The following is a 115,343-nucleotide window of genomic DNA, read 5'->3' as shown; positions in this document are numbered from 1 at the left end:
CTTCGTTGTCGATGACAGCAATACCCTCTGCTACTGTCTGGACGATATCCTCGATATAGGATTTCTGATCGAGTAACTGCGCACGGGATGTTTCAAGTTCGCCAGCCATCGCATTAAGCCCCTGCGCCAGTCGTCCAAACTCGTTTTCGGATATATTACCGATCCGGGCTCCCACATCGCCCTGCGCCAGGGACTGGATGCCTTGCGTGAGCCCGGTTAGCCCGGTGTTGAATCCCCGTGTAAGGAAGAAAGCAAATATTCCAGCAGTCAGCGCCGCTGCAGCGGTACATAGACCAATCAGCCACACCAGGCCGTTGGTGCGTTGTTGCGCTTCCAGCAAGATGGGCGTGGTTTCAAGCAGGACGGCCCCGATAATCTTACCCTCCGCTTCCTCGACTGGCACGACAACAAACTCGACACCTTGTGGCTCCTCTGGACTGACTTCGGTGAAATCTCGCGGACGACCGTCCTCCATCGTACTGGCGATTTCGTTACCAAGATCGTGCGTGAATTGGCCACCAATGTTATGTTCTTCGCCGGCAATATCAGCCAGAACTACTTTCTGACGGTCGACGACAACAAAATCCCTATGCGAGCGCACGTGCTGAGATGTTAGGAATTCACGAAGGGCATTGGGCCGTTCAAACAAAGAATGCGGATCATCAGAGGCCTTGAAGGTAATCGTTCCGGCCAGTTGCTGCGCTACATTTGTTGCCTCTGTGAGCGCAGCAGACCGGGTCCAGGTCATCTGGGAATAGACTGCAATCACGCCGATCAACCCAATCAACGCGACGGCTTGCGCGGCTGTTGTGATAATTTGGGTCTTGATATTCATCGCGTTCATCCCAGACGCCGGATATCATTTCACTCCCGAATTTAATCAATACACGAAAAAACGACAGCGGATTCTTCCGACATGGGTAATGTCGAGAACCAACCGGCATTCTGTATCAATGGCCTGAGACAAGTTCCATAACAACTCTTATGCCACTTTGTCATTATTTTATAACATATCACTGTCTTCGCTATGAGGATGCCGGATTGCGAAGGTGACAGCTCGATCAGGCCGCGGAGTCTAATCATCTTCGACGTTCCGGGGATCCCTCACGGGCATATTGCTCGACGGTTTCCACGGCTGCCGCAGACACCGCAATTCCGTCGCGATGTTTCCTGCGTGCTTCAAGTCGGCGATCGCCGGGAAGACGCACTGATGGCGTTTCCAGCGCTGCGCCGAGCATCACTTCCAGTCGTGCCGGGAAATCTCCACCACCGAACAGCTTCGGATCAAGTGCAACAATCATCTGACCGGTTCGTGGCGGTCCGCCTTCACAGTCGCCAAAGGAGGAAGCCTCGAAGGACCAGTGCGAGCGGGCCAGCCCGGCAGCGAGAATATCGACCATCAAGGCAAGCCCGAAGCCTTTGTAGCCACCTATCGGCAGCAGGCTGCCCTCCATCGCTGCAGCTGCGTCATTGGTCGGAACGCCATTCGCGTCGATCGCCCAGCCATTGGGGAGCGGCACTCCTCGATTATAGGCATCTATGACCGCAACCCTGGCAACAACGCTTGACGACTGGTCGATGACCAGCGGCTCGCACCCCTCTCGCGGAACACCAAACGCCAATGGATTGGTACCGAAGAACGGTGTCTTGCCACCAAACGGCGCGATTGACGGCGACGCATTGGCGACCATCAGCGCAATTATCCCCTGCTCCGCAAGTTCCTCAACGAAGTAACCGAGCGACCCGCATGCATAGGAATTGCCGACCGCGAGCGCTGCGATACCGTTCTGCCGCGCGGCTTCCACAAGCGCCGGCAGTCCCAATGCAATCGCCGGGTGCGCAAAGCCGGTTCCCGCGTCCACACGGAGGGCCACCGGCGAAAGCTGCTCAAGCCGTGGCCGCGCGTGGCCATCGACCTTGCCGCAGGCAGCATGGTCGCAATAGACCGGCAGGTACGAAAGCCCGACGATCGCCTGTCCGTCTCGCTCGGCCGCGGCGATCGACCTTGCAACCGACGATGCATTTTCCGTACTGACATCCGATGCAGTCAATGCCTTTGCAGCCAGTGTTTCTATTTCGCCGAATGTCAGCACCCTCAGATCGGTCATGCGGTGATTTCCTTTATGTGATCGGTCTTGTTCTGCAGTCTTGCCAGTTCCTCGAACGGAATATGGCAGCGGATCTTGTGACCGTGTTCGGCATCGATAAGCGGGGGCTCCTGTTCCTCGCAGACAGCACCGATCTTGCGGGGGCAGCGCGTATGGAAGACGCATCCTGTCGGCGGGTTGATTGCGCTCGGAATCTCCCCGTCTAGCCGCACGCGGACATTTTCGGTCTCGTCCAGCTTGGGGACGGCCGAAAGCAAAGCCTCGGTGTAAGGATGGTGCGGCCCCGAAAACACGCGTTCGGAAGGTCCGAGCTCCATGATCCGGCCGAGATAAAGCACAGCGATCTGGTCGGCCAGGTATCGGACTACTGCAAGATCATGCGAGATGAAGATATAGCTCACGCGCTCCTTGGTCTGCAGGTCCGCAAGAAGGTTGAGAATTGCCGCCTGCACGGAAACGTCGAGCGCCGATGTAGGCTCGTCGCAGACGACGATCCGCGGATCGCCGGCAAAGGCCCGGGCAATCGCGACACGCTGTTTCAAACCACCGGAAAGCTGGCGCGGCTTTACGCTCAGGTGCCGCTCAGTCAGGCGCACCGAGCGAACAAGGTCGATAAGCCGCTTCTGTTGCGCAGAACCCTTGAGGCCCGCCAGCGTTCGAAGCGCACGGCCCATGATGTGCCGGATCGAATGCGAACGGTTGAGAGCGGAGTCCGGATTCTGGAAGACGATCTGCATGGCTTTCACCTGCTCGGCAGTCCGGCTCTCGAGCTTTGATGCGAGTGGCTTGCCCTCGAGACGTATTTCACCACCTGCGTCGGCGGAAACAAGACCGAGGAGCAAGCGGGCCAGGGTCGTCTTGCCGCTGCCGGATTCACCGACGAGCCCAAGCGTTTGACCTGGCATGAGATCAAGCGAAACATCGTTCACCGCACGCAAGGCATGCCCATGGCTTGAGTAGGTCTTGTTGAGGCCCGCAATCCGCAGGACAGGTTCTGGCGATGTTGCCACGGCGGACGTCGTAATGCTGCCCGGCGTTGTCCGCGGTAGCGACTGTGCTTTCTCGTGGTAGTGGCACCGGGAAAGCCGCCCGCCGAGATCATGGAGCGGTGGCAGTTCGCTATGGCATCGACTATCAGCAAGCGCACAACGATCGGCGAAAGCGCAACCGCTGATCCTTGCTCCGGGTGCCGGGAGAAATCCGGGTATGGTGTCCAGCCTGATCTGATCCTTGCGCTGGCCACCGCGCGGCAGGCAACGCAACAGCGCTACCGTGTAGGGATGCCGTGGATTGTTGAACACATCCTCCGTCCGCCCCTCCTCCACCAGCATGCCGGCATAAAGCACACCCACGCGGTCGCACATGCGCGAGACAACGGCAAGGTTGTGGCTGATGAAAAGGATGGAAGCCGACAGTTCCTGGCGGAGCTTCGCGATAAGATCGAGGACTTCCGCCTCGACCGTTGCGTCGAGCCCCGTGGTCGGTTCGTCCAGGATCAGCATGGTGGGATCGTTGGCCAAGGCCATTGCGATCCCCACCCGCTGCTGCATGCCGCCGGAAAGCTGGTGCGGATACCGCTGCATCACCCGTACGGGATCAGAGATGCGCACCCGGTTCAACATGGCGGTTGTCTGATCTATCGCCCTCTGCCCGGATATACCGCGAAGTTCAAAAATCTCCGTCAACTGCCGCCCGATGCGGATCGAGGGATTCAGCGCCTTTCCGGGATCCTGATAGACCATCGAGACGTTTTCGGCGCGCATCCGTCGCAAAGCTTCGTTGTCGAGCTTCATGACGTTCTGCCCAGCCAGCGAAATTCCTCCCGCTGTGATGAAGCCGTTCCGGGGAAGGTACCGCACAACCGAAAGGGCCACCGTCGATTTGCCGCAACCGGACTCGCCGACAAGGCCATAGGCTTCGCCGGGATGAATGGTCAGACTGAGATCGCGCAGGACAGCGCGATTGCGCCCGCCGACGCGGTAGGCGACCGACAGATTGTGCAGTTCGAGAGCATTGGCGGACGTGTCAGTCATTGAGAGCTCCCTGAACACCATCAGCCACCAGATTGACGCCGATGACGAGCGATGCAATGGCGAGCGCATCGAACAGGACCGTCCACCAGAAGCCACCGCCGATCATTCCGTAATTACTCGCAATGCTCAGGCCCCAATCGGGCGAAGGGGGCTGGATGCCGAAGCCCATGAAACTCAATGTCGCCACCGCGAAGATGGCATAGCCAAGCCGGACAGTCGTTTCGACGAGGATCGGTGGAATGACGTTCGGCAGTATCTCCACAAACATCGTGTGGAGTGCACTTTCCCGCCGCAGCTGTGCGGCCGCAACATAGTCAAGTTCGCGCTCGGAAAGCACCGCAGCACGCACCGTACGCGCAATGATCGGCGAGAAGCTCAAACCAATGACGATAATCACGGTGGACTTCGATGTACCAAGCGCGACGATCGCAAGGAGCGCGACAATAACAACGGGAATGGCCATGAATGCTTCCAGGATACGGCTGATGATATCGTCGACAAGACCGCGAAAATAGCCGGTGAAGAGGCCAAGCGTCGTACCGGCCACAGTGGCAAGAAGCGTCGCCAGCGGCGCAACTGTGAGGATATCGCGCGAACCGACGATGACGCGCGAGAATACGTCACGACCGAGCTGATCAGTGCCGAACCAGTTTGCCGCCGAGGGCGGCATGAGTGCATTAATGATATCGTCTGCGAGCGGGTCGTAGGGGGTGAAATATTCCCCAAACAAGGCGCAGACGACCCAGAACAACACAATGGTGAATCCGGTCAGGAAGGAGCCCGAACGGCTGAGCGAGTGCAGGACCTCTCTCACGGGACTGCGGGCGCTGGCAGCAGCGCTCGGAAGTTCGGATTGTTGCAGTTCGGTCGTACTCATTGTTCCGTCCCCAGTCGAATACGTGGATTGAGGACCGAGTAGAGGATGTCGGCAACCAGTGTCGCGACCGAATAGACGATGCCGATCGTCAGAATTCCGGCCTCGAGGATCGGGAAATCCTTGCCGCGGGCTGCCGTGAAAATCAGCGAGCCAATCCCCTGATAACGGAACAGCGTCTCGACCACGACGAGCCCGCCAATCAGGTAGCCGGTTTGCGTGGCAATAACAGTGATCGTCGGGAGCAGCGCATTGCGCAACACATGCCGCCAGATCACGGTGCGCCAGGGGAGACCTTTGAGCACGGCTGTTCTTGTATAATCAGAATCCAGCGCGTCGATCATGCCGGAGCGAGCCATACGGGCGATGTAACCAAACAGCACCAGGAACAACGGCATCGCAGGCAGGATCAGATAGTAGACTTGCGTGAAGAAACCGGCATTGGCAGGCCATGCGGCAGCAATCGGGAGCCAGTCGAGCCAGACCCCGAAGATCAGGATGAAGATGATGCCGGTAACGAACTCCGGCAGTACCGTTGCCGACAGCCCGCCCAGGCTGATGATACGGTCAATCGGACGGTTGACGTTGAGCGCGGCAACAATGCCGCCGAGGATTCCCAGCGGCACAACCAGAACAAAAGCAACAAGTGCAAGCTTCATCGAATTCCCCAGAGCGTCGATGACAAACGGCGCTACCGGAGCCCGGAAGATGTAGGACATGCCCATATCGCCCTGGATGAAATTCGTGATCCAATCCCAGTATTGTACGAGCAGCGGGCGATCCAGGCCGAGCGAATGATTGAGCGCATCGACTGCGCGCTGGTCGGCGAGCGGCCCCAGGATTGCGCGGCCAACATTGCCGGGCAGCACCTGCCCCCCCAGGAAGACCATGATGCTAAGCAAAATTAGCGTTACGAGCGACAGAACAATGCGCTTCAGCAGGAAGGAAAGAATGGCCTATGCTCCTTTGTTAGCCAGCTCCAAAACATGGAGCGGGCTGTTGCAGGATGTCCGTTCCCTCCCCGTCAGGCTTTCGACGCGCGGTCGAGATAGTTCTGCGACATGGCTGTGGGCTGTACGCCGGTAACGCCCTTCGCGGTTGCAGTCAGATAGTCGAAGAAATAACCGAAGATGATTGGCGTTTCTTCGAGGAGCAGCCGCTGGATCTTGCCTGCGGTCTGCTTCTGGGCTTCGAGGTCAAGCGCCGCAATATAGCTCGAGGCCAGCTGGTCATAATCCCTGTTCTTGAAGTGCGCCGAATTCCACGTGCCTTCGCTCTTCAACGGAGCTGACAGATAGACATTGGGAACGCCGCGATGGCCATAATCGGTGATACCCATCACGGAGTCGAGCCAGTTCGATTTACCGAAAACGGCGTCGCCGTAATAGGCTCCCTGATCGAGAATGGTGAGTTCGAGATCGATGCCGATTTCCTTCACGGCGTTCTGGATCAGCACGGCGTATTCGGGAATTTCCAGATAGCGTTCTGTCGTCAGCGTGACTTTGAACCCCTTTCCGGCGCCCGCAGCCTCCATCAGCTGTTTGGCCTGCGTCAAGTCCTGCTGGCGCTGCGCGACGCTCGTGTCCGTCGACGGATAGGCGGGGGCAAAAGGACTGTCATTGCCAAGTGAAGCGCGGCCGCGCATCAATCCCTTCTGCAGTTTGTTGCGGTCGATGCTCAGGGCTATCGCACGGCGCACACGCGGATCCTTGAAGGGATCCATGTCGGTGCGCATATGCACCTGATGGTGCGCGACCGATTTGAGACTGATGATCTCGACATTGGGGTCGTTGAGCAGTCCCACGCCGGCCAGAACCGGAAGCTGGTTGATAACATCAACCTGCCGGCCCTGAAGCGCCAGGATCATCGGCTGAATGTCACCGAAGAACGTGAACTCCGTCCGGTCCGGGAGTGCTTTTTCGCCCCAGTAATCATCATTTCTGACGAATGACGCACCAACTTTCGGCGTGTATTTTTCCAGCTTGAACGGGCCGGTCGCATTGAAGTTCTTTTCAAAATCGCCCTTGTAATCCGCCGGGATGATGATCGCGTTGTAGTTGTCGGACGACACCATATAAGGAAAGTTGCCGTTTGGCGCATCGAGGTGAAATTCCACCGTATAATCGTCGACCTTCTTTGTTGCGCCCTTCTGCAGATAACCGGTAAACACAGACAAGGCATTGGACGAATTGGCCGGATCTGCCAGCCGGTCGATGCTGGCCACCACATCGTCGGCCTTCATTTCGGCGCCGCTGTGGAATTTCACACCCTTGCGCAGGGTAAAGGTCCAGACGTCTCCCTTGTCGTTCGGCTTCCAGCTTTCGGCAAGCATGGGCTTCAAGACGAGATCTGGGCCATCGAGGCAGAGAAATTCACCGACCTGTTGCAACATAAGTAGACCACCGGCATCGGCAACGCTTACCGGTTCAATGGCGGCGGTAGGAACACTGCTTGCCACGCGGATGGTCGCGCCAGGAGTGCCCTGTGCGCGGGCAAGGCTCGGCATGCCGCCGAAACCGGCAGCAAATCCGGCACTTCCGAGGAAAGGCAGCGACAGACCGAGCAGGCTGCCATGCCGGATGAATTCGCGGCGGCTGACCCTGCCGTCCACGAGACCGTCGATCAGATGGTTTTCAAGATCAGTCCGGCCGCGCCGGAGAATGTCGAGAATCTTGTAGTTTTTCATGGCTTCTGTTCTTTCCCCTGTGTTCTGGTTTTTTGCCGGACGAAATATTCACCAGCGCCCCTCATCGCCAGGCTGTCGGATCGTCCGTGACCGACAAACGATAGATTGCCATTTCCTCCGTTTGCTGTTGCCCGGTCTTGGTGCCGGGCTGTCAGCGAATACTCTCAATCAGTTCAACGGCAGACGCCTGTACGTCCCTGGTCTTGCCGGATCATGGTATTTGTTCTTCGGCCCGCGCTCCACGTAATCACGATGGCAATTGGCCAATTTGTCCCGCGCCAGTGCAACGCCGAGACCGGGACCTTCTGGCACTGAAACGACATTGTTCCTCGGTGAAAACGGCCCTCCTTCGATCACATCGGTCGCTTGCATGCGAAAGAGCGACTGGTTCGGCTCCCTGATCCAGCTCAATGCCGCGCACAGATGAAGGTAGGCGGCGCTTCCAACGCCGGAGTCGCCACTATAGCACCAGAAATCAATCGCGGCATGCTCACATGCCCCGATGAAACGAACCAGCCGTCCGATGCCGCCATGAACCGCCGGATTGCCGACGATGGCATCAGGCACCCGCAAGTCGATGGCTCGTGCAATGTCCATATTGTGCGTAGAGAAAGGGATCGAACAATGGCGTCGCAATTCACGCATTTCCTCGATTGTCCCAACGGGATCTTCCCAGTTGCGAACGTTGAGTTCTTCTAACGCTCGCACAAGTTGCCGTGCGGTTGCAAGCGAATAAGCCTGGTTGGAATCGATCCGCAGCATTACATTGTCGCCGAGTTTCTTCCGGATGAGCTCAAGCATTCTGAGCGAGATTCGTGGGTCTTCCGTGGAGAACTTTCCTTCGAAGAAAGTGGTCCCACAGGTCTCGTGCAACTCGACACAATAATCTGCGACTTCTTCGGGCGTCTTCTCACCGACCTTGTTGTTCCCGTTGCCACGCAACGAGAAATAATCGGTGAAAGGTATCTCCTTGCGCACTGCGCCACCGAGCAACTGGTAAAGTGGTTGGTTCCACGCCTTGCCGCGGAGATCCCACAGTGCCATCTCGATCGCACCGAATGCCATGATGCGATTGCGGTCATTGATACTTTGCACACCGGTCCAGAATGGCAGGCAGACGGATTCAGCGCCTGCGATATCAAATGCGTCCCGGCCGATGAGCCTCGGCGCGAGTACTTCTGCAATAATGGCTGCAGCCGCTGCACTTGGCGCTTCGCCAAGACCAACCAATCCGTCATCCGTCTCGACTTCGACGATCGTCGGCGAAAAACCGTCCAGTTCGCCAAACACCCAGACATAGGGTGCTTCGAGGTTCAGATTTATTGGGGTCGCGGTAATCCGTCGAATTTTCATATTAGCGGCTCAAGTCGAGAAATGGTTTGCCGAGCAGTCCGGGATCAACGTCGATGCCGAGGCCCGGACCATCAGGAATGCCCATGCGGCTGCCGATCACCGGCGGCGCATTCCGGGCTGTGCGGATCGTCACCCACTCGTGGAAAGCAATCGCGTGCAACCGCCGTTCCTCAGGCGTCGAAAGCGAAAGGTGCGCCATGGCGGCGGTATCGATTTCTGCGCCGCCCGTATCCTCGACTGTCACCATGAAACCAAGATCAACGGCAAGATCGCGGATCTGGCGGGTCTTTGTCACCCCGCCGAGGCGCGAGATTTTCAGGGTCAGGCCATCAGCGGCGCCCTTGCTATGGATCTCGAGCATTTCTTCCAGTGAGGTTACGGACTCGTCCAAGACCATGGGCTTGTCGAGGGAGCGGCGAACCGAAAGACAGTCGTCGACGGAGACGCAGGGCTGTTCCATCGTGTAGTCGATGTCCCGTGTCGCATCGACGAACTGACGGGCCTGATAGGCTGACCACCCCGCATTGGCATCGCAGAAAATGACTGTACTCTTAGGAACGGAGCTGGCGACAGCTGTGACTCTTTCAACATCGTCACGAACCTCGCCCCCCACCTTCACCTGCAGGCGGTGAAAGCCTTCGGACACTATTCGCTTCGCGTGGGCGATCATCGCCTCGACCGAACCATGGGTGACCACCCTGTACAGATCGGCCATGTCGCTCTCCCGACCGCCAAACATCGTTACGAGAGGCACGCCGGCTGCGCGGGCGGTCAGATCGGAGCACGCCATGTCGAATGCGGATTTGATGTAAGGGTGGCCCTTGAACACCGTGTCCATCAGCCTGTTGAGCCGCGCAAGTGCGCGCGGATCCTGTCCGAGGAGATGCGGTGCTATTTCAGCGACGCCGGCCTGGGCCCCTGCGGCGAAGGCAGCGGAGTAGAAATTACCGAGCGGCGCCATCTCGCCCCACCCTGTAAGCCCTGTGTTCGAGGTGACTGACACGATGACCGCATCGAAGCCATCGGCACCACGGCCCTTCGACATGTTGTAACGGCCTTCAACAAATGGCTGCATGACACGGTAGGCTTTAATGGTCTCGATATGCACGGTGTACGATCCTATGACTGAAGACAGAAACGAAACCCAAATAGTCCGTGATCAAGTGTCGATGCGTTTGCGTTTCGCTCCCGACTTGTCACCGGCGCCCCGCTGTTCAAGATTTTTTGCGAACGCAACGAGTTCCTCGAAATCGAGAGCAATGTGTTCACGCGCATGCCGCTGCGCCGCCTTCATGTCGTTTCCTTTAAGGAGCCGGACATACTCCTCGTGGACATCGATCGCGGGCACAGGCTCATTGCGCGCGCGCTGATGCAGCGCAAAATACATTTGGAGCCTGCTGGTCAGGCGCAGCCATGTGTCGAGCAGCAACGAATGATCTGCCCATTCGTGGATCAGACTGTGCAGTTGCAGTGCCGCTTCGATCTGCCCTGTCGTATCAACGTTGAGCGTCGCCCGCTTCACCGCATCGTGGCGCCGGTCGAGCTCAGCAACAAACTGCTTCGTCCTGTTTGGCCAGGTCCGCTCGATGGCAAATTCATCGAGCACCTGATTGAGTGAATAGGCGTCTTCGATATCCTTGGCAGTCACTTCAATGACGAAGGTACCCGCATAAGGGATGCTCGTCAGGATACCCTCCTGCACCAACTCCCGCATCGCTTCGCGGAGCGGTGCGCGGCTGACACGCATCTGTTCGGAAATGCGCAGCTCATTCAGCTTTTGTCCGGGTTCCAGCTTGCCCGTGAGGACGGCCCGCTTCAGCAACGCAACAATCTCGGCGCGGCGGGTCGTATCTATGATCGGATCAAAATCGGTCTTGCTCATTGCGTCTGACATCCTGTATGCAGAGACAGAAAAACAGATTGTCGACAATATAGCAATACTGATTAATCGGCTTTGGTTGGATTCAGGTTGGGTTGATCAATTGCTTGTCGCAGCCGGGCCTTTTCTCATTTATAGCAGCGAGAGATTTCTTTACGGAGATGGAAGTGACGATAACCGGCTTCTTACAATTGGCTGCCTCAACGGTGATTTTCTTGGCCGCAGCGACTTGCGCCAAGTCCTGGGCGCTTGGGCCCAGCGCCGCAAAATTGATCCTGACGATTGCCTTGTACTCCGCCGGCAACCTGATCATGTTGCGACTGGTGCGCGAGTTTGGAATGGCGTCCGCTTTCAGCCTTTCGGCCGTCATTCAACTCATTGCAGTAAATCTGATTGCCCTCACCTTCTTTGGTGAAAGGCTCCCTATGATTCAGTCGTTCGGAATCCTGTTCGCCATCATAGCTGTCGGTTTGATAACATTCGGGTCGGTCGCGAAATAAACGACCCGCGACAGGTTTAACCCTCCCCGGGCTGCACAGCAGCAGCCTTCTTGCGAGCCATGGTATCTCTGACAGCGGCTGCCGCAGCACCCGCAGATTGTTCTTCGTTACCAGCAACCTGGACTGTTGGCGACGCAAACCCGATGCCGTTGGCAGTGAAGGCCTCGCGGATCATGGCATATGCCCGGCGGCGGATGGTGGACTGATGGCCGGGTTTGGTCATCATGGCGAAGCTCAGCTTGATACCATAATCGCCGAAGTCCTCCACGCCCTTCATCTTTACCGTCTCGAGGATCTGCGGGCCGAATTCCTCGTCTTCGAGCAATGCAGCGCCGACCCCCTTCACCAGCTTTTTGACCTTGGCGATGTCAGCGTCGTAGTTGACCGAGATGAAGAACTTGTCGATGACCCAATCCCGGCTCATGTTCTGCACGGCACCCAGCGTACCAAACGGAACGGTGAAGATCGGGCCGCGATGGTGACGCAATTTGACAGAACGGATGCTGAAGGATTCGACAGTACCTTTGTAGCTGCCGCTCTGAATATATTCACCCACACGGAAGGCGTCATCGGTCATGTAGAAGATGCCACTGATGATGTCCCTGACCAGAGCTTGCGAGCCGAAGCCGATTGCGACGCCGAAAATGCCCGCGCCTGCGATCAAGGGACCGATCGCGACACCGAGTCCGGACAGAACCATCATGACTGCGATGGCCGCAATCAGCACTGCAAGGAAGTTGCGCAGAATCGGCAGCAAGGTCAACAATCGTCCGCTACGGGCCAACTCGGCTGGATCGCCCCCTTCGGAGCGGGCACGTTCGATGCGGCGGTTAATGAGGCCCTTGACCATATGCCAGATCAGGTCAGCGGCGAGCAGTATTACAACACCTCCCAATATTCCACGGAACAGGCGAGCGACGGCCTCGTCCTCCATCAATCCGCTGGCGCGGAAGCGAATGACCACGGCGAGCCAGGCAACGGCGAGAGCAATGATGACCACCCTTGCTCCCCGCTCAATGAGCACCTCAAGGACGGGAGCCTTGGGCTTTTCTGTGTCGTCGGGTCCGGCAAAGAATGACTTCACGGCTGTGCTGGTCGTCCTCAAAATCGGCGGCAGAACCAGCACATAGATTCCGACCCACAAGGCCAGGCTGAGGCCAGCAACCCACAACAACCAGAGCAGGCACAGATAGAATGTGAGCAGCCACTCCTTGACGCGAAATGCGCGAGAGGCAACCGGAGCTTCAGGCTGACGCCATAGCGTTTCGAGTGCAACCGCCAACAGGCCAAGGCCGAGGATGTAGATGATCAGGCTCTTGACGTTGGGCGTGAAATTCAGCACGGTCATCAATCCGGCTGCCGCCCATCCGGTAAAGAAGATGCCCGAGAACACCGCAACCCGCCGGTACCAGAAGGCGGCCTTCACATCGTCCATCGGGATGAGACGGACAATGGCAGATCCGCTCTCGCTGTCCCGCCTGCGGTCGATCCCGAGCAGAATGGCTGTTATCCGCATGATGACCCGCCAAGCAATCAGCGCAACGAGCAAGGGCAGCACCAGCGCGGCAAGCAATGGGGGCCAGGTGAACGCGTGAAATGCGCCGATGCTAACGACAGCGAAGACCACCAAGGGGGCCATCGCGGCGAAAATCGACCGGCCGATGATGTGGTGGCGGGCGGGGGAACCCTCATCGACGGTAGCAGGCGCGACGTGCCGTTGGCCAGCGCGTTTGACAAGACGCCGGAAGACAAGTTCGGCCCCTAGACCTAGCGCTGCAAATGCAGCGAACAGAACCAATATGGCTCCCGGACCACGGCCGTTGATTTCGGTCATGATGGTTGAGCTTGCCGCCGAAAACTCGCCGGGAACCGCCGGCACTGCTTGTCCGATACCGCGCAAATGCGCGCGAATGGCGTTTGACCAGAGCATAAAGTCGCTCGCTGAGGCACCCACCGGTTCCTCCGCCGGTGGTGGAGCGCTCTTCGTTGCAATCCATGCCTTGACGTCCGGGTCATCCAGCAATTTCAACAATTGCTCAACCTTTTCCGGTGGCGGTGCGGTAGCGGCCGGAGCGGCGGATTGGGCACTGGCGTGAGAGGCCAACATGGCACCAACCCATAGGGCGACCGCGCAAACCCTGAACAATCGTATTGGGCTGAAATCACGATACATCTGTGCCGCCTCCTGGGCCGGTTCTCTGCCACGGCGATGGTAACGGAGCGCACTTGCTCCACACTTTCTTTTACCAGCCTGAGCAATAGTTGGATGAAAAATGTCGTCTCGTCAAAGTTGTTACGGTTATCATTGCGTTACCCGACACTCTGCAGCATTGTCAGCAAGCTGGAGACCTGTTTTTCTCTCATGGAACCGATGGATCGAGGTTAAGCATGAAACGTGTTATCGCCGCCTTTCTGATGCTGGTCGCCATGGCAGAATTTGCGGCAGCGCAAACAGCACAGATGCGCATCCTGGAGCGGCAGGCGGCCCGGGCAATACGCAATGCCGGATTCTGGTGCGACAAAGTAAGTGAGGCTGAAATCGATAAAGTTCTGTCGGCCCAGGGCCAGACAGTGGTGCGCGTGACCTGCGACGACCGAACCAGGTACGAGCAATACAAGCTGACGATGACCCCGAAAAATACGATCGCAAAAATCGAAGTCTGGAAATAGCTGTCGCGCAAGTGCCACACTGGCCGGCGTCAAACCGAAATCGATCGCTGACATCTGCAAAAGTAGCGAGTTGTTAACCTTGGCTTTCTATTCAAATAGCAAGCCCAATGGGTAACTTCACATCATTCCGCTTGCAGGCATCATGCGTATCCCCAGAACAAATTTTCCAATTAAATCAGATGAATACGGATTCGAAGACGATTTCGGCGAACAGCCGATTCGCGAGTCGGATCCGCTCGCCGGGTCTGCAGCCCCGTCGCTGCCGAGTCGCTCCGCCCCGGCTGGCTACTCCAACCCTCAATATGAGCCGGTCGTCGTCAGACGTCCTGCCATTCCACCTGTCCAGAACAGGCCAGCGCCACTGGCGGCCCGCCCGAATCGACCAGAGCAGATGAACGTCGATCCTTCTTCCGCACCGATCTCGAAACGCATGTTCTCGCTATCTGAAAATGTCCGCTTCACACGGACGCCCGACAGTGAGCTTCTGAAGGGCAAGCTGGAACCAATGGATAATGCGCACGGCCAAGCATCCATTACCCCACAGAAACCGGTTCCTGTTGCTGTACCGCGCCCGCCCATAACGCTGCCGAAAGCACCGTCGGCCCCGGTGCCTCCTAAGACACCTGTCGCGACCCAGACCGGTTCGGCCATGGTACGGCGGAAGGTCCCGGTAAGGGCTACATCGCCTTTCACTTTTGTTTCGGATCACGCCTTCTTCGAATCGATCGATTTCGCCGGCGACATGGCGCCGATAGCGGTCGCGATACCACCGAAATCAAAGCCGAATGCTCAATTCAACCCGGATGAGATCACTGCGCGCTTCCGTGTCGTGGAATGCAAAAAGCATCCAGTTACCGAAGAAGCACCCAAGCCGCAGCTGTCCGCGCCACCTCTCGACCCAATGCCGGTTGAGCCCGAGATGACGGCGGCGTTGCCAAGGACGGAACCGGAGACAATCGATACCATTGACGCAGGACCGCCTGCTCATGCCGATCCTGGCCCCGTGGATACACCCCGACCCGCGGTCGCCCGGCGCCGCGACATCGCTCCGGCACAGCCGCCGCTTCCGCCAAGGCAGTTCGCCATCGCGAACCCGATAGATGCATGGTCCAGCCACGGCGGGTATGAAAAACCTGCCGTAACACTGCTGCAGGAGGCGGTGACGCAGGATACCGTCACGATTTCCCAGGAAACGCTGGAACAAAATGCCGGTCTTCTCGAAAGTGTGCTGGAGGATTTCGGCATTCGCGGCGAGATTATCCATGTCCGCCCCGGCCCTGTCGTGACGCTTTATGAGTTTGAACCGGCACCCGGCGTCAAATCTTCGCGCGTGATTGGTCTTGCCGATGACATCGCCCGCTCCATGTCGGCGCTGTCGGCACGTGTGGCCGTGGTTCCTGGGCGCAACGTGATTGGTATCGAGCTGCCCAATACCACGCGCGAAACCGTCTACCTGCGCGAGATGGTTGCGTCGGACAATTTCGACAAAACCAAGTTCAAACTGGCGCTCTGCCTCGGCAAGACCATCGGCGGCGAACCGGTCATCGCCGAGCTCGCCAAGATGCCGCATCTGCTCGTCGCCGGCACCACCGGTTCCGGCAAGTCGGTCGCCATCAACACGATGATCCTGTCGCTGCTCTACCGGCTGACGCCGGATGAATGCCGGCTGATCATGGTCGATCCGAAGATGCTGGAACTGTCCATCTATGATGGCATCCCGCATCTGCTGACCCCAGTCGTCACCGATCCGAAAAAGGCGGTCATGGCCTTGAAATGGGCGGTGCGCGAGATGGAGGATCGTTACCGCAAGATGTCCAAGCTGGGCGTCCGCAACATTGACGGCTTCAACGCCCGCGTCAGCAGTGCGCAGGAAAAGGGCGAGACGGTCCTGTGCACCGTGCAGACCGGTTTTGACAAAGGAACCGGCGAGGCTCAGTACGAGCAGGAAGCCATGGACCTAACGCCGATGCCCTATATTGTCATCATCGTCGACGAGATGGCCGACCTGATGATGGTTGCCGGTAAGGAGATCGAAGGTGCTATCCAGCGCCTTGCCCAGATGGCCCGCGCCGCCGGCATTCACCTGATCATGGCGACGCAGCGTCCCTCGGTCGATGTCATCACCGGCACCATCAAGGCAAATTTCCCTACGCGCATCTCATTCCAGGTCACCTCCAAGATCGATAGCCGTACCATTCTCGGCGAACAGGGAGCTGAACAGCTCCTCGGCCAGGGCGACATGCTGCACATGATAGGCGGCGGGCGTATCTCCCGCGTCCACGGACCCTTCGTGTCCGACGAAGAGGTCGAGAAGGTTGTCGCTCATCTCAAAGCCCAGGGCCAGCCGGACTATCTCGATACCGTTACCGCCGACGAGAGCGAAGAGGAAGAACCCGAATCCGACGACGGCGCAGTTTTCGACAAAAGCGGCATGGCGGCCGAGGATGGCAACGAGCTCTATGATCAGGCCGTCAAAGTCATTCTCCGCGACAAAAAATGTTCAACGTCATACATCCAGCGCCGCCTGCAGATTGGCTATAACCGCGCCGCCTCACTGGTAGAGCGCATGGAGAAGGAAGGTCTAGTCGGTCCTGCCAATCATGTCGGCAAGCGCGAGATTTTGACCGGCAACTCCGCTGACTGATGATACCGCAGTGGTCAGCGGAGTCAGAGCAATTGTCGCTGAGCAGCCTTCGCCGCTTTGGGCGGCGAGCATCTGATCTTGACGTACTCATTCGGAGAACGTCCCACGATGGCTGTCTTTGCCACATAGGCCTGACCTTGCAGGCCACACATCATCGCATTGCTTGCCTGTGGCCCAACGATGACGTCCAGCGCCGTGTTGGTCTGACAGTCGGCAGGCGATAGGCTCGTTGAGCAGATAAGTATTACGACTTGGAGCATTGTCGGCACCCTCTGTGAGCAGTTGCTCCCCCCTATCGGTCATAGAGTACGCGATTTTTGCTGCATTGCAATAAAATGTTGCGATGCAATATTCTCACAGCATGTTCCGGTTATGCCGTCTCCATCAGCGTATTGAACACCAGCCCTGTCGGACTGGCCTTGGCCGCAGCCTTGATGGTGGCAATCGAGGCGCTGACACGATGGACGTCTGAGTAAACATCATCTTCGCCGATTTCCAGCACGGCAATACTGCAGCGCATCAATGGAAACTGGCACTCGCCGCCAGTTCGATCGTGAGCGCGAATGGCGCCGGCCGCGCGGTCCTCCGGCGAATACAGCTCCCGAACATGGTCGACAAAATCCTGGAGAAGATTGGACAGAACCCGTTCCAGTTCCGCCGATGTGCCGCCAGATAGGCCAATAAAAAAGTCATCACCGCCCACATGACCGAGGAATTTGTCCTCGCCGACAAAATGGTGCCGCAGCAGGGAAGCGAAAAGCGCGATGGCGAGATCGCCCTTCTGAAAGCCGTAATGATCGTTGAACGGTTTGAAGTTGTCGAAATCGCAATAACAGAAGAAGCGTTTGGAAGAGCCGTCGCGCATGGCCTCCTGAACATAATCGCGAATGGACCGGTTCCCCGGCAGGCCGGTGAGCGGATTCTGGTCCTGGGCGGTCTTGAGTTGCTTTTCATTGATGATCTTAAGAAGCGAAGACGCGGAAAGGACGCCGGCATAACGCAGATTTTCCGTCAGGATCACGCAATCGCTGCCATCCATTCCTGCAAAGATCTTCAGCATCTGTTCAGCCGGCGTGTCGAGATCGGCAATCGGGGCGTCCGTCACAAAATGCGCTATACCGCGCTGATAGATACGGTTCTTGAGCAGGTCACGACCGAATGGATGATAGATCATACCCTTGACGTGGTACTCGTGCAGGACCCCGCGCGGTTCGCCGTTGGCGCTGACGATCGGGAAAAAGCTCTGTTGCGGATTCTGGCGGAACAACTCGAACACCTTGTCGAGGTCCTCATTCTCCCGGACCGCCGGCAGCGGCTGCACCTGCGCACGAATGAGAATACTGTCCAGTGTCGCCGTTTGCCGGCGTGCAGAACCCGCCTGTTCAAGGTGCGGATATGATTCCTGCAATTCGCCGACATTGGTGGTCGGACGGGCGATGAAATAGCCTTGAACCAGATCGCAACCAAGATCGCGGCAAATCACAAATTCCGCTTCCGTCTCGACACCTTCCGCTATCACTCGTGCGCCGAGCATGTGAGCGGCCTGGACGATCTGCTTGACGATGTGCCGTTTGCGCGAGGTACTATCAAGGCCGGAAACGAAGTGGCGGTCGATTTTGACATAGTCTGTCGGATAATCGCAAAGCAGCTTCAGGCCGTTAAAGCCTACACCGAAATCGTCGATCGCCAGCTTGAAACCCGAATGACGCAACGTCCTGACGAGGTCAGCAAAGGCTGGATCCTGTGCGTTGTCAAATCGCTCGGACAATTCGAAACAGATCGATGACGGCCGTATATTGGCCTTTGTCAGATGGTTGGTCAGCTTTTCGACAATGCCGCTGCCGATGTTTATCAATCTGGCATCGACATTGATGAAGAGCATTCGCTGAGCATAACCCGGCAATCCGGAGAAAGCCGCAAATGCCCGGCTGTTCACCATTTGCTCGAGCTCTGCGAGCTGGCCAACGTCGTAAGCCTTGTCCAGAAGTTCCAGCGGTGATTCGAAGCCAAGCCTGTCAAACCCGCGCATCAATGATTCGTAGCCGAATGTGCTACCGATGGCAGCTTCGACCACGGGCTGAAACGCGGTTTCGATCGCGAGTTTGGCGAGTGTCACAAGTTGGTCGTCGCCAAAACGGCGCAGTACCAACTTTTCGGCTGGGCGGAAACTCATGGAGGACTCCAGGAAGCAGGGGCATGTAACGGATCGATATGTTCCACTATCCTTGAATTTTTCGTTTCCCAAACATGACAGTTTTGTGAAATCCGGAATTCGCTACTTTCCACCTATCTTCGACGGCCCCCAGCGGGCAGGCGCAGACCTCAATTTAACAACAGGGCTGCTCTATACTTTGATTAACGAATTCTAACTCTTTTGGTCTAGAGTCGGAACGGTTGAGGATTTTTGGAGTTTTGTTAGTCCAACTCAAACCTACTTGCCTAAGCAAAGGTGACGCAAGATTGTCAGACTCTCCGTGCTCGAAATCAGGTGGGCTCATACGCTGCAGAATAATCGGCTATACTGTTCCGATGCCGGCGTCACTGACAACACGGGGACTCCCGCATGCGCGATGACACTGAAGACCATCCCGACTACAAGGGCCTCACTGCTGATTATTTCGATCGCCGCAGCGAAACCTACGATCAGGATGCGATTCATCCAAGGCTTGCTTCAATGGTCATCCGGCATGCACGACTTGAACCGGGTCTCTCAGTGCTCGATATTGGAACCGGAACCGGGCGTATTGCGCTGCATGCAAGCAAACTTATTGGCGACGGAGGCTCGGTCGTTGCCATTGATCTTTCTGCCGAAATGCTCACCCAGGCCCATTTCAAGGCGGGTATGGAAAGCCTGACCAATATCCAGTTCATCCAGGGTGACGCTGAACACATCGAACTCGAAGACGCCACGTTTGACAGGGTGTTGTGCTCCTCAGCCTTTGTGCTGCTTTCCAATCCATTGAAGGCCCTCAAAAGCTGGAACAGATGGCTGAAGCCTGGAGGCATCGTCGCCTTCGACACGCCAGGAGACCCATTCGGCATCAACAGCGTAATTGCGGATGTTGCGTTAAGCCACGGCATCGCCTTGCCATATGCCACCACCGCTAACACTCCTGAAAAATGCGGCAGGCTGCTGGCAGCAGCCGGCTTTGAGGCCCTTGAGATCAAGGAAGAACTCTTGCAGGAACATGAAATGCACCTCCACGATGCGCTTGCAGTATGGCCCAAATCCATTGCCCATCCGGCATGCCATAAGCTCGCCCAACTTCCCGCGAAACGGCTCGACCAGATTCGAACGGAGTTTGAGACGAGGGTCACGGAGGCTGCAGCCGACGGAACCGTTTTGAGCAGGATCGCCATGAACGTAGTGACAGGGCGTAAGCAGTGATGGTGGTCGGTGTCCTAGATAACGATTGGAACCAAATGCATCCCCGACCTATTTAGCATTCAAGGACAGGCGGAGCCGTATTGCTCCGCAATCGGGTGAGGAAAACAGATGCATGACTTTACCCTGCTCTTGGCAATCATTGCCGCAGTTTTGCTGGCCTATCAGGCGGAGATCGATGATCGACCTGCCGCTCGGGACAAATATTGGACACACGCAAACCACGCCGATTTGACCGTGTTCCTCTTTACTGTGGCTCTCGTCGTTGTCATCTCGCTGATGGCGTTCGCGGGCTAGCTCGTTGTCGTCGGACTGCTCGATACGCATCGATCTCGGGAACGCGCCGGTTGCTGGGCAAAATCGCCGATGGCACGCAACAGCCGGCTGTTCAAAAACTGCTACACGGAACTGCTAAGCTGGTGTCCTAATCCGTGGACATCAGATGAATCACATCCGTTTTACCGAATGCCTCGCCTACCTGTTCTGGTCCCAAGAAACCCTCGCGGACATCCTCGACTGCGACCGTTACCTCGTACGTGCATGGGCCGAAGGGGGACTTCCAATCCCGGCACACATTGCAGCCTGGCTCGAAACTCTCGCGTTGGTTCACGAAGTCACAGGGATACCACCCGGATATAAGGGGAGGAAGCTCCGCGAGGAAGTGCATTGAAACAATTTGGAACGCTCGCCGGCCCAACCCGCACAGCAATTGTCACACCGTCGATACAATTCAAAGCATAGATTAAATGAGTACCTTAAAACAGGAGCAGATCATGGCTGAGGAAACGAAAGCATCCGTCAAGGCTACGCAGAAGAATGACGATGGGCGTTGGTATTATGTCATCACCACGGACGGCACCGAAGGACCACGCGTTGGCCCTTACGATTCTGAGGACGAAGCTGTCGAAGCCGGCCGTCAAAAGCTTCTGGAAGGTGGCGTGGCCTGACAGGTTACGCGATGTCTCAAATCGGAGACGCCGGTGGTTGCCAGCGGCGCTTACACGGTGCGCATTGGCATTGCGGCGGAAGAAGTCGCAAGCCTCGGCCCCATCAAGATCGTTCCTGGTATGCCGTTCGAAACCTTTATCAAGACCGGCGATCGCAGTGTGGCTTCCTACTTCATCAAACCACTGATTGATCAGGCGATGTGAGCGTTCTGCGAGGGGTGGGGCGAGGGTCAGCCCTTCTTCAGATGCCCTCCCCGTGCGTATGCCCTTCCTCGTGCGTCAGCGTCGCTATGAACCGCTTGGTGCGCTCCCGCTTCGGCTGGGTAAAGATCTCGCGCGATGTCCCGGTTTCAACGATAACGCCGCCGTCCAGCACAATCACCTCATTGGCAATCTTCGACGCAAGGCGCAGATCATGCGTCGCCATGACCATGGTCGTCCCCTCCCGTGCAAGCTGTGCCAGCACGTCCACCACTTCGCCCGAGAGCTCCGGATCGAGTGCCGAAGTCGGCTCGTCGCACAACAGGACCTTCGGCGAAGGTGCCAGTGCGCGAGCTATGGCCACACGCTGTTGCTGTCCGCCCGAAAGCGTCGACGGCCAGGCGCCAGCCTTGTGCGCGAGGCCAACTTTTTCAAGCAGCATCGTTGCCCGCTCGTGCGCCCTTGCCTTCGGCCATTTGAGAACAGTGACCAACCCCTCCATGACGTTCTCGACAACGGTGCGATGCGGGAACAACTGGAAATTCTGGAACACCATGCCCGTGTGGCGGCGCAGCATCTGCACCGACCTGGCGTTCAGTCTGAGGCCGGGCTGGAACTCGAGCCTGTCACCGGCAATCTCCACCGATCCAGACGTAGGGATTTCCAGCAGGTTGATGCAACGCAACAGGGTGCTCTTGCCGCCGCCCGATGGGCCGACCAGCGCCATGACCGCACCTTCCGCAACGCTGAGGGAAACGTCATTCAGGACAGTATGGTCGCCGAAGCGCTTTTCGATGTTCTTCAGCTCAATCATCATGACCGTGCCTCCAGGAAGCCGCCATACCGGTTGAGGCGATTCTCCAGCCGCGCCTGCAATGATGACAGCACTGAACTCAAGGCGAGGTAAATGAGCGCTGCCTCGACATAGAGGATAAGCGGCTCGTACGTCGTGGCAACAATGCGCTGCGCGGCCTGGAACAGTTCAGGCACAGTAATGGCCGCCGCCAGCGACGTGTCCTTCACGAGCGAAATGAAGGTATTGGACAAGGGGGGCACGGCAACCCTTGCAGCCTGCGGCAGGATCGTCCGGCGCATCGCCTGGCCCCAGCTCATGCCAATCGAATAGGCGGCCTCCCACTGCCCTTTTGGAACCGAGGAAATGACCGCGCGCAGAATTTCCGACGTATAGGCACCGATGTTAAGCGTGAAACCGATCAGCGCTGCGGTGAAGGCGTCGAGCACAATGCCGACACTGGGCAGGCCATAGAATATCAGGAACAATTGCACGAGCAACGGCGTACCCCGAATGATCCACACGTAGAACTTGATGATCGCCGCAAATGGCACCGGCGCGAAAAGCCGGATAAGTGCGGCTATGAGGCCGACTGTCAGACCGAGTACAAAAGACAGCAATGTCAGCGGGATAGTGAAAATCAGCCCCGCCCACAGCAGGGACGGCAGCGATTCAAGCATCAACGTCAGCCAATGAGGCAAGGCCCGTACTCCCCTCCAAAGACAAAGGCAGGGAGTTTTGCTCCCTGCCCTCTTAGAGCGTAAATAATCCTGATCGTAAACGGTGTTACTTCGAAACGTCCTGGCCGAAGTACTTGTCGGCGATCTTCTGGTACGTGCCGTCCGCCTTGATCGTCTCGAGTGCCTTGTTGATAGCGGCGAGCAGATCCGGTTCACCCTTGCGGATGATGATGCCGGAGTAGTCCGCATTCTCCTGCTCGGCCGCGATCTTCACATTGGCGTCCGGCTTGTGTTTCTTGAAATCGAGGAAGGACAGGCTGTCATTGATCGTCGCATCGGCACGGCCGTTGAGGACGAGCTGGATCGACTGGTCGAAACCGTCTGTCCCAACGAGCTCGGCACCGGCTTCCTGGGCGATCTTGCCGAAATTGCTGGAGAGCGACTGCGCCGACTTCTTGCCTTTCAAATCCGCGAAGCTCTTCACCTCGTCGTTGTCGCCCTTGACGATCAGCACTGCTTTCGACGCGATATAAGGTTCGGAGAAATCATACTTCTGCTTGCGCGCCTCGGTGATACCAACCTGGTTGATGACCGTGTCGTAGCGATTGGCGTCGAGACCGGCGATCAGCCCATCCCATTTTCCTTCGAGGAACTCGGGCTTGACACCTAGATTCTTGGCAATCGCCTCACCGATCTCCACGTCGAAGCCGACGAGCTTGCCCGATGCGTCATGATAGGTGAACGGCGCATAGGTGCCTTCCGTGCCGATCTTGAGGACGCCTGCCGCCTTGACCTGCTCAAGATTGGATGCGGCCTGGGCCTGGGCAGGCACGATTGCAAGGACGCCGACGACGAGGAGTGATTTCAGCCAGTTCATTTTGTTTCCATCCGTTTGCTATATGCCTGCGGGCCAATATGCCTTTGGCAAGTGAACGAAAAATGTCACTTTGGCGTGCCGCTGCACAGGCATTCAACGCTGTCGGCACACACTGTTTGGCAAAATTCATACCAGAAATAGCGACGCTAGGGGAATAATATTCCAGGCAATCGGGCAGGTAGCCTGGGAATTTCCCTTACGGGAGTCGGATACCTGTTTTTGCGTGAAACACGTGCACGGCCGTGGGGTTGATACCAAGACTGATCGTGTCGCCCGGGCCCCGGTCCGTCCTGCCCATGGCAAATATGCAAATCTGTTGATCCGCCAGTTTCGCATAGAACTGCGTCGACAGGCCAAGCGGCTCGATGACCTCGATCTTCGCCGTCAAAGCATCGCTGCCACCAACCTCGATATTTTCCGGGCGAACACCAACGGTGACCCGGTCGCCATCCTCGACCCTGAGCTCGGGCCGCAATGGGATCATCTGCCCGTCGGCAAGTTCTGCCGCCACCTTGGCGCCCTGCCGGCTCACAACGGCAGGCAGAAAATTCATACCGGGCGAGCCGATAAACCCGGCGACGAAAAGATTGGCGGGATGATCATAGAGTTCGAGCGGCGTACCGACCTGCTGGATCACGCCGTCATGCATGACGACGATGCGGTCGGCCATGGTCATGGCCTCCACCTGGTCGTGGGTGACATAGACGGAGGTCGTCTTCAGCTGCTGGTGCAGAGCCTTGATCTCCGTGCGCATATGCACCCGCAGCTTGGCGTCGAGATTGGAGAGCGGCTCGTCGAACAAAAATACCTTTGGATCGCGGACGATGGCGCGGCCCATGGCTACGCGTTGGCGCTGCCCGCCTGAAAGCTGCCTCGGCAGCCGCTCGAGAAAGACATCGAGGCCAAGCCGCTTGGCTGCATTGCCGACGCGGTTCATGATCAGGTCCTTTGCCGTCTTTCGCAGCGTGAGACTGAAGCCCATGTTCTCGGCCACATCCATGTGCGGATAGAGCGCATAGGACTGAAACACCATGGCGATATCGCGATCCTTTGGCGCCACGTCATTGACGACACGGTCGCCGATCCGGATCTCGCCGGCGGAAATCTCTTCAAGCCCTGCTATCATTCTTAGAAGCGTAGACTTGCCACAGCCGGAAGGGCCGACGAGGACCACGAATTCTCCGTCGGCAATCGAAAGGTCGACAGCCGAGAGCACATTCATGGCACCATAGTTTTTCTGGACATTGGAGATGGTAACGGAAGCCATCGAATTGTTTCCCTTGTTAGCTGTTAGCCCTTGACCGCACCGGCCGTAAGGCCCGTCACGAGGTAGCGTTGCAGGAAGGCGAAGAACAGGCAGGCCGGTATCAGTGCGAGCACGGAGGCCGCCATCATCTGACCCCAGTCGACGGCGAACTTGCCGATGAAGGTGAGCAGACCGACCGCGAAGGTCTTCTGGCTGTCACTGCTGATCAGCATCAGCGCGAACAGCAGTTCGCTCCATGCGGCCGTAAAGACGAAGCCCAGGGTTGCGCCCATGCCCGGAAGTGTCAGCGGGATGATGATCTTGCGCAATGCCTGCGAGCGGCTGCAGCCGTCGATCATCGCCGCCTCCTCCAGGTCTTTCGGGATGCCGTCGAAAAACGACTGCATCAGGAAGGTCGCGAAAGCGATGTTGAAGGCGGTGTAGATGATGATGAGGCCGGTCAGGCTATTGGTAAGTCCAAGCTGACCCATGATGCGATACATTGGCGGGATAACCATGACCAGCGGGAAGGTCTGTGTCAGCAAGAGGGTCACGGCAACCGTCGTCTTGCCGCGGAACGAGAAACGCGACATGGCATAGCCCGCCGCGGCGGCAATCATCGTTACGAGGATCGCGGTGATAACCGAAACGATCACACTGTTGAGGAAATAACGCGGGAAGTCCGTGGCGCGCAGCACCGTGGCGTAGTTTTCCCACGTCGAGGTTGATGGCCACATCGTGATGCCTTCCGAATAAAGCAGCGACTGCGGTGTGACCGAAATCTTCAGTGTCCAGAACAGTGGGAAGAGTGCGAAGATGACATAGGCGCCGACGGCAGCATAGAGGCCGATGCCGCCGAGGATGCGCGCGTTACGGGAGCGTCCGGCAATCATCAGGAGTACCTCACGAGCGATTTGCGGATGCGGATCAGGACGATCGCATAAAGGATGAGAAGCGCCAGCAGCAGCACGGCAACCGCGGATGCGTAGCCCTTGTCAAGAGTCTTGAAGGCGCTGACATAGATATAGGTCGCGACCGTATTGGTTGACCCTGCGGGACCGCCCTCGGTCATCACGTAGATGAGGTCAGCAAAGGTGGCGATCCAGATCGTCCGCAGCATCACGGTGATGGCGATGGTTGGCGCGAGGAAGGGTAGCGTAACCTTGGTAAAGCGCTGCCACGGATTGGCGCCGTCGATCGCGGCGGCCTCATGCAGTTCGCCCGGGATCGATTTCAACGCCGCCAGCAGCGTAATGGCGAAGAACGGAACGCCGAACCAGACATTGGCGATGATCGGCCCCCACATAGCAGTCGCCGGATCGGACAGGATATTGGTCGGCTCCGCTTTCAGCCCGAGCGCATAAAGCCAGTGGGGTAAAGGTCCGACGATAGGGTTGAACAGCCAGGCCCAGGTCAGGCCGGACAGGAAGGACGGGACCGCCCAGGGCAGGAAGACGATCGCCTGGACAAACTTTTTGCCGGCGAAATTCTTGTCGAGAAGCAGCGCGAGACCGAGACCGAGAAAGAACTGCAGGACGAGGCTCGCGACCGTCCACCACAGGGTGTTCATCAAGGCCTGACCGAGCACCTGGTCGTGCAGCATCGCCTGGTATTGGGCGAGACCGACAAACTCTGACTTGAAGGCGGAGAACTTGCGGAAGGAGTAGCTGATGCCGAAGATCAGCGGCACGACGAGCACCAGCAGGAGCAGTACGAGTGCGGGGCTCAGGTAGAGCCATGGTTCGAACGCGGTGGCAAGGCTGCGCTTGCCCTTCCTTCCGCTGTCCTGCGGCAGGCCCGCCGCCGTCGATTGTATCACCATGTTATTCGGCCCCTCATTTGCCAAATTGTCCCCGGCCATCGCCATCCGTTCTGGATTGGAGAAAGCAAAGTAAATGCTCCGGCGTACGGCACCGGAGCATCGTTTCAGGTCACGTTACTTCTTGTTTTTGGCCATCCAGGCCTGCTGTTGTTCGGTCAGGAACGCAGCCCATTCGTCGGCGACCGCCTTGGGCGTCTTCTGGCCAAGCAGGACTTCCTGGAAGTTCTTGACCGAAACCGAGTCATAGAAATTGCCAAGGTTTTCCAGGTGTGTTGGCGGCGTAACGAACTCGAATGTCTTCGGGTCATTCATTTCCTCGAACCATCCCTTGAAGCTGTCAGCACCAAAATATGGATCCTTGTCAGCGCCATTGTGGATAGGGATAACACCGACATTCTTGGCAAATTCGAGATTGTCTTCCGGTGACAACAATGTGCCCATCAGCTTCCAGGCGTCATCCTTGACCTTGGAATTGGCGAACATCGCCCAGCCGGCATAGCCCAGCGTCGGGTAGGACTTGCCGTTCGGTCCGGTCGGCAGGGGCGCGACGCCGAAATCCTCGGGCTTCATCTTCTCGGCAATGCCGATCAGCGCATCCGGATCCTGGTCAAGCATGGCGCAGGTGCCGGAATAGAAGCCGGTGACCACCTCGTTGAAGCCCCAGCTGACGCTGTCCTTCGGCGCGTAGCCGTTCTTGTAGATATCGGCCAGCATCTGAAGACCGTTGATAGCTCCCGGCTCATTCAGGGTCGCCGTGCCGTCCTCGTTGAAATAGCCGCCCTTGCCATTGGCGATGTTCATGAACATCTGGACGCCGTTGAAACCGCCGGGCCCGCCACGCAGGCAGTAGCCATACTTGCCCTGGATGGCCGAGATCTTCTTGTTCGCCTCCATGAACTCGTCAAGTGTCTTCGGCGCTTCCTTGATGCCTGCCTGCTCGAACAGCTTCTTGTTCCAGAACATGGCGCGGACATAATAGCCGTAGGGAATCATGTACTGCTTGTTGTCGACCACGGAGCCGAACTGCTTGGCCCGGTCGCCGAGTGTCCCGGCATCCTTCCACTTGGCCATATACGGCCCGAGATCCTCGAGCTGGCCGTTGGTGGCGTAAAGGCCCATCCAGCGTTCCGGCATCTCGACGATGTCGGGCGTGTCGCCAGCCTGCACCATGGTCAGGAATTTCTCGAATGCCTGCCCCCAGGGCAGCGAGACAAGCTCGACCTTCGTGCCTGGATTTGCCTGCTCGAAGCTGGCGATCTGCTTCTTCAGAAGTTCGGTGCGCGGCGGGCTGGAGATGACCTCCACCATCTTGATCGTCGTGTCGGCCAAGGCTGCCGATACGGTCATGGACAGGGCGGCAATCGCGCCCGCCAGAAATGTTCCCATTCGTTTTTGCATTATTATCGTGCTCCCATTTTGGATAGTTCCGAAGTTCAGCGTTTTGCTGTTGCCAGTGCATTAATGAGGTCCGCCCAAAGCTCCTCTACACTTTCGAGACCTACGTGAAGGCGGATGGTTCGCGGGCTGACACCGAAGCGCCCGATCGAATTTGCGTCCGGCGTCTGCTGCAGCGAGGCAAGGGCCGGGACAACGAGGCTTTCGTGACCGCCCCAGCTGACACCGATGCGGAACAGCTTGAGCGCGTCGACGAAGGCCGGAACATCGATATCCTCGGTGACTTCGAAGGAGAACAGGCCGGAATAGCCCGTCAGCGTCGCCTTGCCGGGATGGTTGGAATAGGCCGGATGCATGATGCGCTCGACGCTTTCATGTGCTTTCAGCCGGTCGGCGATGGTAAGCCCGCTTTTCATGTGATGCGGCAGGCGCAAGGTTAGCGTGCGTAATCCGCGCAGCAGCAGCCAGGCCTCGAACGGCGAGAGTTTTGCGCCAAGGTAGGAATAGGTCCGGCCGTTGATCTGCTCGATCATCTCCTTCGAGCCGGCGACGACACCGGCGACCGTATCACTGTGACCGCCGAGATACTTCGACGCTGAGTGCATGACCAGGTCGATGCCGTGGCTGATCGGCTTCTGGAACAACGGTGTCGCCCAGGAATTGTCGATTGTGGTGACGATCCCATGCTGCTTCGCCAGCCTGGCATAGTGGGCTATGTCCTGCAGCTCGAACATCATCGAGCTCGGGCTTTCGAGATAGAGCAGCTTTGCGCCCGGCAATGCAGCAGCCACCGCATCGGGATCGGAGCCGTCGACATAGTCGACCTTGATGCCGAGACGCGGCAACAGCCGCTCGAACAGCCGGTAGGCGTCGCCATAGCAATTGCGCACCGCGACGATGCGCTCCCCTGCCCCGACAAAGGCCAGCACCATAGCGCTAATGGCACCCATGCCGCTGGAGAAGGCGCGTGCAGCCTCCGCTCCCTCAAGCGCGGCGATCTTGGCCTCGAACTCCATCACGGTCGGATTGTCGCCGCGCGAATACATCGGCTGGCGCTTGCGCCCGGCAAAGGCGTCGGCCATCTCCGCATAATTCGCGAACGTAAAGAGTGATGTCTGGTAGATCGGCGGAACGACCGAACCGCCGGGAAACGGCTCGTCATGGGCAAGCAGCGTTGCGGCTTGCGCCATCATGTCCTGATCGTGGAAATAGGGATTGTCACTCATTCTCAGCTCTTCTTGTTCTGCTTTTTCAGGTTTGCAGCACCGCGCCTGAGGTCATCCTCGACGGTGGCAATCAATTTCAATGCTTCGGCACGCGCAGCAACCGGATCGCGCGCGGCAATGGCGTTGAACAGCGTGCGGTGATAGGGGAAGCTCGCATGGCCGAAGTCGCGCACCCCGAGTGGATGCTCCCAGAACCGGTGGAACATTTCATACATGGCGGCGATGATCTGCTCGAACAGCGGATTGCCCGAAGTACGGAATACTGCAAGGTGGAAATCCCAGTCCTCGTCAGCGGACATGCCATGGCGGGCGTGGAAGGCCTCCTCCATCTGGATGAGCTTCTGCTCGATGAACGCAATATCTTCGTCACTTGCCCGCTCGGCGCTGAGGACCGCCGCTTCGGCCTCGAGACCGCGGCGTATCTCCAGCGTGTGCATCAGGCTGTTGAAATCATTGCCGGAGGGCAGCGTCAGCGGCACATGCAGCATATTTCGCGTCACCGCCGACTTCAGGTAGGTGCCGCTGCCCTGCCGTCGCTCGACAAGCCCGAGCTCCTGCCACCGCGTCAACGCTTCACGCACCGTCGTTCGACTCACTTTCAGATGTTCCGCGAGCACGCGTTCGGTCGGCAGGCGATCGCCTGGCCGCAGTCCCTCGCCCGTTACGAAGTCTACCAGCGCAAGCAGGACTGCGTCGTCGCGCGATGGTGTGTGTACCGGAGCCAGGATCGGACTGATCACGAGGTGCTTCACTTAAATTGGTTGGACCATTGTGCCAATTCAACATGAATGCAAGGGAGTGTCAACGCCCGTCCGTCATTTTGCCGAGGTCAAAAAAGCCGAAACCCGCCACGTATGGCGGGTATCCATCAGGCCGTAGCGGAAGGCGACGCGGCGTTCCACGCGTCACTCCAGACTGCGGTCCAGCGCAGTCATTATCCGGTATGCCGCCTTCACCCGGTCTGCATTGGGGTAGTTCTTGTTCGCCAGCATCACGATGCCGATACCCTTGGCGGGCACAAACGCGGCATAGGCGCCGAAGCCGTTGGTCGAACCGGTCTTGTTGATCAACACATCCTCCTGCGGCGGAATGGGTGAGGCAAGTTTCTCCACCTTGTTGGCCTTGAGGGCCATGTCAGAAGAATTACCTGCCAGCAACCGCTCGAGATCCGTTGGATAGTCATAGATCTCCCAGCCCAGGCCCTGGGTCATGTCGCCGACCCTGAAATAGCCGGTGTGCGTTGCAGCGATGGCGCGCTGCAGGGTTTCATCCAGCCCCGCACCGCTAATGTTTGCCTCGACAAACTTGATCAGGTCTGCAGCACTTGTCTTCACACCGTAAGCTTCTGCATCGAAGACGCCCGGCGTCACCCGGACTGGCTTACCGACTTTCGAATAACCATAGGCGTAATTGCTCATCTGGTTCTGAGGAACATGGATGTAGGTGTTGGAGAGGCCAAGCATCGGCAAGAGCTTCTTTTCCATCAGATCATCAAATGGCTGGCCCATGCTCTCGGCAGCCAGATAGCCAAACAAGCCGATGCTCGGGTTCGAGTACTGTCGATGGGTGCCGGCAACGGATGATGGGCGCCAGTTGCGATAGTAGGCGATCATTTCCTTCTGGTCGGTCACATCGTCCGGAAATTGCAGCGGCAGACCGCCGGCTGAATAGGTGCCGAGGTCGAGAAGGCTGATCCTGTCGAAACTGCTTCCGGCAAGAGCCGGCAGATATGTGCTCGCATTGTCGGAGAGAGACAGGGCTCCAATCACCTGCGCGTAGGAAGCGAGGGTCGCGGTGAAGGTCTTGCTGATCGAACCGATCTCGAAGATCGTATCCTTGCTGACCTTTTGCCGGCTGTCCTTCGAGGCGACCCCATAATTGACGAAGTAGCGCTTGCCCCGGACCGTCACGGCCACCGCCATTCCCGGAATGTTGTTCTCCTCCATGACAGGGTGGATCGCGTCATTGACAATGTGCTCGATTTCACCCGGGCCTCCATTGTCGGCAGCATAGACGTTGGCGCCGCACACAAGAGAAACGGCAGCGATAATCCCAAGCTTTGGAGCAGAAATTTTTCTCATGGCAGCTACATACTCCTGATGTACATGGTGTCGGCGGTCTTCGACACGTGTTTGCGGCACTGAAATTGAACAGTATCCCCGTCGACGTGCGTGAAACCGGCTCGGATGTGCCTTACACGACCGTTGGCCGGAACGGGCATCGCGGGATATACGCAATCTGTACAGGCCGGACAAACGACGATATTTTGCGTGAGCCATTAGAAAAATTTGGGTAAATCCATGGTCCGTCCTCATCTGCCCCTGAATGCACTTCGTGCGTTCGAAGCATCGGCACGACATTTGAGTTTCACCAACGCCGCGATCGAGTTGCGTGTCACGCAGGCAGCGGTCAGCCATCAGGTGAAGAGCCTCGAGAGCCAATTGAACGTTACCCTTTTCAATCGGCTGCCGCGCGGTCTGATGCTGACGCGCGAAGGTGAAACGCTGTTGCCGGCCTTGCGTGAAGCCTTTGACCGAATCGCCGGAACGCTGGAGCACTTCCAAGGCGGGCACTATCGCGAGGTTCTACGGGTCGGTGCGGTCGGGACGCTTGCGGTTGGCTGGCTGCTGCCCCGCTTGCGCAACTTTCAAGCCCAACATCCGTTCATTGACCTGCGTCTTTCGACAAACAACAACCGCGTGGATATCGCCGCCGAGGGCCTCGACTATGCAATACGTTTCGGTACCGGGGCATGGCATGGGGTTGACGCGTTACGGCTTCTTGAAGCGCCGCTGTCTCCCTTGTGCATTCCGGAGATCGCAGAGCAGCTGAAAGCTCCGGCCGATCTGATCAAGCACACCCTGCTGCGTTCCTACCGGGCGGATGAGTGGCCGCAATGGTTTACGGCAGCGGGCGTCTCGGCAAGGATGCTTCTGCCCAAGGACATCGTTTTCGATTCCTCCCTTGCCATGATGGAAGCCGCATTGCAGGGCACCGGCGTTGCCCTGGCGCCGCCACTGATGTTTTCCCGTCATCTTCGCGCCGAGATCATCCGGCAACCCTTCGACACCACCGTGACGATGGGCAGCTATTGGCTGACGCGACTGCAATCACGTTCCGAGATACCGGCCATGACGGCTTTTCGAGACTGGCTCGTCGAGGCGGCGAACCACGATGGTATGTAACTTCAAATGTTCTGCACAGTCGACCTCGCCGGGCGTAGCAGGGGGATACCACACCCGGTTCTTTGACAGTCAGAACGGCATATCGACACGCGGCCAGATTTCCCGCGACAGTTTGCGATAATCCGTCTTCTTCGGATTGGACGGGTACGGCGCGCCCGCATCGATATAGATGATGTCTGCAGCGACCGGTTCAAAGCCCGCATGGAAATGATTGGTCGATTTGACCAGCAGGATGTCCTTCGACTGGGGATCAATGCCGATATTAGAGAAAATATCCGGCTCAAAGGTCTGCGTCCGGTTGGTGTTGAGGATCACGTCGATCGTTGTCCCTTCGAGCCGAACAACTACCGCAGGTCCCAGCGTCACCCGGCTCTTGCCGAAACTCTGCCACCCTTCCTCGACCGCTTTCATTACTTTGACACGCGCGTCGATCGGAGCGCCGCCGTCTGGCCCGGCTTTGCCGCCGAAGCGAAGCTGGATCAGCGCACCCTCCCCTGCTGCGAGACAGAAGGTCACTGCGATCGGATCCCAGATTGTCGCCACGGCAACATTGCCAATACCCCCTTCGATGATACGGCGCAGGATCAACGTACCGTCGCCAGCGACACCGCCGCCGGGATTGTCCCAGACGTCGGCAACGACAACCGGCTTTCCGGGTTTCGTTGCCACAAGCGCCACCGCCGCATCAAGCCCGGCTTCGGTGTCCAGCATCGGCATGGCCGTGGTACCGCGCATGGCGAAGAGTTCCATGCCCAGCTTTTTGGCAAGTCTTGCACCATTGTCCAGCTGGTTGTCGGTCACGACCATGATCTGCGTCCCAAGTTCCGGCACGTCTCCGGCCATGAAGCCATGAATAACCGAGATGGAGAGAACGCCGTCGCGCCCCTCGAGCGCCTTCAGGCGATCGACGAAGGAGCGCATCGGCTCGCGGCTCGTCGGATAAACGCCGATCATGCGGCAGTCGAAGGTGGAGATGACTGGCTGGATTTCGCCACGCAGCGCACGCAGGGCGAGATCGACCACATGCTCGCCGCGCTCGTAGAAATCCGTGTGCGGGAACTCGAGAAACGCAGCGAGGATGTTGGCATTTGCCACTCGCTTGCGGGTCAGATGACTGTGCGGATCGAGCTCGGAAGCAACCAGAATGTCGGGTCCGACAATGGCACGGATACGCTCGAGCAGGTCACCCTCGCAGTCGTCATAGCCCTGCGCCACCATGGCGCCATGGAGCCCAAGAATGACACCATCAACCGGCATCGCCGCCTTGAGCTGACTGAGGATTTCGTCGCGCAGACCCTCATAGGCCTGTCGCTGCAACAGGCCGCCTGGCTCTGCCCAGGTCGCTGTTCCCTCGATCAACTCGATGCCTTCCGCCTTCGCCCGGCGCCGCAACACCACCATTGGCGCAGAGCAGAGCGTCGGGGTCTCGGGGTGCTCGCCGGGGCCCGCATAGAAGGCCATTTCAAAGCTGGCGCGGTCTGTCGGCACCGGGGAGAACGTGTTGGTTTCAGTCGCGAGGGACGCGGTAAAAATGCGCATGGTATGCCTGTTTATCGGTCGTTCAGAGTGGCTTGTAGGCGGTGGCTTCGATCTCGATCTTGATGTCGATCATCAGCCGCGATTCTATCGTCGTGCGGGCGGGCGGATCCTTTTGGAAATAGGTAGCATACACCTTGTTGAAGGCAGCAAACTCGCGAGCATCTTCGAGGATGACGAAGGTCTTCACCACATCGGAAAGCTCGGCGCCGGCAAGGGCCAGAGCTGCCTTGACGTTGTCCATCACCTGTTTCGTCTGCGCTTCGATGCCGCCAATAATCACTGTGCCGTCGGAACCGACCGGCACCTGGCCGGAGACATAGATGAAATCCCCTGCCCGCACCGCCGGCGACAGTGGCACATGCGAGGTTCCGAAATGCTGCTTGGTCATGATCTGTATCCCTATGCTGTTTATTTGACGGCGCCAATGGAAAGCCCGCGTACGAGGTAACGCTGCAACCATGCAAAAAGAATGGCGACGGGCACGGAGGCGACGAAGGCCGCGGCCATGACATAGTGCCAGTCGACGGTGTAGCGCCCGGCCACGAGCGAAAAGACCCGTATCGGCAACGTGTACGTGCCCTCTGTACGCAGCATCGTCAAGGCAATGACGAACTCGTTCCACGCGTTGATGAATGTAAAGATCGCCGTGACGACCATCGCCGGCACCGCCAGGGGCAGGAACACGGCGATCAGCGTGCGCCAGCGGCTCGCTCCCTCCATCCACGCGGCTTCCTCGAGATCCCGCGGGATCGTCGAAAAATAGCTCTGCAGCATCCACACGCAGAAGGCGATGTTGAAGGCAGTGTAGATGACGACCAGTACGTTCAGGCTGTCGATCATGCCGGCGCCAGCAACCAGCCGGAACAGGCCGATGACGAGGACGATCGGCGACAGCATCTGCGAGACAAGCAAAAACTGCCGGAATGCATCACGCCCGGCGAACTGGTAGCGGCTGAGTGCATAGGCGGCCGGGATCGACACGAGGATGGTCAACGCCGTTGACAGTGCCGATACGTAAAGGGAATTGGCCAACGCCTCGGCAATCCCGGACGTCTGCCACATCTCGGGGAAATTCTCCCAGCGTAGTTCCGACGGCCACCAGTTCGGGTTGAGCACTTCCGTCGCGGATTTCAACGACGAAATGGTCATCACCGCATAGGGAAACAGGATCACCACTACGATTGGCGAAAGAAGCAGCCAGAACAGGATCGAACGCTTGAGTTTCCTGCTCATGCCTTCGCCTCACGCATCGCCAGCCGCACATAGATGATGGTGAAAACCAGAAGAATGGCGAACATGATCAACGAGACGGCAGCGGCTTCGCCGAGCCTGCCGATCCGGAAGCCGACCTTGTAGAGGTATGTGACCAGAATATCGGTCGAATTGGCCGGTCCGCCCTGCGTCGTCGCCCAGATGATCGGGAAGGAATTGAAAACGTAAATAGTGTTCAATACAAAGGCGATGTTAATGAAGGGCCGGAGCAGCGGCAATGTGATCAGCCGGAACTGGTCCCAGCTCCCCGCTCCCTCCGTCGCCGCCGCTTCGTAGAGATCGTCCGGAACGGAGGAAAGTCCGCCGAGGAAGATGGTGACCGTAAAAGGAACCGAGACAAGGATGCCGATGAGAATCTGCATCGGGAATGCAGTCGACGCCTCCGCCAGCCATTGGATATTGGTGTTGATGAGACCAAGACCGCGCAGTGCCGAATTGAGCATGCCGCTTTCGCCATTGAGAGCCCAACGCCAGACGATCGCAGTCATGGTCAGCGAGATCGCCCAGGGCAGCATGATGAGGATGCGGGCGAAGCCGCGCCCATAGAAGTCCTCGTTGAGGATCAGCGCAATCGGAACAGAAACGATTAGCGTCCCCAGGACCACCGCCGCGGTCCAGACCAGCGTCCGCCACGTAGCGGCAATGAAGTCGGGATCGGCAAACAGGACACGGAAGTGCTCGAGCCCTATGAAGTCGCGCAGCATGCCGAAGCGATTGACGTCGTGCAGGGACAGCGAGACAATCTCCTTAAGCGGCCAGAGAATAATGGCGGCCGCCAGGAGGAAACTCGGCAGGATAAGAATGTAGGGGGCTGTGGCCCTTTGCATCGGCTTCAACTTCCCTGGCTGATGGCAATTGGGTCGAAGGGGAGGATCGCCGAACAATCCTCCCGTGTTGACTTATTTCAGCGTCTCGTTGATCTTGGCGGCTGCCTCCTTCAACGTGGCCTCGGGTTCGCCCTCACCCAGATAGATTTTCTGGATGGCATTGGACGTCGTCTGGGCGATGTCTTCCCAGCCCGGAATGACCGGCGCGAAGCGGGCATTGGGCAAGAGGGACGTGAAGACCTTCAGATCGGCGTTGTCAGCAAAGTACGGGTCCCTGGACTCCTCCGCATTGACTGGCAGGAAGCCCTCGACCTTGTCGAACTTGGTGCGCTGCTCGGTGGTGAACAGAAAATCGAGGAATTTCCAGGCAGCCTCCTTGTTCTTGGAGTTCTCGAACAAAACGATCGAGTCCGTCACACCATAGGTGCCCTTGTCGCCGGTCGGGCCAGCCGGGATGGGTGCGACCCCATATTTGAGGTTTGGCGCCTCCGCCTTGATCTGGTTCGACAGGAACGGAGCGGTGATAACGGTCGCGACCTTGCCCTGCTTGAACAGGTTCTGTACGTCCTCACGCGAATAGGACGTGACGCCCGGCTGGGTTAGTCCGCCGTCAATGAAGCTCTTGTAGAGCTTTGCCGTGTCGATGGCCGCCTGTGAATCGAGGCCGGACTTGCCATCCTTGACGATCTCGCCGCCATTCGACCACATACCATAGTAGAAGTAGACGTCCGTCTCGATTTCCTTGCCCTGGAGCCCGAAACCGTAGGTCTCGCCGCCGAGCTGCTTGATCTTTTCCGCAGCGGTTTTGAAGTCAGCCCAGGTTGCTGGCGGCGTGTCGATCCCTGCCTTGGCGAAAATGTCCTTATTGTAATACATGGCGCGGGCAGACGCGGCGATCGGCAGGCCGTAGACCTTGCCGTTCATGACAGACGGGGACAGGAATGTATCGATGAAGCGGGCCTTGAAGTCAGGCGTGATGTGCTCGTCGAGCGGGGCGACGATGCTCTCCTTCACATAATCGAGCAGCCAGCGCGTGCCGATGATCGAAAGGTCGGCATTGGCACCGGCGGAGATGTCGGTGGTCAGCTTCTGCTGCAGGTTGTCCCACGGCACCACTTCGATCTGGATCTTCGTGTCGGGATTGGCCGCTTCGAAGGCCCTGGCAGCCTCTTCGAAGTAGGGACCCGTGCCCTTGCTGTACTCGGCGATGGTGACGCGAACCGTGCTCTCGGCAAAGGCACTTGTACTGAAGGCAATGAGACTTGCTCCAGCGAGAAGGCATAGTTTCTGCTTGATCGTCATTTTCAATCCCCTTGTTCCGGCTACTCGACAGGCAGCACTTTTTCCGCCGCGTCCCGAAATTGCTCCAACAATTTCCCCGGACGTGGCTTTCAATCAACACGGCCATCTTCAAATGTAATTTAATTTCATGCAAGTCAGTATTTGGTCAAAACCGAGGTTTTTGTGTTGCTTTTTTTCATGGACAGCCGTTAGCTGGCATCAAAGCAGCATCGACCGTACATGGGGAATGAGATTGGTTATGACCTTAACAAATCTGGACGAGCTCCTTGGCCTGAAAGATCGGCACGTGCTCATTACCGGTGCTGGCGGCGGGATTGGCCGGGCACTGATCGCTGCGTTCACTGCTGCCGGTGCGGTTGTGTCCGGAGCCGATCAGGACAGGCAATCCTTGGAGCAGGTTCCGCTCGCGCATCGGCTTGTGTTCGATCTGACGAACCGGAGACAGGTCCAGGAAGCCGTCATTGGTTTCATCACGGATCATGGCACTCCTGATGTTTTGATTAACAATGCTGGCTTTACCCGCGGTGAAACTCTGGATCAGGTCGATGGTGATGTCTGGGAACGGGAAGTCGCCATCAATCTCAATGGCGCGTTTCACATAACAGCCCCGATTGTCGATGCGATGTGCAAGCGCAATAGCGGGAACATCGTTTTCATCTCCTCGGTCAATGCCCTCAGTCATTTTGGCAATCCTGCCTACTCCGCCGCCAAGGCGGGATTGATCTCCTACGTGAAAGCGCTTGCGGTGGAACGCGGACGATACGGCATCCGGGCCAATGCGATTTGTCCTGGCTCAGTCCGGACACCGGCCTGGAACCACCGCCTGCAGAAACGACCTGAGCTGCTTGGACAAGTGTTGCCGCATTATCCGCTGGGGCGCATGGTGACGCCAGAAGAAGTGGCACAGGCAACGCTGTTCCTGGCATCATCGGCAGCGTCTGGCATTACCGGTACGGCGCTTGCGGTAGACGCCGGACTGACGGCCGGAAATCTACGCTTCATCAACGACGTTCTTGCAGGGGACAATTGAGATGGCCGGATTGCGGATCAAACAGCTCGTCAAATCCTATGGCGCGATGAACGTCTTGCATGGCGTAGACCTTGAGGTTCGAGATGGCGAGTTCCTGGTCCTGATCGGCCCGTCCGGTTGCGGCAAGTCCACGCTGTTGCGGATGATCGCGGGACTTGACGACATCTCGTCTGGCGAACTGTGGATCGGTGACCGGCTGTCGAACGGCCTTGCGCCGCAGCAGCGCAATATCTCCATGGTGTTCCAGAGCTACGCGTTGTTTCCCCACATGACCACGCGCAAGAACATCGGCTTCGGTCCCAAAATACGTCGTGAAGCTGCCGGAACGATTGATGCGAAGGTCAACAGGGCAGCAGAAACGCTCAATCTCCATGATTATCTCGATCGTCTGCCACGCCAACTCTCAGGTGGTCAGCGTCAGCGCGTCGCCATGGGCCGGACAATTGTAAGAGAACCGGACCTGTTTCTCTTCGACGAGCCTCTTTCCAATCTTGATGCCAAGCTGCGCGTCCAGATGCGGACTGAACTCAAGGCACTTCATCAGCAATTGAAGACGACGATGGTTTACGTGACGCATGACCAGATCGAAGCCATGACGATGGCGGATCGCATTGTCGTGATGAACGGCGGCCGCATCGAACAATCCGGCTCGCCGCTCGAACTCTATGACAGGCCCGTCAACAAATTCGTCGCTGGGTTTCTTGGATCACCAGCCATGAACTTCATACCGGGAACTCTGGAGCGCGGTGACGGTGCGCCACGAATGCGCACGCAGGAGGGCTTCACCATTCCTGTTGGAGACACGGCCGCAGCGTCGGGCCAGGAAATCGAGATCGGGATTCGCCCGGAACACTTCCGGCTTGCTGACGGAAAGGAAATTTTTCCCTATCGGGTTGCCGTCGTCGAACCCACTGGCTCCGAAACCCATCTGTTTGGCACAGTTGCCGGCATCGGTGTCCGTTGCGTGTTTCGCGACCGGATAGCGCCAGAACCCGGAAGACAGATGATGCTGACGATCGATCCAGCGAAAGTTCATGTTTTTGACCGCAGAACAGGGGTCCGGATCTGACCGCCATGGCGTCACCTCATTTCGATATCGTCGCGCGCCTGCGGGAGATAGCCGATACCGGACAGCGTTCCGATCAGCGGGTGGCGGCGGCAATCCTTTCGGATGCCGATTTCGCCACCCATGCATCGATCGAAAGGCTGGCGGAAAAGGCCGGTGTCAGCGAACCCACGATCACCCGGTTTTGCCGGACGCTGGGCTTTGGCGGAACGCGCGAATTCAAAGTTAAACTGGCTCAATCACTGGCGATTGCCGGGCGATTCATCATTCCTGGTCCCATAGAAGACGCGACGGGAAATAGTGTCCCTTCAATTATCGCCAAGAGCGCTACCGATGCCATAGAAACGGTCACCAAACTGATCAATCGCGACGATCTTGAGCGAGCGGCGGAGATTGTCGTTGGAGCGAGAATGGTTCGTGCCTACGGTTCAGGCGGCGCTTCCTCCATGGCGGCAACCGAACTTGAAAACCGGCTGTTCCGGCTTGGCATCCATGCCTCATCGCATATCGACGGCGAGATGCAACAGATGACAGCTGCAACCAGTAGCAAGGACACGGTGATCGTCGCCTATTCGCTTTCCGGCGAGGTCAAGCCTTTGATAGAGGCGGTGACCATTGCCGGGCGGTATGGTGCGAAGACAATCGCCTTCACCGCACCGGGCTCATCCCTGGCATCGGCTGCGCAACTCGCCTTGCCGTTCCACATTGACGAAGGGAAAAATGTCTATCGTCCCTCACCCGCACGATATGCATTGCTTGCCTTGACCGATATGCTGGCGATGACTATTGCCGAAAAAATCGGTGCGCCCGCCGTGGAGCGGATGCGCCGTATCAAAAACCTTCAGGGCCTGCACAAGAGTGATGCGCCCAACCTTCCGCTTGGAGACTGAAAGTGAAACTCTCAGAAATTGACACCCCTGCTGTCCTGATTGATGTTGATCGGACCGAGGCCAATATGCAGCGTTTTCAAGCCTATGCGGACAGCCACAAACTGGCGGTGCGTCCCCACATCAAGACACACAAGTTGCCGCGCTTTGCCAAACGGCAAGTTGAACTCGGTGCAGTGGGTATTACCTGTCAGAAGATCGGCGAAGCGGAGGTGATGGCCGACGCCGGAATCAAAGACATCTTCCTCCCTTACAACATTATCGGAAAAGCTAAACTCGACCGGCTGATCGTGCTGAACAATCGCGTCAAGCTAGCCGTGACGGCCGACAGCGAAGTGACGATCTGCGGCCTCGCCGAAGCATTCACGGGCACGTCGAAATCCCTTGATGTTCTCGTCGAGTGCGACACCGGCATGGGCCGTTGCGGCGTGCAAACACCTGACGAGGCGGTGGAACTGGCAAGGCTGATCGCAGCGTCGGACCGCCTGAATTTTGCCGGCTTCATGACCTTCCCCAAGACAGGGACAGTAGAGGAGACCGATGCTTTCCTCGCGTCGGCCAAGGACAAGGCAATCGCCGCTGGACTTGATCCGCGAACTATTTCGAACGGCGGATCTCCAGACATGTGGCGGGCCCATGAAGTGACAAGCGCCACCGAACATCGCCCTGGCACATATATCTATATGGATCGCTTTCAGGTATCGAAAGGAGTTGGAACCTGGGACGATTGCGCGTTGACTGTGCTCGCTACGGTTGTCAGCCGTCCGACAGACGACCGAGCGATCGTCGATGCTGGTTCGAAGGCCCTTACCAGCGATACGCTCGGCCTGGATGGATTCGGCAGAGTCGTCGGATATCCGGAAGCGGTTGTAACCTCACTCAGCGAAGAGCACGGTGCAATCGACCTCACAGCCTGCAAAGAAAAACCGCAGATCGGCGACCGCTTGCGCATCATCCCCAATCACTGCTGCGTTGTCTCGAACCTCTTCGATAGTGTGATCTTGATTTCCGGCGACGACGTCGTTGAAATTACGCCGGTTGCGGCGCGCGGTCGTGTCGATTGAGCTGTCCTGGATCCTGTGCCATGCAACGTCATGAATGCACGCCGACAATCGTTTCGGTGCTCTCAGAGTAGGCATTGAGAAAGGCTCGCTCGGAAAACGCAACGCCACATCAGGTCGTCCCATGCCATGGCTGCAACCGCAATCGATTAGGGGCTCGAGCATTGCGTGGTGCACTTCAGATGCGCGATGTTGCCAGTGCCCCAATGCGGTCTCGTTCGTTGGAAATAAATGATCATTCAAGTGAAGTTAGTCGACAAATAAGCTCTTACGGTCGAAATGAAGAGGAGTGCTCATTAATGACAAATCCATTTGATCTAACAGGCAAAGTTGCCGTCGTAACGGGCGCAAATACTGGTATCGGGCAGGGAATTGCGGTTGCCTTGGCGCAGGCGGGAGCGGCGATCGCCGCAGTTGGCCGTTCGTCCATGGAAGAGACGACGTCGATCGTTGAAACCACGGGCGTTCGCTTCGTCAGCATAATGGCGGACCTTGGAACGATCGCGCCGGTCTCCTCCATAGTTGAAGAGACGGTCCGCTCCCTCGGTGGGCTCGACATTCTTGTCAACAATGCAGGCATCATACGCCGCAACGATGCAATCGACTTCACGGAAGAAGACTGGGATACGGTGATGAACACTAATCTCAAGTCAGCGTTTTTCCTATCACAGGCAGCTGCGCGCCACATGATAGGAGCAGGGCATGGCAAAATTATCAACATCGCTTCGCTGCTGTCATTTCAGGGTGGCATCCGTATTCCTTCTTACACCGCATCGAAAAGCGGACTCGCGGGGATCACGCGTCTTCTCGCCTGCGAATGGGCAGCCAAAGGCATCAATGTGAACGCAATCGCACCAGGCTATTTCGTCACCAACAACACCACGGCACTGCGCGAAGATAAGGATCGAAACGCGCAAATTCTTGGACGAATTCCAGCCGGACGCTGGGGCCAGCCCTCCGATATCGGCGGCGCGGCGGTTTTCCTTGCCTCCAGTGCCTCTGACTATGTGCATGGAACAGTCCTACCCGTCGATGGCGGCTGGTTAGCGCGATAGCCAGGTAGCTGATCACGCATGGCCTTCTCCCCTGAGGGCTTTGATCACCGGGAGCACCGAATACTGGCCGATCTCGGCGCGGTCTGTCAGTGCTCGCAAATAACCGCCAGGGGAACGAATTTCGTCGACACGTTCGAGAATGGCAGCAATCGTGATCGAGGCATTGATTTCACCCATGGTCTCGCGTGCCCTTTCCCACGCGTCCGGGGAAACGCCCAGCATTGACCGGACCAGACCGGCCGTCTGGACGAAATCGTGCCAATCCCCGATGCCATTACGGGCATAATCCCTGATTTGCGGGCAGGCGTTTAATACTGCTTCCAACGGCATCGGAGCGGGTTTCGTTTCGCGTCCCGGCCAAACATCACTGCTGCCGGCCGCGCCCTGCCCTCGGGTTCGCCGAGCATCTTCCAGGCGCTTGCGCATCCTCGTCATCGCAACTCTGCTGCCGGGTAACGCATTCTCTGTCGTACCCGCTGCCGTTGGCTTCTGGCCGTTTTCTTGTGCCCTTTCAAAATGGTGATCTGTATTTGAATTCTGAATATGGTGCTCAAAAGAAGAGTCACTGGCGCTCATTTCTTTATCAGTCAATGATGCAAGATAGGCTCGCTCGACGTCGGCCCGCAGGCGCGCAAGCCCGTCACAACGCGACTGGAGCGTCGCCAGTGGCAGATGCCGGCTGACGCGACCCGAGAGTGCCGCCAATTCATCCGCATAGATGTCCCAATCGCCTGGCCGCTCTTCATTCACGCCAGAATCGATCGTTTTAGAAATATCGCGCAGGTGAATAGTAATCTCGCTGCGGACACGCTGAATGGCCCGTGCGAGGTCCCGTGCTTCAACAGCATGCGCTTCAATTTCATCGGATCTCAACGCCAGTGGCGACAGATCAAAGCCAAAGGCATGTTCGATTTCACCGGTTTCCCCGCGCCGCGCGTAGCGCTTGCCGTTGGGACTGTCGCGGCGAATGATAAATCCGGTCTCTACCAGAGACGCCAAGTGACGGCGGATTGTCGCTGGGGACATGCCGCGGGTGCGCATGGACAGTTCCGTGTTGGACGGAAAGACGATCAGCGGCGTTGCACCGTCAAGCTGAGTCTCCGGATAGAAGCTCAACAACGCTTCCAGAACCGCAATTGTACGATCGGAAAGGACGAACGCGCCGCGCGCTTCCGTCAGAGAGCGCAACAATGCCCACTTTTCCGGGCGATTCCTGTCGGTATTCGCCAGCTTTTCGCGGGCACGCGCTGTCTTTTCCTGCACCGCAAACATGGCGTGCGACAGCGATCGCCCGCCAAATGGCGTCGTTGCAAAACGATCAGTCATGTTCACTTCCTCAAATTGAGGCAAGCAAAAGCTGTTGCCGGAACGCGCCGACGCTTGACAAGTCTGAGCGGAAGTGATTCTCTCGAATTGCTACATTGAAGAGGGCTTCCGGGGCGGTGACGTTCTGGGGGCCTTTTTTCTTGCCGTCGTTCCTTTTCTCTTCTCGCTTGGTTTAACGCTTACACAAAACTCAAAAGTCTGACGTCAGCTCTGCTTTTGCTTCTCAAAACGACTCAAGAGCTGATCGAGCTCAGACGCCACAAATTCGGCAAATCCGCTCGGGGCATACTCGGTGAAGGTGAGAACGGGTCTTCCCTTATCCGCACGCAATCGCGCGACAGCAGAGGCTTTGACGTCTCTCTCTTCCTGAACAAGAGTTCTCGACGCTTGCTGCGCCGGTACGGCCACAGGTTCCTGTTTCAACAGGCTTTCAAAAATCCGGTTGAAACGGGCATTGCTGTCGGCAGCCTTGAAAGCATCAAGCCTGACCTCGTCTGACGCGGCTTGACGTGCACTCTCTGACTTGAGCAATTCCGCCAGCCTCACCCAACGCGGACGACCGATTTTTGGCGCCGGGCCAATGGCTCGCACGATCGGCGCTGGAACTGCACTGGCCACCTGGAGAAACCGTGACATTTCCGCTTTGTCGAGTGACAACGCGTCCTGTACGAGACCTCGCTCGAAGCCACGCTCAACGAGATTGCGGGCAAAGAAGGCACGCTCGATGAAAGAAAGATCACGCCGCTCAGTGTTTTCCTTGCCCTGCGCCAGCACCAACTGCATATCGGTCAGATCGCGAACAATCGCCTGCACGGATTTGCCTACTCGGGCAGCGGCACGCAGGCGGCGGTGACCGTAAGCGGTCTGATACGACCCTTGCTTGTCAGGATGTGGCCGAACGAGGATCGGTACCTGCTGCCCGTTCAACCTGATGCTTTCAACCAACTCCTCGAAACTCTCGTCAAGGCCAGATTCGTAGCTGAGCCTGTCCTCGATGAAGGAGCTTTCGACCAGAGCCGGATCGAGCTCGACGACCCGTTCAGAGCCCTCGAAACTCTCCTTCAGCCGCCGAGCATCTTCGATTTCCCGGGATATACCACTGAGCGACAGGCCCATGGCCTTGACGGCGCCGGAAGCCGCTCTCGGCTTTAACGGCTCAACCGAGGCGCTGTGCTGAGCTGTCGCATCAGGCTCCATAGGATTGTGTTCGGGTGTTGGAATGGTCTCCACCGTTCCGAACAATGCCCTTAGTTGATCCCTGCGGTTCTTGTCTGCCATCATGACACCCTCGCCGCCGGCCTGTTCCAGGCCTTGAAAATCAGGCTCTCGATCTCGGAATTGACTGAACTTAGCGATTCGATTGCCCGGTCGTAGGTAGCTCGGGTAAAGCTGTCGCGGGATACCTCGTAGAGGGTTTGCTTGGTCAGGCCGGCATCGGAAAAAGCTGTCGACTTGACGACTGAGGACGTGAGAACGCGGTCACCAAACAAGGAACGCAGGAATCCTGCAATTTGCTGCTGCGGTGCGTCGTTGGGTTCGAATCGGGTGATCAGATAGCGCATGAAATCGAAATTGAGCTCGCCGCCCGCTTCCCGCACGACCGCCAGCAGGTCTGCCGTCATGAACAGGAATTGACTCATCGATGCAACGTCGAGCATTTGCGGATGAACCGTCACAAGGACCGATGTTGCTGCGCAGAGCGCTGACAGCGTCAGGAATCCGAGCTGTGGCGGACAATCGATGACAACGACATCATAATCATCCGCTACCGTATCCAATGCTGCCTGAACACGTGCGAAAAACAGTTGCTGCTCGACACTTGGCTGCGCGCCGTGTTGACGGTCGGCCAGCATTTGCGGCGTCGTGTGCTCGAACTCCTGCAATTCCAGATTGCCTGGAATGAGATCAAGTCCATCGAAATAGGTCTTACAGATGATATCACGTAGCGGACGGCGCTCGCCATCGTAACGGATCGCGCCATACAACGTATCGTTCCCCGTCAGGTCCAGTTCAGGCTGATAACCGAACAATGCCGACATCGACGCTTGTGGATCAAGATCGACCGCAAGGACGCGGAAGCCCGCCATAGCCAAATGCTGCGCCAGATGCGCACTGGTGGTGGTTTTGCCTGATCCGCCTTTGAAATTGGTAACCGCGATGACCTGCATATGTTCATTGGCGGTAGGGTCGCGATGCGGCAGATAGATTTTCGCCTTTGCACCGCCGGCTTCAGCCAAATGGCGGCGCAACGCATTGATCTCGGCGAGCGAATAGAGCCGACGCCCTCCGCTGCCGGTTTCCGGTTGGGGGCCTTCACCTGCGATCGATAACTGCCTTAGGTAGCCGTCGGAGACACCGATCAGCTTCGCTGCTTCACCGCTGGTGAATTTCCGAAGGGTTTTCTGCGCAGTTGGAGGAAACAAGCGGTTGCGCATCGCCTGCAATTGCCCCGACAGCATCTCCGCATCTGCCGCTATCGCCCGGTCAGCCGACATGGCAACAGACAGGGATGGGCTGCCCGGCAACTGCACACTCTCCTGTTGATTTGTCTGTACAGCATTCATCATCGTCACGTGTTGATCCCGTACGCCTGTCAAGTCAAATTCTGCCAGCGCAAGGAAACAATGCGCCGATTCGATAGAAAAACCAAAGGGGTAACGCTGGACAGCAATTTAACGCCGCATTGCGGCACTAACACCGCACAATCCGTGTAACGCTTATTTCACTCGATACCCCTAGAAACCGTAACTAACTTGCGGAAAGAACCGAGTCGCGTCAAGAGGTTTATAGTTAACGCAAATTAACCCTTTTTGCCGAATGAGGGCGGAACCCGAGACGAATTGAATTGAATGATGAATTGTCCCGCTCAAAGAGTCCCTAATACCCATTTTTAGCCCATATGCGTCGCCAGGCGGAGTCTTTCTGCTCAGCGCCAAACTGGAGGATTTCGAGTTTGAATCGAAGATACTTCCGGTCAGCGGCGGGCCATTCAGCTTCAGGTTCGAGTGACGGGATGAAGACGACGCATTTTAGCGAGATAGTCGCGGTCGCTAACACCACCAAGCTTGCGACGCATTTACCCAAAACCCTCGCAAGGGAGAATCGTACTGGGGATAGTTCCGAGCCTTTTATTTTTGATGCTGATTTAGCTCATTTGCTCTATTAACCTAATTCATCATGGAGAAATGGAATGAGTTTAATCCGCCTTTTTATTTACCTGGCGTTGTCGATCGCCACGATTTCAAACGCATCTGCCGGGTCACTTGCTAAGCCGGAAGGTAAGGCAATTCTGATTGTATCCGGAAAAATTGAAAACACGAACAATGGGTCCGCGGCAGAATTCGACCGTGCGATGCTCGAAGACATCGGCTTGCAAACCGTCGAAACTGCAACTCCGTGGTACGACAGCCGCGTACGCTTCGAGGGCGTACCTCTTGATAAACTTATGGAACTGGTGGGGGCCACAGGAACGAAGGTGACGGCAGTTGCGCTGAACGATTACGTGACCACCATTCCCCTGGATGACTTCAAGAAATTTAAGGTCGTGCTCGCCCTGAAGCGCGATGGGACATACATGCCCGTCCGCGATAAAGGGCCATTGTTTATCGTCTATCCTTACGACAGCGATCCGCAGCTGCAAAGCCAGACCTATTACACACGATCCGCGTGGCAGGTAGCCAAACTAATAATCGAGTAGAGACACAGTTTGAAACGGTTTCTCGGGATCATTATCTGTTGTTTCGTCGTGGCGACGGCCTATATCGCCTATGTCATTGCCGAGCGGCAAACGGCGCTGCAGAAGTTTGCCCGCTATAACGACTCCTGGGCCGTTGGTCAGACGCTCTCTGAATATATGAGACTCGAACATCGCTTGGCTGCCTATGCTCTGGGTATGAATGATGTTGATCGCGATGAGGTCCGCCTCCGCCTTGATATTATGATTGGCCGAGTGGAGCTTCTGAAACAGGGCAATCTCCATGCCTTTGTCGAGCAAGACCATCAGCGACACGAGCTGCTTGTAAAGCTTACGAATGTTCTCGAGATGCTTGATCAGCGGCTCGACGCCCTCGATTCTGAAGGTCTCAAGACGACATTGCAATCGATGGCTGCCTTGGATGCGTCCATGACTGCGCTTGCATCCACTGCGGTTGAGTTCGATGTGGGCTTGATAGACGCTGCTCAGGCAGAATTACGACAGCTCCATCTGATCTATACCGGGCTTGCAGGCGGGCTGATTCTCTGCGGGGTGGTACTCGTTGTTCTGCTCCTACGTCACAACAGCCTCCTGGACGGTGCTCACCGCAAGATGAAGGACTTGACGGATAATCTTCGCGAGGCGTCAGGGGAATTGAAGTCCCAGAACTATCGGCTAAAACATGTTGCCCACCATGACGCTCTCACCGGGCTTCCCAATCGTATTTTGTTTCGCCAGGATCTGGAAGCGCGGTTGAAAACAGCGATAGCGGGTGGACCAACCGCTGTGATCTTTCTCCTCGATCTCGATGGATTCAAAGATGTGAACGATACGCTGGGTCATGACGTTGGTGATGGTCTTCTCCAAGCTGTCGCGAGCCGCCTCACAAAGCTCAGTCGCGAAGGTGACCTCGTCTGTAGGTTGGGCGGCGATGAATTCGCCATCCTAACGGAGGGTCTGACTGAGAAGCAGGCTTTTGATTTTGCCCGTGACGTATTGGATGAGATCAGTTTTCCTTATCATGTTAGTGAGCGTGAGATTAAAATTGGTACTTGCGTCGGCGTTGCCATATCGAACGAGGAACTCGACGCCGATGAACTGTTCAAACACGCGGACCTCGCGCTCTACGAAGCAAAGTCTTTCGGCTCCGGGCACGCGTGTGTCTTCCAATCCCAGATGCAAACAAGATTGACCGAGAAGAAGTCGTTCGAAGCTGATCTTAAGCAGGCGTTGCGGAATGGTGAGCTGGAAATATTCTATCAACCGCAAGTGAACACGATTACACGCGAAATATGTGGCTACGAAGCCCTCCTGCGGTGGTTTCATCCGAAACGCGGCCAAGTCCCGCCGTCCGAATTCATCCCGGTCGCAGAAAATATCGGGTTGATCCATGAATTGGGAGATTGGGTTCTAAGAACGGCTTGCATGGAGGCTGCCCGTTGGCCAAGGTTACTTAAAGTCGCGGTCAATCTATCGCCAGTGCAATTCCGCAGCCGAAATCTCATTCAGAGCGTCGTCAAAATACTCACTCAAAGTGGCCTCGATCCTAACCGACTTGAGCTGGAAATCACCGAATCTGTGCTGCTGGACAAGAATGAACAGACGCTTGAAACTTTGACGCAACTGAAGGCAGTTGGCATCCAGATTGCGATGGACGACTTTGGCACTGGATACTCATCACTCGGCAGCCTCAGGAGTTTTCCCTTCGACAAGATTAAGATCGATCGTTCTTTCATCCGCGACGTCACAACCCGCGAAGATGCCTTCGCCATCGTGGAACTGGTGACCGGGGTCGGGCGAAGCCTGGGGATGACGACGATAGCTGAAGGCATCGAGACCGAGGAGCAATTCGCATGCGTCAAACAGGTTGGATGCGAGCAAGTCCAAGGCTACTTGATTGGCAGGCCCGTACCCGCATCGCAATTAGACCATCCTCGCCAAGTCGCCGATTGCGATAGCCCGTTTGAATACGAAGGCCTGATCGATGTCAAAGCATTATCTGGCATAGGGTAGAAACAGACGGCCGTTCGGGTCGCAGGCATCAGTTTCTGGGTGAACGACAGCTATAGAAACGAGTTCGATGCGATTCATCATGATCATCTTTCTAGCGCGCGTCGTCTAGCGTTTGAGAAGGAAATTCCAGCCTTGCGGAGGAACTGCTGATGTTGACCATCTGCGCCTTCGGGACAGGCCCCGCGATGACTGTTTGGCGTTTGGCTCACTCTTCTGACAACAAATCTGGCGAGTCGAATGGGGTTGCGAGTGGCACCAGAATTGATACGCCCACCTCTAGCCGCTAACCTTTCGGGTGGGGTCCTGGATGATGGAAGGAAATTACCGGTGAGCAAAAACCTCTTTGATTTCACAGAAAAGCGCGTGCTGGTCACGGGCGGCAGCCGTGGCCTGGGGCTTGAGATCGCGAAAGCGTTTTCTATTGCGGGAGCAGACGTTGTCATCAGTGGAAGGGACGCAGACGCCCTAGATGAAGTACGGACAGTATTGAAAGGCCAGGCGTCGATTGTTCAAGTCGTGGCCGCAGACCTGGTAAACGAAGCTGAGACGCTGGTGCTAAGGTCAGCGGAGCTGCTTGGCGGACTGGACATTCTCATTCATGCCGCCGGAATACGCGACCGACGTAGCACGTTGGATATGAGCCCCGCCGATTTTTCGACTGTTGTCGATGTGAATCTGGCGGCCGCCTATCGTCTGGCGCGGGCCGCGCTACCGCTGCTTCAACGTTCCGGGTCGGGCCGACTGGTTTTTGTGACGTCAATCGCAGCGTCAATCGCTCGAGCACCCGACCCCGCGTACACGGCTTCAAAAGGTGGGTTGTCAGCGCTGGCCCGGTCGCTTGCAGTCGAATTCGGCGCAGATAACCTGACCGTCAATTCTATAGCGCCCGGCTGGTTCGTAACCGAACCTAACCAAGCTCTTGCCGATGATCCAAAGGTCCAGGATTTCGTCAACGTCCGGATTCCGCTGAAGCGGTGGGGTCGACCGGAAGAGCTCGCGCCGGCCGCACTTTTCCTTGCCTCGCCTGCCGCCAGTTTTGTCAACGGCGTGACGTTGACCGTGGATGGCGGAATGTCCGCCCAAATGTGATCGATAGGTCGACAGTGTCGCGGACACTGTTGAATTCTTCTTTTGTAAAACCCTAGCCTGCCTGCGGTCCGGCGTTGTTTTCGCCGGAGAGCAGCCGAAGGGCGGCCAATACGGTGAGCCATGTTCATTTCGGCCCCGGCCCGACCTCGGCGATGCGGGTGCTCGTCCATGCGTGCTTGCTTATGCAATCGTGCAGCTGTCACCTTCTCGCTCTCTGTACTCACCCGAAATATATCCGACGCGCCCCCGGGTTCCCACCAAGTTCCATGTAGCCCGATTTCATCATCTGTAGTTGCGGCTGTTAGTGTTCTGGGTTCCCGCCACTATTCGGCGGCGGGCCGAAACGCGAACGTCAGCCGCCGATCAGCGACTGGAGTGATCACATCATCAGCCAGTATTCGAGCCTCGATCGCAGCCGCAATGAATGCCCGCCTGGCGTGAGATGGAGGGTACGTTCCGTTGAGACTATTCTTGGTGGCCGTAAGTGCCGCGAAGTATTTCGGCCCCCTCACCTCGCCCCATTCCTGCAATAGTATCCGGCGTGCCTCATCTGCAGATCTGACATAGCGGAATCTCCCGAGTTTTGGCTCAATGGTTACAGTGATGTGGAACGGACGATCCTTCATACGGAGCAGTTAAAGGGCAACGCAAAAGTATGTCAATTACAGCATAGCGGCCAAGAGCACGGTCTGCACCGTCCGATGCGATTTGCAATCGTGCATGAGACAGAAGATAACTGCGTGCGTTTACTGAATTCGCGGCGGCAACAGGTAAAGTGTCATAGCAAAAATCAGATAAACCATCACCAGGAGCACCCCGACAAACCACGTCGAATGGCCGCTGCTGGTGACTGTAAGGACAGTCATTGTGGAAATGAGCACCATGATCACAGCTCCTGGCCAAAACTGCAGGTCCATCGGCGTTGGGCCAAGTACGTAACTAACAAGCACGAGCATTGGGGCGACGAACAGCGCGATCTGGGCTGCGCTACCCAAGGCGATGCCGACACTCAGGTCCAGCCGGTTCTTGCGCGCACCGGAAAAAGCCGAAGCCATCTCAGCTGCACCGCCGACCAGCGCTACGACAATAAAACCGACGAATGCTGGCGTCATCCCGAACGCCACTGCGGCCTGCTGCACCGACTCGACGAACACCTCGCTCACCAGTGCCACGAGGACTGTTACACCAGCCAATGTCGAGAGCGCCAGACCCATCGGCCATGGCGCATCATCAGAAACGAGCTCTTCGGTGCTGCCGAAGAGCTCGCGATGTGTCTTGAGTGAGGATACCAGGCCCAATCCGTATGCGACGATGAGCAACACCGAGAGACCCACACTCAGTTGATGCATGAAGGTCGCCCCCTCGACGAAATCAGGCGCAGCAACTGCCGATGGTATCAGCAATGCGACCGTAGCCAAAAAGAGGAGGCTGGTTTGGAAACGGGCATTGGTGCGATTGTAGTCCTGAATGTGGTACCTCAACCCCCCAAGCAGGAACGACGCTCCCAACAAGAATAGCGTGTTAGTGACAATTGCTCCGGCAACGGAAGCCTTTACCAACGTGTATTGCCCGGCACGCAACGCCGTCAGCGCAATGATGAGTTCGGTCAAGTTGCCCAACGTGGCGTTAAGAAGGCCTCCAACTGTATCGCCTGTCTTGGAAGCGACGGACTCAGTGGCGTGGCTCAGCAAAGTGGCAAGGGGTACTATCGCCAGGAGCGCAAGCACAAAAAGCAGAGTATGCGCCTCGGGCTCAATCCCCTTGACGGCGAACACTGCAGGTATGAAAACCAGTAGCCAAAGTACGCGGTTGTGGCGGATCTCTTCCAATAAAAGACTCATGGACAAAGCCCCTTCTCGCAATGGGCGGGCCTTGGGCCCTCAAGTCACCTGATGGTTCCAATCAACAACCTGTATTTGACATTTCCCTGAATCACCCATGATTTTCGTCTGTCGCTCTCAGGGCCTGTACGCTCATCGCTGCGACGAGGCCGGTCAATACAATTCCAGCAAAGCCAATCAGGATGGCGAGCACACGAGATGAGTGGTGTTCCGGCGTCAGGTCGCCGTAACCAATCGTAAGACCGGTGACGAATGTGAAATAAAGAGCATCGAGCAATCGCCAATCTTCTATCTGCCCGATTATCAGTCCACATCCAACCATGACGAGTAGCACGCCAGACAAGATGGGCCAGACGACACGAAACTGTTGAACGAGCGCAGAAAAGAATGCGCGCCTCATTTGACTGGATTCCATTGGACCCCACCTCCGAACGTTGTTCCGCTTAGCTCCTGATCAACACGACGATAGTTCCAAACGCGGACTAATCCAACGCATCCAGTGCGAATGGTTTTCCGTCGGCGCTTCGCAGAGCATTCTTGATTGCGCTCAGAAATCGCTCCGGGTCGCCGATTGAGATGTAGACGCACGTATATCGTTCGAAGGAATCCAGACCGGCCATCCTCAACTCGGAAAGTCCGTCCTGATATCTGATTTCTTGGAGTTCTCTGATGCGCATGGTTTTTTCCAGTGCTCGCTCAACCCTGACAAAGTCCGTTTCTGGTTACTACGTTTCGCCTGATGGCCGTTGACCTCATGTGCCCCCATCTTCTTTTCCATAAGACTTGTCCCGCGTTATTCAGTATTTGGATTCTGCGGGTGAGAGAGTGCTACCTTGATTTCGGCTGCGAGACTGTCGGCCATTTCCGTAAATTCGGCGCGGCGTTCATTGCGGATGTGAGCCGGTAGTTGCTCAACCGTCGCCAACGTGCGTTCAGCGGCCGCAAGATCACTGCATAGTTCTCGAAAGGTTTCGTTGCTAACGAGGAGCTGCCGAATCCGCAATGAGCTTGCAGGGAACCTGCGTTGAGCCGCAGCTAGTCCATCTTCCTCAACGATATGTCCAGCACGCGTTTTCATTCGATTCTCTGTTTGAAAGACCCTTCAGCCGCGGCAATCCGAGTTGAACCAATGATATTGCGTTGTCGTCCCGAAGGGGCGTAAAATACTGTATTGTACGGGAGGAGCGAGGCGAAAAGCGCCCGTCGCTGCCTGTGGGGGGAACGACGTGGTAGCCGTTGTTCAAAGCAGGGCATGGTTGGAGTCGCAAACTCCACTCACAGATGCTGACATTCTTGCGCAACTCGATCGAATTCGATCGAGTGCAGAATTCGACGTACCTGATCGGGCAAGGAAATTCCTGGCCTATGTTATCGGGGAAGCAATAGCTGGTCGTGCAGACCGAATTAAAGCTTACTCGATCGCAATTGAAGTTTTCGGGAGAGATGCGTCGTTTGACGCGCAATTGGACCCGGTAGTGCGAATCCAAGCTGGTCTAATCCGGCGTGGGCTCGAACATTACTACCTTGTCGCAGGCCAGCATGATCCGATTGTCATAACCATGCCCAAAGGCGGTTATGTGCCGGTTTTCTCACGGTCGACCGAGGCTACGCAGCCCAATACTGCTCTTGCACCAAGAAACTCACCGACGATTTGGGAGTCCACACCACCTTGGCTGTGGTTGGCTCTAGCAGCTGCGGTTTTCACAAGTCTTGCGTTTCTTGTTGGAGGCTACTTGCTTGGCACGAGCTGGAAGCATGACGTGCAGACCGCCAGTGCACACAATGTCGGCCACACAGGACCCAATGTGCCGAAATTGGTGGTCGATCCATTCGTGGACCTCTCCGGAACGGAGCGATCGGCGATCATCGCCCGAGGATTGACTGACGAAGTCATCGGCCAACTCGCGAAGTTCAAGGAGATCGTCGTAATTGCTGGTCGCTCGTCCAGTGTTTCAAGCGAAGTGCCTGCCCCGGTGACCGCCCGACTGCCTTATGTCTTGGAAGGACGTGTCCGCGTAGAGGGAGAGAAGCTTCGTATTAGCGCCCGCCTCTTGGACCGCACCGACGGGTCGGTTATCTGGACAAACCACTACGACAAAATCGTCCAGGTCCGTAACGTGCTGGAGCTTGAGGCAGACATTGCGCAAGGCGTGGCTACAGCACTGGCGCAACCCTACGGCATAATTTTTCAAACGGATGCCTCTCGCCTGTCACAATCGCCGCCCGATGACTGGGAGGCATATGCATGCACATTGGCCTATTATGGCTATCGAGCCAGACTCGAGCCGCGTTCGCATTCCTCTGTTCAGAGTTGCCTGAAACGGGCCGTTGAGCGATTCCCTGGCTATGCGACCGCCTGGGCACTTCTATCTCTCACATATCTCGATGAGTTCCGCTTCCGATACCGTTTGAATTCGTCGTCGCCGACCTCACTTGACCGCGCCGCTGAGGCGTCACGGCGCGCCGTTGAGCTCGACCCTCAAAACGTCCGAGCGCTTCAATCCTCAATGCTTGTTTATTTCTTCCGCGGCGACGTCGATGCGGCCCTGGAGGTAGGTGCACGTGCGTTAGCGATCAATCCCAATGACACCGAGCTCTCAGGTGAATATGGATTCCGGCTCGCCTTGTCGGGGGAGTGGGAGCCTGGTTGCAAACTCGTATCGTCGGCCGTTTCGCGCAATCCAGCTCCACCCGGATATTTCGAGGCGGCGCTGGCCGTCTGCGCTTATGTTGCAAAGGATTACACGACAGCCGAGCGATGGGCCCAGTTGTCCGACCTGCGTGCTAATCCGATTTATCATGTCATCCTGATGGCGATACTCGGCAAGCTTGGCAGAATGCAAGAAGCCGATGTCGAACGGCTATGGCTCGAGACCCACGCACCCACCATTCTCGAGAACATTCGGCATGAAGTAGCAGCGCGGATCCGGCGCCCCGAAGACCAATTGCATTTCATCGAGGGCCTGGCCCAAGCGGGCCTTTCGATTCCAGAGAACTGACTGCAAACTGTTGCTGCAAGAGTGCAAGCGCTCACAGATTGACATCTGCGATGTATCTTACACGATGCTACGGGCGCGCCAGGTCCTCGCGCGCTAGTATCGACGGAACATTGGTACCACACAGCCGCTATTCGCACGTCCCTGGGACAGGGCCCTTATGCCATAACTGCGCCGACAGCCTACGTCTTGTTCGGTCCTGCCCGGTACTGGGGACGCAGCGATTTCGGCGCCAAAATTATTGAGTTGTCAGCAGCAGAGAACCAGCGTCGCGGAGGATTGGATGATGAATAAGAAGAATGACAAGTTGCAGGAAGCAACTCAGGACGGCGGCAAAAAAAGCGATTCAGGGCGTTATGAGAAGGAACTGGCAAGACTACAGATAGAGCTAGCATATCTGCAGGCGTGGGTTAAGAAATCAGGCGCACGCATCGTGATTGTGTTCGAGGGCCGTGATGCCGCCGGAAAGGGTGGCATGATCAAGCGGATCACGGAACGTGTCAGTCCACGGGTTTTCCGCGTCATCGCGTTGCCGGCGCCGACTGATCGAGAGAAATCACAAATCTACATGCAGCGATACATTGGATATTTACCCGCTGCGGGCGAGATCGTGATTTTCGACAGGAGCTGGTATAATCGCGCAGGCGTGGATCGAGTGATGGGTTTCTGTACCGAGAAGAAAGCGAAGCGCTTTCTCGAACTTGCACCGCGCTTTGAAGCGGCAATGGTAGAAAGCGGGATCATACTACTGAAGTATTTCCTCACCGTCAGCGAGGAAGAGCAAGAACGTCGGTTCCACCGGCGCACTGACGACCCTGTACGGCAATGGAAACTCAGTCCGATGGATATCACATCGTATCAACGCTGGTGGGATTATACGCGGGCTTATGACGAAATGTTCAGGATGACTGACAGTCAATACGCGCCGTGGTGGATCGTGCCGTCAGACGACAAGAAGCGGGCGCGCATTAACTGTATATCGCATATACTCCAGTCGATCCCGTACGAGCGGGTCAAGTTCGATGAACCGAAGTTTGGCAAGCGGCAAAAGCGTCCAGACGACTTCGTCGAGTCAGATGCCACCCTAAACGTTGTGCCAGACGTGTTTTGAAGCTCGGAAGTTTGGGACTTCACCCTTTTTATGAAGTGGATCAATGAGATGCCGGAAAAAAAGGACTTTGATGTGAATGCGACGCCTCCAAGCGCAAAGGACCTTCGTAAGGAAGTCATTCAGCGGGAGATGGAAGAAACTCAAAAGCAGGAAAAAGCAAAGGCAGCCCAGGAGCGAAAGGTCGCCGATTTCGCTGAAGATTTTCTCAAGAATCACGTCAGCGAAGCAGATATTTTGGCGGTCAGGCGGCAGGTGGCCAATGCGGTCCAGGCAGGGAAATTTGAGGCCATGGTCTACAGCTTTTCATCGGATCTGTGTTCAGACAGCGGCCGCGCGATAAACAGCGGAGACAGAAGCTGGCCGGACACGCTCCAGGGCAAGGCAAAGGAATTCTATGATCGCTACCAGCAATTCGGCAAGCCGCAGGGCTTCAAGCTGAAGGCAATGATCATCACCTTCCCTGGTGGAATGCCGGGGGACGTTGGCTTCTTCCTGAACTGGGGTTCGGACAAGGTGTGAATTCGGCCAAGACATCGCAAGATCAGACTCGGACAAAAAGTACGCAGGAGCCAGAAACGGCGAAAACTCGAACGATTGCCACCTAGGGAGCACGTTTTCATGAAAAAGCTGCGATTTCCGACGGTCAATGCCCTGTCCGCAATCTTGATTTGCTCGTGCTTCAGCAGCCCTGTGCTCGCTGAAGAGCCGACTTTCGCCAAACTTCAGGCAATGTGCAAAGACGCAAGCAACCCGTTGAACCACGGATATTGCGTCGGGTTCGTCGAAGCTATCGCTCTGCGCATTGCCCACGAGAACAAGAATTGCACACTTCTCCAAGAATACATTGATCAACCAAACACCAATTTTGTGCTTCCCGATCTGATCGCTGACCTTAATCCCAAGGAATATTCAGGCGACGCGCTTAAAGCCGTGGAGAAATTCTTCGTCAATAAAGGCTGCTCTTAAAACAACCTTTAAGGACCATTTTGGTTCGATTTGTTCAAAGCGAATGGAACCAATGGGAAGGTGACAAACGCTTTCGCGCTGAACGGTAACGGGGCGCTATCCACAGGCGAAGAAAGTAGCGTAAGCCCCGACGACAGAAACTCCTGCGTATCGCATGTTAGGCCGAAGCAAGTTCGTGTTATGGCCCGCGGAATTCCTCCATCCTGAAAAAAGATGCTGTGCATTCTTATATCTAAAGGCAACGTTTTCTGTACATATTCCACTGAGCCCGGCAGCTTTAGCTTGGGCCGATCTCTGGCGGAAGCCGTCGTGGCTGATGGTTGTCCGGGCTGCCTGGGACCGGCTATGTTGCCGTGCCAAGGCTTTCAACGTGCCGTTGGCGGCCAGGGGAGGCAGGCCATGGCTCGTCCTGTAGGAATTGATAAGGGTTAGTGTCTGGGGGCCAAAATCGCCTGTCATAGCAACCGGCTGTCCCATACCTGCACAGCTTGATACCAGAACCGCCATGGCGATTATCTTTAGGATTTTCATTTGTCGGATTTCCCCAGCTTCGCGTCCGCCATTTTCGCCTGGCGGGCCTTCCATCTAACACAAAGCTCGGGCTAGCGCTAAGTCTCAGGCCGGCTTCTAAATGCCGATGATGGGTTTCTGTCGGAATTGTTAGGTTTTGGGACACCTATTATGGCCATGACCGGCGAGCTGCACCAAACGAAGCCTTATGGAGAAAAATAGTAATGCTCGACGCAACATCGTCACCCGTTATCGTTTCGATCGTAAACACACTTGAAACAGCGCTGACGCCGGTTTTTCTGCTCGCTGGCACGGCCGGTTTCCTCAATGCGTTTGTGTCTCGGCTCTCCAGAATATCTGATCGTGTGAATGCAATATCTGACCTGATCGAAAAAGAGCATGAGATCAACGAGGATCGCTTCGCTCAGTTGAATTATCTGCGTATTCGTACCCTTGCGCTCGAAATCGCTGTGCTCTTGGGCACCAGCGCCGGCGTTTTTACATGTTTGGCGATTATCTCGCTGCTGGGAGGCGCGATCGGACGTAGCGGCTTTCGCGAACACGTATTGTATTGGCTCTTTTCAGGTGCAGTAGTGTCGCTGGGCCTTGCGTTGATCGCCTTTCTTTTCGAGATGATCGCGGCCAGCCAAAGCATGCTTCGGCAGATTGCCCGGGATCAGCGGACGCGACGGTCTTTGACCGTCGAACCGCGTGACGCGTGAACTATCAGACCGTGCTGTCCAGTTCGTTGCGCCTGATCAGTTCTTCGCGGACCAGCTTCTTGGCAATCTTGCCATAGGCGGATTTTGGCATTTCCGGCCAGAAGACAAGTCGCTTCGGTAATTTGTAGTGTGCCATCTTTCCGCTGAGCCAGGCCATGATCGCCTCCGGGTCTGGCGCTGTTCCCGGGCGCGCCACGCAGACCGCAAGGCCAACTTCGCCCCACATCGGATCCGGGATTCCAAGTACCGCAGCTTCGCTGATATCCGGATGTGCCAGGATCTTCTCCTCAATCTCCAGAGGATAGACATTCGAGCCGCCGGAAATATACATGTCCGATGCCCGCCCCGTGATGAAGAGAAACCCGGCGTCGTCCATGTGGCCGAGGTCGCCGGTGCGGAACCAGCCGTGGCGGAAAGCTTTCGCGTTTGCCTCCGGGTTATTGTAATAGCCGGCAAAAACCGCCGGGCCGATGACACAGATCTCGCCGGTCGTGCCGGGCGGCACTTCCCTGCCCTCGTCATCCTGGATTGAAATCTGCATGCCGGTGCGCGCATAACCGCACGTGCCCACGCGCGTTTCGGGGCCATCCTCCAGATGATGTTCCGCAGGCGGCAGCACCGTGATGTTGCCCGTCACTTCGCCGAGGCCGAAATATTGGACGATCACCGGTCCCAGCGTCTGCAGGGCACGGACCTGGTCGGTCCGGTACATGGGTGCACCGGCATAGATGACATGGCGCAGCGAGGAATGATCCCGAGTCTGGGCATCCGGGTGTTCGGTCAGCATCTTGAGGATCGTCGGCACGGTGAACATGTTGCTTACCTGCCATTTCTCGATAAGGCGCCAGGCCTCCGCAATGTCGAACTTTTCCGTTGGCAGGAGAATGGTTTTCGCGCCGCGGGCCACTTGTGTCAGCTGGTGGATGCCAGCGCCGTGCGACAATGGCGCGACAACGAGCGAGGCATCCTTATGGGTCGTCCCCGGCATTAAATCGCACAGGTGGTTGGTAACCACGAATCCCATCTGTCCGTGGGTTAGAACTGCCGCCTTCGGCCGGCCGGTCGTTCCGGAAGTGAAAAAGAACCAGCAGGGGTCACAGTGCTCAACCGGAGCCATTGCTACCATTTCGCCATCGAAACGATCGACAATGGCATCATAATCATCGCCAAATCCGGCCTTACCGATAGCAACAACAAATTTCAGATCGGGGCTGGCCACGCGGCAAGCATCCACGTGCTCCGGGAACAGGCGCCCGCAAATCATGCCTTTCGCACCACTTGCCCTGGCAAGGTAGGCGACCTCGTCAGGAGTCTGGCGGAAATTGGTCGGCACCCATACGGCGCCCAGCTTGAAGCAGGCGAACATGGATTCGAACATCTGGTTGCAATTTTGTGACTGGACGAGAATCCGGTCGCCCATGACAACGCCGAATTCCTTTTGCAATGCCGCCGCCATGGCGTTGACCCGGCGGAGCATCTGCGCCCAGGTCCATGATTGCTCGCCCCATACCAAGGCAACTTCGTCCGGAAAGCGTTTCGCTGATTGCACAAGAAATCCGGAAAGGTTCATCACCCGTTTCGACATGGGTTCAACGACCAGCCGGTTGATGTGCGTCATGACCTCACCTGCTCCAACCTGCCTCTACTGTTCTAATGGGAGTGGACGGGCGATCTGGCCGATCATTCAGCGGCTGGAGATGCGCCAGCCGCGCCTCGATCTTCCTGACCTCCCCGCGCATCAGGGTGGCCAGCTCCAACTGCCGCGGCGGTTGCATGCGGCTGTCAATGGCCGCAATACTGAGCGCCCCGGCGGGGCGGCCGTCCGGAAAACGGATCGCAAGGCCAATACCCCAGGAGTTGGCGAGAATACGCCCCGGATTGAGAGCAAACCCCATCTCCCGCGCCGTCGCGATGTCGACGCGAATCTGAGGTGGGGCAAGATCCGGAAATTCGGCCAGGAGCTCCGGCTCATTGGCTACGAGCACGGCTTCAATCTCGTCATCGTCCATTGTCGCAAGAATGGCAAGAGACCCGGCCCCCACGCCGAGGGGATGACGAAATCCCGCCTGCAATGCGTGCGTGCGAATAGGATAAGTGCCCTCTTCCCGGTGCAGGCAGACCGCATAATTGTCGCGCTGGATTGACAGGAAGCTGGTGTCTTGCGTCTTCGCCGACAAAAAACTCAGGCTGTCACGGGATATTTGCAGCAGGCCGTAACGCCGTGTCGCGAGCGTTCCGAGCACATAGGCTTCCTGGCCCAGGTAATAGCGGCGCGTCAGTGGGTCCTGTTCCAGCAAGCCGGAGCGAATGAGCGCAAGGAGCAGACGCCGCGCAGTGGGCTTGTTGAGGCCGCTTTGTTCAACGATGTCGCTAAGGGCCCCACCTTGATCGCCGAAATAGCTAACGAGGCTCAGGAGGCCGAGCGCCCTGTCTACGCTCTGGGAGCCGCTGAGGCCAGTTGTCCGGGTAACCTTCTGCTCCATGCTCCTCCCTCTATTTCGATCCACATTATGGATCACTCGATCACGCTATAAAACTATACCGCAAAATTGATTGCAAGCGGGCGACGTTCGTTTAAGATTTTTTCGACCGGAGCAAAGGAGCGCATTCTGCAGTATGGACGATATCCCCATTGCCTGAGCGCCGCTTGAAACAGCCCGGCCCAGCCCTTGCGGCGCGTTTCGAAAGTTTCGAAGGCGCAGGACGCAGAATTGACTTCACGCTCGAACCAGGACTGAGCATCAACGAAGCGATTGCCCGTCCCCTTCGCGCCGCTAACATATGCGCCGCAGCGATGACCCTTAGTGGCGGTGCTTTCGCCCCATTCCACTATCTGATGCCGGCGCTTTCAACCGACGGCTATCATGCGGCCTGGTATAGCGAGACTTTTTCCCCGCCTGGCGAAACACAACTCCAAAACGGCAATGCTACGTTTGGCGAGCGCGATGGCGCCCCGTTCATCCACTGCCATGCGATCTGGATCGAGTCCGACGGAAAGCGCGGTGCCGGACATATCCTTCCGCATGAGACCATTGTCAGCCAGCCCATCCAAGCGACGGCATGGGGTGTGGAAACCGTGCGAATGATATCAGAGCCGGACGAGGAAACAGCATTCACGCTGTTTCACCCCGTTCCGACGGGGGCAGGTATCCAGGGTGGAAGGCCGCGCACCGTGATCGCCCGCGTCTGTCCAAACGAGGATATCATTGCGGCGCTCGAAGCGATCTGCCGCAAGCATGATTTGGCGAATGCAACCTTGCGCGGCGGCCTCGGCAGCCTTATCGGCGCACGTTATGCGGATGGGACCAAAGTGGACGACATCGCCACCGAAGTCTTTGTAACGCGAGGGGGCATATCACCGGACGGTAGTGGGGCCCATCTTGAGATTGCGATGGTGGACACACAAGGAAATATTACCGAGGGCTCACTCCTGCGCGGAAAAAATCCCGTGTGCGTAACGTTCGAACTCTACCTGGAAGAAACCGGACAGCTTCCCTAGCGCAATTCGTGCTCGTCCGGATAGCTGAGGCTCTGCAACTCGCGTGCATCAACTCCAGCGATCCGGCGCAAAACCGCCCGCGCCAGTTCACGCCCGGCGTGACGAACATCCTCGTTGAAGACGATGATTTGCGGGCGGAACCATTTCAGGACGTCTGTCGACTGTTTTGAAACGAGATCGACATCCTCGCCGATCTTCAGGCCCGCAGCTTCGATCCCGGCGACCAGAGCGATGGCGGCCCCACCACTGCAGCAGACGATGCCATCCGGACGGTTCGGTCCCGTCATGATCTCCTCCATGCGGTCGCGAATACGGCCAAGCGACGTATCGACGTCAATGCCGGAGAAGGTAACACCAACAGCCCCGCCTTCCTCAATGGAACGTGAGAATCCGCGGTCAAGATGCCGGTAATAGGTCACGGCGGGCGAAGGTCCGGCAAGCATGGCGATCTTGCGTCGGCCCCTTGCAAGCAGGCTTTTCACCGAGAGATAGGCGAAGGCCTCATTGTCAAAGTCGTGGAACGGGTGCTCGATACCCATTTCCGTCCGGCCATGCGTGGCAAAGGGAATTCCATGCTCCGTGAGATAGCGGACCCGTGGGTCATCGGGTTCGGTGCGCGACATGATGATTCCGTCTGCCGACCCAGTTTCAACGATGTAGCGGATCGGCTGCATCGGATCGTTCTCAAGTGAATAAGGCGTGACCGTCAGATGGTAGGGGGTTTGGGACAGGACTTCTGAAATGCCATAGACCATATTGGATGTCAGCCCCATGATCGAGGACTGCGCATTGAGCACGAGACTGATGACATTCGTCTTGCCTGTGCGCAGGCGCACCCCGGCACGATTGGGCCGGTAGCCGATCTGCTTGGCAATGAGTTGGACGCGGTTCTTGGTCGCCTGCCCTATCTCCGGCGCATCCTTCAAGGCGCGGGAAACGGTGGTGACACCGAGGCCGGCCATAAAAGCAATCGTTTTTAACGTCGGACGCTCGCCTTCCGTTACTTCAACTGCGGCTTCTCCCGACCGTCTTTGATTGTCGTCCTTTGCCTTCATCTGCAATTGGCCGTTCTGTCATCCTTCGATAAATCAAAGCATTCTGTATCGTTTCGAATGTTTCAACAATTTTTGAGCTCACCAATATGATGATCTAATGCATTCCCGACCTTCAGGCAATATCGTCCTCGCCAAAATTAAAGTCAAACTTCGATGCAATACATCGTCACTTGTTTCATAACTAACTGATGTTATTGAATATTTTTCTATTATTTCGAACACATATTGCCGACAGAATGAAAAAAGTCCGATGCGGGAATTGCATCGACCAGAACTTTGCACTAGCGTACCTGTAACGTTTCAGATTTGGGAGGATACGATGCGTTACCGTTCCGCTGTGGCTGCCTTGGCCACCTCGACATTTCTTTTCGCTGCCGGACATGCCGGAGCAACGGACATTGAGGTCACCCACTGGTGGACCTCAGGCGGTGAAGCGGCAGCGGCGAAGGTTCTGGCGGAATCCTATGACAAGCTGGGCGGCGACAAATGGGTAGACGGCGCTATCGCCGGCAGCGGCACGACGGCCCGGCCTATTATCGTCAGCCGCATTCTCGGCGGAAATCCGATGGGGGCGACCCAGCTTAACACCGGGCGTGATGCCGAAGATCTCGTCAAGGCAGGACTCATGACCGACCTGACGGAGCTTGCTACCAAGGAAGGCTGGGCCGATTTCATCCGCCCGTCAAAGCTACTCGATGCCTGCAAGTATGAAGGCAAGATCTATTGTGTTCCCGTCAACATCCATTCCTGGCAGTGGATGTGGATCAACCCGAATGCCTTCAAAGAGGCCGGCGCCGCCGCTCCGACCAACTGGAACGAGTTCGTCGCCGCTGCACCCCAGTTGAAGGAAAAGGGAATCATCCCGCTCGCCACCGGCGACGCCTGGCAGGTCGACGGTATTTTCCGTGTGATACTGGCGACGCTCGGCGGCAAGGAACTCTACCTCAAGATCATGGACAAGAAGGACAAGGACGCCGCGGCCAGCCCCGAAATGACGGCTGTCTGGCAAGCCTTCGCCAATGCGCGCGATCTCGCTGATCCGGGATATGTCGGGCGGCAGTGGAACGAGGCAACTTCCCTGGTGCTGACCGGCAAGGCGGGGGGACAGATCATGGGCGACTGGGCACAGGGCGAATTCGGTCTGGCCGGCAAGGTCGCCGGCACTGACTATGACTGCCTGCCCGGGCTCGGCGTCAATCCTGTGCTCGATACGGGCGGTGATGCGTTCTATTTCCCGAAGAACAAGGACCCCGAGGTCACGCGGGCGCAATTGAAGCTCGCCAGCATGCTCGTCTCGAAGGAAACGCAGGTGGCATTCAATCTGGCGAAGGGTTCGCTGCCAATACGCGGTGACATCGACATGGAGGCGGCCAATGCCTGCATGCAGAAGGGCATCAAGATCCTCGCCGACGGCAACAATGTTCTTCCATCGATCGAGCAGGCGCTGTCCTCGGACGCCCAGGGACAGCTGGAAGATCTGAATACAGAGTTCTTCGCAAACAAGGACATGAGTGTCGAGGATGCGCAGGCGCGCTTCGTCGAGATCATCAGCGAAGCCCAATAGGCTCCAGACAAGCAATGACAGGTGCCGGCCTCCGGGCCGGCTGCACCGAGAGGTCCGGAGACTCCGATGGCTGTGAGCCGACGCCCGTTTGCCCCGATGCGCAATCTGAACGCCAAAGTGGCGGCAGTGCCAATGATCGTGACTGTGTTTGTGGTCTTCGTCGGCTGCACACTGTGGACCGTGATCTATTCCTTCACATCATCACGTTCGCTGCCAACGCTGGATTTCGTCGGAATGGATCAGTACGTCCGGCTTTTCCGGACTTCGCGCTGGACCGTTTCCCTGAAGAACCTCGCGATCTTCGGTATCCTGTCTCTGACCTTTTCGCTGGTGCTCGGTTTCATACTCGCCGCGCTGATGGACCAGAAGGTCCGCTTCGAAAATACGTTCCGCACGATATTCCTTTACCCCCACGCTTTGTCGTTCATCGTCACCGGCCTGGTCTGGCAATGGATTCTGACACCCGCCTACGGCGTCCAGAAGGTTGTCCGGGATCTCGGTTTCGAGACTTTCAATTTTCCGATACTGACCGACGGCCGGTTCACCATCTATGCCATTGTCATTGCCGGCCTGTGGCAAGGCACCGGCCTCGTCATGGCGCTGATGCTGGCCGGTTTGCGCAATATCGATGACGAGATCTGGAAAGCCGCACGGGTTGATGGCATCCCGGCATGGAAAACCTACCTCTTCATCATCATTCCGATGATGCGGCCGGTCTTCATCACTACCCTCGTGATCATCTCCGCGACCATCGTCAAGGTCTATGACCTAGTGGTTGCGCTCAGCAATGGCGGCCCCGGCATATCGTCCGAAGTGCCCGCCAAATATGTTTACGACTTCATGTTCTCGCGCGGCAATCTCGGCCAGGGTCTCGCCGCCTCCACCATCATGCTGACCACCGTCCTCATCATCCTGGTGCCATGGGCAATGCTGGAATTCCGTCCCGAGAAACGCCGCGGAGGTGGTTCAAAATGAGCTCAAGTCTCGCAAGCTTTGAACCGCGGGGCCGGCGCCCCAAGCGACTGATGTCGCCCGCTTCGATCATGATCTATTCGGTGCTGTTCGTGGCCGCGATCTACTATCTGATTCCGCTCTACGTCATGGTCATGACATCGCTGAAGGGCATGCCGGAAATCCGCATCGGCAATATCTTCTCGCCGCCGGTCGAGGTGACGTTCCAGCCTTGGGCAACCGCCTGGAACAGCGCGTGCACCGGGCTTTACTGCGAAGGGATCAAGGTCGGCTTCTTCAACTCCATGAAGATATTGGTGCCGAGCGTCATCCTTTCGATCATCATCGCCTCGGTGAATGGATATGCCCTCTCCAACTGGCGCTTCAAGGGCTCGGAGCTGTTCTTCACGGCGCTGATTTTCGGCGCCTTCATCCCCTATCAGGTCATGCTCTATCCCCTCGTCATCATCACGCGCCAACTCGGCATCTTCGGAACGCTGACGGGTGTCATCGTCATCCATACGATCTTCGGCATGCCGATCCTTACCCTACTCTTCCGCAATTACTTCGTTTCCCTGCCGCCGGAGCTGTTCAAGGCCGCACGCGTGGACGGAGCGGGGTTCTGGCGCATCTTTCTGCAGATCATGCTGCCTATGTCCCTGCCGATTTTCGTCGTCGCGGTGATCCTCCAGGTGACGGGCATCTGGAACGACTTTCTCTTCGGCGTGATCTTTGCCGGCACCAAGAATTTCCCGATGACGGTGCAACTCAACAACATCGTCAATTCGACGCAAGGGGTGAAGGAATACAACGTCAACATGGCCGCGACCATTCTCACCGGTGCTGTACCGCTCCTCGTCTATTTCTTCTCAGGCAAATATTTCGTCAGGGGCATCGCCGCCGGTGCTGTAAAGGGGTGACCGATTTGCATAGCGTTTCCATCAAAGATCTATCCCTCAATTTCGGCTCCATCAGCGTCCTGAGGGATCTCAACATCGAGGTTGCCGATGGCGAGTTTCTTGTCCTTCTTGGACCGTCCGGCTGCGGCAAGTCCACACTGCTCAACTGTATCGCCGGACTCCTCGAAATCTCCGACGGGCAAATCTTCATCAAGGGCAAGAACGTGACCTGGGAGGAACCGAAGGATCGCGGTATCGGTATGGTGTTCCAGTCCTACGCCCTCTACCCGCAAATGACCGTCGAACGGAACCTGTCCTTTGGATTGCGCGTTGCCGGCCTGCCGAAGCCTGAAATCCAGAAACGCATCGCGGCGGCGGCTGATATCCTGCAGATCGGGCCCTTGCTGCAGCGCAAGCCGGCCGAATTGTCCGGTGGTCAGCGCCAGCGCGTTGCTATTGGTCGGGCCCTGGTGCGCGATGTCGATGTGTTCCTGTTCGACGAGCCCCTCTCCAATCTAGATGCCAAGCTTCGCTCGGAGCTGCGCGTCGAGATCAAGCGGCTGCACCACAAGCTCGCAAACACGATGATCTATGTTACCCATGATCAGATCGAGGCCCTGACACTGGCCGATCGCATCGCAGTGATGAAAGGCGGCCTGATCCAGCAGCTGGATGACCCGCTGACGATCTACAACAAGCCTCGCAATCTCTTCGTTGCGAGTTTCATCGGTTCGCCGGCGATGAATTTCGTCAAAGGCGAGATCGCCACTGACGATGGCGAGCCGGTGTTCAGGTCAGCCGACCTTGACGTATCGCTTGCCACATACACTGCCCACGACAAACTCGCTCCGGGCCATTCCGTGATATTCGGCTTCCGGCCGGAACACATCACGATCGGTGACAAGCCCGGGCCGATTGGGCGCTCCTGCCCGGCCGTCGTTGATCTCGACGAACCCATGGGCGCCGACAGCCTCGTATGGCTGAAGGTCGCAGGCAAGGCCATATCGGTTCGGGTTGATTCCGGCCGGCGGTACCAACCCGGCGAAAAAGTGTTCCTCACCTTCAATCCTGCCATGGCCTCGGTATTCGACGCCGAAACCGAAAACCGCCTCTAGTCTTCCCAAGCACACGGAGAAACGACGTGACCGACCTTTCCTATCAGCTCTACAGCTCCCGCAATTTTCCGCCACTTGACCAGACGCTCGAAATGCTGAAGCGTAACGGTTATGCCCAGGTTGAAGGCTATGGCGCTGTCTATAGCGACCCAATAGCGACGCGAAAGTCGCTCGATGCGCATGGGGTCACCATGCCTACGGGTCATTTCAGCATCGATCTTCTCGAAAAGGAACAGCAAAAGGTACTCGACATCGCCGGGATCCTCGGCATGAAGGCCATCTATTGCCCGCACCTCGCCGTGGACCTGCGGCCAACGGATGCGGCGGGCTGGTCAGCTTTTGGCGAGCGGCTGGAAGCGGCATATGCCACCTACAGCAAAGCCGGATATGTTTTCGGCTGGCACAATCACGACTTTGAGTTCAAGGCGCTGCCTGATGGCTCTATTCCGCAAAAGCTGATCTTCGACGCGGCTCCAAGCATCTCCTGGGAAGCTGACATTGCCTGGATCATTCGCGGCGGCGCCGATCCATTCCAGTGGATCGAGAACCATGGCTCACGCATCACTGCCGTGCATGTCAAGGATATCGCTCCCTCCGGTCAAAATACCAACGAGGACGGTTGGGCCGATGTCGGTTATGGCACCGTCGACTGGAAGGCTTTGATGAAGATCCTGAAGGGTACGCCCGCGGGCTATTTCATCATGGAACACGACAATCCATCGGACGATGAACGGTTCGCCCGCCGCTCCATCGTTACCTTGAAGGCGTTCTGAAGAAAGACAACGACATGGCCAAGACATTAGGCATCGGCATCATCGGTGCCGGCAACATATCCACGACCTATCTGAGGCTTGCGCCGCTCTTCAAAGGTATTGAAGTCCGTTCCATAGCCGATATCAATAGGACGGCGGCGACGGGACGTGCGTCAGAATATGGCGTCGAGGCCCGTAGCATCGATGCGCTGCTGACGAGTGACGATATCGATCTCGTCGTCAACCTGACCGTACCGGACGCTCACTTTGATGTCTCGAAGCAAATCCTCTCCGCCGGCAAGCATCTCTATTCGGAAAAGCCGCTGACGCTATCGTTGAAAGACGGTCTTGAGCTTCAAAAGCTCGCCGCAAGGAAAAACCTGAAAGCAGGGTGCGCGCCCGACACTTATCTGGGTGGTGCACACCAATTGGCTCGCAAACTGGTCGATGACGGGCAGGTCGGCACGATCACCTCGGGCACAGCACACGTACTGAGCCATGGCATGGAACACTGGCACCCGAATCCGGATTTCTTCTTCCGTCCGGGTGGCGGTCCCATCCTTGATCTCGGTCCCTACTACGTGGCAAACCTGATCAACCTCATCGGCCCTGTCAGACGTGTCGCCGCCCTGACTTCGATGGCGACAGCAACGCGCACCATTTCCAGCGAGCCGCGCAGGGGCGAGACGATCCAGGTGACAACTCCGACGACAATTCAGGCACTCCTTGAGTTCGAAAGCGGCGCCTCGGTCACCTTGTCGGCCAGCTGGGATGTCTGGGCACACCACCACCCCAACATGGAACTCTACGGCACTGACGGTTCGATTTTCCTGCCCGATCCGAACTTCTTTGGCGGTGAGGTCAAGCTGGCAAAACCAGGAAAGAAGGCAAAACCGGTCAAAGCTTGGGCGCATCCATTCGGCACGCCCAACCAGAAGCATCCTGCGGGCATGATGGCTAATTATCGCACCGCCGGTCTTGCCGACATGGCCGTGGCGATCCTGCAGGGGCGGGACATACGCTGTTCGCTGGAGCGCGCCTTGCACGGGGTAGATGTGATGGTCTCCATTCTCCGCTCCGGCGAGGAGAAGAAGTTCATCGACATCAAGACAAGTTGCTCACGACCCGAGGCGCTCGGTATCAAAGAAGCCAAATCGCTGTTGAAAAAGACGTAGGTCTCAGCCTCGAAGCGATTGCGGTCATGCGCGGGCGGTCCTATGGTCGCCGCCCGATCATGATTTATGGGAACGCCTCGTGACTGCTAGTGCTGCCAATACCGCCCGTATCGCTCGCCTCATCGCCGCCGAGATCAACGCAAGACCCGAACAGGCCAGTGCGGCGATCGAGCTTCTCGACGGCGGAGCAACCGTTCCCTTTATCGCCCGCTACCGCAAGGAAGTCACGGGCGGGCTTGACGACACGCAGCTGCGCACGCTCGACGAGCGCCTCATCTATCTGCGTGAACTCGATGCGCGCCGCGACACGATCATCGATTCCATCCGCAGCCAGGGCAAGCTGACCGACGATCTTGAAGGCAAGATTGCTGGAGCGCTTACCAAGGCGGAGCTGGAAGACATCTACCTTCCATACAAACCCAAGCGACGGACCAAGGCAGAAATTGCTCGGGAGCGCGGGTTGGGACCCCTGGCGGAAACTATCCTATCCGACCGGCGCACCATTCCTTCCGAGCTGGCCAAGAACTTTCTCACTGACGACGTTCCTGATGTGAAGGCTGCGCTCGACGGTGCCCGGGATATTCTTGTCGAGACCTTTTCGGAGAACGCCGACCTCGTCGGCCGTCTGCGCAACTACATGCAAGATCGCGCGGTTCTCCGTGCCAAAGTAATAGACGGCAAGCAGGAGGTCGGAGCGAAGTTTTCGGACTATTTCAATCATTTTGAGCGCTGGGCGATCGTACCGAGCCACCGGGCGCTCGCCATGCTCCGCGGCCGCAATGAGGAAGTGCTGTCGCTCGACCTTGAGGTCGATGCTGAAGACACCGCCGCGATTAAACCCGTCGAGCGCATGATTGCCGACGCCTATTCCATCCCGGCCAATGGCGCTGCCGACACATGGCTCATGGACGTCGTGCGCTGGACCTGGCGTATTCGCCTCTCGCTCAATCTTTCCGTCGATCTTATGACCACATTGCGTGAACGCGCCGAGGAAGAAGCAATCCACGTCTTCGCCCGCAACCTCAAGGACCTGCTGCTCGCAGCCCCGGCGGGGTCTCGTGCCACAATGGGGCTCGATCCGGGCATCCGTACCGGCGTCAAGGTGGCGGTCATCGACGGCACAGGCAAGCTTCTCGACACGACAACTGTCTATCCCTTCCCGCCACGAAATGACGTACGCGGAGCGCAGGCTGAACTTGCAAGGCTTATCGTCCAGCACAAGGTTGAGCTCGTCGCCATTGGCAATGGCACCGGCAGCCGCGAGACCGAACGTCTCGTTGCCGACATGCTGTCGGACATGCCATCGCCCAAACCGCTGAAAGTGATCGTCAGCGAGGCAGGTGCCTCCGTCTATTCCGCATCGGCAACCGCTGCGGCGGAATTTCCGGAGCTCGATGTGTCGCTTCGCGGCGCAGTTTCGATTGCGCGGCGGCTGCAAGATCCCCTCGCGGAACTCGTCAAGATTGAGCCAAAATCCATCGGCGTCGGCCAGTACCAGCACGATGTCGATCAGTACCGTCTTGCACGTTCGCTCGAAGGCGTGGTCGAAGATGCGGTGAATGCCGTGGGCGTCGATCTCAACACCGCTTCGGCCTCACTGCTTGCCCGAATTTCCGGCTTGGGTACGTCGCTCGCTGAAGCGATCATCGTTTATCGCAACGAGATTGGCCCGTTCAAATCGCGTCGCGATCTCCTGAAGGTGGCACGGCTCGGACCACGCGCATTTGAACAATGCGCCGGCTTCCTGCGCATTCCAGACGGCACCGAACCGCTGGATGCGTCCGCGGTGCATCCGGAAGCCTACGGTGTTGCCAAGAAGATTGTCAGTGCTTGCGGCCGCGATGTGAGGTCATTGATGAACGACAGCAGCGCACTGAAGGCGCTCGATCCCCGCGTCTTTGTCGATGAACGCTTTGGCTTGCCGACAGTACGCGATATCATCGCTGAACTCGAGAAGCCCGGGCGCGATCCCCGACCGGAATTCAAGACAGCGTCCTTTGCCGACGGTATCGACGACATCAAGGATCTGAAGCCTGGAATGCTTCTGGAGGGAACCGTGACCAACGTCGCCGCCTTCGGTGCGTTCGTCGATATCGGCGTGCACCAGGATGGGCTCGTCCACCTTTCGCAATTGGCGGATCGCTTCGTCAAGGATGCGCACGAGGTGGTCAAGGCCGGTGACGTCGTCAAGGTGCGGGTGGTCGACGTGGATGCAAAGCGCAAGCGTATAGGGCTCAGCATGCGCAAGGATGGCGGCGGTTCGCAGCCTTCCAAGGGTCCTCGCGCTGATGACAACAGGCAGCGGCAGCGGAGCCCAGCGCCTACACCGAAGTCTGCTCCTGCCCCGCAAGGTGCGTTCGGAGCAGCGCTGGCGGATGCGCTGCGCAAGAAGTGATGTTTGACTGGCGCAGGTAACTGCAAGGACGTATGGGAGAAGCACCTTGGATATCCGTACAATAGGCACCACGCCCCTCGCCGTCACACAGTTTGGTTTTGGCGGGGCAGCAATCGGTGGGCTTTACCGGGAATGCACTCGCGAAGCGGCTATCGAAACGCTGCAGACAGCCTGGGACGCTGGTCTGCGCTACTTCGATACAGCGCCATTCTATGGCTTCGGCCTGTCCGAGCGGCGGACCGGCGATTTTCTGCGCAGCAAACCGCGCGAGACCTACGTGCTTTCGACAAAGGTCGGGCGTCTGCTGCGGCCTGTACCGGAAGATCAGGTTCCGGATCATTCCTATGTCAATCCGCTGCCCTTCGCGGTCGACTATGATTACAGTTATGACGGCATCATGCGCTCGTTCGAATTCAGCCATGCCCGGCTGGGTCTCAACAAGATCGATATTCTCTATGTGCATGATATCGGCGCCTATACCCATGGAGCCGAGAAGAACGCTGTCTATCTGGCTCAATTGCTCGACAGCGGCATGCGCGCATTGGACGAGCTGAAAACATCCGGGGCAATCTCCGCCTATGGTCTTGGCGTCAATGAGGTCGAGGTCTGTCTCGACGTTATCGCGCGGCACCCGATCGACTGTATCCTGCTTGCGGGTCGCTATTCATTGCTGGACCGCTCCGCCGAACGCGACCTGCTGGATGTATGCCGCAAGAAGCAGATATCACTCGTCATTGGCGGCGTCTTCAACTCGGGCATCCTCGCCACCGGTCCGGTTGCTGGAGCGAATTTCGATTACGGACCTGCCTCCGAGGATGTTCTCACCCGCGTTCGCGCAATGCAGGAAATCGCCGAAGACAACGATATTCCGCTCGCGGCAGCGGCCGTGCAATTCCCGTTACGGGAGTCGGTTGTTGCCAATGTCCTCATCGGCACAGCCAAGCCATCGAGCCTCACGCGCAACATGGAACTGTTGAAGGTGAATGTACCAGACGCGGTCTATGCCGCGGTCGAGCCGTTCACTGTCCGATGAGCAAACAGGCGTGACCGCTCGAGCGGCCACGCCTCGCAATTTTACGCGGCAAGCCGGCGACTGTTCACAAGGTCGACAAGCTTCAGCGCGCGGGCAAGGCTATCGGCCTGCTCAGTCGCAAACCGTTCCCCGGTGATTTCCATGACAAGCATCGTATCCGGCAGGAATGTGAGTTCCGAGAAAATCTCTTCCCAGGGTATATCACCCCAGCCGATCGGCAGGTGCAGATCACCAATGCCCAATGCCGTCGCCTCGGCCGGGTGATAGAATTTGGTCATGCTGTAGGGGCGGCCAAAGCTGTCATGCACATGCAAATGGCCGGCTACCGGCGCCATGGCGCGGACTTGTTCACGCCAATCGAGGCCAAGACGCGTGCATTCGATATAGGCATGGCTGAAATCGATAAGGCCGCAAACGTTCGGGCTGTTGACCGCCTTGACCGTCTCGGCAACCTTTTCCGGAGTCTGGCGATATTCCGCATCGCTCAGCGCAAAGATGTTCTCCAGTGCGATACGCACGCCATACACCTCGGCAACTTCGGCCATCTCAGCCAATGCATCCCGTTCCATGGCATCAAGGTCGGTAATGCGTGTCAGCGCCGGCATTTTTGCATGGCCGCAATGGTGAACGAGAATGCCGGCTTCGGCGCGGTTGCAGAGTTCGAGCATGGCGCGAACAACGGACTTCTGCAGCTCAAGATGCTCACGGTCCATGAAGTTGGAAACAATCTGTCCGTGCACACTGTAGCGCAGGTTGAACTGGCGGGTGATCTCGACCAGGCGTTCCGCGCGACCAGGGATGATGCGGCCACCTGCAATCAGCTCTTCACCGTAGAGCGAGAGTTCGGCAGCCGTAGTCCCAAGATCGCTGATGGTACGCAAGGACTCTTCAAGCGTGCTGAAATTGCCATTGCCCGTATATGTGCAGAAGCCGACGCTGGAGATAGTAGGGGCTGAACTCATGATCGATCCTTTCGGGCTAAGCTGCCACGGTTGTTTTGATTGTACGCTTTAATGCGGGCACGTCATCATCAAGGCGCAGGCCCGTCTCGAGCGAAAACAGTTGAATGTGCTCGGCAGGAAGTTGCAGACCGACTGACGAGCCAGCCTCAAACAGCTGCCCCTCGTCCATTGCGACAGCGAAGTTTTGGCCGTCGATCTCGACGTGAACAATGCGCCCCGAACCCAGCTCCTCGACGAAATCAACAATTGCCGGGACACTGTTTGCGGTTCCAGCAGAAACGAGGCGGCAATGTTCCGGACGAATGCCTGCTGCTACAGGTTTGCCGGCGTTGTCGCGGCCGAGGGCCGGATCAATCGCCACGCGAATCCCGTCGAACAGCACGAAATTTCCCTCTGGTGCGACTGTGCTGTCGAAGAAGTTCATGGCAGGCGAGCCAATGAACGAACCGACAAAGCGGGTCCTTGGCCGATGATAGATCTCCAGCGGCGTGCCGACCTGCTCGACATGTCCCTTGTTCATAACGATGAGCTTGTCGGCCAGCGTCATTGCCTCAACTTGGTCGTGGGTCACGAAAACGGACGTGGCCGACAACCGCTTGTGCAGGCGGCGGATTTCGACACGCATCTGCACACGCAGCTTGGCATCGAGGTTGGAAAGCGGTTCGTCAAACAGAAACACTTTCGGTTCGCGAATGATGGCACGGCCCATGGCGACGCGCTGACGCTGGCCGCCGGAAAGTTGTGCGGGCTTGCGGTCCAGAAGCTCTTCCAGTCCGACGATCCGCGCGGTTTCAGCAATGCGGCGATCCCGCTCGGCACGCGGAACACCTGCAACCTTCAACGCATAACCGATATTGGCCGCCACGCTCATGTGCGGATAGAGGGCATAGTTCTGGAAGACCATGGAACAACCGCGATCGCGCGGCTCGAGGTCATTGACGACCGTGCCGTCGATCGAAATCTCGCCTGAGGAAATTTCCTCGAGACCGGCAATCATTCGCAGGAGGGTCGACTTGCCGCAGCCAGACGGTCCAAGGATGACGACGAATTCGCCGGATTTGAAATTGAGATCGACGCCATGCAGGATTTGCGTGCGGCCGTACGACTTGCGAATGTCCTTGATGCTGATTTCGGCCAAGGTTCTCTCCTTATTTCTCTGTCGAGACGAGACCGCGTACGAACCAGCGCTGCAGGACGGCGACGACGATCAGGGGCGGCAACATGATGATCAGGGCACCGGCCATGGAGATGTTCCATTCCGGCAGGCTGTTGACGGACGGGACGAGTGTGCGCATCGCCACCATTGCTGTTCTGTATTCGGCTTCCGTGGTCATCAGCTTCGGCCACAAATACTGGTTCCACGCATAGACGAACATGATCGTTGCCAGCGCCAGCATATTCGTGCGCGACAGCGGCAGCAGGATATCGATGAAAAAGCGCCAGGGGCGCGCACCATCCATCTTTGCTGCCTCTGCCAGTTCATCCGGCAGCGTCATGTAGAACTGCCGGTACAGGAACGTTCCGGTTGCGGTCGCGATAAGGGGCAAGACAAGACCGGAATAGGAGTTCAAGAGATTCCACTGCAATGACAACTCGATTCCGGTCAAGGTCTGAATGAGCCAGCGCACCGGCGCGAAAACATCCGCGGCGATGTTATAGGTCGGGATCACACGCACCTCGAGCGGCAGCATCAAGGTGAGAAACACCATCCAGAAGAAGACATGGCGCAACGGGCTGCGAAAATAGACGATCGCGAAGGCACTGAGCGCTGCGACGACGATCTTGCCCGTCATGACCAACACCGACGTAACGAAGCTGTTGAACAGAGCCGGGCCAAGATTGGCCCGTTGCCAAGCGGCTTGCAGGTTATGCAGAAAATCCGCCCCGGGCATGAAATTGAACGGCACGGTATTGACCTGTGCCAATGATTGCGTCGAAGCCGCGAATATCATCCAGAACGGACCGAGGATGAGAAGCAGGCCGAGGAACATGATGAAATAGGTGACGGCGTTGAGAATGGGGGTGCGTTCGATCATCGCCGGGATCCTATTTGTAATGCACGCGCCGCTCGACATAGCGGAACTGGATAAAGGTGAAGAGCATGATCAGGGCGATGAGGACGAGGCTCTGCGCGGCCGCGCCCGAATAATTCAGGCCGCGGAATGCCTCGCTGACAATGCGATAAACCATGACGTCGGTTGATTTGTTCGGCCCGCCTTCGGTCGTCAGGTCGACAATGCCATAGGTGTCGGGACCAACGAAGCTTTCGGTCAGATTGAGGACCAGCAGGAAGAACAGGGTTGGCGCAAGCAGAGGTATCTGCAGATCGAATGCCCTGCGTACCGGACCGGATCCGTCCATCGCCGACGCTTCGATCAAGCTGCGAGGTATCGACTGGAGACCTGCGGTCATGAAGATGAAATTGTAGCCGATCCATTTCCAGGCAAAGCACACAACCACAAGGATCATGGCATGGCTGCCGAATTTCGCAGGGTTCCACAGATCCGGCGACCACGTATTAACCACGGCGATCAGGCCGCTCTCGGGCGCGAAGATGAAGCGGAAGGCGAGGCCAACCGCCGGGGCGGCGATGGCATAGGGCCAGATATAGAAAAAGCGGAACAGGCCTGATCCCTTCAACTGGCGATCGACACAAATAGCAAGCACGAAGGCGATGAACATCGAGAGCGCTGTGGCGCCGAAGGCGAAGAGCAGGCTAAGGGAGACCGACCGCCAATATTCAGTATCGGCAAAGACTTCCCGAAAATTATCCCAGCCGACGAACAGCCGCTCGCCCACCCCGCCGAATGCCGGCTCCAGGGAAAAGGCCCAGGTGAGAACCGACGTTGCCGGCCAATAGAAGAAGAAGAAAATCAGCAGCAGTTGCGGCATCGCGAACGCGATCGGCAACCACCAGCTTTTGAAAACAGCGCGCTTGTTCATGAGATCGACCGGCTCAGCCTCTTCATCGGATGCAAGAAAAGCCATGGCCCGGATACGTCACACGCTCCGGGCCATCGCCACGACAGGATTAGTTCAATGCGCGGCCGGCATATGTCTTCTCGAAGCGGCGTAGAATGGCGTTGCCGCGTTCGACAGCCTGATCGAGGCCTGCCTGCACGGTCAGCTTGCCGAAGAAGATCCCTTCCATCGCGTCGGAGATTTCCTTGCGGATTTGCGGAAAACCACCAAGGCGAATGCCGCGCGTGTTGGCCGATGTTGGTGTGAAGGTCAGGCTGGCAATGGCCTTGTCGCGGCCCTTGTAGGCCGGCTTGTCATAAAAGCCATTGGCTTTCATGGCCTCGAAGCCAGTCTTGGTGACCGGAATGTAACCGGTTACTGTCGACCACCACTCGACCATATCCGGCTGGGCAATGAAGTTGAGGAATGCGGCAGCGCCCTTGTATTCGGCTTCCGGGCGGTTGTTCAGAACCCAAAGGGATGCGCCGCCGACCAGCGAGTTCTGGCGCTCTGTACCCTTCCAGACGGGAAGCATGGTGACATCCCATTTGGCGCCAGGCTTGATGGTCTTGCCTATAGTGCCATGATCCGCAATCGACGACTGGATCATCTGGCAGGTTTCGGATGTGAACGCCGGAACGACATCCATGCCGAGCTGCTTGGTCTTCACAACAAACAGGCCTTCATCGGTCATCTTCTTGAAGAAGGTCAGGTGGTCGACAAGTTTGGTCTTGTTGATGACGAGTTCGGTGTCGAGGCCGTCATAGCCATTGTTCTTGGTAGCGATGGGCTGATTGTGGATAGCGGAGAACTGTTCGACTGTGGCCCAGGTGTCGAAGCTGAAACCGAGCGGGCAGGAGAAACCGGCAGCCTTCAATTTGCGTGCGGCAGCTTCTACATCCTCCCAGGTCTGCGGTGCGCCTTCAATGCCGGCCTTGGTGAAGGCATCAACATTGTAATAGAACATGGCGGTCGATGAGTTGAACGGGAAGGAGTAGAGCTCGCCCTTGGACGTCGCGTAATAATTGGCGATGCCACCGAAATAATTGGCCCAATCGATCTTGTAGCCATTGTCTTCCATCAGCTTCTTCGCGGGAACGAAAGCGCCGGACAACATCAGGTCGAGCGTGCCGCCGTCAAAAACCTGCACGACGGCCGGGTGCTTCTTGGCACGGTAGGCTGCAATCGCGTTCTGCACGGTCTCCGGATAGCCGTTCTGGCTGGTGCAGACGATTTCATAATCCGCCTGAGAGTCGTTGAACTTCTTGCAGGCATCCTGAACTCGCTCGCCAAGATCACCGCTTAGCCCATACCAGAACTCGAATTTGACCTTTTCCGCGAGCGCAGGCGTCGCGCCCAGACCAACGGCCAGGGCCGCAGCAGCCAAGCCAAGTTTCACACCAAGTGTTTTCATCTGAAGTCCCCGATCCAATGAGTGACAATGATTTTTCGGGCCGTTCCAGGAGAGCCTGTCCGCCGCGACCGGGACTATGTCTAGGGCGGGTATGTGAACCTTTGATCGATATGATACGAAAGTATTGTGACAATGCACAGCTGCGTAAAACAGCTGAATAAGCCGGCTATCAGCACAGCTTTTGCTCGTAAGCGGGCACTTGAAATGGCAACATGCTCTACTTCATAAGGAATTTGCTGCCACATTCTCCTGCTTCGCTGCAGGAATTCGCGATCAGACACAAGGAGACCCTCATGCCCTACGAACTCTACTATTGGGACGGGCTGCAAGGCCGCGGGGAATTCGTTCGGCTCGCGCTCGAAGAAGCCGGGGCGGACTATGTGGATGTCACACGCGAAGCGAATGGCATGGCAGCGATGATGAGGTTCCTCAAAAGCAGAACGGAATCGCAGATACCCTTTGCGCCGCCATTCCTGAAAGACGGTGACCTGATCGTCTCGCATGTCGCCAACATCCTGCTTTATCTCGGGCCCAAACTGGGCCTTGCGCCAGAGCAGGAATCGTTGCGGTTTATCGCCAACGGCCTGCAACTAACGATCACCGATTTTGTTGCCGAGGTGCATGACACCCACCACCCGCTATCGACTAATCTCTACTACGAAGACCAGAAGGAAGCCGCCAAGCAGCGTTCAGCTGATTTCATCGAGCACCGGATTCCAAAATTCATGGGCTATTTCGAGCGCGTGCTTGAGCAAAATCCGGATGGGAGGAAACATGCCGTTGGAAGCCAGCTAAGCTATGTGGACCTGTCGCTATTCCAGATCTTCGAAGGGCTCCGTTACGCCTTTCCGCGCGCTACAAAACGCTTCAGCGAACAATATCCGGCCCTGACTGCCTTGCATGATGCCGTTGGACAGCGCCCTAACATCAGGAAATATCTTGCCTCCGACCGCCGGCTCGACTTCAATGAGTCCGGTGTCTTCCGCCACTATCCCGAGCTCGACCAGGACTCGTGACGCAGCGGCAATCACTTTTTCCGCAGCCCTCTCACTTTCTCTGGACATGCCTCGCCGAACAGGTTCCATTATCCCCCCAGTCAATTTTCCGGAGGAAAGACCATGGACTATCGCTCTACGAAAGCTGGCGTCTTTGCAGTGGCACTGAGCTTTAGCGTTGTGCCGGTCGCCGCCGTGTTTGCGGCCTCGCCAGATCCGGTAAAGGCCGAGCATGGAATGGTCGTTACCACGCAACATTTGGCATCGGAAGTCGGTGTCGAGGTGTTGAAGAACGGCGGCAATGCGGTGGATGCCGCTGTCGCCGTCGGCTATGCGCTAGCCGTTGTCTATCCGACGGCGGGTAATATTGGCGGCGGCGGCTTCATGACGATCCGGCTGAAGGACGGCAAGACGACCTTCCTCGATTTCCGCGAACGCGCACCGCTCGGTTCGACAAAGACCATGTATCTCGACGACAAGGGCAACATGGTCAAAGGCCTGAGCACGGATGGTTATCTCGCGGTCGGTGTGCCCGGCTCCGTGCTTGGCTTTGAGACCGCCAGAACCAAATATGGAACCAAATCGCGCGAAGAATTGATGGGCCCGGCGATCCGGTTCGCCCGCGATGGTTTTGTCCTCGACCAAGGTGACGTTGCGTCGCTGCAAAATGGGGCCAAGAAACTTGTCAAGGACAAGACTGCCGCCGAAATTTTCTTGAAGCCAGATGGCAAGACCTACGCGATCGGCGAGACGCTCGTTCAGCCAGATCTCGCAGCGACACTCGCCAGCATTTCGGAGAAAGGACCGGATGCCTTTTACAAGGGTGCAACTGCCGATGCCATCGTCAAGGCGAGCCAGGCGGGACGCGGCGTTCTCGCCAAGGCCGATTTCGAGCAATATTCGGTGCGCGAATTTGAGCCGGTCAAATGCAATTACCGCGGTTATGACATCGTCTCATCGCCTCCGCCGAGTTCCGGCGGCGTCATTATCTGCGAGATACTGAATGTTCTCGAGGGCTATCCGCTCGGCTATCTGGGTTACGGTTCCGCCGAGACCGTTCACGCAATGGTAGAGGCCATGCGCCATGCCTATGTCGACCGCAACGCCTCACTTGGAGATCCGGATTTCGTCGACAATCCTGTCAAGAAGCTGCTCGACAAGCAGTACGCCAAGGAAATCCGCGAGAAGATCAGTCCGTTCAAGGCCGGTGTATCGCAAGAGCTGATGCCAAAGGGGTTTGGCGAGAGCACGGAAACCACGCATTATTCCATCGTCGACGACGAGGGCAATGCGGTCGCCGTCACGTATACGCTGAACGGGTCCTTTGGTGCCGGTGTCGTTGCACCGGGAACCGGCGTTCTGCTCAACAACGAGATGGATGATTTTACTGCCAAACCCGGCGTTGCCAATCTATACGGGCTGATTCAGGGCGAGGCCAATGCCATCCAGCCGAAGAAGACACCGCTTTCTTCCATGAGCCCAACCATCATTTCCAAGGATGGCAAGCCATTCATGGTCATCGGCAGCCCGGGCGGGGCACGCATCATAACGATCACGCTGGAAGCGATCATCAATGTCATCGATCATGGCATGAATATCCAGGAAGCCATCGATGCGCCGCGCATCCATCACCAATGGCTGCCCGACAAGGTCTACATGGAGCCCTATGCCCTCTCCGCTGACACGCGCAAAATCCTCACCGAGATGGGGCATGATGTCGAGATTGACAAGAGCTGGACCATCTGGGGTCAGGCTGCGGGTATTCTCGTCGGCGGGGAGAGCCTTGCCGATATCGAGAAGGGTGGCGGTGCCCGCTACAACGGCGCGATGGACAGCCGGTCAGGTTCGGGCGAGGCGCTGGGTTACTGATCGGGGCAACGGCATTGTGCATGGTTCGACAAGCTCACCATGCGGGACGTAATTTGATTGCAAGAGTGAGTCACCCGGGCTGGGTGACTCACTGCAAAAACGCCCGCCTCCCTCGCCGTGCAGCACAAACCCCTGCCTCACAGACTGAAATCGACCATCCGTCCGCGCACCTGCTGGATGGTTTCGGCATCGGCATTGGCAAATGCAAAGCGCAGGAACCGGGTGTGCTTTGCGCCAAAATATTCGCCGGGAATGCTGAGAACGCCGGCATGCTTGGCGAGATACTCGGCCACCTCGGTCGATGACCGACCTTCGAATGGGTGGCGGACAAAGGCGAAATAGGCCCCAATCGCCTCCAGTTTCCAGCCGCCGAGATCCGTCATGACCTCCCGCAATGCCTTGGCACGCAGGTCGATTTCGTGGCGGTTTCCAGCCCGCCATTCAATGAGTGCGGGCAAGGCCCGCGCAACTGCACCCTGTGCCGCGCGCGGCGCACAGATCTGCAAGTTGTCCATGATCTTGGCGACCTCGTCGACGACGTTCTCACCTGCCGTCAGAGCGCCAAGCCGGTGGCCTGGAATGCAGAATGATTTGGAGAAGCTGTAGAGCTGGATAAGATTGTCCTGCCAGCCCTTTTCACCAAGGAGGCTGTGCGGTGCACCGGAGCCCTCGGGCAAGAAATCGCGATAGGTCTCATCAAGGATCAGCCAGATGCTGTTTTTCCGGCAGAGGTCAAAGATCGCCTTCAGCCTTGCGGGAGGGTATATCGCCCCAGTGGGATTGTTCGGTGTCACGAGGGCAAGAGCACGTACGTCCGAGGTCAGAGCGCGCTCCACTGCTTCCACCGCGGGCACGAACCCATTGCCGGATTCGCAGGCGACAAAACCCGTCTTGATACCGAGCATCGACAGTGTCGTTTCATGGTTGAAATAATATGGATCGCTCATCAGGACCGTATCGCCAGCTGCTGCGACAGCCATGGCCGCGCTGATGAATGCCTGATTGCAGCCAGATGTGATGTGGATGTTGCCACCAGCAATCTCTGCACCATAGAGCTCGGACACGTGTGCGGCGTAGGCCCCGCGAAGCGACGTTTCTCCTTCGATCGGCCCGTAATTCATGTAATCCAGCGACGCAGCCGCCTCACCAAGCCAACGCAGCATATCCGGATGCGGCGGATAGCCGGGAACTGCCTGTGACAGGTCGATCAGTGGTCCGTGGTCGCCGCCATAGGATTTGCCCCAAGCCTGCACCGCAGGTATCGGTGGCGGCGAAAGGCGGGTGACGAGCGAATTGAGCGATGCAGCGGTCATGGCAATAGTCCTAGCGGATATCGATCTTGGCCCGGCGCTTCTGCGAGCGATCGGGGCGTCTTGGGCGGGTGGTAGGCGTGGACGGCGGTGCGGATAGACGTTCCGGTGCGCTGACCTTGCCGTTGCGGCGGCGAATGATGCGCCGGGCCGATGTTTGTGGTTCAGTGATCGTGTCGGTCTCGAGCGAGGCAAACAACCAGTCGATGAAGACTTTCACGATGGGTGCATTGCGAACCTCATTGCGGCAGGCGACATAGAAGGCATTGTTTGCCGGCACGGTAAGGTCGAACGGAACTATCAGTTCGCCCTTGGCAATGAGATGGCTTGCGGTGATCGTATCGCCCAGTGCAACACCCTGGCCGTAGACTGCGGCTTCCGTCGAAAGCCGCGCGTCACTCATGAAATGCTGCGCGCCGCGCGCGTGCTCGGTTGCATCTGCGGCCGCCAGCCAGGTGTTCCATTCACGTCCATCGTCGCCATGCAGGAGCACGTGATTGCGCAAATCGCGCACGGAACGAAGCGGCCGCATATTGAGCAACGTCGGACTTGCGACGGGAAAAAGCTTCAGCGTCGTCCAGAGCCTTATCCAACAGTCGGTCCAGTTGCCATGGCCATAAAGCACGCAGACGTCAACATCCGAAGAGTGCAAATGATCCGACTCATTCGACGCAATCAGCGTCAGCCTGATATCCGGATACTGCTCGGTGAACTGGTTCATGCGCGGGATGAGCCAGAGCGAAAGCAGCGCCGGAACGCAGGTGACCGTCAATTCACCGCTCGTCGTTGGCCGCTTGATGAGTGCCGTCGTCCCTGCAATGTCCTCGAAGGCCTTTGATACGGTTGGCAAGAGCAACGCGCCTTGGGGCGTGAGTTTCAAGCGCTGTGCGCCACGCTCGAAAAGTTGGACATCAAGGATAGCCTCGAGCGCTTTTATCTGATGGCTGATCGCGCCGTGGGTTACATTGAGCTCGCGCGCGGCCGCAGTAACTGAGCCGTGCCGCGCCGTCGCCTCGAAGGCGCGCAATGGGTTGAGCGGGGGCAAACGGCCTGACATCATAAGAGTCCATTAGCGGTCAAACAGGATAAAGTCATGTGAGATTTTCTCACAAGGAACGCTATAACAATGTCAATTGCTTTTCCATTCGTTTTGTATGGATAATGCAGGCAACGAGGCAAAAAGCCCGGGGAACTGACAGCGACGGATTTCTCGCAACCTGACACAATCGAATCCGCTCCTATGGCCCCGCGCTCGCAGACATTGGGATACTGTCATGGCATCATGGGATGAGAGCAAACTGAACGAGCTGCGTGCCAAATATGGCGAAAGCCACGGCGGCGAACTGTTCGACCCGAAATTCCGCAAGGTCGCAGACAAGATCTTTTCGAAAAGCGGCACGCGCCTCGCGCCCTATGCCGGCATTCCGACCTTCCTGACAGCTCCTCATATGCCCGTCGATGCCACCAATCCGGATTTCGGCAATCTGCAGGTTGCGATGGTGGGCGTACCGATGGACCTTGGAGTGACCAACCGCAATGGGTCGCGTTTCGGCCCGCGCGCATTGCGTACGATCGAGCGCATTGGCCCTTACAACCACGTTCTCGATTGCTCGCCAGTGTTCGACCTGCGCGTAGCCGACATTGGCGACGTGCCCTTCGCCAGTCGCTACCGGCTTGAGCAAAGCCATGACGATATCGAGCGCCGGATCAACCAGATCGTCGACGCCGGGGTGGTTCCGCTTTCTGTCGGTGGCGACCATTCGATCACCCATCCGATTATGAAGGCTGTCGGCAAGAAGCGTCCGGTGGGCATGATCCACATCGACGCCCATTGTGACACGGGCGGCGCCTTCGACCAGACGAAGTTCCATCATGGTGGTCCCTTCCGTAATGCGGTGCTCGACGGTGTGCTCGACCCGAGCCGGACGATCCAGATCGGCATTCGCGGCTCGGCGGAGTATCTGTGGGAGTTCTCGTACGAATCCGGCATGACCGTCATCCATGCGGAAGAAGTAACCGGTCTTGGTATTCCCGCCATCATCGCGAAGGCCCGGGCGATTGTCGGCGATGGACCGACCTATCTTTCCTTTGACGTCGACAGCCTCGATCCGAGTTTCGCACCGGGCACCGGGACTCCCGAAGTCGGCGGTCTGACGACGCGCGAAGTGCTCGAGCTCATTCGCGGCCTCAAGGGCATCAATCTCGTCGGCGGCGATGTTGTGGAGGTCGCGCCACAGTATGATGCGACGACGAACACCGCCCATGCTGGTGCCCAGGTACTATTCGAAATCCTCAGCCTGATGGTGTTCAGCCCGTTCGTTCAGGGCAAGCGCTGATGCATCCGGAACTACGCAGCCAACGAATGATGAGGCGTTAGATGGCGTGAAGCCGGATTGTCCTCATCATCACAATAACAACGAAGGGGAATATAATGACAATCTACAAGACACTGCGATCATCCTTTGCCGCCCTGCTGCTGCTCAGCAGCGCGAGCATTGGTGTGGCCACGGACGCGGCCAATGCCGATGCGATCGATGACATCACCAAGGCAGGCGTGCTCAATGTCGGCGTCTTCGCCGACTTCCCGCCCTTCTCCTCGGCCAGCGCCGACATGACGCTCAAAGGCTATGATATGGATGTGGCCCAAGCACTCGCCGATGCCTTGAAGGTAAAGCTCAATCCGGTTCCGGTAACCGGTCAGAACCGCATTCCTTATCTTACGGAACATCGCGTCGACCTTCTGATGAGTGTCGGTTACAGCAAGGAGCGCGAACAGGTCATCGACTTCGCAGCCGCTTATGCGCCCTACTATATCGCGGTCATCGGACCGAAGGCCCTCGAAGTGAAGAACAAGGATGACCTTGCTGGCAAGAGCATCGCCGTCAATCGTGGTACCTTGGAAGACACGTCGCTCACCGAGGTGGTTCCGGCTTCCTCCGACGTCAAGCGTTTCGACAACTATAACTCAGTGATCCAGGCTTTCATTTCTGGCCAGACTCAACTGATGGTCGTTGGCAATGATGTCGGTGCACAGGTTCTTGCCCGCCAGGAGGCCCTGGCCCCGGAGCAGAAATTCCAGCTGCTGACGTCGCCGTCGCACATTGCCCTCAACAAGAAGGAGGATCGCCTCAAGCAGGCCATCAATGACACCGTGGCCAAGATGCTGAGCGATGGCAGCCTGAACAAGAGCTCCGAAGCCTGGCTGAAGACACCGCTCAATCCTGAAAACCTCAAGGATTGATCTGTGGAATATGCGCTCGACTTTGGCTGGTTGAATGGCGCGATCGGCATGATCGCCAGCGGCGCGGCGATGACGATTTTTTTGATCGCTGTCACCACGGTCGCTGGCGTCATCCTGAGCATATTCGGGGCTGCAGCCAAGCGCAGCCGCTATCCCATCTTGCGCAAGGCCATCGCGGCCTATGTCGAAGTCATCCGCAATACGCCATTTCTGGTGCAGCTCTTCTTCATCTTCTTTGGGCTCCCGCGGTTTGGCATTCGTCTTGATCCGGTCATCGCCGCCATGCTGGCCATGACGCTGAATATGACCGCCTATACCACCGAGATCGTTGGTGCCGGGCTCGATGCCGTGCCTAAAGGTCAGAGGGAGGCCGCTGCGGCATTGGGTCTGCCGGCGTGGCTCGTCTTCATCAAGATCGTGCTGCCGCAGGCGTTGAAAGTCATTTTCCCGGCGCTGACCAGTCAAATTATCATCATGATGCTGGAGTCTTCGGTTGTCTCGCAAATTGCCGTGCGCGAGCTCACCTACGAGGCGGATATGCTACAGGCGCGAACTTTCCGCGCCTTCGAGACCTATTTTGTCGTGACTATTGTCTACCTTGGGATGAGCATCGGCTTGCGCAGACTCCTGTTCGCAACAGGACGGCGGGCGATTGCCGGAGGAATGGCATGATCGAGTTCACGTTCTGGGACATATTGCGCAACCTGCTGCTTGCTGCCCGCTGGACCATCCTGCTGTCCATCGTCGCTTTTGCGGGCGGGGCAATTGCAGGCGTGGCGATCCTCCTGCTGCGGATATCCAAGCGGCGCTGGCTCAGGCAGGCCGCTGAATATTACATTGGCCTCTTCCAGGGAACGCCGCTGCTGATGCAGCTTTTCCTACTCTTCTTCGGATTGCCGTTGCTGGGCTTTCGTATTGAAGCGTGGACGGCTGCTGTTCTCGGGCTGACGCTCTGTGCAAGCGCCTATCTGGCTGAAATCTGGCGCGGCGGCGTGCAATCGTTGCCGAACGGCCAGTGGGATGCGGGAAGCAGCCTCGGCCTGCACTACATAACGCAGCTGCGTCTCATCATCCTGCCGCAAGCGTTCGCGATTACGCGGGCGCCTACCGTCGGCTTTCTGGTGCAGCTGATCAAGAGCACTGCGCTGACGTCGATCATTGGTTTCGAGGAGCTGGTGCGAACTTCCAATGCGATCAACAACGCAACTTTCGAACCTTTTACGGTCTATGGACTGGTAGCGCTGATCTATTTTGTTCTGTGCTACCCGCTGACGCGTTATACAAAGATATTGGAGCTCCGAACCGCTCGTCAGCATTGAACAACAGTCGGATTATTAGACAAAAACAGAAGTGGGAATCGGCCAGCAAACTGGCTTTCAAAAGGAGATACAACAATGGACACTATTCTGAAGACAGGCGTCAGCCGCCGCGCGGTGCTTGGCGCAGGCGTGGTGGGAACGGCAGTTCTCGCAATGCCGAACATCCTGCGTGCACAAGACAAGTCGTTGAAAGTTGGCGTCTATGGCGGCTACTTCAAGGATTCGTTCGACAAGAACATCTTTCCGGAATTCACCAAGGCGACAGGCATAGCTGTTGAGTCCGTTGCAGAGCCGACGGGCGAAGCGTGGCTGGTCCAGCTTGAGCAGGCTGCAAAAGCTGGCGCAGCGCCCGCAGATGTTTCGATGATGTCACAGGTAGCAATGCTGAAGGGTCAGACGACCAAGCTCTGGACGCCGCTCGACATGGCGAAAATTCCAAACTCAAAGAACCTGATCGAACGCTTCGTCAACAAATACCCGGACGGCTCTGTCGCCGGTATTGGAGCGGTCTCTTGGTATATCACACTCGTCACGAATACTGACGTCTACAAGGAAGCACCGACATCTTGGGCGGCATTCTGGGACAAGGCCAACGCCGACAAGCTTGGCCTGCTCGCACTGGTTTCTAACTCGTTCCTGTTGGAAGTAACTGCAAAAACATTCTTCGGCGGCACGAACGCCCTCGATACGGAAGAGGGCCTGCTGAAGGCCTTCGACAAGCTTGCAGAGGTCAAGCCAAATGTTCGCCTGTGGTACCGCGACGAGGCCCAATTTGAGCAGTCTTTGAAGTCGGGAGAAATCCCGATGGGGCAATACTATCATGACGTGACAGGCCTCGCTGCTTCGGAAGGTCACCCGGTTCGCTCCACCTTCCCGAAGGAAGGCGGCGTCCAGGACTCCGGCTGCTGGGCTCTGTCGCGCGCATCGAAGAAGGTCGACGAAGCTCATATTTTCATCGACTATATGAGCCAGCCTGCCATTCAGGCGACGCTATCGCGCAAGGTCGGTACGTCGCCGACAGTAAAACGCGAACTCCTCGATCTGAGCGACAAGGAATTCGCAGCGGTATCTTCCGATATCGAGCCGATCATTCCACGCTATGATCTCTATACGACCAAGTCCGACTGGCTGAACCAGAAATGGACTGAGCTGATCGTCGGTTAACATTCGGCGCAGCCCCACCCTTTGCTTTGCCGCAAAGGGTGGGGCCCAAAGCACAACCAAAGATACGGGGGACTTATGTCCGGACTGGTTTTGAACAATGTCACCAAGCAATTCGGGACATTTACCGCGGTCGATAATGTGCGTCTTTCGGTGCCGCACGGCACCTTCGTGTGCCTGCTTGGACCATCGGGCTGTGGCAAAACCACGTTGCTGCGAATGATCGCCGGACTGGAAGATCCAACGAATGGAGCCATCCTTCTCGATGGCGCTGACATCACCAACGTCCCGACGCACCAGCGCAATCTCGGCATGGTATTTCAATCGCTGGCGCTGTTTCCGCATCTGAGCGTCGGCGAAAACATTGCCTATCCGCTGCGCATTCGCAGAGCAGCACGCGAAGAGCAGAAAAAACGTGTCGATGAGCTACTCTCACTTATCCATTTGCCAGGCTATGGTGACCGGGCGGTGTCGAAGTTGTCCGGTGGTCAGCGCCAACGCGTGGCTATTGCCCGGGCGCTAGCGCTGTCGCCAAAGATATTCCTGCTCGATGAGCCGCTCTCAGCCCTTGACGCAAAACTGCGCGAAGCCATGCAAGTGGAACTACGGCAACTCCAGCAGAAGCTCGGCATCACGACCATCGTGGTCACCCACGACCAGCGCGAGGCGATGACCATGGCCGACACGGTCGTGGTCATGAATGGCGGACATATCAGGCAAGCAGCCTCGCCGATCGAAATTTATCGCAAGCCTGCTGACACCTTCGTTGCCGACTTCATCGGCTCGACGAACCTGATCGAAACCCAGGCGGACAGTTCCGGGGCTGCAACGATATTCGGTCGCCGCGTACCAGGTCTCATACTCCCCGCCGGCGCACAAAAAGCCACGATTTCAGTGCGCCCCGAAGACGTGCACCTGACTGCGCCCGGCACCGGCGCCATCGACGGAACCGTCACTTTCGTCCGCGATCTCGGCGGCACCATCGAAACCTTTGTCGAAGCGGGCGGTCAGCAGATCATTGCCGTATCGACGCCGCGCGAACGGCCCGAGGTTGCCGCCGGCCAGGCCGTCGGCATCGCCCTCTCTCCTGATGTGTGCGTGGTGCTGAAGCAATGAAGCGCGAGCCCCCTCAATCTGTCGCCGATTACGGGCCGCTATTCTTTCCTGCCGGCATGCTGCTCATTTTCTTCGTCGTGCCTTTTGGCACAATGATTGCTGTCAGCTTTTTCCAGAGGCAAGAAGGCGGATTCTACACGCCGGCATTCGTCTTTTCCAATTATGAGCGTTTCCTTAGCGCGTTCTTCGGTGGCGTCCTTGGCTTTTCCCTGATGCTTGCGGTGACCGTCGCCATCTGCTGCGTCGTGCTGGCGCTGCCGTTCACATACCTCCTTTCGCGGCTTTCACGGCGCTTGCAGGTAATCTGGCTTGTGGGACTTCTCTCCGTACTTTCTCTGTCGGAAGTCATTATCGGTTTTGCCTGGTCGACGTTGCTCTCGCGTACAGCCGGCCTCAGCAATCTACTCGTGAAGATCGGCCTTCTTGACCAACCGATCGCGCTGTTCCCAAGTTTCGGCGCAGTGCTGACTGGAATGGTCTATCAGGCCCTGCCCTACACGATCCTGGTCCTTTACCCCGCCATCGTCCGCCTCGATCCAACCTTGATGGAGGCGGCACGAACGCTTGGTTCTTCACCAATGCGTGCCTTTTTCAACGTGCTGGTGCCTGCACTGCGCAATACGATCATGGCGACACTCATCATGGTGTTCATCTTCGCGCTGGGCTCGTATCTGTTGCCGCAGATTCTCGGCCGGCCGCAACATTGGACGCTTTCGGTTCTCATTACCGACCAGGCGATCTATCAATCCAACATGCCGTTTGCAGCAGCAATGGCGGTGTTCCTAGTTCTGGTCACTCTTGGCCTCGTGGCACTGACATTGCTGATCGGTCGCAAGGGAGAAAAGGCATGACCCAATGGCTCAAGCGATTTTATTTCCTGCTCATCGGGCTTTTCCTCAGCTTGCCGCTGATCGTCGTGGCTGGCGTGTCAGTGAATGCCAAGCAGATTCTGGCCTTCCCACCACAGGGCTTTTCCCTCAGCTGGTATGGCGAAATCTTTGCCAATCCTGAATGGCGCAGTGCGCTCATTGCCTCAGTCGTTCTGGCAACGACTTCGGCCGCTCTCGCCGTCCTGATTGCCCTCCCACTGTCGTGGTTTCTTTGGCGGCGCATTGCGCCGTGGGCGAACATTTTCCAGGTGCTTGGCATCGCGCCATTCACCCTGCCACCAGTCATCACGGCGCTTGGGCTGCTTACGTTCTGGGCGACGACGGGTTTCTATGGCCAGCCATGGACGGCTGTCATCGGGCACGCGATCTTTTTCGTCACCCTGCCACTGGTGACATTGTCGCTCGGCTTCTCGGCTATCGACCGTTCGTTTGTCGAAGCAGCCGCCACTATGGGCGCCAATGACAGAACCATCTTCCGCACCGTCGTGCTTCCACTGATCCTGCCCTATCTCGTATCAGGCTATGCTTTCGCCTTCGTGCTGTCGCTCAACGAATATATCGTTGCCTACATGACCGTTGGGTTCACGCTGGAAACGCTGCCGATCAAGATTTTCAACGCGTTGCGGTATGGCTACACGCCGACGATGGCGTCGGTAACGATTCTTTTCGTTTTCACGGCTGCGGTCATCTTCTCTTTGGTTGCGAAATTCGGCGACCTGCCCAAGCTGCTCGGCGCCATGGCTTCGGATGATTCATAATGCGTATCGCGGCTCTGCAAATGCAATCGGTCACCGGTGACGTGCAAGCCAATCTTGCAAGCATCGAACGCGCGGCTATTGAAGCGGCAAGAGGCGGTGCTGGACTTTTGATTGCGCCGGAACTCTGCATCACGGGTTATGGGGCAGGCGACGCAATCACCGCATTGGCCGAAACAGCGAACGGCGATCAAATCAAGGCACTACAAGCCATTTCGTCGGCAAATGGTGTCGCAATTGTTGCCGGGTTTGCAGAACGCGATGGAGCGGACGTTTATAACAGCGCCGTATTCGTCAATGGCCATGCTGAACCTGTGATCTATCGCAAATCGCATCTCTATGGCGATTATGAGCGATCGCTATTCAAACCTGAGAGGCCATCGAGTCGTGTCGTCGAACTGGGCGGTCTGAAGCTCGGCATGCTGATCTGCTACGACGTAGAATTCCCCGAGAACGTCCGCCGTCTCGCCATTGCCGGCGTCGATGCCATCCTTGTGCCGACAGCTCTTCCCGCCGGACCGTCCGGGACGTTCATCGCCAATCACATGATTCAGACGCGAGCCTTCGAGAACCAGATTTTCATCGCCTACATCAACCATGCCGGCGCTGACGAACGATTTACGTTTGCTGGCAACTCACGGATTGCCGCACCCGATGGCAGTCTGGTCGCGGCATGGAACGATAACCTGGAACGGTTGATCTTTGCGGAGATCGATCCTGGCACCTTCGCCACGTCGATCGCCGGGAATCCCTACCTCAAAGACCTGGGTTCAGCATGACCGAAACAATCGAAACCGATGTCCTTGTGATTGGTGCGGGTATCGCCGGTGTCGGCGTCGCTGCCGCTCTTGCAGACACACACAAGGTCGTAATTCTCGAACGTGAGACCCAGCCTGGATACCACTCGACGGGACGCTCTGCCGCGATCTTCCTTCCCAACTACGGCAATGAGATCATTCGCGGACTGAACCATGCCAGCGCGCCGCTGTTCCAACAGCGCGATGTCGGCCTCTTTCCTGAGCCGTTGCTGACAGCACGCGGCTCGCTGACCGTCGCCGGCGAAGACAGCGTTGCGGCCTGCGAAGACTTTGTCCGCAATGGCGTGGGTGTAACGGCAATCGATGTGGATCGCGCCATTTCCATGGTTCCCATCCTCAATCCCGACCATGTCAAGGCAGCGTGTTACCAGGCGGACGCCTGGGATATAGACGTCAACGCTTTGCATCAGGGCTGGCTGCGCAATGCCACGGCGCTCGGCGTTCAACTTTACACAAAATGCGAAGTTGTCGGTGCTAAACGCGTCGCCGGTGAATGGCAGGTTGAATCGGGTGACCGCATATTCCTAGCCAGAACAGTGGTCAATGCATCAGGTGCATGGGCAGATGTCACTGCCGGACTTTTCGGCGCGCGTCCGCTTGGCCTGACGCCGATGCGCCGGTCGATCGCCGTGCTGCCCGCTCCGGAGGGCCATGACACCAGGGGCTGGCCGCTTGTCGATGACGTGAATGAAGCCTGGTACCTGAAGCCGGATGGCGGTCGGATCTTTGTCTCGCCCTGCGACGAGACGCCGGTTGAACCGCATGATGCCTTCGTCGATGACATGATTCTCGCCGAAGGACTTTATCGTTACGAGCAGGCCGTGACCGTGCCGGTTACCCGTGTCGAGAGCAGTTGGGCGGGCTTACGCACTTTTGCACCTGACAGGACACCCGTGGCCGGTTTCGACAGCACAGTCGATGGCTTCTTCTGGCTCGCAGGACAGGGCGGCTATGGCATCCAGACCTCCCCTGCCCTTTCTGCGCTTTCCGCGGCCCTCATCTGCGGCCGGGCTCCGGGAGCCAACGTGGAAGCCCTTCTCCCGCTGTTGGCTCCGACCCGTTTCGCCTGATCAATCCAGTAGCGGTTGGCCGGCAAAGATCTCGATCTGGTCTGCCAATTCTGATCTGATGAAATTGCTCAAGGCGCGGATGCGCGGTGTGCTGACGATGTCCTCGTGACAAATCAGCCAGTAGTCGCGGTTGAGATGCAGTTCCTTCGGCATCACCGGCACGAGTTCCGGATAGTTACAGGCAATGTAATAGGGCAGGATGCACAGACCAAAACCCGAGCGTGTCGCGCTGAGCTGCGCAAAAATGCTGGAACTCTGATAAGACGCGCGCAGTCCCGGCAGGATCTCACGCATATAATCCAGTCCGGGGGTGAAGATCATATCTTCGATATAGCCGATGAAACGGTGGCTGGAGAGGTCGGACTGTATCTTGATCGTGGGATGGCGGGAGAGATAATCCCTCGATCCGTAGATGAACAGGCGATAGGGCATCAGTTTTTCCTGATAGTATGGACCCGTTCGTGTCGCATGCAGTGTGATCGACAAATCCGCTTCGCGCCGCGACAGGGAAACGATCTGTTGGATCGTCACCATCTCTATGGAGAGTCCGGGATAGGACTGCGCCATCATCGGCAGGCGATCGGCCAGGAAGAAATTGGCGAAGCCTTCCAGGATGCTGAGACGGACAACACCGCTCAGCGAAATAGTACCGCCGGACGCCTCATTCTGAAAACGATCCGCCTCGCGCTCCATTACCTCGGCGGATTCAATCAGCTTCTCGCCGAGAGCTGTCAGGATATAACCTCGTGGGTTGCGTTCGAATAATCGTGCCGACAGGGCTTCCTCAAGGCGGTCGATCCGCCTCGACACTGTGACATGGTTTGTGCGCAGCCTGCGTGCCGCCGTCGTCAACTGCCCCGTACGGGCGACGGCCAGAAAATACTGCAGATCGTCCCAGGTAAACTGCCGCATCGCTCTCAATTTTTCTGAATGTACATTTTTGTACGTATTATGTGCAAAAATAGGTGCTTGTGTACTTATTTGTCAATGTTAGAGTTTTTTCAACATCACAGTTGTCGGTCGGGAGAAACAGGGCAATCATGGGTTGAATGAATATTGTCCGGCCCAAGAGCTTTAGCCGGACTGAGGAGGAAAACCGCACCAAGGGGAGCGTGGAAAAACCGCGCTGTTTCCATGGGCATTTTCAAGTGAACCATTTCGTCCGCGACAGCCCATCATGTGATGATCCTGTGAGCGGTTAATCTTTGGGAGGAGATCCGAATGAGACTATTAGCAGTTGCAACAGCAGCCTTGATGGCGGCGACAGTCATTCCGGCAGCAAGTGCCGAGATTTCCGACGGCAAGGTCAAGATCGGCATTTTGAACGACCAGTCGGGCGTCTATGCGGATTTCGGTGGCAAATGGTCGTACGAAGCAGCGAAGATGGCTGCTGAGGATTTCGGCGGCAAGGTGCTGGATGCACCGATTGAGGTCATAACTGCCGACCATCAGAACAAGCCGGATATTGCCTCTAATATCGCCCGCCAGTGGTACGACACCGAACAGGTCGACTCCATCATGGAACTGACTACCTCCTCGGTGGCGCTGGCCGTACAGGGAATTTCCAAAGAGAAGAAGAAGATCGACCTTGTCACCGGGGCGGCGACCACTGAACTGACGGGCAAGCAATGTTCACCTTACGGCTTCCATTGGGCTTATGACACGCATGCACTTGCCGTCGGTACTGGCGGCGCTTTGGTCTCGCAGGGTGGCGACAGCTGGTTCTTCCTTACTGCGGACTATGCATTCGGCTATTCGCTGGAGGAGCAGACTGCCAAATTCGTCACCTCCAAGGGTGGCAAGGTCGTCGGCTCCGTTCGTCACCCGCTGGCAACAACGGATTATTCCTCCTTCTTGCTGCAGGCCCAGTCATCTGGTGCCAAGGTCATTGGCCTCGCCAATGCCGGGCTCGACACCGCTAACGCGATCAAGCAGGCCGCGGAATTCGGTATCGTCTCCGGCGGTCAACGCCTTGCAGCGCTGCTGTTCACCCTGTCCGAAGTAAATGGTCTCGGCCTTGAGGCGGCGCAGGGGCTGACCCTTACTGAAAGCTTCTACTGGGATCGCGACGATCAATCGCGTGAGTTCGGCCAGAAGTACTTCAAGCGTACCGGCCGCATGCCGAACATGATCCAGGCAGCAACCTATTCGGGTGTCACACAATATCTGAAGGCCATCCAGAAAGTCGGCACCGACGATACGGAGAAAGTCGCTGTGGCGATGCATGAGATGCAAGTTGACGACGTCTTCGGGCGCGGCGCCAAAGTCGGCCCGAATGGCCGTCTGATCAGCGACGTCTATCTGATGGAAGTCAAGAAGCCGGACGAGAGCAAGGCGCCTTGGGACTACTACAAGGTCCTCGCCACCGTTCCGGGTGATGAGGCCTATATCAAGCCAGCCGAGAGCGGCTGCCCGCTGGTCGAATAACGAATGACTGCTTCGTTGACTAATACGGCGTTCGGGGGAGGAAACTCCTCTCCCGGCGCCTCCGGAGACCAAGGTTCGCGGGTGGTGTTGTCAGCCCGCGGCCTGCGCCGTGACTTTGGCGGCTTCATTGCCGTCAACAATGTCGATCTCGACGTGCACCATGCGAGGGTGCATGCATTGATTGGCCCGAACGGTGCAGGCAAGACCACTGTCTTCAATTTGCTAACCAAATTCCTGCAACCGACGAGCGGAACGATCACGCTGCTCGATCACGACATCACAAGGACGGATCCGGCCAAAGTGGCTCGTATGGGACTTGTGCGCTCATTCCAGATATCCGCGGTCTTTCCGCACTTGTCGATCCTCGACAATGTACGCGTTGCCCTGCAGCGTCCCGGTCGACTTTCGACCCAGTTCTGGCTGCCCATGGGAGCATTGAACCGGCTTAACGAACGGGCAATGGAATTGATCGAGGCTGTCGGCCTTCAAGATGCCCGTAACCACCTTGCCGCCGATCTTTCCTATGGGCGCAAGCGTGTCCTGGAGATCGCTACAACGCTGGCGCTGGATCCGAAAGTCCTGTTACTTGACGAGCCAATGGCCGGCATGGGCCACGAAGACGTGCATATCGTCTCCGATATCATTCGAGAAGTAGCGAAAGATCGCGCGATCCTGATGGTCGAACACAATCTGAAAGTTGTCGCCGATCTGTGCGACAAGGTGACGGTCTTGCAGCGGGGCGAAATCCTCACCTCTGGTGATTATCGCACCGTCAGTCAGGACGAGCGTGTGCGTGTTGCCTATATGGGGACCGAACATGAGTAACACGCTGCTTTCTGTCCGGGATCTTCATGCCTGGTATGGCGAAGGTCATGCCTTGCACGGCATCAATCTCGACATCCATCAAGGGGAGACGGTCACCCTTCTTGGCCGCAATGGTGTCGGCAAGACGACAACATTGCGCTCCATTATGGGAATTATCCGAAAGCGCACAGGCACGATTAACTTCGAAGGCAAGGACATGATGCGCGTGCCGCTGCATCGTACCGCACACGCAGGCATCGGCTTTGTGCCCGAGGAACGCGGCATATTCGCCACGCTGTCCGTCGATGAAAACCTCAATCTTCCGCCAATCGTCGCCAAGGGCGGCATGTCGATCGCCGAGATCTACGACCTCTTTCCCAACCTCAAGGAGCGCCGCAACAGTCCGGGCACAAAGCTTTCGGGTGGCGAACAGCAGATGCTGGCGATTGCCCGAATTCTGCGCACCGGCGTCAAGCTCCTGCTTCTGGACGAACCAACGGAAGGCCTTGCACCGGTCATCGTTCAGCGTATCGGCGAGGTGCTTGTAACACTGAAGCAGCGCGGCATGACCATTCTGCTCGTCGAACAGAATTTCCGGTTTGCCAGTAAGGTCGCTGATCGCTTCTACGTGGTCGATCATGGCAGGGTCATCGACAATTTCCATGTCAGGGAATTGCCCGACCGCATGACCATGCTCAACGAAGCTTTGGGAGTCTGACGACTATGACCATGATCTTCGGCGTCCCCCTCCAGGCGTTTCTCGGCCAGTTGCTGATCGGCCTTATCAACGGCTCGTTCTACGCGATGCTTAGTCTCGGCCTCGCGATTATTTTTGGCCTGCTGCGTGTCATCAATTTCGCACACGGTGCACAATATATGCTCGGTGCTTTTGTCGGCTATCTTTTGCTGGCAGAGCTTGGCATCGGTTACTGGCCCGCGCTGATCCTTGCGCCTTTGGTTGTGGGTCTCGCGGGCGCGTTCATCGAACGGGTCGCGCTGTCGCGCCTTTATAATCTCGACCACCTCTATGGTTTGTTGTTTACGTTCGGACTTGCACTCGTGATCGAAGGCACGTTCCGCTATTACTACGGTGCGGCTGGCCAACCCTATGCGGTTCCTGGCGCAATGGCTGGGGGATTTAATCTCGGCTTCATGTTCCTGCCAAAATATCGCGCCTGGGTCGTCATCGCTTCATTGGTTGTCTGCCTCGGGACATGGCTGCTGATCGAGAAGACCCGCCTCGGTTCCTATCTGCGCGCAGCAACAGAAAACCCGACACTTGTGCGTGCTTTCGGCATCAACGTGCCATTGTTGCTGACATTCACCTATGGCCTTGGAGCTGGTCTCGCCGGCCTCGCCGGTATCATGGCCGCTCCCATTTATCAGGTCAGTCCGCTGATGGGATCGAACATGATCATCGTCGTGTTCGCGGTCGTCGTTGTCGGCGGTATGGGATCCATTCTGGGCGCTATTGTAACCGGCTATATGCTCGGGATTTTCGAAGGGCTGACCAAGGTGTTCTATCCGGAAGCATCGAACATCGTCATCTTCGTCATCATGGCGATCGTATTGCTGGTGCGCCCTGCGGGCCTGTTCGGAAAGGAGGTCTGACATGACCGACACAACGATTTCCGAAGCCTCGAAGGATCGATTTCTTACGCTTGAGATGGCCCTGATCCTCATCGGCGTTGCCGGGTTGATCCTCGCGCCGTTCTATTTCTATCCTGTATTCCTGATGAAGGTGTTGTGCTTTGCGCTCTTCGCATGTGCCTTCAACCTGCTGCTCGGCTATACCGGCATCCTGTCCTTTGGCCACGCCGCATTCTTCGGCGGTGCGGCCTACTTCACGGCCCATGCGGTGAAGGAATGGGGATTTTCGCCTGAACTTGGCATTCTTGTTGGCGTCGCCGGCGCCACAGTTCTCGGGCTCGTCATCGGCTTCTTCGCCATCCGCCGCCAGGGCATTTATTCAACGATGATCACTCTGGCGCTGGCGCAGATGTTTTCGTTCTTCTGCCTGCAGGCTTCCTTCACACACGGTGAGGACGGAATTCAAGGTGTCCCGCGCGGCTATCTCTTCGGCTTCATCGACCTCAATCAACCGCTGAGCATGTATTTCTTCGTCCTTGCGGTATTTCTGATCGGCATGTTCATCATCTGGCGTATCATCAATTCGCCATTTGGCATGATCCTCAAATCCGTGCGTGAAAACGAAAACCGCGCCATATCGCTCGGCTATTCCGTTGCCCGTTACAAGCTTGCCGCCTTTGTCATGTCTGCAGCACTCACCGGCCTTGCCGGAGGATTGAAGGCCATCGTGTTTCAGTTCGCTACCCTTACGGATGTCAGTTGGCAGATGTCCGGTGAAGTCGTGTTGATGACATTGCTCGGCGGGATCGGAACCCTGGTTGGCCCGATCTTTGGTGCCGCACTGATCGCAACACTGGAGAATTATCTGGCGACCTCGGAGTTCCCCGTAACCGTCATTACGGGCATCATCTTTATGGTCTGTGTCCTTGTCTTCCGCCGCGGAATTATTGGTGAATTCTACGCCTCGCGCTTTGGCAAGAAACTTCAAGGCAGATCCGAGAACTGATCCAAATGACAACCGCGTATGATTACATCATCGTCGGGGCGGGCACGGCGGGCTGCACGCTCGCCAATCGCCTCTCCGAGAACAAGCACGTGTCTGTCCTACTGCTCGAGGCTGGCGGCAAGGATAATTATCCGTGGATCCACATCCCGGTCGGCTATCTGTATTGCATCTCGAACCCGCGAATTGACTGGTGTTTTTCGACGGAGGCCGAGCCTGGTTTGAACGGCCGAAGCCTGAACTATCCGCGTGGCAAGGTTCTGGGCGGCTGCTCATCGATCAACGGCATGATCTACATGCGTGGGCAGGCGCGCGATTACAACCTGTGGCGCCAGGATGGCTGTACCGGCTGGGGCTGGGATGATGTCCTGCCCTATTTCAAGAAGTCAGAGGATTATTATCTCGGCGCCGACGATTTCCACGGCTCGGGAGGAGAATGGCGTGTCGAAGAAGCACGTCTCCATTGGGATATACTTGATGCGTTTAGGGATGCCGCCGAAGCTGCCGGCATCCCTCGTACAGACGATTTCAATCGCGGTGACAACGAAGGTTCATCCTATTTCAAGGTCAATCAGAAGCGCGGCATCCGCTGGAACACGGCGAAGGCGTTTCTGCGCCCCGCCCTGGGACGTCCTAATCTCAAGGTTGAAACCGGAGCGCATGTGCGAAAGCTGATCTTGAAGGATTTGGCCGTTAAAGGCGTTGAATTCGAACAGGCCGGGGCGATCCGTTCGGTCCAATGCAGGCGCGAGGTCATCCTGGCTGCCGGGTCAATTGGCTCACCGCATATTCTCGAACTATCAGGCATCGGTCGCGGCGACATCTTGCAGACTGCGGGTATCGAAACGGTCCTGGAACGGCGCGGTGTCGGCGAGAACCTACAGGACCATCTGCAGCTGCGTTGTGCCTACAAGGTTACCGGTATTCCGACACTCAATGAGAAGGCCAACCGCCTTCTTGGCAAGGCCGCAATCGCGCTGGAATATCTCATCAGCCGGTCGGGACCCATGTCGATGGCGCCAAGCCAGCTTGGCGTCTTCACCCGGTCCGATCCTTCTTTTGAGACAGCCAATTTGCAATATCATGTGCAACCTCTCTCCCTGGAAAAGTTTGGCGAAAACGTACACCCCTTCCCGGCGTTTACCGCGAGCGTTTGCAATCTGCGTCCCGAGAGCCGCGGGTCCGTGCACATCAAATCACCGGATCATCGCTCGCATCCTGCGATCCAGCCGAATTATCTGACGACAGAAAGTGATCGCCGTGTCGCGGCGGACTCGATCCGCATCACGCGCAACATTGTGGCGCAAAAGCCATTGCAGCGTTTCAAGCCGGAAGAGTTCAAACCCGGCCCCGACTATAAAACGGAAGAGGAATTAGTCGAAGCCGCCGGTGCCGTTGGCACGACCATCTTCCACCCCGTAGGAACCTGCCGCATGGGTGCTGATCCGGACTCGGTCGTCGATCCGCAATTGCGCGTGCGCGGCATTCAAGGTCTGCGTGTGGCCGATGCCTCGATCATGCCTTCGATTACCTCGGGAAATACCAACTCACCAACGATCATGATCGCCGAAAAGGCCGCGGAGATGATCGCGGGGGATTATCGCCGAAGTTAGAACCCGAAGGACTGCTGTGCTGCATCCAGTGATCCAGGCGAAACGCCCTCCAGCTCCAGCATGCGCATCTTCGCGGTCGAACCGCCGGGTGCTGAAAAGCCCCCTACCCGACCGCCGGCCGCCAGTACACGATGGCAAGGGATGATCAAGGGCACAGGATTCCTGGCCATGGCTTGGCCAACATCACGTGCGGCCTCGGGCCCGGCACCGAGTTCTTTTGCCAGGGCACCATAAGTGGTTGTATGCCCCCAGCCTAGCCGCCGCACGGCGGCATAGACCTTGCCGAAGAACTCGTCCTGTTCGCCGAGGTCTAGCCCGAGGCCAGAAAAATCCGTTTCCTCGCCCTCGAAATAGCGCTTCGCGGCTGCGACGGCTTCGGCCACCTCCGGTGGCGGCGAACCCGGTTCAGCCCCGGGTAGCCGGCGCAGCAGGTTTCGTTCGGTCGCCTCGGCGCTTCGGGTCGGCAGCTGGAAACGTGTGATGCCGATCCTGTTCCAGGCAATTCCGCAAAAGCCGCCCGCGGTCTCGAAGACAAGATAGTGATGCACTGTCTGCCCCATGACACATATCCTCAAATTTCAATCTGCCATGAAAATCATACGGACGCCGGACAAATTCAACCCGATTCTTGCACCAAACGGCGGACCCGCCAACATGGATTAATTCATTGGCAGCTCTCGTTTACGCCATTCGCTCGGCGGGACCGCGCCGCCGATCCCCAAGCTGAGTGAAACGACTTTCGTCGTGTTGGCATCGACTTGGCATTTGAAACTGACATTGTACCAGTTTGATCCGTTGCGGAACGCGCCGCCCCTGGCATCAAGGGTATTGTTTGTGATCAGACCGCCTGATGCCCCGTAAGGCACGAGAATGTCAGCATAACGGCTGAACGGTTGTTGGCGAATCCGGGCAATCGCCTCGATCTGGCAAAGCTGACGGATGCGCCCTTCTCGCGGAAGCTGGCCAATCGTCTGCAGGACCCTCGGATCAAACAGTGATTTCGATGAAGACGGTTCTCGCGCGGGGTTGAGCTCATCCGATTTCTGTTTGGTTTTCGCCTCCGCCGGCTTCCGGGCTGGTTCCCTGTTCGTCTCGTCGGGACGGGCCTTCTCTCCGGGGACCGGCACACTTTGAAGGTTTGTCCCGGTAACGACGGGCGCTGGCGTTGCAGGTTTTGCCTCGCCAGGTTCGGTATCGGAGCTTGATTCGGTCGGCGCACTTTCCGGGTTTGCTGATGGCGTCGAGGCCTGTTCAGCCGCAGGCTGTTGCGGTTCAGTAGTTTTCTGTTCTGGCTGTGGCGGCATCGACTCGAATACCAGCGGACGAGCAGCCTTGGCACTCGCCGGCGCTTGCTGCGGCTTTTCTTTCGGCTTAGTCGGCAGCGGTGCTACGAGCTCAACCTCGACTGTCTGCTCTTCCGGGAATGGCTCCACGTGCAGGCGAAACACCAGCAAAAATACCACCGATAGATGCAGCGCGACTGAGGCCAGTGTGCCCCATCCGATTTCCTTCCACTCGTTTATGGTTGACTGGTGCATTGCTCAATCGATGATGGACGGCATATCCTCAACTTAGCCGCTTGAGAGCGGCGCAACAAGTGATAGGCTGGCGACCAACGCTGGCACATTGAACTCGATACCACTGATCGCTCAGCGGAATTTGTTACAGTTACGTACTTGTTCGCATTCGACCCGTTGAATCATGATCTTCTTCAATACAGCAGGCAAAGTTGAGCTCCATGATTCACGTTGGCATACACGCAGAAGATTCTTCCGGTAAGAATAAGAGTCTTTTTCCAACATCCGACCTAAGGAGTTCGATCAACGTGGGGTCATTTTGGCGGCGGACATCACTCATCGGCGCGACGTTGTTTTTTATAGGCAACGGAGTGGCTTTGGCGCAGACACCTGCCTCGACTGATCAGCCTCCACCCTCGGTCGAGACCTCGGCCGTCAAGCTTGCTCCCGTAACGCGTCAGGGAGAATTTGTCGGGACGGTCATCGCTGACCAGCAGGTCCAACTGATGGCCCGTGTGGAGGGTTTCCTTGATAGTGTGGGTTTTACCGAAGGAAGCTTCATAAAGGCCGGTCAAATTGCATTCGAAATTGAGAAAGACGGATACCAGGCCGCTCTGGACAGTGCGCGTGCGGCGCTTGAGGCGGCGACTGCGGGTCAGGCAGGCGCGGAGGCCAACCTGAAGCAGGCCGAGGTTACCCTCACGCGACAGGTTGAGCTGCTCAGAACTGCCAATGTGTCCCAATCCACCGTAGATCAGGCAACAGCCACGCGCGATACCGCATCAGCGCAGGTTGACCAGGCGAAAGCGCAGATTTCGCAAGCGCAGGCCAACGTCAAGACTGCTGAGCTGAACCTGTCCTACACGGATATAAAGACACCAATCTCCGGTCGTATTGGCAAGATGCTGGTAACACCAGGAAATCTGGTATCACCCTCCACAGGTACACTTGCGACTGTCGTGCAGACGGACCCCATCCGCGTTCAATTCTCAATTTCCGACAGAGACTACCTTACTGTCGTCAATGCCTTGAAACCAAACGACCAGGGTGTCCTGGAACAGTCGGAAAACTACAAGCCCAAGCTTCGCCTTTCTGACGGCACGATCTACGAATCCCCTGGCAAGATTGCGTTCCTTAACAATACGATCGATTCGACCACAGGGACGATCGCCGTATTCGCTGAGTTTCCGAATCCACGCTTGCAGCTGGTTCCGGGCCAGTTCGTCACCGTCACGGTCCAGTCCGGTGAACCGACACAACTTCCGATCGTCCCGGCCGCCGCCGTACAACAGGACCGCGATGGTGCATTCGTCTTTGTGCTTGACGAGGGCAATCGCGCCGTCATCCGCCGCGTGTCCCTCGGTCCGCGTGTCGGCGTTGACTGGTCGGTCACGTCCGGACTGGCCAACGGAGAAGTCATCATCACAAACGGTATTCAGAAAGTACGGGCAGGTATCGTCGTGAATCCCACTCCGGCTGCCACGGGGAACTGACGCATGTTTGCGGACATTTTCATCAGCCGCCCGCGCCTTGCAATGGTGATTGCCATTATCATCACGCTTGCGGGCACAATCGCGTTGCTGAACATTCCTGTCGCGCAATATCCGGACATCACACCGCCGACCATTCAGGTAACCGCAAACTATCCAGGAGCTGACGCGCAAACGCTGGCGGATACTGTAGCGACTCCGATCGAACAGCAGGTGAATGGCGTCGAAGGCATGATCTACATGGCTTCGAATACGAGTTCGAGCGGCGTCTATACCCTCACCGTTACATTTGCCGTTGGCACCAACAGCGACATCGCACAGGTAAATGTGCAAAACCGCGTTGCACTGGCGACCCCTCAGCTTCCGGATGCGGTCACACGGCTGGGGGTCAGCGTGAAAGCCCAGCAACCGAACTTCCTGCTCATCATCAGCCTGTTTTCACCGAAGGGCAGCCAGGACGGCCTGTTCCTTTCGAACTATGCACAGATCAATGTGGTCAACCCGCTTTCACGTGTAAACGGCGTCGGCTCTGCGACCCTCATGGGCGCACTGAATTATTCCATGCGCATCTGGCTCGATCCTCAGCGCATGGCGGCCCTTGGCATCACGGCCGATGACGTGACCAATGCCATTCAGCAACAGAACGTCCAGGCGGCGGCTGGCCTGATCGGAGCTCCACCGATCCCGGATGACCAGGTCCTGCAATATTCCATCACCGCACTTGGCCGGCTCGACAGTCCCGACCAGTTCAAGAATATTATCGTGCGTACCGGAGCGGAAGGCGCGATAGTACGCATCAGCGATATCGGCCGCGTCGAACTCGGTGCGCAAACATACAACTCGGTCAGCCAGCTGAATGGTAGCCCGTCCGCTACGATCGCCATCTATCAATCGCCGGGCTCAAACGCCTTGGGGGTGGCCGACGCTGTACGCGCCCAGCTCGAAGTACTCAAGAACCGCTTTCCAGCGGATGTCTCATACGAGGTCATCTACGATTCCACGGATTTCGTGAAAGCAACCGTGCATGAGATCATCCTCACGCTTGTGATCACTGGCCTCATTGTCCTGGTCGTTGTCTTCATTTTCCTGCAGGACTGGCGGGCAACATTGATCCCGGCCTTGACGATTCCGGTATCGCTGATCGGCGTGTTTGCCATTCTGCTCGCGCTCGGCTTCTCGGCAAATACAGTCACCCTGTTTGCCTTGATTCTCGCAATCGGCCTTGTCGTGGACGATGCTATCGTCGTTGTTGAGAACGTCCAGCGCGTGATGGAGGAGCATCCGGACATGTCTCCCGCAGACGCCACGCGCGTAGCAATGCGGCAAGTGACCGGCCCTATCGTCTCGACCACGCTCGTCCTCATCGCAGTCTTTCTGCCAGTCGCTTTCCTACCAGGCATCACCGGGCAGCTATATCGACAGTTCGCCGTAACGATTACGGCGGCGGTCACGATTTCGGCTTTGAATGCGCTTACCCTCAGCCCGGCTTTGTGCGCCACGATTCTGCATCGCCCCAGCGCTGCCCGCGGACCATTCCGTTGGTTCAATTCTGGGCTTGATAGCACGAGGAACGGCTACTCGCGCATCACCGGATTCCTGGCGCGGCGTTCCATTGTGGCGGGGCTGATTGTTCTCCTTCTTGGCGGCGGGGCATATTGGATGCTTTCGCGCACACCCACGGCTTTCATTCCAAACGAAGACCAGGGCGTTCTGTTCGTGAACGTCCAGCTTCCTGATGCCGCTGCGCTTCCAAGGACACAGGCAGTTCTCGACGAGGTCGGTCGTATCGCTCTCAAGACCGATGGTGTCGCCAACGTCGTGACGGTTTCGGGGTACAGCATCCTTTCAGGAGCATCGCAACCCAACACTGGCCTGGTCCTGGTCGTGATGAAACCCTGGGACGAACGCAAGACACCGGAGACCGGACTACGCGGAATTTACAACAGTCTCAACCGGGCATTCGTTCAGCTGGGTTCCGCAAACATAATTGCCTTCCCGCCACCGGCAATCCCAGGCATCGGCAATGCCGAAGGCTTCGATTTCCGGCTCGAGGCGCTTGGCGGACAGTCGCCAGAGGAACTCGCCCAGGTCATGCGCTCGTTCATCGTTGCCGCGAATGCCAATCCGGCAATCGGCAATGCGTACTCGACATTTTCCGCCGAGGTACCAGGGATCTATCTCGACATTGATCGTGACAGTGCCCAGCGTCTCAACACCCCCATTTCGACGATTTTCAGCACGCTCCAGACCCAGCTTGGCTCCAGCTACGTCAACAATTTCAACATTGTCGGACAAGTCTATCAGGTCAATGTCGCTGCCGATTACCAGTTCCGGCGGACCCCGGACAATATTCTGAACCTGTTTGTTCGCAGTTCAACCGGAGCGATGGTGCCCGTGCGGGCCATTGCATCCATGAGCACGAAGCTCGAACCTACCCTGCTTACCCGGTACAACCAATTTACGGCTGCAACCATTAATGGAACGCCCGCAGCAGGCGCTTCGACCGGTCAGGCGATGCAGGCCCTTACGGATGTTGCGAATGCGTCACTGCCGGATGGCTATGCATTTGAATGGTCCGCGTTATCCTATCAGGAAGCACTGGCAAGCAGTCAGACCATTGTCGTGTTCGCCCTAGCAATCATATTCGGCTACCTGTTCCTGGTCGGCCAATATGAGAGCTGGACCATTCCATTTGCGGTTATTGCATCGGTGGTCGTGGCAATCCTGGGTGCGATACTCGGCATAAGGGCAGTCGGCTTGGGACTCAACATCTACGCCCAGATCGGTCTTGTGCTTCTGATCGGATTGGCCGCCAAGAATGCGATTCTGATCGTTGAGTTCTCCAAGGAAAGCCACGAATCGGGCAAGAGTCTTGTCGAAGCAGCCATTGAAGGCGGCCACATGCGCTTCCGCGCTGTGCTCATGACAGCCATCGCCTTCATTCTCGGTTCGGTTCCGCTGGTCATCGCAAGTGGGGCCGGCGCCGCCAGCCGCGTTTCCATTGGTGCGACCGTGGTTGCGGGAATGGTCGCGGCGACGGTTGTTGGCATCCTCGTCATCCCGGGTCTCTACGTCCTCTTCGGTCTCATCGGCGAACGCGTCTCATCATTCGGCCGTCGTCGCCAAACAGCCGCGGATTCCGGGCACGAACCACCCAATGCCTGACCTGGTTTACCGATTTGGTTAGTCAGCCAACATGGGCGCAGGATATGGCTGATCGTAAGAAACACGGCGGCATCGCCCTATCAAAAACATTTTCCGGCTATTTTTGTGGAATTAGACATAATGGACCGGCAGATATGACGGAGACAGAAATGGACGACGGCACCGATACAAGCCGAGTTGAGATGGTGGTCCTAATGACACCCGACATGGCAAACTTCAGCGGCAAGGTTCATGGCGGCGCTCTGCTCAATCTCCTGGACCGCGTGGCCTTCTCCTGCGCTTCGCGCTACTCGAAGCAGTACGCCGTCACATTGTCTGTTGATCAGGTCGTATTCCGCCAACCTATCATGGTCGGAGAGCTGGTGACCTTTCGCGCATCGATCAATTACGCGGGTCGCACTTCCATGGAAGTCGGCATAAGGGTGGAGGCCGAGAATATCCGCAGCGGCGAGCGGCGACACACGAATTCCTGCTACTTCACCATGGTGGCGGTGGATGACGACGGCCGGCCAACCGAAGTGCCGCCCTATCATGCAACGAGAGAAGTCGCTCAACAGCGGTTGCGCGCGGCCGAAGTGAGACGGAGCTTGCGCCGTGAATTTGAGAAGCGTTTCCGTGCAGCCGGTTCTGGTTCAGCCGGCTAAACCGGAGCTAAAACACGCACCTGCCCCTGGTACCCGAATGACACACCTCATTCAGAGGTTGTGTTTGTCGTGATATTCACGCTATCTACAAGACTTGGCCGTCGGCCACTTGAATGCTACCATTAACGATATTCGTATCTAACATTGTCTGAGCAAACCGAATGAACAATGGAAAAATGACCCGCCGGGCACTCGTGCTGGGGAGCCTGGGACTGGCGGCTACGGGGTGCACGCCTGTCGTAAGGCAGGCTTTCGAGCCAATAACAACTGGCTTTACCGGAGAACCAGCGGGCATTGCCCCCCGCTTGCGGAAGCAGCGCGTCGCCTATAGTACAAGCGAGCCGCCTGGGACGATTGTAGTCAATACATACGAACGCTACCTCTACGCCGTGGAGCCGGACGGAATGGCAACGCGCTATGGTATCGGTGTCGGCGAAGAGGGGCTCTCGCTCAAAGGCAGAGCGTCGATCGGGCGGAAGGAAGAGTGGCCCTCGTGGACACCCACCGCAAGCATGATGAAGCGCAAACCTCGCTTGCTGCAATATGCGGGTGGAGTCCCCGGCGGGCCCGATAACCCGCTTGGAGCTGCCGCCTTGTATCTCTACCGAGGCAATCAGGACACTATGTTCCGCGTGCACGGCACCAACGAGCCGTGGTCAATAGGCCGAGCCGTGTCGAATGGCTGCATCCGCCTGACGAATCAGGATGCTGTCGATCTTTATGAGCGCACGCCCTTGGGGACCCCGGTGGTTATCATTTGATGAGCTGGTTGGTCCGTAAATAGGCTTGCCGGCTTCGGATTATCGACCGATTCGACCCCTGTCTTTGCCGGCACAATGCGTGGTTGTGGCAAATCGGACACAAGCTCGGCCTTTCCGGTACCAGGCTCTAGTCATCACTACTATTTATGGTACTCTTCCTCTCGTAGCCTACTCGCCGTTGAGGAGAAAGGATTTTCAGATGAGCAGAGTACTGATCGCCTTAGTTGCCGTGTTAGCAGTTGGCAGCCTAAGCGCCTGTGAGTCCATTGGGAAGGGGAAAGGGAAGGCTCCGCCACCCGTAGAAGAACCGGCGACCGCGCCAGTTTATAAGTAAAACACTTGAATCGGCGGGGGAGGCATCGATTGATACCTCCCCCACCAACATATGATCTGGACTAGGCTGACTTACAACACGCTTGTGGCAGCCTCAATTTTTCGAGCGTGGGCATGGCTCACTTCAGGTCTGCGCTCTTCGGAGTTCGGGAAGTAGATGAAATTTCTAAATGTCCGCCTGTTGATAGTGATATTGTTTGCGCTCTCGGCAGCAGGCTGTCAGACGAGCGCAGAGTCGGGACCGGGCGCCGGTGACAGCGTGGCCGCAGTTCAGACAACGTCGGCGACGACGTCAAAAAACAACGCCGCCGCCAAGACATCCAAACGTGAAACCGGGCGGTATTTCATCGAATTCCGCTCGCGCTATGCTCTCACTTATGGCCACACCTACGTTGTTTTTGGCCGTGTGAATAGTGCCGGACAGATGATCGATCCTGAAGTCGCTGGTCTGGCACCCGCCAGCACCAGTGCTGTACCGTATGTGTTGGGCCACTACATCCCGGTACCGTCCGAAACGGGGTGGACCGATGGCGATCTCGAAGATCGATACCGGTCAGCCAGCTGGCGCGTTATGCTGAGCCAGACTGAGTATAACAAGGTCGTCTCATATATACGGAAGCTGAAAGCCAGCTCTCCCGTCTGGCATGCAGTGCTTTACAATTGCAATGCCTTCGTGGGGGATATCGCGAAGTCAATGGGATACAAAGTCCCCAATCCCTTGCTCCGCCCGCAGCAATACATAACCAAGCTTCGGGAAATGAACGGCGGCGTCGGATATACCGGCCCTCCAGGATAAACCTTCAGCTAAAATAGCGCCGGGCACTGCCCGGCGTTTCTTTTTAGAGGGGCGCTCTACTAGGAAACGCGCCCTCCCAGCATTCCAACTCGAATGTGCTGGCGAGCTCACGCAGTGCTGCTGGCTAGCTCGCCAGCAGTTGCCGGTCACGGCAGGGACAGATGCCACGCCGTGACCGTTTTTGGATCAGGCAGCTTCCGAAACCCGGCTCTCGGTCGGGACGGTTGCGATGGTCTTCAGAATCTGCGACGCGATCTGGTAAGGGTCACCTTGCGAGTTCGGACGACGGTCTTCGAGATAACCTCTGTAATCGTTGTTCACAAAGCTATGCGGGACACGGATCGATGCGCCACGGTCGGCAACGCCATAGCTGAATGCATGAATCGATTGCGTTTCATGCTTGCCGGTCAGACGCATATGATTGTCCGGCCCGTAGACAGCGATATGATCCGCCCTTGCCACTTCAAACGCATGCATGAGCGCCTCGAAATACTCCTTGCCACCGGTTTCACGCATGAATGCAGTCGAGAAATTGGCGTGCATGCCAGACCCGTTCCAGTCGGTGTCCCCGAGCGGCTTGCAATGATATTCAACATCGATGCCGTATTTTTCGGTCAGTCGCTGCATCAGATAGCGTGCCAGCCAGATTTCGTCAGCCGCCTTCTTGGAGCCTTTGCCGAAAATCTGAAATTCCCACTGACCTTTTGCAACTTCTGCGTTGATGCCTTCATGGTTCAGTCCGGCGGCAAGGCAGATGTCAAGATGTTCCTCGACGATCTTGCGTGCAACATCGCCCACGTTGCTGTAGCCAACGCCCGTGTAGTATGGGCCCTGCGGAGCGGGGTAGCCGGCATCGGGGAAGCCGAGCGGGCGCCCGTTCTTGTAGAAGAAGTACTCCTGCTCGAAGCCAAACCAGGCTCCTTCATCATCAAGGATCGTGGCGCGGGTGTTCGACGGGTGCGGCGTCTTGCCATCCGGCATCATGACTTCGCACATCACAAGGACACCATGCTTGCGTTCACTGTCGGGATAAACGGCGACGGGCTTCAGGACGCAATCCGAACTTCTGCCCTCGGCTTGCATGGTGGAGCTTCCGTCAAATCCCCAAAGTGGTAGTTGCTCAAGCGTCGGAAAACTGTCGAACTCTTTGATCTGGGTTTTCCCACGAAGATTTGGCACTGGCGTATACCCATCAAGCCAAATGTACTCGAGCTTGTATTTTGTCATTTCAAACCTTCCATCGTTGTTGGTACGAGGCACCAGGGGTCCCCAGGGCAAGAATTGGTTTCGCCAGCGGCGGCCAATTTTGACACAAGCATGTATTGTGCCAATTTCAACAATGACGGCGTGAATGGCCAATCCCGCCATATTCGCGGACCAGACTCTCGTTAATCTGCGTGAGCGAAGGGTTTGACGAACACGTCTTAGATGCGGTCAGTGATTAAATAGTCGGCATACTGAATCTTTATTGGGCATCACCGCTGAGGTGCCGCATCGTCAGCCGGCGAGCGAGCCTTTCAATGCGCCCGGCCGTCTCGCGGCAGGAATCATTGGAGCGAATTCCTCCGCGTCCGGATGCGCCAGGTCCTGGATGATCGGGCAATCCGGCCGGTCATCGCCATGGCAATGGGTCGCGAGGTGACGGAGCGTATTGGCCATCTCCCGAAGCTGGCGCATTTTTGCCTCTAGTTCTGCGACGTGTTCGAGTGCTATGCGCTTGACGTCCGACGAAGCACGGCTGCGATCCCGCCATAGCGCCAGAAGCTGGCGGATCTGTTCGATCGAGAATCCCAGGTCGCGTCCGCGCCGTACGAAGCGCAGTGTCTCGAGATCGTTGCCGGAATAGACGCGATACCCGGAACCCGTGCGATCCGCTGATTTGATCAGTCCAATCGACTCGTAGTGACGGATCATTTTTGCAGAAACGCCCGATGCGGCAGCTGCTTCACCGATGTTCATAAATGCATCTCCTGTTGGATCGAGACTGTCTGGCACTTCACTCACATATAGGTTCGTCGCATCCCTGCGCCAACCGAGTGACGCACATCGCGGCCCCTATTCGGCGGCTATCTGCATACCGGCGAAGGCGTTGTCCTGCCGGTCCTGAAGCGGCGGGCGGAACCGCCTCAGACGCAGGGCATTGGTCAGAACGAACACACTTGAAAGGGCCATGGCACCCGCTGCCAGCACGGGTGACAACAGAACTCCGTTGACCGGATAGAGCACTCCGGCTGCGACAGGTATGAGGGCAGCATTGTACCCAAAGGCCCAGAAAAGGTTCTGACCGATATTGCGGATCGTCGCCTTTGACAGGGCAATGGCATTGGCGACGCCGCGCAAGTCTCCGGACATCAGGACGACATCGGCGCTTTCGATCGCCACGTCTGTACCGGTGCCGATAGCAAGACCGACATCGGCGACGGCGAGCGCCGGAGCATCATTGATGCCGTCACCGACAAAGGCGACGCGCTGACCGTTTGATGATAGCCGCTTGATCGCCTCAACCTTGCCGTCCGGCACCACTTCGGCCACCACCTCGTCAATACCCAACCGGTGCGCGATAGCCTCCGCCGTGCGGCGATTGTCGCCTGTGATCATAGCAACCTTCAGGCCGAGAGCGTGCAGGGTGGCGATCGCCTCCGGTGTCGTTGGCTTGATCGGATCGGCGACCGTAATGATAGCAGCCAGCCTGCCGTCGATCGCAGCATAGAGCGGTGACTGCCCTTCCCGGCCCAGGCGCTCCGCGTCATCGGCAAATCCGGCCACGCTGTAGCCAAGCCTCATCATGAACCGGTCCGCACCAACTTCGACCTTGCGGCCGGCAACCATGCCGGCAACACCAAAACCGGGCTCCGCTTCAAAATTCTCGCCCGGAGCAAGCGGCAAGTTCTCCCGCTTTGCCGCTTCGACAATCGCCTCGGCAATCGGGTGTTCCGAGCGGGCTTCGAGGGATGCCACGAGACTCAATGTTTCGTTGCGGCTGAAACCTTCCGCCGGCCTGAAATGGGCCAGCGTGGGCTTCCCCAAGGTCAGCGTGCCGGTCTTGTCGACGGCGATCACCTCGGCGTCGCGCAGCGTCTGCAAGGCGTCACCGCGCCTGAAGAGCACGCCTATTTCGGCTGCACGACCTGTCCCCACCATGATCGAAGTCGGGGTCGCAAGGCCCATAGCGCAAGGGCAGGCAATGATCAGGACCGCGACGGCATTCACCAGTGCGAAGCTCAAGGCAGGGTCCGGACCGAAGATCAACCACACGATGAACGTCGCGGCAGCGGCGAGCATGACCGCCGGCACGAACCAGTTGGTCACCTTGTCCACCATGGCTTGAACCGGCAATTTGTCGGCCTGAGCCTCCTCGACCATGCGAATGATCTGGGCAATCAGCGTATCGCTGCCGACCTTGGTGGCCCGGAACGAGAAGGAACCATTCTTGTTGACCGTCCCGCCGACGACCTCCGAACCGCCAATCTTCGCGACCGGCACGGGCTCGCCGGTGATCATCGACTCGTCCACATAGGACGATCCCTCGGTGACGACGCCGTCAACCGGCACTTTCTCGCCGGGGCGGACAAGGATCTCGTCGCCAGTCACGACCTGCTGCAGCGAAACATCGATGGTTTCTCCATTGCGCAGGACGCGTGCTGATTTCGCCTGAAGTCCGAGAAGCCGTTTGATGGCTTCGCTCGTGCGCCCCTTGGCCTTTGCCTCGAGAAAACGGCCAAGCAGGATAAGCGTCACGATCACCGCAGCTGCCTCATAATAAACATTGGCCGTGCCGCCCGGCAGCAGTCGGGGTGCGAAAGTGGCGATGACCGAGAAGCCCCAGGCGGCCGTCGTGCCAAGCACGACAAGCGAATTCATGTCGGGTGAAAGCCGCACGAGAGCGGGTATGCCTTTCTCGAAGAACCGCAAACCCGGGCCGAAGAGAACCAGTGTGGTGAGGGCGAACTGCAGATACCAGCTCTCCTGCATGCCGATCTTTTCCATGACGAACATATGGATGGCCGGAATAAGATGTGAGCCCATTTCCAGCACGAACACGGGTATCGTCAGGACGGCGGCAATGGCCAGGGTGATCTTGAGGCTGCGCAATTCGGCTTCACGCCGGTCGGGCTCACCCTCTTCCGTCCTGTCAGCCTTGACCTCGCTTGCCGTATACCCGGCCGCCTTGACGGCCTCTGCCAGGCGGGACGCATTTGAGCTCCCGTCCGCGACCCGGACGGTTGCCCGTTCCGTTGCGAGATTGACACTGGCGCTGGTGACACCAGGGACAGCCTTGAGTGCCTTTTCGACCCGGCCAACGCAAGACGCACACGTCATACCCTCGATGTCGAGTTCGATGATCTTTTCACCGACGTCGTAGCCGGCTTTTCGGATAGCATCGATAACGGCCGGGACGTCCGGTGCACCCGAAAAAGCAACGTCGGCCCGCTCCGTCGCAAGATTGACCGAGGCCATGGCGACGCCGGGAACCCTGGCGATGGCTTTTTCCACGCGGGCCACGCACGAAGCGCACGTCATGCCTTCAATTTCAATCTGGTGGTTGGCTCGAACGGGTACGCCTGACATGTTCATGGGAAGACCTCTTTCATGCTGTTGCCCTCAAGATAGGGCTTCCCATCGTGGTAAGGTCAAGGCCCGGGTTCAACTCCGCTTCGGATCGGATGATTGGCCCGGTTTTTAGCAAACGGACTCATTGCAACAGCGCAGAGTACTGCCCGTCCAGATCATGAACATCTTTCTGCACGGTCATGGCCGGTGCCTCCCCGGCCTCCCAATGTACGAGGTCGCCGACGTAATCGTCCCGGCAGGGCCATGGCGCCGACGGGCTAGATCTACTATTAGCTTAGCCAGCGGCATGCCAGCCCGCATCGCAAGTTGGTTCAGGCTATTGCTAGTGCGTCCAATTTAAAGTGCACAGTCGTCCAAACTAAATTCTCGCCCCGACTATCTTCACGAAGCAGCATGGATAAAAACAAATCCTGGCGCCTTCCCTCAAAGAGGCTCCTGCAGTCTTTTGTCCGACAACCGCGCAATGGAACGCCTTCAGCAGGTGCATCCGCGGTGGCAAGCGACCAGGGCAGAACACACAGAAAATAACACCATCACGAACTGAGAGAACCCAGCTGACGCTACACATGCAAGGACCAAAACCGCAGCGAGAGGGCTCCAATAAGGAAGCTAAGCAGGCCAAACTAAATGCTGCTCTGCAGACCGTTGAAGCATTGTTGTGTTATATTTTCCACGCTGCATAGCCACGTTCGTTCACCGCTCCGGTCCATCCCGCTGCTTCACGGTCGTTGGCGGCGGCTTTGCTCTTTGTGCAAGTTGCCGCTCAAGCGCCTGCTTGTAGAGATCGTGAGCGAACATGGGCGCCGGCATCGATCGAACGAACTGCTCGACCTGTTGGGCAAGCTTTCGATCGGCCGGGTTTGCGCTTGCAGCCAGTTCACGCGCGGCGGCGGTATAGACCGCCTTGACGCCCGCATGGCGCTCCCTCGCCGCCTTGACCCATGGGCGTAGTTTCTCCTCGTCTTCGGGATGTGAGGCGCCGTTCCTCGCGCGCTGCAGATCCCGGAAAGCATCCTGGATGGCTGCTCTTTCGGTGCGGGGTATCAGCCCTTTCGCGCGCATATGGCGCGCATGCGAGCGCTCGGACTTCATGGTATGCCCGCGCGCGCAACGCGGCGTTGCCTCCGCCTCGATGCCGCGATGGCGCAAGGCGCCGGCAAAGACCTCACGAAAGTGCGCAAGCACCGGCGGTCCCGGATTGAAGGTTTTGCCGTCGTGCTGGCGGCCACGCACGGTCACATGCGCGTGCGGGTGTTCCGTGTCGTCGTGAAACGCCAGCATGACATCGACACGCGGACGCAGTTCGGCGTCGACGAAATCGCGCACCGCATTGCGGAAGGCGTCCCGGTCAACGCCGAGCGGCATGGACAGCACCATGTTCACCGACGGCGGCGCCTTGCGGACCTGGTGCTGACCCGCGTAGATGATTTCATCGTCCGACCAGTCGGCATGGATATCCCTGACGGCGTCCTTGCCTTGCATGGCGCCGTAATCGGTC

Annotated in this window: 106 protein-coding genes (1 of these 106 running past the window's edge); 55 read left to right on the top strand and 51 right to left on the bottom strand. The window is 57.3% G+C overall.

All coding sequences use genetic code 11. The features are described 5' to 3' along the window. From CU102_RS20595 to CU102_RS20555, 9 genes are all read right to left on the bottom strand, one after another. On the bottom strand, positions 1–835 hold the 5' portion of the coding sequence (locus CU102_RS20595) for a diguanylate cyclase (protein ID WP_166648611.1). The gene continues 1,373 nt to the left of window position 1, outside the view; the window shows 835 of its 2,208 coding nt (coding positions 1–835); the start codon lies at positions 833–835; its stop codon lies off the left edge, out of view. A gap of 244 nt (positions 836–1,079) precedes the next feature. After that, complete coding sequence (locus CU102_RS20590) at positions 1,080–2,108, bottom strand: Ldh family oxidoreductase (protein ID WP_106712968.1); 1,029 nt, start codon at positions 2,106–2,108, stop codon at positions 1,080–1,082. Then, positions 2,105–4,141, bottom strand: a complete 2,037-nt coding sequence (locus tag CU102_RS20585) for a dipeptide ABC transporter ATP-binding protein (protein WP_106712987.1) — start codon at positions 4,139–4,141, stop codon at positions 2,105–2,107. Before CU102_RS20585 ends, CU102_RS20590 begins: the two co-directional genes overlap by 4 nt. Next, complete coding sequence (locus tag CU102_RS20580) at positions 4,134–5,018, bottom strand: ABC transporter permease (protein WP_106712967.1); 885 nt, start codon at positions 5,016–5,018, stop codon at positions 4,134–4,136. The genes CU102_RS20585 and CU102_RS20580 overlap by 8 nt, the downstream gene beginning before the upstream one ends. Beyond that, positions 5,015–5,956 (bottom strand): ABC transporter permease, encoded by a 942-nt coding sequence (locus tag CU102_RS20575; protein WP_425351581.1) that lies wholly within the window; start codon positions 5,954–5,956, stop codon positions 5,015–5,017. The genes CU102_RS20580 and CU102_RS20575 overlap by 4 nt, the downstream gene beginning before the upstream one ends. Before the next feature lie 83 nt (positions 5,957–6,039). After that, complete coding sequence (locus tag CU102_RS20570) at positions 6,040–7,701, bottom strand: ABC transporter substrate-binding protein (protein ID WP_106712965.1); 1,662 nt, start codon at positions 7,699–7,701, stop codon at positions 6,040–6,042. A gap of 168 nt (positions 7,702–7,869) precedes the next feature. Next, entirely contained in the window at positions 7,870–9,054 is a 1,185-nt protein-coding gene (locus CU102_RS20565) for a mandelate racemase/muconate lactonizing enzyme family protein (RefSeq protein WP_106712964.1), read from the bottom strand. Between the two features lies 1 nt (position 9,055). Further along, positions 9,056–10,162 carry a mandelate racemase/muconate lactonizing enzyme family protein gene (locus tag CU102_RS20560; protein ID WP_106712963.1) on the bottom strand — a complete coding sequence of 369 codons (1,107 nt, stop codon included), beginning with the start codon at positions 10,160–10,162 and terminating at the stop codon, positions 9,056–9,058. A gap of 51 nt (positions 10,163–10,213) precedes the next feature. Beyond that, the gene (locus CU102_RS20555) at positions 10,214–10,936 is read right to left on the bottom strand and encodes a GntR family transcriptional regulator (RefSeq protein ID WP_106712962.1); all 723 of its coding nucleotides are present in this window, start codon (positions 10,934–10,936) and stop codon (positions 10,214–10,216) included. 158 nt (positions 10,937–11,094) lie between these two features. On the opposite strand from CU102_RS20555, the gene CU102_RS20550 reads away from it, so the two are divergent. After that, positions 11,095–11,433 carry a hypothetical protein gene (locus CU102_RS20550; RefSeq protein WP_425351580.1) on the top strand — a complete coding sequence of 113 codons (339 nt, stop codon included), beginning with the start codon at positions 11,095–11,097 and terminating at the stop codon, positions 11,431–11,433. A gap of 16 nt (positions 11,434–11,449) precedes the next feature. On the opposite strand, the gene CU102_RS20545 is transcribed toward CU102_RS20550, so the two are convergent. Beyond that, complete coding sequence (locus CU102_RS20545; protein ID WP_170115307.1) at positions 11,450–13,540, bottom strand: mechanosensitive ion channel family protein; 2,091 nt, start codon at positions 13,538–13,540, stop codon at positions 11,450–11,452. A 155-nt stretch (positions 13,541–13,695) separates the two neighbouring features. Here CU102_RS20545 and CU102_RS30490 point away from each other — a divergent pair, with 155 nt between their 5' ends. Further along, the gene (locus tag CU102_RS30490) at positions 13,696–14,103 is read left to right on the top strand and encodes a hypothetical protein (RefSeq protein ID WP_245425445.1); all 408 of its coding nucleotides are present in this window, start codon (positions 13,696–13,698) and stop codon (positions 14,101–14,103) included. Positions 14,104–14,245: 142 nt separating this feature from the next. Continuing rightward, positions 14,246–16,747, top strand: coding sequence for a DNA translocase FtsK (locus CU102_RS20535; protein ID WP_245425443.1), 2,502 nt, complete (start codon positions 14,246–14,248; stop codon positions 16,745–16,747). A gap of 23 nt (positions 16,748–16,770) precedes the next feature. On the opposite strand, the gene CU102_RS20530 is transcribed toward CU102_RS20535, so the two are convergent. Further along, positions 16,771–17,007 (bottom strand): hypothetical protein, encoded by a 237-nt coding sequence (locus CU102_RS20530; RefSeq protein ID WP_245425441.1) that lies wholly within the window; start codon positions 17,005–17,007, stop codon positions 16,771–16,773. A 110-nt stretch (positions 17,008–17,117) separates the two neighbouring features. Further along, positions 17,118–18,920, bottom strand: a complete 1,803-nt coding sequence (locus tag CU102_RS20525) for a bifunctional diguanylate cyclase/phosphodiesterase (protein ID WP_106712959.1) — start codon at positions 18,918–18,920, stop codon at positions 17,118–17,120. A 390-nt stretch (positions 18,921–19,310) separates the two neighbouring features. Here CU102_RS20525 and CU102_RS20520 point away from each other — a divergent pair, with 390 nt between their 5' ends. From CU102_RS20520 to CU102_RS29940, 5 genes are all read left to right on the top strand, one after another. Continuing rightward, a complete protein-coding gene (locus CU102_RS20520; protein ID WP_106712958.1) occupies positions 19,311–20,135 on the top strand; it encodes a class I SAM-dependent methyltransferase in 825 nt (274 codons plus the stop codon). A gap of 108 nt (positions 20,136–20,243) precedes the next feature. Continuing rightward, the gene (locus tag CU102_RS20515; RefSeq protein WP_106712957.1) at positions 20,244–20,429 is read left to right on the top strand and encodes a hypothetical protein; all 186 of its coding nucleotides are present in this window, start codon (positions 20,244–20,246) and stop codon (positions 20,427–20,429) included. Between the two features lie 145 nt (positions 20,430–20,574). Beyond that, a complete protein-coding gene (locus CU102_RS20510; RefSeq protein ID WP_106712956.1) occupies positions 20,575–20,802 on the top strand; it encodes a hypothetical protein in 228 nt (75 codons plus the stop codon). Between the two features lie 103 nt (positions 20,803–20,905). Beyond that, the gene (locus CU102_RS29945) at positions 20,906–21,079 is read left to right on the top strand and encodes a hypothetical protein (RefSeq protein ID WP_166648526.1); all 174 of its coding nucleotides are present in this window, start codon (positions 20,906–20,908) and stop codon (positions 21,077–21,079) included. A 33-nt stretch (positions 21,080–21,112) separates the two neighbouring features. Beyond that, on the top strand, positions 21,113–21,283 hold the full coding sequence (locus tag CU102_RS29940) for a hypothetical protein (protein WP_166648525.1): 171 nt from the start codon (positions 21,113–21,115) through the stop codon (positions 21,281–21,283). A 37-nt stretch (positions 21,284–21,320) separates the two neighbouring features. Here the strand turns inward: CU102_RS29940 and CU102_RS20500 are convergent, their stop codons facing one another. The 10 genes from CU102_RS20500 to ampC form a co-directional block, all read right to left on the bottom strand. After that, complete coding sequence (locus CU102_RS20500) at positions 21,321–22,094, bottom strand: amino acid ABC transporter ATP-binding protein (protein ID WP_106712983.1); 774 nt, start codon at positions 22,092–22,094, stop codon at positions 21,321–21,323. Continuing rightward, complete coding sequence (locus CU102_RS20495; protein WP_106712954.1) at positions 22,094–22,774, bottom strand: amino acid ABC transporter permease; 681 nt, start codon at positions 22,772–22,774, stop codon at positions 22,094–22,096. The genes CU102_RS20500 and CU102_RS20495 overlap by 1 nt, the downstream gene beginning before the upstream one ends. A gap of 85 nt (positions 22,775–22,859) precedes the next feature. After that, positions 22,860–23,630: an amino acid ABC transporter substrate-binding protein gene (locus tag CU102_RS20490; RefSeq protein ID WP_106712953.1), complete on the bottom strand. Its 771-nt coding sequence runs from the start codon at positions 23,628–23,630 to the stop codon at positions 22,860–22,862. Positions 23,631–23,826: 196 nt separating this feature from the next. Continuing rightward, positions 23,827–24,897 carry an ABC transporter ATP-binding protein gene (locus CU102_RS20485; protein ID WP_106712952.1) on the bottom strand — a complete coding sequence of 357 codons (1,071 nt, stop codon included), beginning with the start codon at positions 24,895–24,897 and terminating at the stop codon, positions 23,827–23,829. Between the two features lie 23 nt (positions 24,898–24,920). Next, positions 24,921–25,769 carry a carbohydrate ABC transporter permease gene (locus CU102_RS20480; RefSeq protein ID WP_106712951.1) on the bottom strand — a complete coding sequence of 283 codons (849 nt, stop codon included), beginning with the start codon at positions 25,767–25,769 and terminating at the stop codon, positions 24,921–24,923. Beyond that, entirely contained in the window at positions 25,769–26,698 is a 930-nt protein-coding gene (locus CU102_RS20475) for a carbohydrate ABC transporter permease (protein WP_106712982.1), read from the bottom strand. Before CU102_RS20475 ends, CU102_RS20480 begins: the two co-directional genes overlap by 1 nt. A gap of 114 nt (positions 26,699–26,812) precedes the next feature. Beyond that, positions 26,813–28,084 (bottom strand): ABC transporter substrate-binding protein, encoded by a 1,272-nt coding sequence (locus CU102_RS20470; protein ID WP_166648524.1) that lies wholly within the window; start codon positions 28,082–28,084, stop codon positions 26,813–26,815. 47 nt (positions 28,085–28,131) lie between these two features. After that, complete coding sequence (locus CU102_RS20465; protein ID WP_106712949.1) at positions 28,132–29,319, bottom strand: PLP-dependent transferase; 1,188 nt, start codon at positions 29,317–29,319, stop codon at positions 28,132–28,134. 2 nt (positions 29,320–29,321) lie between these two features. Next, positions 29,322–30,059 carry a FadR/GntR family transcriptional regulator gene (locus CU102_RS20460; protein WP_425351578.1) on the bottom strand — a complete coding sequence of 246 codons (738 nt, stop codon included), beginning with the start codon at positions 30,057–30,059 and terminating at the stop codon, positions 29,322–29,324. Positions 30,060–30,224: 165 nt separating this feature from the next. Continuing rightward, positions 30,225–31,400 (bottom strand): class C beta-lactamase, encoded by a 1,176-nt coding sequence (ampC, locus tag CU102_RS20455; protein ID WP_106712948.1) that lies wholly within the window; start codon positions 31,398–31,400, stop codon positions 30,225–30,227. 219 nt (positions 31,401–31,619) lie between these two features. Between ampC and CU102_RS20450 the strand changes: the two genes are divergently transcribed. After that, the gene (locus CU102_RS20450; protein WP_106712947.1) at positions 31,620–32,504 is read left to right on the top strand and encodes a LysR family transcriptional regulator; all 885 of its coding nucleotides are present in this window, start codon (positions 31,620–31,622) and stop codon (positions 32,502–32,504) included. A gap of 69 nt (positions 32,505–32,573) precedes the next feature. On the opposite strand, the gene CU102_RS20445 is transcribed toward CU102_RS20450, so the two are convergent. From CU102_RS20445 to CU102_RS20425, 5 genes are all read right to left on the bottom strand, one after another. Further along, the gene (locus tag CU102_RS20445; protein WP_106712946.1) at positions 32,574–34,043 is read right to left on the bottom strand and encodes a M81 family metallopeptidase; all 1,470 of its coding nucleotides are present in this window, start codon (positions 34,041–34,043) and stop codon (positions 32,574–32,576) included. A 22-nt stretch (positions 34,044–34,065) separates the two neighbouring features. Continuing rightward, a complete protein-coding gene (locus tag CU102_RS20440; RefSeq protein WP_208113871.1) occupies positions 34,066–34,434 on the bottom strand; it encodes a RidA family protein in 369 nt (122 codons plus the stop codon). A gap of 17 nt (positions 34,435–34,451) precedes the next feature. Further along, positions 34,452–35,276: a carbohydrate ABC transporter permease gene (locus CU102_RS20435; protein ID WP_106712944.1), complete on the bottom strand. Its 825-nt coding sequence runs from the start codon at positions 35,274–35,276 to the stop codon at positions 34,452–34,454. Further along, positions 35,273–36,142 carry a carbohydrate ABC transporter permease gene (locus CU102_RS20430; RefSeq protein ID WP_106712943.1) on the bottom strand — a complete coding sequence of 290 codons (870 nt, stop codon included), beginning with the start codon at positions 36,140–36,142 and terminating at the stop codon, positions 35,273–35,275. Before CU102_RS20430 ends, CU102_RS20435 begins: the two co-directional genes overlap by 4 nt. 72 nt (positions 36,143–36,214) lie before the next feature. Continuing rightward, entirely contained in the window at positions 36,215–37,444 is a 1,230-nt protein-coding gene (locus CU102_RS20425) for an ABC transporter substrate-binding protein (RefSeq protein ID WP_106712942.1), read from the bottom strand. A 238-nt stretch (positions 37,445–37,682) separates the two neighbouring features. Here CU102_RS20425 and CU102_RS20420 point away from each other — a divergent pair, with 238 nt between their 5' ends. The 5 genes from CU102_RS20420 (at position 37,683) to kduD (ending at position 42,543) form a co-directional block, all read left to right on the top strand. Continuing rightward, positions 37,683–38,474, top strand: a complete 792-nt coding sequence (locus CU102_RS20420) for an SDR family oxidoreductase (RefSeq protein ID WP_106712941.1) — start codon at positions 37,683–37,685, stop codon at positions 38,472–38,474. Between the two features lies 1 nt (position 38,475). Further along, the gene (locus CU102_RS20415; protein ID WP_106712940.1) at positions 38,476–39,543 is read left to right on the top strand and encodes an ABC transporter ATP-binding protein; all 1,068 of its coding nucleotides are present in this window, start codon (positions 38,476–38,478) and stop codon (positions 39,541–39,543) included. Positions 39,544–39,548: 5 nt separating this feature from the next. Beyond that, positions 39,549–40,430: a MurR/RpiR family transcriptional regulator gene (locus tag CU102_RS20410; protein WP_106712939.1), complete on the top strand. Its 882-nt coding sequence runs from the start codon at positions 39,549–39,551 to the stop codon at positions 40,428–40,430. Between the two features lie 2 nt (positions 40,431–40,432). Further along, positions 40,433–41,491: a D-TA family PLP-dependent enzyme gene (locus tag CU102_RS20405; RefSeq protein ID WP_106712938.1), complete on the top strand. Its 1,059-nt coding sequence runs from the start codon at positions 40,433–40,435 to the stop codon at positions 41,489–41,491. A 296-nt stretch (positions 41,492–41,787) separates the two neighbouring features. Then, the gene (gene kduD, locus CU102_RS20400; protein WP_106712937.1) at positions 41,788–42,543 is read left to right on the top strand and encodes a 2-dehydro-3-deoxy-D-gluconate 5-dehydrogenase KduD; all 756 of its coding nucleotides are present in this window, start codon (positions 41,788–41,790) and stop codon (positions 42,541–42,543) included. A 12-nt stretch (positions 42,544–42,555) separates the two neighbouring features. Here the strand turns inward: kduD and repC are convergent, their stop codons facing one another. The 3 genes from repC to repA all read right to left on the bottom strand — a co-directional run bounded on the left by repC (position 42,556) and on the right by repA (position 46,364). Next, complete coding sequence (gene repC, locus CU102_RS20395) at positions 42,556–43,869, bottom strand: plasmid replication protein RepC (RefSeq protein ID WP_106712936.1); 1,314 nt, start codon at positions 43,867–43,869, stop codon at positions 42,556–42,558. Positions 43,870–44,073: 204 nt separating this feature from the next. Continuing rightward, positions 44,074–45,147, bottom strand: a complete 1,074-nt coding sequence (repB, locus tag CU102_RS20390; RefSeq protein WP_425351579.1) for a plasmid partitioning protein RepB — start codon at positions 45,145–45,147, stop codon at positions 44,074–44,076. Further along, positions 45,147–46,364 carry a plasmid partitioning protein RepA gene (gene repA, locus CU102_RS20385; RefSeq protein WP_106712980.1) on the bottom strand — a complete coding sequence of 406 codons (1,218 nt, stop codon included), beginning with the start codon at positions 46,362–46,364 and terminating at the stop codon, positions 45,147–45,149. The genes repB and repA overlap by 1 nt, the downstream gene beginning before the upstream one ends. Before the next feature lie 695 nt (positions 46,365–47,059). On the opposite strand from repA, the gene CU102_RS20380 reads away from it, so the two are divergent. From CU102_RS20380 to CU102_RS20370, 3 genes are all read left to right on the top strand, one after another. Then, positions 47,060–47,566, top strand: coding sequence for a putative pterin-binding protein (locus CU102_RS20380; RefSeq protein ID WP_106712934.1), 507 nt, complete (start codon positions 47,060–47,062; stop codon positions 47,564–47,566). Positions 47,567–47,575: 9 nt separating this feature from the next. Then, positions 47,576–49,576 (top strand): putative bifunctional diguanylate cyclase/phosphodiesterase, encoded by a 2,001-nt coding sequence (locus CU102_RS20375; RefSeq protein WP_106712933.1) that lies wholly within the window; start codon positions 47,576–47,578, stop codon positions 49,574–49,576. A 327-nt stretch (positions 49,577–49,903) separates the two neighbouring features. Continuing rightward, on the top strand, positions 49,904–50,665 hold the full coding sequence (locus CU102_RS20370) for an SDR family oxidoreductase (protein ID WP_245425439.1): 762 nt from the start codon (positions 49,904–49,906) through the stop codon (positions 50,663–50,665). A 323-nt stretch (positions 50,666–50,988) separates the two neighbouring features. Here the strand turns inward: CU102_RS20370 and CU102_RS31155 are convergent, their stop codons facing one another. The 3 genes from CU102_RS31155 to CU102_RS20355 all read right to left on the bottom strand — a co-directional run bounded on the left by CU102_RS31155 (position 50,989) and on the right by CU102_RS20355 (position 52,906). Then, the gene (locus CU102_RS31155; protein ID WP_106712931.1) at positions 50,989–51,291 is read right to left on the bottom strand and encodes a DUF982 domain-containing protein; all 303 of its coding nucleotides are present in this window, start codon (positions 51,289–51,291) and stop codon (positions 50,989–50,991) included. A gap of 120 nt (positions 51,292–51,411) precedes the next feature. Further along, positions 51,412–52,506 (bottom strand): calcium/proton exchanger, encoded by a 1,095-nt coding sequence (gene cax, locus CU102_RS20360; protein WP_106712930.1) that lies wholly within the window; start codon positions 52,504–52,506, stop codon positions 51,412–51,414. Between the two features lie 91 nt (positions 52,507–52,597). Next, on the bottom strand, positions 52,598–52,906 hold the full coding sequence (locus CU102_RS20355) for a potassium channel family protein (RefSeq protein WP_106712929.1): 309 nt from the start codon (positions 52,904–52,906) through the stop codon (positions 52,598–52,600). Between the two features lie 826 nt (positions 52,907–53,732). On the opposite strand from CU102_RS20355, the gene CU102_RS20340 reads away from it, so the two are divergent. The 4 genes from CU102_RS20340 (at position 53,733) to CU102_RS20325 (ending at position 57,579) form a co-directional block, all read left to right on the top strand. Then, positions 53,733–55,505, top strand: coding sequence for a hypothetical protein (locus tag CU102_RS20340; RefSeq protein WP_106712926.1), 1,773 nt, complete (start codon positions 53,733–53,735; stop codon positions 55,503–55,505). A gap of 283 nt (positions 55,506–55,788) precedes the next feature. Next, positions 55,789–56,613: a polyphosphate kinase 2 gene (ppk2, locus tag CU102_RS20335; RefSeq protein WP_106712925.1), complete on the top strand. Its 825-nt coding sequence runs from the start codon at positions 55,789–55,791 to the stop codon at positions 56,611–56,613. A 48-nt stretch (positions 56,614–56,661) separates the two neighbouring features. Further along, positions 56,662–57,132 carry a histidine kinase gene (locus CU102_RS20330; protein WP_106712979.1) on the top strand — a complete coding sequence of 157 codons (471 nt, stop codon included), beginning with the start codon at positions 56,662–56,664 and terminating at the stop codon, positions 57,130–57,132. 99 nt (positions 57,133–57,231) lie between these two features. Then, positions 57,232–57,579, top strand: a complete 348-nt coding sequence (locus tag CU102_RS20325) for a hypothetical protein (protein WP_106712924.1) — start codon at positions 57,232–57,234, stop codon at positions 57,577–57,579. A gap of 96 nt (positions 57,580–57,675) precedes the next feature. Here CU102_RS20325 and CU102_RS20320 read toward each other — a convergent pair whose 3' ends face one another. Next, positions 57,676–58,038 (bottom strand): CAP domain-containing protein, encoded by a 363-nt coding sequence (locus tag CU102_RS20320; RefSeq protein WP_245425451.1) that lies wholly within the window; start codon positions 58,036–58,038, stop codon positions 57,676–57,678. 275 nt (positions 58,039–58,313) lie between these two features. Between CU102_RS20320 and CU102_RS20315 the strand changes: the two genes are divergently transcribed. Continuing rightward, positions 58,314–58,811 (top strand): DUF2721 domain-containing protein, encoded by a 498-nt coding sequence (locus CU102_RS20315; protein ID WP_106712923.1) that lies wholly within the window; start codon positions 58,314–58,316, stop codon positions 58,809–58,811. A gap of 4 nt (positions 58,812–58,815) precedes the next feature. Here the strand turns inward: CU102_RS20315 and CU102_RS20310 are convergent, their stop codons facing one another. Further along, a complete protein-coding gene (locus CU102_RS20310; RefSeq protein WP_106712922.1) occupies positions 58,816–60,429 on the bottom strand; it encodes an acyl-CoA synthetase in 1,614 nt (537 codons plus the stop codon). Positions 60,430–60,433: 4 nt separating this feature from the next. Beyond that, on the bottom strand, positions 60,434–61,294 hold the full coding sequence (locus tag CU102_RS20305; RefSeq protein ID WP_106712921.1) for an IclR family transcriptional regulator: 861 nt from the start codon (positions 61,292–61,294) through the stop codon (positions 60,434–60,436). A gap of 164 nt (positions 61,295–61,458) precedes the next feature. On the opposite strand from CU102_RS20305, the gene CU102_RS20300 reads away from it, so the two are divergent. Beyond that, a complete protein-coding gene (locus CU102_RS20300; protein WP_106712920.1) occupies positions 61,459–62,310 on the top strand; it encodes a PCC domain-containing protein in 852 nt (283 codons plus the stop codon). Here the strand turns inward: CU102_RS20300 and CU102_RS20295 are convergent. Further along, the gene (locus CU102_RS20295; protein WP_106712919.1) at positions 62,307–63,365 is read right to left on the bottom strand and encodes a LacI family transcriptional regulator; all 1,059 of its coding nucleotides are present in this window, start codon (positions 63,363–63,365) and stop codon (positions 62,307–62,309) included. The two genes, CU102_RS20300 and CU102_RS20295, sit on opposite strands and share 4 nt — an antisense overlap. A 319-nt stretch (positions 63,366–63,684) precedes the next feature. On the opposite strand from CU102_RS20295, the gene CU102_RS20290 reads away from it, so the two are divergent. The 8 genes from CU102_RS20290 to CU102_RS20255 all read left to right on the top strand — a co-directional run bounded on the left by CU102_RS20290 (position 63,685) and on the right by CU102_RS20255 (position 73,249). Further along, on the top strand, positions 63,685–64,929 hold the full coding sequence (locus CU102_RS20290; RefSeq protein ID WP_106712918.1) for an ABC transporter substrate-binding protein: 1,245 nt from the start codon (positions 63,685–63,687) through the stop codon (positions 64,927–64,929). 66 nt (positions 64,930–64,995) lie between these two features. Next, complete coding sequence (locus CU102_RS20285) at positions 64,996–65,904, top strand: carbohydrate ABC transporter permease (RefSeq protein ID WP_106712917.1); 909 nt, start codon at positions 64,996–64,998, stop codon at positions 65,902–65,904. Then, a complete protein-coding gene (locus CU102_RS20280; protein WP_208113869.1) occupies positions 65,901–66,800 on the top strand; it encodes a carbohydrate ABC transporter permease in 900 nt (299 codons plus the stop codon). The genes CU102_RS20285 and CU102_RS20280 overlap by 4 nt, the downstream gene beginning before the upstream one ends. Beyond that, the gene (locus CU102_RS20275) at positions 66,797–67,894 is read left to right on the top strand and encodes an ABC transporter ATP-binding protein (RefSeq protein WP_106712915.1); all 1,098 of its coding nucleotides are present in this window, start codon (positions 66,797–66,799) and stop codon (positions 67,892–67,894) included. Before CU102_RS20280 ends, CU102_RS20275 begins: the two co-directional genes overlap by 4 nt. A 26-nt stretch (positions 67,895–67,920) precedes the next feature. Continuing rightward, the gene (locus CU102_RS20270; RefSeq protein WP_106712914.1) at positions 67,921–68,667 is read left to right on the top strand and encodes a sugar phosphate isomerase/epimerase family protein; all 747 of its coding nucleotides are present in this window, start codon (positions 67,921–67,923) and stop codon (positions 68,665–68,667) included. 14 nt (positions 68,668–68,681) lie between these two features. Further along, on the top strand, positions 68,682–69,821 hold the full coding sequence (locus tag CU102_RS20265) for a Gfo/Idh/MocA family protein (protein WP_106712913.1): 1,140 nt from the start codon (positions 68,682–68,684) through the stop codon (positions 69,819–69,821). A 79-nt stretch (positions 69,822–69,900) separates the two neighbouring features. Further along, the gene (locus tag CU102_RS20260; protein WP_106712912.1) at positions 69,901–72,216 is read left to right on the top strand and encodes a Tex family protein; all 2,316 of its coding nucleotides are present in this window, start codon (positions 69,901–69,903) and stop codon (positions 72,214–72,216) included. 46 nt (positions 72,217–72,262) lie between these two features. Continuing rightward, the gene (locus CU102_RS20255) at positions 72,263–73,249 is read left to right on the top strand and encodes an aldo/keto reductase (protein ID WP_106712911.1); all 987 of its coding nucleotides are present in this window, start codon (positions 72,263–72,265) and stop codon (positions 73,247–73,249) included. A 41-nt stretch (positions 73,250–73,290) separates the two neighbouring features. Here the strand turns inward: CU102_RS20255 and CU102_RS20250 are convergent, their stop codons facing one another. The 5 genes from CU102_RS20250 to CU102_RS20230 all read right to left on the bottom strand — a co-directional run bounded on the left by CU102_RS20250 (position 73,291) and on the right by CU102_RS20230 (position 78,586). Further along, positions 73,291–74,211 (bottom strand): sugar phosphate isomerase/epimerase family protein, encoded by a 921-nt coding sequence (locus CU102_RS20250; protein WP_106712910.1) that lies wholly within the window; start codon positions 74,209–74,211, stop codon positions 73,291–73,293. A gap of 16 nt (positions 74,212–74,227) precedes the next feature. Then, the gene (locus CU102_RS20245) at positions 74,228–75,349 is read right to left on the bottom strand and encodes a sn-glycerol-3-phosphate import ATP-binding protein UgpC (RefSeq protein ID WP_106712909.1); all 1,122 of its coding nucleotides are present in this window, start codon (positions 75,347–75,349) and stop codon (positions 74,228–74,230) included. 10 nt (positions 75,350–75,359) lie between these two features. Further along, the gene (locus CU102_RS20240) at positions 75,360–76,247 is read right to left on the bottom strand and encodes an ABC transporter permease subunit (protein WP_106712908.1); all 888 of its coding nucleotides are present in this window, start codon (positions 76,245–76,247) and stop codon (positions 75,360–75,362) included. Positions 76,248–76,257: 10 nt separating this feature from the next. Beyond that, complete coding sequence (locus CU102_RS20235; RefSeq protein ID WP_106712977.1) at positions 76,258–77,154, bottom strand: carbohydrate ABC transporter permease; 897 nt, start codon at positions 77,152–77,154, stop codon at positions 76,258–76,260. A gap of 88 nt (positions 77,155–77,242) precedes the next feature. Further along, positions 77,243–78,586: an extracellular solute-binding protein gene (locus CU102_RS20230; protein ID WP_106712907.1), complete on the bottom strand. Its 1,344-nt coding sequence runs from the start codon at positions 78,584–78,586 to the stop codon at positions 77,243–77,245. A gap of 293 nt (positions 78,587–78,879) precedes the next feature. Here CU102_RS20230 and CU102_RS20225 point away from each other — a divergent pair, with 293 nt between their 5' ends. Next, complete coding sequence (locus CU102_RS20225) at positions 78,880–79,602, top strand: glutathione S-transferase (protein WP_106712976.1); 723 nt, start codon at positions 78,880–78,882, stop codon at positions 79,600–79,602. Between the two features lie 102 nt (positions 79,603–79,704). Beyond that, positions 79,705–81,450, top strand: a complete 1,746-nt coding sequence (gene ggt / locus CU102_RS20220) for a gamma-glutamyltransferase (RefSeq protein ID WP_106712906.1) — start codon at positions 79,705–79,707, stop codon at positions 81,448–81,450. 137 nt (positions 81,451–81,587) lie between these two features. Here the strand turns inward: ggt and CU102_RS20215 are convergent, their stop codons facing one another. Both CU102_RS20215 and gcvA read right to left on the bottom strand, forming a co-directional pair. Next, positions 81,588–82,763, bottom strand: coding sequence for an aminotransferase (locus CU102_RS20215; protein ID WP_106712905.1), 1,176 nt, complete (start codon positions 82,761–82,763; stop codon positions 81,588–81,590). Positions 82,764–82,773: 10 nt separating this feature from the next. After that, entirely contained in the window at positions 82,774–83,817 is a 1,044-nt protein-coding gene (gcvA, locus tag CU102_RS20210) for a transcriptional regulator GcvA (protein ID WP_106712975.1), read from the bottom strand. 217 nt (positions 83,818–84,034) lie between these two features. Here gcvA and speB point away from each other — a divergent pair, with 217 nt between their 5' ends. The 10 genes from speB to CU102_RS20160 all read left to right on the top strand — a co-directional run bounded on the left by speB (position 84,035) and on the right by CU102_RS20160 (position 93,130). Further along, positions 84,035–85,096 carry an agmatinase gene (speB, locus tag CU102_RS20205; protein ID WP_106712904.1) on the top strand — a complete coding sequence of 354 codons (1,062 nt, stop codon included), beginning with the start codon at positions 84,035–84,037 and terminating at the stop codon, positions 85,094–85,096. A 95-nt stretch (positions 85,097–85,191) separates the two neighbouring features. Further along, a complete protein-coding gene (locus CU102_RS20200; protein ID WP_106712903.1) occupies positions 85,192–86,001 on the top strand; it encodes a transporter substrate-binding domain-containing protein in 810 nt (269 codons plus the stop codon). A gap of 3 nt (positions 86,002–86,004) precedes the next feature. Further along, positions 86,005–86,673, top strand: a complete 669-nt coding sequence (locus CU102_RS20195) for an amino acid ABC transporter permease (protein WP_106712902.1) — start codon at positions 86,005–86,007, stop codon at positions 86,671–86,673. Continuing rightward, a complete protein-coding gene (locus CU102_RS20190; RefSeq protein ID WP_106712901.1) occupies positions 86,670–87,320 on the top strand; it encodes an amino acid ABC transporter permease in 651 nt (216 codons plus the stop codon). The genes CU102_RS20195 and CU102_RS20190 overlap by 4 nt, the downstream gene beginning before the upstream one ends. Before the next feature lie 75 nt (positions 87,321–87,395). Beyond that, positions 87,396–88,484, top strand: a complete 1,089-nt coding sequence (locus tag CU102_RS20185; protein WP_106712900.1) for an ABC transporter substrate-binding protein — start codon at positions 87,396–87,398, stop codon at positions 88,482–88,484. A 75-nt stretch (positions 88,485–88,559) separates the two neighbouring features. After that, positions 88,560–89,597: an ABC transporter ATP-binding protein gene (locus CU102_RS20180; protein ID WP_106712899.1), complete on the top strand. Its 1,038-nt coding sequence runs from the start codon at positions 88,560–88,562 to the stop codon at positions 89,595–89,597. Then, positions 89,594–90,448 (top strand): ABC transporter permease, encoded by an 855-nt coding sequence (locus CU102_RS20175; protein WP_106712898.1) that lies wholly within the window; start codon positions 89,594–89,596, stop codon positions 90,446–90,448. Before CU102_RS20180 ends, CU102_RS20175 begins: the two co-directional genes overlap by 4 nt. Next, entirely contained in the window at positions 90,445–91,245 is an 801-nt protein-coding gene (locus CU102_RS20170; RefSeq protein WP_106712897.1) for an ABC transporter permease, read from the top strand. The genes CU102_RS20175 and CU102_RS20170 overlap by 4 nt, the downstream gene beginning before the upstream one ends. Continuing rightward, entirely contained in the window at positions 91,242–92,021 is a 780-nt protein-coding gene (locus CU102_RS20165; protein ID WP_106712896.1) for a carbon-nitrogen hydrolase family protein, read from the top strand. Before CU102_RS20170 ends, CU102_RS20165 begins: the two co-directional genes overlap by 4 nt. Continuing rightward, positions 92,018–93,130 (top strand): NAD(P)/FAD-dependent oxidoreductase, encoded by a 1,113-nt coding sequence (locus tag CU102_RS20160; RefSeq protein ID WP_106712895.1) that lies wholly within the window; start codon positions 92,018–92,020, stop codon positions 93,128–93,130. Before CU102_RS20165 ends, CU102_RS20160 begins: the two co-directional genes overlap by 4 nt. On the opposite strand, the gene CU102_RS20155 is transcribed toward CU102_RS20160, so the two are convergent. Beyond that, complete coding sequence (locus CU102_RS20155) at positions 93,131–94,042, bottom strand: LysR family transcriptional regulator (protein WP_106712894.1); 912 nt, start codon at positions 94,040–94,042, stop codon at positions 93,131–93,133. 309 nt (positions 94,043–94,351) lie between these two features. Between CU102_RS20155 and CU102_RS20150 the strand changes: the two genes are divergently transcribed. The 6 genes from CU102_RS20150 to CU102_RS20125 all read left to right on the top strand — a co-directional run bounded on the left by CU102_RS20150 (position 94,352) and on the right by CU102_RS20125 (position 100,567). After that, positions 94,352–95,557 (top strand): ABC transporter substrate-binding protein, encoded by a 1,206-nt coding sequence (locus tag CU102_RS20150; RefSeq protein WP_106712893.1) that lies wholly within the window; start codon positions 94,352–94,354, stop codon positions 95,555–95,557. A gap of 87 nt (positions 95,558–95,644) precedes the next feature. Continuing rightward, positions 95,645–96,382, top strand: a complete 738-nt coding sequence (locus CU102_RS20145) for an ABC transporter ATP-binding protein (protein ID WP_208113870.1) — start codon at positions 95,645–95,647, stop codon at positions 96,380–96,382. Then, on the top strand, positions 96,375–97,079 hold the full coding sequence (locus tag CU102_RS20140; protein WP_106712891.1) for an ABC transporter ATP-binding protein: 705 nt from the start codon (positions 96,375–96,377) through the stop codon (positions 97,077–97,079). The genes CU102_RS20145 and CU102_RS20140 overlap by 8 nt, the downstream gene beginning before the upstream one ends. Before the next feature lie 5 nt (positions 97,080–97,084). Continuing rightward, positions 97,085–97,972 carry a branched-chain amino acid ABC transporter permease gene (locus tag CU102_RS20135; protein WP_106712890.1) on the top strand — a complete coding sequence of 296 codons (888 nt, stop codon included), beginning with the start codon at positions 97,085–97,087 and terminating at the stop codon, positions 97,970–97,972. Between the two features lies 1 nt (position 97,973). Next, complete coding sequence (locus CU102_RS20130; protein WP_106712889.1) at positions 97,974–98,957, top strand: branched-chain amino acid ABC transporter permease; 984 nt, start codon at positions 97,974–97,976, stop codon at positions 98,955–98,957. 5 nt (positions 98,958–98,962) lie between these two features. Beyond that, the gene (locus tag CU102_RS20125; RefSeq protein WP_106712888.1) at positions 98,963–100,567 is read left to right on the top strand and encodes a GMC family oxidoreductase; all 1,605 of its coding nucleotides are present in this window, start codon (positions 98,963–98,965) and stop codon (positions 100,565–100,567) included. Here the strand turns inward: CU102_RS20125 and CU102_RS20120 are convergent. Together CU102_RS20120 and CU102_RS20115 are read right to left on the bottom strand one after the other, a co-directional pair. Continuing rightward, positions 100,564–101,127 carry a methylated-DNA--[protein]-cysteine S-methyltransferase gene (locus CU102_RS20120; protein WP_106712887.1) on the bottom strand — a complete coding sequence of 188 codons (564 nt, stop codon included), beginning with the start codon at positions 101,125–101,127 and terminating at the stop codon, positions 100,564–100,566. The genes CU102_RS20125 and CU102_RS20120 overlap by 4 nt on opposite strands. Before the next feature lie 99 nt (positions 101,128–101,226). Beyond that, the gene (locus CU102_RS20115) at positions 101,227–102,105 is read right to left on the bottom strand and encodes a DUF930 domain-containing protein (protein ID WP_106712886.1); all 879 of its coding nucleotides are present in this window, start codon (positions 102,103–102,105) and stop codon (positions 101,227–101,229) included. A 287-nt stretch (positions 102,106–102,392) separates the two neighbouring features. On the opposite strand from CU102_RS20115, the gene CU102_RS20110 reads away from it, so the two are divergent. From CU102_RS20110 to CU102_RS20085, 6 genes are all read left to right on the top strand, one after another. Further along, positions 102,393–103,577, top strand: coding sequence for an efflux RND transporter periplasmic adaptor subunit (locus CU102_RS20110; protein ID WP_166648523.1), 1,185 nt, complete (start codon positions 102,393–102,395; stop codon positions 103,575–103,577). Between the two features lie 3 nt (positions 103,578–103,580). After that, on the top strand, positions 103,581–106,739 hold the full coding sequence (locus tag CU102_RS20105) for an efflux RND transporter permease subunit (protein WP_106712884.1): 3,159 nt from the start codon (positions 103,581–103,583) through the stop codon (positions 106,737–106,739). 134 nt (positions 106,740–106,873) lie between these two features. Next, on the top strand, positions 106,874–107,383 hold the full coding sequence (locus CU102_RS20100; protein ID WP_425351577.1) for an acyl-CoA thioesterase: 510 nt from the start codon (positions 106,874–106,876) through the stop codon (positions 107,381–107,383). 161 nt (positions 107,384–107,544) lie between these two features. Then, entirely contained in the window at positions 107,545–108,144 is a 600-nt protein-coding gene (locus CU102_RS20095) for a L,D-transpeptidase (protein ID WP_106712883.1), read from the top strand. Positions 108,145–108,343: 199 nt separating this feature from the next. Further along, positions 108,344–108,478, top strand: a complete 135-nt coding sequence (locus CU102_RS30480; RefSeq protein WP_106712882.1) for an ABC transporter — start codon at positions 108,344–108,346, stop codon at positions 108,476–108,478. Positions 108,479–108,634: 156 nt separating this feature from the next. Then, complete coding sequence (locus CU102_RS20085; RefSeq protein ID WP_106712881.1) at positions 108,635–109,273, top strand: hypothetical protein; 639 nt, start codon at positions 108,635–108,637, stop codon at positions 109,271–109,273. Positions 109,274–109,459: 186 nt separating this feature from the next. Here CU102_RS20085 and CU102_RS20080 read toward each other — a convergent pair whose 3' ends face one another. From CU102_RS20080 to CU102_RS29935, 4 genes are all read right to left on the bottom strand, one after another. Then, positions 109,460–110,500 (bottom strand): glutamine synthetase beta-grasp domain-containing protein, encoded by a 1,041-nt coding sequence (locus CU102_RS20080; RefSeq protein WP_106712973.1) that lies wholly within the window; start codon positions 110,498–110,500, stop codon positions 109,460–109,462. Positions 110,501–110,770: 270 nt separating this feature from the next. Then, the gene (cueR, locus tag CU102_RS20075; protein ID WP_106712880.1) at positions 110,771–111,232 is read right to left on the bottom strand and encodes a Cu(I)-responsive transcriptional regulator; all 462 of its coding nucleotides are present in this window, start codon (positions 111,230–111,232) and stop codon (positions 110,771–110,773) included. Positions 111,233–111,328: 96 nt separating this feature from the next. Further along, the gene (locus tag CU102_RS20070) at positions 111,329–113,848 is read right to left on the bottom strand and encodes a heavy metal translocating P-type ATPase (protein ID WP_106712879.1); all 2,520 of its coding nucleotides are present in this window, start codon (positions 113,846–113,848) and stop codon (positions 111,329–111,331) included. 690 nt (positions 113,849–114,538) lie between these two features. Beyond that, on the bottom strand, positions 114,539–115,343 hold an 805-nt coding region (locus tag CU102_RS29935; RefSeq protein WP_106712878.1), incomplete at its 5' end, for a relaxase/mobilization nuclease domain-containing protein.

The sequence above is a fragment of the Phyllobacterium brassicacearum genome, assembly GCF_003010955.1.
GTDB lineage: Bacteria > Pseudomonadota > Alphaproteobacteria > Rhizobiales > Rhizobiaceae > Phyllobacterium > Phyllobacterium brassicacearum.
This window is presented reverse-complemented; position numbering and strand designations above follow the sequence as displayed.

Bases quoted from the DNA above. Each gene is read 5' to 3' on its own strand.
- CU102_RS20435 (WP_106712944.1), bottom strand. From the start codon at position 35,276: ATGAGCAGGAAACTCAAGCGTTCGATCCTGTTCTGGCTGCTTCTTTCG.
- CU102_RS20080 (WP_106712973.1), bottom strand. From the start codon at position 110,500: ATGACAAAATACAAGCTCGAGTACATTTGGCTTGATGGGTATACGCCA.
- CU102_RS20525 (WP_106712959.1), bottom strand. From the start codon at position 18,920: ATGAGTTTCCGCCCAGCCGAAAAGTTGGTACTGCGCCGTTTTGGCGAC.
- CU102_RS20235 (WP_106712977.1), bottom strand. From the start codon at position 77,154: ATGAACAAGCGCGCTGTTTTCAAAAGCTGGTGGTTGCCGATCGCGTTC.
- CU102_RS20565 (WP_106712964.1), bottom strand. From the start codon at position 9,054: ATGAAAATTCGACGGATTACCGCGACCCCAATAAATCTGAACCTCGAA.
- CU102_RS20230 (WP_106712907.1), bottom strand. From the start codon at position 78,586: ATGAAAACACTTGGTGTGAAACTTGGCTTGGCTGCTGCGGCCCTGGCC.
- CU102_RS20520 (WP_106712958.1), top strand. From the start codon at position 19,311: ATGCGCGATGACACTGAAGACCATCCCGACTACAAGGGCCTCACTGCT.
- ppk2 (WP_106712925.1), top strand. From the start codon at position 55,789: ATGAATAAGAAGAATGACAAGTTGCAGGAAGCAACTCAGGACGGCGGC.
- speB (WP_106712904.1), top strand. From the start codon at position 84,035: ATGGCATCATGGGATGAGAGCAAACTGAACGAGCTGCGTGCCAAATAT.
- CU102_RS20225 (WP_106712976.1), top strand. From the start codon at position 78,880: ATGCCCTACGAACTCTACTATTGGGACGGGCTGCAAGGCCGCGGGGAA.
- CU102_RS20240 (WP_106712908.1), bottom strand. From the start codon at position 76,247: ATGATCGAACGCACCCCCATTCTCAACGCCGTCACCTATTTCATCATG.
- CU102_RS20465 (WP_106712949.1), bottom strand. From the start codon at position 29,319: ATGAGTGACAATCCCTATTTCCACGATCAGGACATGATGGCGCAAGCC.
- CU102_RS20265 (WP_106712913.1), top strand. From the start codon at position 68,682: ATGGCCAAGACATTAGGCATCGGCATCATCGGTGCCGGCAACATATCC.
- CU102_RS20485 (WP_106712952.1), bottom strand. From the start codon at position 24,897: ATGGCTTCCGTTACCATCTCCAATGTCCAGAAAAACTATGGTGCCATG.
- CU102_RS20160 (WP_106712895.1), top strand. From the start codon at position 92,018: ATGACCGAAACAATCGAAACCGATGTCCTTGTGATTGGTGCGGGTATC.
- CU102_RS20550 (WP_425351580.1), top strand. From the start codon at position 11,095: ATGGAAGTGACGATAACCGGCTTCTTACAATTGGCTGCCTCAACGGTG.
- CU102_RS20355 (WP_106712929.1), bottom strand. From the start codon at position 52,906: ATGAGGCGCGCATTCTTTTCTGCGCTCGTTCAACAGTTTCGTGTCGTC.
- CU102_RS20590 (WP_106712968.1), bottom strand. From the start codon at position 2,108: ATGACCGATCTGAGGGTGCTGACATTCGGCGAAATAGAAACACTGGCT.
- CU102_RS20310 (WP_106712922.1), bottom strand. From the start codon at position 60,429: ATGACGCACATCAACCGGCTGGTCGTTGAACCCATGTCGAAACGGGTG.
- CU102_RS20445 (WP_106712946.1), bottom strand. From the start codon at position 34,043: ATGCGCATTTTTACCGCGTCCCTCGCGACTGAAACCAACACGTTCTCC.
- CU102_RS20580 (WP_106712967.1), bottom strand. From the start codon at position 5,018: ATGAGTACGACCGAACTGCAACAATCCGAACTTCCGAGCGCTGCTGCC.
- CU102_RS20125 (WP_106712888.1), top strand. From the start codon at position 98,963: ATGACAACCGCGTATGATTACATCATCGTCGGGGCGGGCACGGCGGGC.
- CU102_RS20585 (WP_106712987.1), bottom strand. From the start codon at position 4,141: ATGACTGACACGTCCGCCAATGCTCTCGAACTGCACAATCTGTCGGTC.
- CU102_RS30480 (WP_106712882.1), top strand. From the start codon at position 108,344: ATGAGCAGAGTACTGATCGCCTTAGTTGCCGTGTTAGCAGTTGGCAGC.
- CU102_RS20305 (WP_106712921.1), bottom strand. From the start codon at position 61,294: ATGGAGCAGAAGGTTACCCGGACAACTGGCCTCAGCGGCTCCCAGAGC.
- CU102_RS20530 (WP_245425441.1), bottom strand. From the start codon at position 17,007: ATGCTCCAAGTCGTAATACTTATCTGCTCAACGAGCCTATCGCCTGCC.
- CU102_RS20410 (WP_106712939.1), top strand. From the start codon at position 39,549: ATGGCGTCACCTCATTTCGATATCGTCGCGCGCCTGCGGGAGATAGCC.
- CU102_RS20085 (WP_106712881.1), top strand. From the start codon at position 108,635: ATGAAATTTCTAAATGTCCGCCTGTTGATAGTGATATTGTTTGCGCTC.
- CU102_RS20135 (WP_106712890.1), top strand. From the start codon at position 97,085: ATGACCATGATCTTCGGCGTCCCCCTCCAGGCGTTTCTCGGCCAGTTG.
- CU102_RS20155 (WP_106712894.1), bottom strand. From the start codon at position 94,042: ATGCGGCAGTTTACCTGGGACGATCTGCAGTATTTTCTGGCCGTCGCC.
- CU102_RS20425 (WP_106712942.1), bottom strand. From the start codon at position 37,444: ATGACGATCAAGCAGAAACTATGCCTTCTCGCTGGAGCAAGTCTCATT.
- CU102_RS20535 (WP_245425443.1), top strand. From the start codon at position 14,246: ATGCGTATCCCCAGAACAAATTTTCCAATTAAATCAGATGAATACGGA.
- CU102_RS31155 (WP_106712931.1), bottom strand. From the start codon at position 51,291: ATGAAGGATCGTCCGTTCCACATCACTGTAACCATTGAGCCAAAACTC.
- CU102_RS20570 (WP_106712965.1), bottom strand. From the start codon at position 7,701: ATGAAAAACTACAAGATTCTCGACATTCTCCGGCGCGGCCGGACTGAT.
- CU102_RS20415 (WP_106712940.1), top strand. From the start codon at position 38,476: ATGGCCGGATTGCGGATCAAACAGCTCGTCAAATCCTATGGCGCGATG.
- CU102_RS20180 (WP_106712899.1), top strand. From the start codon at position 88,560: ATGTCCGGACTGGTTTTGAACAATGTCACCAAGCAATTCGGGACATTT.
- repA (WP_106712980.1), bottom strand. From the start codon at position 46,364: ATGTCGGCTGACCGGGCGATAGCGGCAGATGCGGAGATGCTGTCGGGG.
- CU102_RS20490 (WP_106712953.1), bottom strand. From the start codon at position 23,630: ATGAACTGGCTGAAATCACTCCTCGTCGTCGGCGTCCTTGCAATCGTG.
- ggt (WP_106712906.1), top strand. From the start codon at position 79,705: ATGGACTATCGCTCTACGAAAGCTGGCGTCTTTGCAGTGGCACTGAGC.
- CU102_RS29945 (WP_166648526.1), top strand. From the start codon at position 20,906: ATGGCTGAGGAAACGAAAGCATCCGTCAAGGCTACGCAGAAGAATGAC.
- CU102_RS20140 (WP_106712891.1), top strand. From the start codon at position 96,375: ATGAGTAACACGCTGCTTTCTGTCCGGGATCTTCATGCCTGGTATGGC.
- CU102_RS20285 (WP_106712917.1), top strand. From the start codon at position 64,996: ATGGCTGTGAGCCGACGCCCGTTTGCCCCGATGCGCAATCTGAACGCC.
- CU102_RS20185 (WP_106712900.1), top strand. From the start codon at position 87,396: ATGGACACTATTCTGAAGACAGGCGTCAGCCGCCGCGCGGTGCTTGGC.
- CU102_RS20150 (WP_106712893.1), top strand. From the start codon at position 94,352: ATGAGACTATTAGCAGTTGCAACAGCAGCCTTGATGGCGGCGACAGTC.
- CU102_RS20555 (WP_106712962.1), bottom strand. From the start codon at position 10,936: ATGAGCAAGACCGATTTTGATCCGATCATAGATACGACCCGCCGCGCC.
- CU102_RS20095 (WP_106712883.1), top strand. From the start codon at position 107,545: ATGAACAATGGAAAAATGACCCGCCGGGCACTCGTGCTGGGGAGCCTG.
- CU102_RS20200 (WP_106712903.1), top strand. From the start codon at position 85,192: ATGACAATCTACAAGACACTGCGATCATCCTTTGCCGCCCTGCTGCTG.
- CU102_RS20315 (WP_106712923.1), top strand. From the start codon at position 58,314: ATGCTCGACGCAACATCGTCACCCGTTATCGTTTCGATCGTAAACACA.
- CU102_RS20105 (WP_106712884.1), top strand. From the start codon at position 103,581: ATGTTTGCGGACATTTTCATCAGCCGCCCGCGCCTTGCAATGGTGATT.
- CU102_RS20170 (WP_106712897.1), top strand. From the start codon at position 90,445: ATGACCCAATGGCTCAAGCGATTTTATTTCCTGCTCATCGGGCTTTTC.
- CU102_RS20120 (WP_106712887.1), bottom strand. From the start codon at position 101,127: ATGGGGCAGACAGTGCATCACTATCTTGTCTTCGAGACCGCGGGCGGC.
- repC (WP_106712936.1), bottom strand. From the start codon at position 43,869: ATGACTGATCGTTTTGCAACGACGCCATTTGGCGGGCGATCGCTGTCG.
- CU102_RS20130 (WP_106712889.1), top strand. From the start codon at position 97,974: ATGACCGACACAACGATTTCCGAAGCCTCGAAGGATCGATTTCTTACG.
- kduD (WP_106712937.1), top strand. From the start codon at position 41,788: ATGACAAATCCATTTGATCTAACAGGCAAAGTTGCCGTCGTAACGGGC.
- CU102_RS20215 (WP_106712905.1), bottom strand. From the start codon at position 82,763: ATGACCGCTGCATCGCTCAATTCGCTCGTCACCCGCCTTTCGCCGCCA.
- CU102_RS20115 (WP_106712886.1), bottom strand. From the start codon at position 102,105: ATGCACCAGTCAACCATAAACGAGTGGAAGGAAATCGGATGGGGCACA.
- CU102_RS20280 (WP_208113869.1), top strand. From the start codon at position 65,901: ATGAGCTCAAGTCTCGCAAGCTTTGAACCGCGGGGCCGGCGCCCCAAG.
- gcvA (WP_106712975.1), bottom strand. From the start codon at position 83,817: ATGTCAGGCCGTTTGCCCCCGCTCAACCCATTGCGCGCCTTCGAGGCG.
- CU102_RS20470 (WP_166648524.1), bottom strand. From the start codon at position 28,084: ATGGGAACATTTCTGGCGGGCGCGATTGCCGCCCTGTCCATGACCGTA.
- CU102_RS20450 (WP_106712947.1), top strand. From the start codon at position 31,620: ATGGTCCGTCCTCATCTGCCCCTGAATGCACTTCGTGCGTTCGAAGCA.
- repB (WP_425351579.1), bottom strand. From the start codon at position 45,147: ATGGCAGACAAGAACCGCAGGGATCAACTAAGGGCATTGTTCGGAACG.
- CU102_RS20330 (WP_106712979.1), top strand. From the start codon at position 56,662: ATGCCGGAAAAAAAGGACTTTGATGTGAATGCGACGCCTCCAAGCGCA.
- CU102_RS20100 (WP_425351577.1), top strand. From the start codon at position 106,874: ATGACGGAGACAGAAATGGACGACGGCACCGATACAAGCCGAGTTGAG.
- cax (WP_106712930.1), bottom strand. From the start codon at position 52,506: ATGAGTCTTTTATTGGAAGAGATCCGCCACAACCGCGTACTTTGGCTA.
- CU102_RS20500 (WP_106712983.1), bottom strand. From the start codon at position 22,094: ATGATTGAGCTGAAGAACATCGAAAAGCGCTTCGGCGACCATACTGTC.
- CU102_RS20290 (WP_106712918.1), top strand. From the start codon at position 63,685: ATGCGTTACCGTTCCGCTGTGGCTGCCTTGGCCACCTCGACATTTCTT.
- CU102_RS20070 (WP_106712879.1), bottom strand. From the start codon at position 113,848: ATGAACATGTCAGGCGTACCCGTTCGAGCCAACCACCAGATTGAAATT.
- cueR (WP_106712880.1), bottom strand. From the start codon at position 111,232: ATGAACATCGGTGAAGCAGCTGCCGCATCGGGCGTTTCTGCAAAAATG.
- ampC (WP_106712948.1), bottom strand. From the start codon at position 31,400: ATGAGAAAAATTTCTGCTCCAAAGCTTGGGATTATCGCTGCCGTTTCT.
- CU102_RS20420 (WP_106712941.1), top strand. From the start codon at position 37,683: ATGACCTTAACAAATCTGGACGAGCTCCTTGGCCTGAAAGATCGGCAC.
- CU102_RS20295 (WP_106712919.1), bottom strand. From the start codon at position 63,365: ATGAAGGCAAAGGACGACAATCAAAGACGGTCGGGAGAAGCCGCAGTT.
- CU102_RS20510 (WP_106712956.1), top strand. From the start codon at position 20,575: ATGAATCACATCCGTTTTACCGAATGCCTCGCCTACCTGTTCTGGTCC.
- CU102_RS20380 (WP_106712934.1), top strand. From the start codon at position 47,060: ATGAGTTTAATCCGCCTTTTTATTTACCTGGCGTTGTCGATCGCCACG.
- CU102_RS20190 (WP_106712901.1), top strand. From the start codon at position 86,670: ATGATCGAGTTCACGTTCTGGGACATATTGCGCAACCTGCTGCTTGCT.
- CU102_RS20430 (WP_106712943.1), bottom strand. From the start codon at position 36,142: ATGCAAAGGGCCACAGCCCCCTACATTCTTATCCTGCCGAGTTTCCTC.
- CU102_RS20325 (WP_106712924.1), top strand. From the start codon at position 57,232: ATGAAAAAGCTGCGATTTCCGACGGTCAATGCCCTGTCCGCAATCTTG.
- CU102_RS20515 (WP_106712957.1), top strand. From the start codon at position 20,244: ATGCATGACTTTACCCTGCTCTTGGCAATCATTGCCGCAGTTTTGCTG.
- CU102_RS20250 (WP_106712910.1), bottom strand. From the start codon at position 74,211: ATGAGTTCAGCCCCTACTATCTCCAGCGTCGGCTTCTGCACATATACG.
- CU102_RS20475 (WP_106712982.1), bottom strand. From the start codon at position 26,698: ATGGTGATACAATCGACGGCGGCGGGCCTGCCGCAGGACAGCGGAAGG.
- CU102_RS20320 (WP_245425451.1), bottom strand. From the start codon at position 58,038: ATGACAGGCGATTTTGGCCCCCAGACACTAACCCTTATCAATTCCTAC.
- CU102_RS20175 (WP_106712898.1), top strand. From the start codon at position 89,594: ATGAAGCGCGAGCCCCCTCAATCTGTCGCCGATTACGGGCCGCTATTC.
- CU102_RS20480 (WP_106712951.1), bottom strand. From the start codon at position 25,769: ATGATTGCCGGACGCTCCCGTAACGCGCGCATCCTCGGCGGCATCGGC.
- CU102_RS20545 (WP_170115307.1), bottom strand. From the start codon at position 13,540: ATGTTGGCCTCTCACGCCAGTGCCCAATCCGCCGCTCCGGCCGCTACC.